Here is a 112,885-nt window from a genome sequence, read left to right as displayed (position 1 = left end):
CCCTCGCCGAACGGGCCGTCGAGTCCGAAGGCCCCGGCACCCGGCACGCGGTGATCGGCCTGGTGCTCGCCGCCGTCGCGGCCGTCGCCGTCGCCCTGCGCAGCTCGCGCCGCCGACGCGGCCCGGCCGGTCACTGACATGAGCGCCCCGGACCGCCCGGCAGGCACCGGGCGACTGCTCACGGGAGTCACCTGGGCCGTGCTGCTGCTCGGCCTGTGGCTCTGGGGCCGGGAGGCCGGCGTCGGGCTCGGCGGCCTGTCCGGGCCCACCACCGGTGACGTGGCCGCGGTCGGCCGCCCCCTCGGAACCCCGCTGCCCCCGGCCCACGACCCGCTCGACGGTGTCGCCCCCGAGCGCGTCGACGTCCCCTCCGCGGGGATCTCGGCCCCGGTGATCGCGCGCGGCCTCGACGAGGACGGGGCCATCGACCCGCCCCCGTACGGCATGCCGAAGACCGCGGGCTGGTACGGCGACGGCACCGCACCCGGTGCGAAGGGTGCGTCCCTGTTCGTCGGGCACGTCGACACCGAGACGAAACCGGCCGTCTTCTACGGGCTCAGCGCGGTGAAGCCCGGCGCGAAGATCAAGGTCACCCGGACCGACGGCAGCGTCGCGGAGTTCACCGTGGACGACGTCCAGGTCGTCACCCGCGAACGCTTCGACGCGAGGGCGGCGTACGGGCCCCGCGAGGACGGCCGGGCCGAGCTGCGGCTGATCACGTGCGGCGGCACGTACGACCACCGGACCCGCTCCTACTCGGCGAACGTGGTGGTCTCGGCCTACCTCACGGGCGCGAAGGGCGCACCCGGTGGCGGGGAGCGCGTCCAGGCGGCGCACGGGGGCCGGATCTGACCTGCCGCGCCACGGAACACGCGCAACGGAATGCGTTCCACCCCGGCCCGGTCGGCCGCCTCTCGGGGCGCGCCGACCGGGCCGGTCCTCGACCGTTCGCGCCCGGCCGCGGGAGTCGCCCGGCGCGGAACGGGAGGTCGCGTGGCCTGTCGCCACTGTAGGGGGAGCGGCCGCGAGCATCACCGGTTTTCGAACAGGATGTCCGGAACCGGTGCCTCTGTGTGACCGTTGTAGGGATGGGAGATGAGCCCGTCGTCACGGGGCCGGGCGCCCAGCCGACCGGCCGCGTGGGCTCGCCGCCGCTGTGCCAGGATGGTCCGGACCGGCAGCCCATCGGTGAATCCAGTGAGCGACAGTGCAGGCAGTGCAGGCAGTGCACCCAAGGGGGAGTGGATGTACGGCAGTTACACCGGCCGGTCCCGGACGCGCAAGCGCGTGGCGGGCCTGAGGACGACCGGTACGGCAGCGGCGGTCGGGGCGGCCCTGCTGCTGGCGGGCTGCTCAGGTGACGGGGACGGTGGTGACAAGGACGCCGCGCCGACCGTCTCCCAGCAGCCCAAGGCCAAGGACCCGTACTGGGTCAACCCCGAGGGGAACGCGGCCCGCCAGGTCGCCGCGTATGAGAAGGACGGCGACGGCGAGAAGGCCGCGCTGATCCGGAAGATCGCCGAACAGCCGGTCGGCGAGTGGATAAGTCCGGACAACGCGGAGAACCAGGTGAAGGGCGTCACCGAGGCGGCCGCCGCCGCGGACCGGGACGCCCTGCTGGTCCTCTACAACATCCCGCACCGAGACTGCGGCCAGTTCTCCAAGGGTGGCGCCGCCGACGGCCAGGCGTACCGCTCCTGGCTGGACAGCGTCGCCAAGGGCATCGGGGACCGCAGCGCCACCGTGATCCTGGAGCCGGACGCCCTGCTCCACCTGGTCGACGGCTGCACGCCCCAGGAGTTCCACGAGGAGCGCTACGACCTCCTCAAGGGTGCGATCCAGCGGCTGAAGCAGCAGCCCGCCACCAAGGTCTACCTGGACGCGGGCAACGCGGGCTGGCAGTCGCCCGACGCGCTCTACCAGCCGCTCCAGCGGGCCGGGATCGCCGAGGCGGACGGCTTCTCGCTCAACGTCTCCAACTTCCAGACGACGGCCGTCTCCACGGAGTTCGGCAAGAAGCTGTCGGAGAAGATCGGCAACAAGCCCTTCGTCATCGACACGAGCCGCAACGGCAACGGCCCCTACACCGGCGGCGACCCCGCCGAGAGCTGGTGCAACCCCCCGGGCCGCGCGCTCGGCGAGGCCCCGACCACCCAGACCGGCGATGACCTCGTCGACGCCTATCTGTGGATCAAGCGCCCCGGTGAGTCCGACGGCGACTGCAAGGGCGGCCCGAAGGCGGGCGACTGGTGGCCGGAGTACGCGCTGGGCCTGGTCCGCGCCACGAAGTAACAACGCGAAGCAGCGTAGGGCCGCGCCCGCCAGACGTCACCCGAAGCAGCGGCGGGCCGCGCCTGGGAGGCGTCACCCCGACCAGCGGCAGGCCGCGCCCGGGAGGCTCCCCCGGGCGCGGCCCGCACCGCCACCGCCTACGTATGTGCGGCTACTCGGGCACCTCGACCCACATGCCCTCGGACGGCGTGCCCTTGGCGTCGGTGACGAACAGCATGTACCAGCCCGCGGGCACCAGCGCCCGGTTCTCCGGCACGGTGACGGTGATCCCGTCCGCCGACTTCTTCATCTCCAGCGCGATGGTGCGCTGGTCGGTGTCGGTGACATGGGTGACCGCCGAGGGCCGCATCAGCTTCGCCGAGGTGATCGAGGAGGCGTGCTGCGTGGTGAACAGGCCCGTACCGCCACGCTCGATCTTCTTGGGCCCGGCCGTCAGCTCGGGCCGGGAGTCCCGGTAGAGGTAGGGCGGGGTGTAGATCTCGATGCGCTGCTCGAAGACGCCGGGCCGGGTGTTGGCCTTGTCCGAGAAGAGCGAGTCCGAACCGAAGATCATGACCCGTCCGTCCGGCAGCAGCACCGAGCCCGAGTGGTAGTTCCGGCCCACCCGCGGATCGGCGACCCGCTTGTACGTGTCGCTCTTCGCGTCGTACAGCCGGGCCTGGAGCACATCCGAGCCGCTGCGCCCCCGGTAGTCGTTGGAGCCGCCGGTCACCAGCAGCGAGTCGTCGGGGAGCAGGGAGGCGCTGGGGTAGCGGGTGCCCTCGGAGAGGGACGCGCCGTCGGTGAACCTGGGGTTCTTCTGCTGGAGGTCGACCAGCCGGGACTTCTCGCTGGACTTCTCCGACTCGCCGACTCCGCCGCCGCCGATCACCATGAACTTCTCGTCCTGGGCAGGGGGCAGCCGAACCGTCGCGGAGGTCTCCATCTGGTCCGGGTCGCTGAGCCCGGGGATCTTCTTGAACTTGTTGGTGGACAGGTCCCAGACGCCCGGGTCACGCCCGACGTCGGCCGGGCCGTACCCGGCGTTGGAGCCGGAGTAGAAGAGCTTGCCGTCGTTGAGCAGGAAGACCGCCGGGTAGGTGGGGAACCTCCGTTCGATGCCGGTGTACTCCCACTCCTTCGTCTTCGGGTCGTAGATCTCGTCCTTGCCCGGGACGATCTGCCCGATCTCGTCCAGACCCGACAGCGCGAGGACCTTGCCGTCCTCCAGCGTCGTCAGGGTCGGATACCAGCGGGCCTCCTTCATCGGGTCGACGGTGATGTACTTCTCCGCCACCGGGTCGAACTCGAAGGCCTCGCGGATTCCCTGGAAGTCCTTCTTGTCCAGGGCCAGTTTCTGTGCGATCCCGTAGACGTTGCGGGTGTCCGAGCCGGACAGGCCCGCCACTCGGTAGTTGTCCTCGGTGCCGGTCTCGTACTTCTTGCCGGCCTTCTGCGCCTCGACGTAGATCCGGCCGAGCCCGGGGTCGTTGCGCAGGAAAGCGCCGGTCTCCTTGTCGAAGACCTTGGTGGCCTTCTCGACCAGCACCGGGTCCTTGGAGACGAACGTCTTGCCGTTCTCCTTGCCGGTGAAGCGGGTGCCCGCGGGCAGGGTGATCGGCTTGTCCGGGTCCTCGTTGTGGACGATCATCAGGCCGCCGGCCTTGGTGACATCGCCCTCCAGCTTCTCGTAGCGCTTGGTGCCGCCGGCTATGAGGAGCTTGCCGTCGGGCAGCTGGGTGTGCCCGGCGCAGAACATGTCCTTGGGCGTGGGGATGTTCTTGAAGGTGTCCGTCTTCGGGTCCCACAGCACCGAGCGGAAGCTCTTCGCGTCGAAGTTCTTCTGGTTGTTGCCGGAGCCCGCGACGAGCAGCACCTTGCCGGTGTGCAGCAGCGCCGCGTGGATCGTGTTGATCTTGTACTCGGACGGGATGTCCAGGAAGGACCAGTGGCCGTTGGCCGCCTTGTACTCCTGCTGGTTGATCTTGTACTCGTGGTAGCGCTCGGTGCTGAAGCGGTACAGCCACGGCCCGTTCGCCCCCGCGAGCGCGAGAACCACCGCCGTACTGATCGCCAGGCGGCGTGTACGGCGGCTCGGACGGTACTTCATTTCTTACGTCCCCCAAGGGCGATCTGCATGGTCTGGTCGTTCCCGGGCGCCCCGGGCTGGGGCCGCGGCTCCGGGGCCGGTCCGCCGCTGCGGTGCGATCCTCCGCCTGCCCGGCGTTTCTTCTTCTCGGCGCGGATCGTGTACTTCCAGCCGATGATCGGCGCGGCGGTGATCAGCAGCGCGAGCGAGGCCCAGGTGACCATCGCGGGGTGGCTGTGACCCAGGAAGAAGGAGGAGATCATCGAGGCGCCGAAGACGACGATGAAGAACAGGTGGATGCGGAACGTGCCGAAGAGGGTGTCCGGGCTGGACGAGTCGCCCTTGGGGGTCACCACGAAGGAGCTCTTGCGGCGCAGCACCGCGTCCATCAGCGAACGGGCGTAGATCGGGGCGGAGAGCGCGGACATCACCATGCCCGCGAGACCGCCGGAGCCCTCGGGCTCGTGCGGCGAGACGTTGTGGCGGCGGTTCCAGATGTACAGGCCGATCTGGAGGGCGGAGGCGTTGCCGTACAGCATCATCCAGATCGTCGGGTCGATCTGGACACCGGAGGCGCCCATGCCGAGGAACAGCGCGCAGCTGAGAGCCGCGAGGATCCAGTTCAGGGCCGACATCGGATAGAAGATGATCATCATCGTGTAGTTGAAGAGCTTGCCGGGCGGCATGGTCCCGAAGCCCTTCCAGAACTGCCCGATGATCGTCTCGTACGTGCCCCGCGACCAGCGCAGCTGCTGGGTGAAGAAGTCCGTCCAGGCGGTCGGGCCCTCGCCGACGGCCAGCACGTCCGGGGTGTAGACCGAGCGCCACTTCTTGCCGGTGACCGGGTTGCGGTGGCGGTGGATCTCGAAGCCGGTGGCCATGTCCTCGGTGATCGAGTCGTACAGGCCGCCGATCTGCTTGAGCGCCGAGATCCGGACCGCGTTGCTGGTGCCGACGAACATGGGCGCGCCGTAGCGGTTGCCCGCGCGCTGGATCAGCGCGTGGAAGAGGAACTGCTGCGACTCGGCGGCCTTGGTGACGAAGGTGTCGTAGTTGCCGTAGACCTGCGGGCCGATGACGAAGCCGACGTCCGGGTCGCGGAAGTAGCCGAGCATCCGCTCCAGGTAGTTCGGCAGCGGGATGTGGTCGGTGTCGACGGAGGCGAAGAAGTCGTAGTCGCCGCCGTGCGCGTCCAGCCAGGCGTTGTAGTTGCCGTGCTTGGTCTTCGCGCGGTGCGGGCCCTTGGCCTGGTTCCAGTGGGCCACGCCCTTGCGGGAGAAGTGGTGCACACCGAGCCGGGCGCAGACCTCCTTGACCGCGGGGTCGTTGCCCTCGTCCAGCAGCCAGACGTGCATCAGACCGCGGTGGCGGATCTTCACGGCCGCCTCCAGGGTCTTCGTCACCATCTCCAGGGGTTCCTTGCCGGGAACGAAGGAGGTGAGGAAGGCGACCTTGGTGCCGGTCTCCGGGACCACCGGCACCGGGTCCCGGGCGACGAGGGTGGCGTGCGCGTTCGACAGGACGTTCATCGTGCGGAACAGCTCGATCAGGCCGATCGAGACCAGCATGATGATGTCGAGGACCAGCAGGAGGTCGTTGTCCAGGTTGGGGTCGCGGTCCGTCCAGTGGCTGGGCTGCATCAGCCAGGCGAAGAGGCCGAGCGAGACGAGCGGCGCCGCGCCGAGCAGGAGCGCCGCGCGCACCCGGTGCGGCTCCTGGGATATGAGCGAGCGGTACTGCACCTTGTACGGCTTGCCCGCGGGCGGCTGCGTCAGCGGTCCGGCGAGCCGGCTGTAGTGCTCGTAGTCGTAGCGCGGCAGCTCTTTCTCTTTCCGCGCACGCCGCCGCGGCGCCCCGGTCCGCAGCTGCTGCGGTATCCGGAGCTGTGTCGTCCGGGAAGCGTCGTTCTCCTGCCGGTCGCCTGGCGGCGTCGACGTCATGGGTCATCCCCCCGCACGCATGCTGGTGCGTGACTGCTCGGTCTCTTCGTGCGTGGTGGGTCCCCGTTCTTCACCGGGCACGCATACGGTGGCAAGCCACCGTTCCCACAGACATGGATCGGCAGCCTTCCGGTTGCATGATGCCCCCTCGGCATCCGCCCTTGAGCGGGACCCCCACCCGCAGCGCAGATAACCGGAACGTCACGCTCTGCTGTGTCAACTGTATGGATCAGCAGTCCCCTTGGAGCCGTCGGCCCCCAGACAGATTGTCCGACACCGAACGGGATCGCAAGGGTGAAACAGACTGTTTACCGGCCATACGCACGATTTGGGCGCCAGTTATGGAGGGGGCGTGATGAGGTGACGATCAGCGCCCCCTTTCGCTCCGTCACTGCTTCGTGACGGTCCGATGCTCCCGTCGTCGCTGTGCGTGTACGACTTCGGGTGTCACCGGGTGTCGGACGGGGAATGATCAAGGCCCCCTCACTTTTGGTGAGGGGGCCTTGACTGTGCGTGCGCCGTCAGGGACTCGAACCCCGGACCCGCTGATTAAGAGTCAGCTGCTCTAACCAACTGAGCTAACGGCGCCTGCTGACCTGAAGAACTCTACCCGACTCCGAGGGGTGCTCCGGACCATTTACCGGACGCCACGCCCCGTCAGATGGTCGTTTTTTCTCATAAGTCCGTCAAAATGCGATACGTCGGGAGAGTTGAGAACGCTGACGCCCGTCGCGGCTGCACCCAGAGATCTTGACGAGTGACGAGTGCGGAGGGGACATCGCATGCCTGTGCCGGTCTTCGAGGAGTACGAGCCCGCCATCGACTGCACGTGTGCGGGGTGCGCCATGCGCCGCCGCGCCGCCGCGAGGGCCCTGCCGGTGCGGTACGGCGGCCACCCGGCCGCGCACGGTGCCCGCCGCGCCCTGGTGCTGGCCACCGCCGCCGGGGTGGTCCTCTCCTGCGGGGCCGCCGGTGCGGCGGCCGCGGCCGACCCCGCCCCCGGGGCCCCGCACGCCGACGGGGGCGGTGACCACCCCGAACCGGCCACCCCGCAGGGTGAGACGGGCCCGCTGAAGGGGTCCGGCGCCTCGGGCCCGCCGTCCGCCGCTCCGGACCCGCGCCGGACGACTCGGGCCGACATCATCAACCGGGCCAAGAGGTGGGTGGCCGCGAAGGTCCCGTACAGCATGGAGAAGTACTGGTCGGACGGGTACCGCCAGGACTGCTCCGGCTACGTGTCGATGGCCTGGAACCTCGGAAGCAACGAGTGGACCGGCAGCCTCGCCCGGTACGGGACCCGTATCGCCCGCGCCGACCTCCAGCCCGGCGACATCCTTCTCTTCCACAACCCGGCCGATCCCACCAAGGGCTCCCACGTCACGATCTTCGGCGGCTGGACGGACTACAGGCGCAGCCACTACGTCGCCTACGAGCAGGCGCGTCCGCGGACGCGGAAGCAGCCGACGCCCATGGCGTACTGGAACAACTCCGACCGCTATGTCGCCTACCGCTACAAGGGCGTCACCGGCGGCTCGCCCGGCTCGGGCTCCGACACGGCCTTCCCCGGCGCCGCGCGGTTCGGCCCCGGCAGCAACAACAAGTACGTCACCCAGCTCGGCCGGATGCTGGTCCAGCGGGGCGGCAAACGCTTCTACGCGGTCGGCCCCGGCCCCGTATGGAGCTCGGCGGACCGGCGGGCGACCCAGGCCTTCCAGCGGGCCCAGGGCTGGCGGGGCGCGGAGGCCGACGGCATCCCCGGCCCGGACACCTGGAAACTGCTGACCACCGGCAAGGGCCGCGACATCCCGGCCGCGGGGGCGGGCGGCAGCCCGAATACGGCCGTCGCGTTCCCCGGGCGCGGCTATTTCAAGCCGGGTCAGTCCAACAGCCATGTCGACCGGCTCGGCAAACAGTTGGTGAAGAAGGGATACGGCAAGCACTACGTGTCGGGCCCCGGCCCGCTCTGGACCGAGGCCGACCGCCGCAACGTCGAGGCGTTCCAGCGGGCCCAGGGCTGGCGCGGCGGGGCGGCCGACGGATATCCGGGGCCGGAGACCTGGCGCCGGCTCTTCGCGTGACGGATGTGACGACGGACGTACGGACGTGACGGAAAGGAATCGGGAACCGGTGACCCCCAACAACAACCAGCCCACCCGCCCCACCCCCACCTCGACCTCAACTCCCACCTCGACTTCTGGCCCTGCCCCTGCCCCCGCTCCCACCTCCACCTCGAATCCCACCTCCCACCCGCTGGACGACCACCTCCCGCCGTTCCTCTTCGCCCCGCCGGGCAAGGGGAGCCCCCCGCCGCTGTTCGGCGGGGGCGCGGGCCGGGGTGCCGGCGGCGGCGGGGGAGCCGAGGCCGCGACATCGCCCACCCGCCGAGCCGACAGGAAGGTCCCGCCGCCGCTGTTCGGGCCGATCGGCGGCGAGACGGATGGCGACAGTGGCGGCAGCGATGCGGTGCCGTCGGCGTCGTCGGCGTCGGCGTCGTCGTCGGCGTCAGCGGCGCCGGGGGATGTGGGCGGGGAGGGGCTTTCACCTGAGCGTTCCGGTCTGGCCGAGTCGGCGTCTGTGCGTTCCGGTGCGGCTGAGTCGACGGCTGAGCGCTCTGGTCTGGCCGAGTCGGCGTCTGTGCGTTCCGGTGCGGCCGGGTCGACGGCTGAGCGTTCCGGTCTGGCCGAGTCGCCGTCTGGCCGTGCCGGTGCGGCCGAGCCCGCGCCGCTGCGGACCGATCACCCGGAGTCGTCGGGGGAGAGCCTGTACCTGGGCCCGGTCGGCCCGGCCCCGGGCCACGGCCCGGTCACCCCGGACCACCGGGGCCGGGACCTGACCCGCCCTGCCCCGGACGGCGAAGCCGCGCGCGCCGCTACGGACCGGGGCACCGGCCGCCCGGGCCCGGCCCCCGCCCGCCCGGGCCCGGCCGCAGGGTCCGACCGCCCCGCCCCCGACCGCCCGGGCCCGGCTCCCGCCCGCCCGGCCCCCGCCCCCGCCCCCGACCGCTCCGCCCCCTCCCGCCCCGTCCCCCTGGACGGGAACCTCCACCTCAAGCCCGTCCGGCGATTGAGGACGGAACCCTCGGCGGAGTGGACCCCGCACCCCTCCTACGGGGCCGAGCCGGGCGCCGGGAGCGGCCCCGGCAGGGGGGCCGTGGGCGACTCCGGGCCCGACACCGAGCTGGATCTCGTGCTGGACCTCGGCCCGGAGGGCCGGCCCGCATCCGCCACGTTCTCCGTTCCCGCATCCGCAGCCAGCTCCGCATCCGCATCCACCTCCGTACCCCTCCCCGCGCCCCCCGCATCCGCCACGTCCCCCGGGCGCCGCCATTCCGTCATCGCCAACGAGTCCACCGCCTCCATCCCCGTACACCTCCTCTTCCGGGACGACCTGGAGCCCGACGGCGCCGCGGCTTTGCCCGCAGCCGTCGCCGGGCGCGCGGCCGGCGGGGAGCGCGCGCCCGCGACCCGGCGGCCCCCCGTGCCGCGTACGCCGCAGCCGCGGGTGCAGCCCTCGACCCGGCCCGCCCCTGTCGCCGACCCCCGGCTCGCCGAGCGGCCCGGGCCCGCGCTGTCGGGGTACGCCGCCCTGCTCACCGGCGCGGCCGGAATCGCCGGTGGGCTGGCTGTCCTGTGGTGGCGGGGAGCGCTGCCCGCCGCCTGGCAGACCGCCGTCGGGATCGGCCCCCGTACCGACGTCGGCGTCGGGGCGGGCGGCTGGGCGCTGCTCGCCCTCCTGGCCACCGTGGTGCTCCTCGCGCTCGGCGGCCTGGGCCGCGGGCGGGTCGGGTACGCGTGGGTGCTGACGCTCTTCGGCGACTACCGGGGAAGTGTCCGCCGCACCGGCCTCGTCTGGGTCTCGCCCCTGCTTCTGCGCCGCCGTGTCGACGTACGGCTGCGGCACTGGCGCAGCGAACCGCTGCCCGCCGTAGACGCCAACGGCACCGCACTGCGCGTGGTCGTCCTCGTTGTCTGGCGGGTCGAGGACACCGTGCGGGCCGCCCTCGGTATCGAGGACCACGAGGCATATCTCAGCGCCCAGGTCGAGGCCGCCATGGCCCGGGTCCTGTCCCAGCTGCCCGCCGACGCGTTCCACGAGGACGCCCCGACCCTGCGCGACGCGGAGGCGGTCGGCGACGCGTTGACCCGGATGCTGAAGGCGGACTGCGAACCGGTGGGCGTGGAGGTGTACTCGGCGCAGCCGACCGGCATCGAGTACGCCCCCGAGGTCGCGGCGGCGATGCAGCGACGGCGGATCGCCGCGATCGACGCCAAGCACCGTGACAGCGTGCTCACCTCCGTGGTGGACGCCGTCGATGACACGGTCAACCGGCTCACCAGCCGCGGCATCGTCGAGCTCGACGACTACGAACGCAAGGCCCTCGTCAAGGACTTGACCGTCGCGTTCTACACGGGCCGCAGTGGGGGAGGGGACGGGGCCTGAGGCGCGGGGGAGCCGGTGCGGGCCGATGGAATACGACGCCCGTTGGCCTGGACATGTTCATGCCGTGTCAATAATCTGAGACTTGGTCTAGACCGCAGGATGCATCATGCGTCACCTGGCACGTGCAACCGCCGAACCCATCAACCGGCACGTGTCCATCACTCGCACCAAGCGCGCGCAGCATGTCGAGCAATGCTCATGGAACCTCCCCCACGTTCTAGAGGAGCGACAGCAATGCGGAAAAGAGCAAGCGCGGCCGTGATCGGCCTGGCGATAGCGGGCGTCTCGGTGCTCGCGACCAACACCGCCAGCAGTCACGGCTACACGGACTCCCCCATCAGCCGCCAGAAACTCTGTGCCAACGGCACCGTCACCAACTGCGGCGGCATCCGGTGGGAGCCGCAGAGTGTCGAGGGGCCCAAGGGCTTCCCGGCGGCAGGGCCGGCGGACGGCAGGATCTGCTCCGGCGGCAACGGGCGGTTCGCTCAGCTCGACGACCCGCGTGGCGGCAACTGGCCCGCCACCCAGGTCACCGGCGGGCAGGGCTACAGCTTCCGCTGGCAGTTCACCGCCCGCCACTCCACCAGCGACTTCCGCTACTACATCACCAAGAACGGCTGGGACTCCACCAAGCCGCTCACCCGGGCCGCACTCGAATCGCAGCCCTTCATGACCGTGCCCTACGGGAACCGGCAGCCGCCGGCCACCCTGACCCACCAGGGCACGATCCCCACCCAGAAGAGCGGCAAGCACATCATCCTCGCCGTGTGGAACGTGGCGGACACCGCCAACGCCTTCTACGCGTGCTCGGACGTTAAGTTCTGACGCTCCATCAGATATCGTGCGGCGCCATGAGGAGTACCGGCACCGTCGCGGAACTCGTACGACGTCAATGGGGTGACCACCGGCCCGCCCTGAAGCACGGCCCCACCGTGCTCAGTCATCACCAGGTGGTCGAGGGCGCCGCCGCACGGGCGGCGCTCCTGGCGGATCTGCTGCCGAGCCGCAGCGAACCGCACCTCGGCGTACTGCTCGACAACACCCCTGAGTTTCCGATGTGGCTCAGCGCGGCGGCCCTGGCCGGGGCCGCCGTCGCGGGGATCAACCCCACCCGGCGCGGCCCCGAGCTGGCCCGCGACATCCTGCACACCGAGGCCCCGCTCCTGATCACCGCGCGCGCCCACCTGCCGCTTCTCGCGGACCTGGAGCTGCCGGGCGTACGGGTCCTGGTCACCGACACCGAGGCGTACGCCGCCCTGCTCGCCCCCTATGCGGGCGCACGCCCCGGCGACGCCGTCGTCTCCCCGGTCGGCCCCGGCAGCCGCATGCTCCTCTACTTCACCTCCGGCTCCACCGGCGCGCCCAAGGCGGCGATCTGCACCCAGGGCCGTCTGGCCGGGGCCGGGCATTCCCTGGCGGGGCACTTCGGGGTCCGGCCCGCCGACGTCCACTACATCTGCATGCCGATGTTCCACGGCAACGCGGTGCTCGCCGACTGGGCCCCCGCGCTCGCCGCCGGGGCCGCGATAGCCCTGCGCCCCCGCTTCTCCGCCTCCGCCTTCCTCGACGACGTACGCGCCTACGGGGCGACGTACTTCACCTACGTCGGGCGGGCCGTGCAGTATCTGCTGGCCACCCCCGAGCGCCCCGACGACCGGGAGCATCCGTTGCGCCTGGGCTTCGGCACCGAGGCCGGGGCGGTGGACGCGGCCCGGTTCCGGGAGCGGTTCGGGGTGCAGCTGGTCGAGGGATACGGCTCCTCCGAGGGCGGCGCGGCGATCCAGCGGAGCCCCGGCACCCCGACGGGCGCGATCGGCCTGGCCGCCCCGGGCGACGACCTCGCCGTCGTCGACCCGCAGACCGGTGCGGAGCGCCCACCGGCCCGCTTCGACGCGGGCGGCAAGCTGCTCAACGGGGACGAGGCCATCGGCGAGCTGGTCAACCGGGGGCCGACTCCCTTCGAGGGCTACTGGCGCAACCCGGAGGCGGACGCGGAACGGGCCCGGCGCGGCTGGTACTGGACCGGTGACCTCTTCTACCGGGACGCCGACGGCTACCTCTACTTCGCGGGCCGCACCGACGACCGGCTCCGCGTGGACAGCGAGAACCTGGCCGCCGCGATGATCGAGCACATCCTGGCCCGCTGGGAGGAGGCGGCCGCGGCCGCGGTCTACGCCGTCCCGGACCCGGTCACCGGCGACCGGGTGATGGCCGCCCTGGCCCTCCGGCCGGGCGCGGCCTTCGACCCGGCGGCCTTCACCGCATTCCTGCGCGCCCAGCCGGACCTGGGGACGAAGATGGCACCGCGGTTCGTCCGGATCGTCGAGCGGATGCCGGTCACCGCGACGAACAAGGTCCACCGGGTGGCGCTGCGCAGGGCCGGCTTCCGCTGCGCGGATCCGGTGTGGTGGGACCGGCACGGCGACGGCACGTACGCGCCACTGGACGACGGGAGCCTTGCCGTTCTGCTCGCACAGTACGAGGAGCGGGGGAGAGCTCGGTGAGTGGGAAAAGCGCAGTGGGCGGTCTCCATGAAGGAGACCGCCCACTGCGTGTCGTGCGCCGTCAGGGACTCGAACCCCGGACCCGCTGATTAAGAGTCAGCTGCTCTAACCAACTGAGCTAACGGCGCCTGCTGACTCGAAAATAATACCTGGTCCCGAGGGGTGCTGATGACACCCGCCGCCCCGGGCCGCCCCCGGGCTGCTCCGGGGCCCGTCCCCTACGCCGTCCCGCGCGAGCTCACCGCGTCCGGGAGCAGGGGCCCGATCCACGCGGCGAACGGCTCCCACAGCTCCTCCTGGGCGGCCCGGACGATCGCGTTGGGGTCCTCGGCGGCCTCCAGGCCGAAGCGGTCGCGCAGCCAGACGCGGAACGCTTCGTTCGCCGGGCAGGGGTCGTACGGCGCCCCGTCCGCGTCCCCCTCCTCGCGTTCGTCGTAGTAGTCCAGGCTGTCCCAGCTTCCCAGGGGGGACCAGCCGGAGGCGAGGACGCGCAGCAGTTCGGGCAGATCGCGGGTCACGACATGGACACCCCCCTCGTCCCCGAGCAGGAGCACCGGCAGCGTGGCGAGGTCGGCGCGGTCGTCCCGCAGCCAGATCGCGTACGTGGAGCCGGAGCCGTTCGCCTGGGCGAAGGGCCGGATGCGGTCGGAGAGCTGCGGATATCCGCCGTCGTCGTGGCCGAACTCGATCAGCTCGAAGCCAGGGGCGTAGTAGCGGTCGACGCTGTCGTCGAACTCCTTGAGGAGGTCCAGCGTGGGTGTCGGTGCGTGCATGGCGGTGACGCTACCCGGGCATCGGTCCGCCCCGGCCCCGGCGGCTACAGCGCCAGCGACAGCAGCACCGGCGCGGCCTGCCGGCTCAGGATGTCGGCCGCCGCCCGCAGCCGGTGCGCGTCCTCGATCGGCAGGGACAGGGCGAGGCAGCCCGCCGAGGCCCCGGCCGTCAGGGGCACCGCCGCGCAGACGGTGCCCACCGCGTACTCCTGGAGGTCCAGCACCGGGACCGTGGCCGACTGGGCGTCCAGCTGGGAGAAGAGGATCTTCTCGTTGGTGATCGTCCGCGAGGTGAGCCGGGCCGTCTTGTGCCGGGAGAGGTGATCGCGCCGCCCGTCGTGGTCGAGCTGGCCCAGCAGACACTTGCCGACCGCGCTGGCGTGCGCGGAGGAGCGGAAGTCCACCCACTCGTTCACCGCCGGGGTGAGCGGCCCGTCCGCCACCTGCGTCACGCTGATCTCGCCGTCCACGTACCGGCTGAGGTAGACCGCCGCGCCGACGGCGTCGCGCAGCTGGGTCAGGGTGTGCTGGAGCCGGACCTCCAGGGCCTGGCGGCGGGCCGCCCCGGAGCCGAGCAGGAGCAGCGAGGCGCCGATGACGTAGGCGCCGTCACTGACCTGCTCCACATAGCCCTCGCGGCGCAGTGTGAGGAGAAGCGGGGCGAGGTGGCCGGTCGGCAGGCCCGTCTCGCGGGAGATCTGGGCATCGGCCACACCGTTGCCGTGCTTGGAGACCGTTTCGAGCACGCGCAGGGCGTACTGCACCGAGTGGAACGGCGCGGTCGGCTCGGGCTTCAATGCCACGGTGTCCCCCTACCAGGTTGTGACCGCAAGCTTTCGCCCCACGATAGCGGCCGAAACCCACCCGCGGGGCGGCAGTTGGCGAGTCAGCGGGTGCGCCCCGGGGCTGTCAACTGGGGCGCACCCGTCTGGCATATGCCAACGTCATGAGCGGGAGGTTAACGGCGAGGTCACAGCACCGCGTTGAGGAACTCGCGCGTACGTTCGTGCGACGGATCGGAGAAGATTTTTTCCGGCGGTCCGGACTCCACGACCCGGCCCGCGTCGAACATCAGTACCTTCTCCGAGACGTCCCGGGCGAAGTTCATCTCATGGGTCACGCAGACCATCGTGATGTCGGTGTTCCTGGCGATGTCCTCCAGCAGCTCCAGCACCCCGGCCACCAGCTCCGGATCGAGCGCGGACGTCACCTCGTCCAGGAGCAGGATCTCCGGCTCCATGGCCAGGGCGCGGGCGATGGCGACCCGCTGCTGCTGGCCCCCGGAGAGCTGCGAGGGGTGGGCGTCGACCTTCGCCGAGAGCCCCACCAGGTCCAGCAGCTCCCGGGCCCGGGTCTCGGCCTCCTCACGGCTCTTGCCCAGCACGCTGACCGGGGCCTCGGTGATGTTCTGGAGCACCTTCATGTTCGGAAAGAGGTTGAACTGCTGGAAGACCATCCCGATCTTCTTCCGGGACTCGCGCAGCTGCTTCTCACCCGCGGGCTTCAGGGAGCCGTCCGGGGCCCGTACGTGCGACAGCGGGGAGCCGTCCACCCAGATCACCCCGTCACTGACCTTCTCCAGCGTCATCAGCAGCCGCAGGATCGTGGTCTTGCCCGAGCCGCTGGGCCCGATCAGGGTGACGTGCTCGCCGCGGTCGACGGTGAAGTCCAGCTCGTCCAGGACCACATGGTCGCCGTAGCGCTTCACCACCTTGTCGAAGCGCACCAGCGGCTCGCCCGTGCGCCCGGCCGCCGCGGCCGCGTCCCCGGGAGCGCCCTGGGAGGCCGGGGCCGCCGTCTTCTTGAGGAGGGAGGGGTCAGTGGCCAAGGCGCTTCTCCAGCTTTCTCATCAGCAGCGACGTGGGGTAGCTCGCGACCAGGAAGATCAGGCCGGCGAGGGTGAACACCTCGGTGTAGGCGAAGTGGTCGGCCCCGTACTTCCGGGCCTCGAAGACCATCTCCTGCACCGTGATCACGGCCAGGAACGGGGTCTCCTTGAACATCGAGATCGCGTAGTTCCCGAGGGCGGGCAGCACATTGCGCACCGCCTGCGGCAGGATCACGGCCTGCCAGGTGCGCCGGGGCGACAGCGACAGCGCGCGGCACGCCTCCCACTGCCCCTTCGGTACGCCGTCGATCCCGGCCCGGTAGACCTCCGAGGTGTACGCGGCGTAGTGGACGCCCAGCACCGCGATCCCGATGTACAGCGGCTCCACCGAGCTGAACAGCGCTGCCGCCCCCACCAGTTGGACGAGCAGCGGGGTGGAGCGCACGAACTCCGTGACGGCCCGGACCGGGACCGTGACGAACTTGCTGGGGGCGCGCCCGGCCACCGCGACGGCAAGCCCCAGCACGGCTGCCACCAGGGTGCCGAGCACGGTGGCGAGCAGGGTGACCCGGAACCCTTCCAGCAGCAGGGGCAGGGACTCCCCGACGGCGTTCCAGTCGAAGCCGTTCACCGGGTACCTCCCACGGCGGTCGCGGTCGTGCTGCGGCTCTTGAGCAGGCCCTTCGCACCGGTGTCCAGGCCGAGCCGCCGCTTGGCGCCGCGCTCCAGCAGGTTCATCAGCAGGGTCAGCGCGTAGGCCAGGACGAAGTAGGCAGCCAGCAGGATCAGATAGGCGGTCAGGGTCTCACCGGTACGGTCGCGCAGCTGCTGGATCACCGTCATCAGGTCGGCGGCCGAGATCAGCCACAGCAGCGGGGTGCACTTCAGCAGCTGGATCAGCAGATTGGTGAAGCTCGGGATCATCTGCACCCAGGCCTGCGGCAGGATCACCTTCCACAGCCGCCTGGCCGGGCTGAGGTTGAGCGCGATCGCCGCCTCGTACTGCCCGCGTGGTACGGAGTTGATGGCACCGCGCACCACTTCGGCACCGTACGCACCGTAGTTGAGGCCGAACGCGACCACCCCGCAGATCAGCGGGGTCAGTTCGTAGCCGGTCAGCAGCGGCATCGCGTAGTAGAGCCAGAACAGCTGGATGTAGAGGGAGGTCCCCCGGAAGAACTCCACGACCACCCGGGAGGACCCGCGCGCCAGGAGCAGCTTGCTGCCCGCCATCAGCCCGAGCGCGAAGGCCAGCGCCCCGGCCAGCAGCGCGCCCAGGACCGTGGCCTGCAGCGTCACCCACAGGCCCGAACGGACCTGGGGGAACTCCTCGACGAGGAGGGAGAAGAAGTCACTCATGCGTGTGCGTCCGCCCCGTCAGCCCTTGCACAGATCCGCGGTCTTCAGGTCGGCGGGCGGGATCTCCGTCTCCCCGAACCCGTACGGCTCCAGCAGCTGCACATAGCGCGAGCGGTCCGAGACGATCTTCTTGAGCTCGCGGTTGAAGGAGTCCCGCAGGTCCTCGTTGCCCTTGCGGAAGACCGCGCCGCCCGGCGAGAACTGCTCCTTGCCGTCCAGCTTCGGCAGGAACGCCTCGGTGACCTCGGTGTCCGGGTTGGTCTTCGCCAGCCAGCGCAGCGAGATCCCGGTGAGCAGGAACGCGTCGATCCGGCCGCCCTTGACGGCGTCGGCCCCGTCCTGCGGCTTCTGCAACGTCTTGATCCTGTCCTCGGGGATGCCCGCGCCCTCGGCGTAACTGCCCTCCACCGCACCGGACATCACGCCGACGGTGATCCCGGCCTCCTTGGCGGAGGCCAGGTCGGTGATGTTCTTCGGGTTGCCCTTCTTCACCATCAGCGCGGTCGGCGAGATGAACTCCGGCTCGGAGAAGATCGCATTGCCGCAGCGCTCCGGGGTGATGGCCATGCCCGCGCTGACCACGTCGTACTTCCCGGCCTGGAGGCCCGGGATCAGCCCGTCCCACTCGGAGAGCGTCGGCTTCAGCTCATCCACGCCCAGCGCCTTGAAGATCTCCCGGTGCAGGGTCGGGGCCTCGCCCTTCAGTTCCTTGCCCTCCAGGTAGCCGTACGGCGCCTCGTTGGCGTACGCCACGCGCACGAAGCCCTGCTTGCGGAGCTTGTCGAGGGCGCCCTCACCGGTCGCGGCGCCGGAGTCGGTCTTGCTGCACGCGGTGAGCAGGCCGGGAACGACGAGGAGGCCGCCCACGGCCGCCGTTCCGTTGAGAAAACCCCGGCGGGACAGGTTCGGGAATTCAGCCATGGTTCGCAATCTCCTGGAGGTCGAACAGTCCGGACAGGGTGAGCGCCTGCCCCGTCCCGTACGTCTATGCAGGAAGCCGGGGCCTGTAACCGAACAGTGGCCGGAAGGTGACGTTCCCGTGCCCTGGGGCGGGCGGAGGGCGAGGGATCAGCCGGTGCCGGTCTCGGAGTCCGTGTCCGCGTGCGCGCCTGCACCCGCGTCCGTGCCCGTCTCCGCGTCCGTGCCCGTGTCCGGGGACGGGACGTAACCGCGTTCCTTGTCCACCACGTTCGGCAACGGCTCGCCCCGCGCCCACCGTTCGTACATCGCCACGAACTGCTCGCCCAGCCGGTCGCGCCACCCCACCGTGTCCCCGCTCAGGTGCGGCGAGATCAACAGCCCCGGAACGTCCCACAACGGGCTGTCCGGGCCCAGCGGTTCGTCCTCGAACACATCGAGCGCCGCGCCCGCGAGCCAGCGGCGGTTCAGCGCGTCCACGAGGTCGGCCTCCACCACGGCGGCCCCCCGCCCCACGTTGATGAACCGCGCCGACGGCTGGAGCAGACCGAAGAAGCGGGAGTCGAACATCCCGCGCGTCGCGTCGGTCAGCGGGGCCGCGGCGATCACCCAGTCCGCCCGGGCCGCCAGCCGGTCCAGATCCGCCACCCCGTGGATGGTGCGCCGGGCGGTCCGCCCCACCAGGGCCACCGTGACCCCCAGGCCGTGCAGCAGCCGGGTGATCTCCCGGCCGATCGGCCCCGCCCCGACCACCACCGCCCGCGTACCGGCGACCTGCTGCCCCTCGCGGTGGTGCCAGTGCCGCTCCCGCTGGAGCGCCAGGGTGCCGGGAAGGTCCTTGGCCAACGCCAGTACCAGCCCCGCCACGTACTCCGCGATCGGCCGCTCGAAGACTCCCCGCGCGTTGGTGAGAACGGTGTCGGAGGCGACCAGCTCAGGGCAGAGCAGCCGGTCCACGCCCGCGCTCGCCGCGTGCACCCACCGCGGCCGCGCCCCCGGACCCGGCCAGGCCTCCCGTACCGCCTCGGAGGCGAAGTCCCACACCAGCAGGACATCGGCGTACGGGAGCTTCTCGGCGAGCGAGGAGGCGTCCGCGTACCGCACGTCCACCCGGCCGGTCAGCCGGCCCAGGCGCGGGGGCTGGGGCGGATCGGCGTCGAGGACGAGCAGCACGGGGTTCGGCATCGCGGGTCGGCCCTCCGGCAGCGGTACGGACGCGGGAAACGGCGGTCGGAAGCGCCCACGCTCGCAGCAGGGCCCCCCGCCGTCAACGATGCCGGGCCGCGCGCCCGACGCCGCGGGCCCACCGGAGGAATACTGGGAACAAGTCGGGGCAAGAGTGGCCGGTCGCGCGGTCACGGCCCGCCCGGCAGGTCCGGCGGGCCGCCGCACCGCAACGGGGGCGGTGCCGCGCGGCGGGCCGTCGACGCACAGGAAGGGTGGACATGACGACCGTAGGACTTCTCTACCCGGGCCACGCCGCCGAGGACGACTTCCCACGGATCGAGATCCTGCTCGACACCGACATCCGGCTGCCCCTGTTCGCCACCGACCCCGGCGAGGACGACTGCCACCCCGGCGCACTGCGCGAGCGGGGCGCGCCCGGCCGGATCGCCGAGGGCATCGAGGAGCTGCGCCTCGCGGGCGCCGAGGCGCTGGTCTGGGCGTCCACCGGAGGCAGCTTCGGGTACGGCTGGGAGGGCGCCCACGAGCAGGTCGCCACCCTCGCCCGGACGGCGGGGCTGCCCGCCTCCAGCACCTCGATCGGCTTCGCCCACGCGGTACGGGAGCTGGGCGCGCGCCGCGTCGCCGTCGCGGCCCCCTACTCCGAGGACGTCACCGGGCTCCTCGCCCGGTTCCTGGCGTCGGCGGGCGTCGAGGCCGTCGCGGCCGCGTCCGCTGGGGCCGCCTCCTCGGCCGAGGCCGGGTCCTGGGAGCCGGAGCGGGTGAAGCGGCTGGCGCTGGAGGCCGACGCCCCGGACGCCGAGGCGGTGCTGATCCCGGGCACGTCCCTGCACACCGCCGCGTACATCCCCGAACTGGAGGAAGCGCTCGGCAAGCCGGTCCTCACGGCGAACCAGGTCACGGTGTGGGAGGGGCTGCGTCTCACCGACCGCAGGATCTGGGCCCCCACGCTCGGCACGCTGTTCTCCACCCGTGAGCCGGTGCCCGGGTCGCTGGAGCCGAAGGGCATCGAGGTACGGGAGTAGGGGCCCGTCCCGGTGAGAAGGCGGCCCGGCGGAATAAGCGGAGCCATCCTCCTGTTGCACCCCTCCGATACGTACGACGAGTACCACCGGGAGAGGGCCGACACGTGGACGAGATCCGAGGCGACGAGACGGGCGGCGACGGAATCCGAGGTACGGCGGTCGGCACGGCCCCCGTTCCGCTGTCCGTCCTCGACCTGGTCACCGTGGGGCAGGGCCGCACCGCGACCCAGGCCCTGCGCACCGGCGTGGAGATCGCCAGGCTCACCGAGAGCCGCGGCTTCCACCGCTACTGGGTCGCCGAGCACCACTCCATGCCCGGGGTCGCCTCGTCCTCCCCGGCCGTGATCCTCGCGCACATCGCCGCCCGCACCGAGCGCATCCGGCTCGGCTCCGGCGGGGTCATGCTGCCCAACCACGCCCCGCTCGTGATCGCCGAGCAGTTCGGCACCCTGGAGGCGATGGCCCCCGGCCGGATCGACCTCGGCCTCGGCCGGGCCCCCGGCACCGACGGCGCGACGGCGGCCGCCCTGCGCCGCAGCGACCGGCTCACCGAAGGGGCCGATGATTTTCCGCAGCAGCTCAGCGAGCTGATCCGGTTCCTGGACGACGACTTCCCCGACGGGCACCCGTACAGCCGCATCCACGCCGTGCCGGGCCCGGTCCAGGCGACCGCCCCCGGCGGGGTGCAGTCCGCGCACCGGCCGCCCGTCTGGCTGCTGGGCTCTTCCGGCTTCAGCGCGCGGCTGGCCGGGACGCTCGGGCTGCCGTTCGCCTTCGCGCACCACTTCTCGGCGCAGAACACCATCCCGGCGCTCGACCTGTACCGCGAGTCCTTCCGGCCCTCCGCGGTGCTGGACGCCCCGTACGCCCTGATCGGGGTCTCGGCGCTGGCCGCCGACGACGAGCACGAGGCCCGCCGCCAGGTGCTGACCGGCGCTCTGTCGATGGTCCGGCTGCGCACCGGGCGGCCGGGGCTGATCCCGAGCCCGGCGGAGGCGGAGGCGTACGCCTTCTCCCCGATGGAACGGGAGTTCGTCGACGGCTGGCTCGCCAACGTCGTCCACGGCACCGCAGACGAGGTCCGCACCGGCCTGGACGACCTGGCCAAGCGCACGGGCGCGGACGAGCTGATGATCACCGCGAACGCGCACGGCGGGGACGCCCGGCTGCGGAGCTACGACCTGATCGCGGACGCGTACGGACTGCCCGCCGCCCCCTGACCGGCGCTCCCGTGGCCCCGGTCAGCCCTCCAGCGGCCGGGACCCGATCAGCCCGGCGATCCGCTCCGGCGCCACGGCCCGCGAGTACAGCCAGCCCTGCCCCGTGTCGCAGCCGATCCGCCGCAGCCGCTCCGCCTGCCCGGCCGTCTCCACGCACTCCGCGGTGACGGTCAGGCCCAGGCGGTGCGCCAGCTGCACCATGGCCTCCACGATCGTCTCGTCGGCCGGGCTCGGGTGCGTACCGTCCTCGTACCGGAAGCCCTTCACGAACGCGCCGTCCAGTTTCAGTACGGAGACGGGCAGCCTGCTCAGATAGGCGAGGTTCGAATACCCGGTCCCGAAGTCGTCGATGGCGATCCGTACGCCCATGTCGCTCAGCGCCTGGAGCGCCCGCAGCGGGCGGCCGCCCGAGCCCATCACCGCGGACTCGGTCAGCTCCAGCTGGAGCAGCCCGGGAGCGAGCTCCGTCTCGGCCAGGATCTCGGCCACGTCGGCGACCAGGTCGGAGTCCCAGACCTGGCGCACGGCGACGTTGACGCTGATGAACAGCGGCGGCTCGGCCGGGTGGTCCAGCTGCCAGCGCCGGGCCTGCCGGCACGCGGTGCGCAGCACCCACCGGCCGAGCTGCACGATCGAACCGTCCTCCTCGGCGATGCCGACGAACCGATTCGGCGACAGCACCCCGAACTGCGGGTGGTTCCAGCGCACCAGCGCCTCGACCCCGCGCAGCACCCCGTCCGCCATCCCGACCAGCGGCTGGTACTCCAGCGTGAACTCCCCGCGCTCCACGGCGGGCCGGAGCGTGGAGGACAGCGACTGCCGGGTCATGCGATGGGCATTGCGCTCGGGGTCGAACAGGGTCCAGCGGCCTTTGCCGTCGGCCTTCGCCCAGTACAGCGTGGTGTCGGCGGCCTGCATCAGACCGGTGGGCGAGGTGCCCGCCGCGGCCCGCTCCACCACTCCGATCGACGCGGAGACCGAGAACCGCTGCCCGGCGAGGTCGAACGGCTGCTGGAGCGCGGCGAGGACCGAGCGGGCCAGGTCGGTGAGCTCCTGGGTCCCGGCCGAGTCCTCGACCAGGATCGCGAACTCGTCGCCGCCCAGCCGTGCCACCAGCCGGCTGCCGCCGGGGGTGCGGGACGCGTCGTTCTCGGCGCAGTCGGTGAGCCGCCCGGCGACGGCGGCCAGCAGCCGGTCCCCGGTGCGGTGGCCCAGGGTGTCGTTGATCGCCTTGAAGCCGTCCAGGTCCAGGTAGCAGAGCCCGATCCGGGCGTGCTGCCGGGGCGGCATCGAGTCGTCCTGGTACGGCGGGGTTTCCAGGGCCGAGGCGAGGCGCTCGAAGAACAGCGTCCGGTTGGGCAGCCGGGTCACCGGGTCGTGCATCTGGAGATGGCGCAGCCGCTCCTGGAGCTCCCGGCGGTCGCTGATGTCCGCGACCGTCAGCAGGACCCGGGCGGGCTCCGCCGCCGAGGTGCCGGTCATCGGTACGACGGTGACCTCGGCCCACAGGGAGCGCCCGTCGGGGTGCTTGAGGCGGCGGGTGCAGCGGAAGCGGGAGCGGCGGCCCTGGAGCACCTCGCGGTAGGCGAGCCAGGTGCGGTCGTCGGAGGCGAGGTCGAACAGCTCGCACGCCTGCTGCCGGGCGAGGGCGGTCGTCGCCGCGCCGAGGAGCCCGCCGAGCGCCTCGTTGGCCCGCAGGACCCGGCCGCGGCCGTCGACGACGGCCATGGGGAGCGTGGCGGCGTTGAAGGCGGCGCGGTAGTCGCGCAGTTCGGACGCGGAGGGGCCGTCATCGACGACGGCGGTCGGCGGGGCGGGGGCCGTGTCGGGGTGCTGGGCGGCGGGCGGATCGGGGGCCGGGTGCGGGGCCGTCGTGTGACGCTCCGTGACCGGCGCGGGGGGCGTGCCGGGGGCCGTGCCTGCCGGGGCCCTCGGCCCTTCGGAGGTTCCGCTCACCGCTCGCTCCCGCTGTGAAGATTGTCGTGAACAGGTGGGGTCGGACAGGTCACCGGGTGGCGGCCCCGTCAAGGGGCCCGTTCCACGCGGGAAAGCGTGGTGAAGCATAGAGGGTGCCGCGTCGGCCGTTCCAGCTCGCCGTCCGGTGCGAGGCTCCGCCGGGGGTCGTGCGAGGAGCGTCAGCGGGCGGGAGGGCGCATTCCGGTTTGCCCGATCCTGATAATTTCTGTGCGAATCTGTTGCAATGGCCGATTTAACTGACCGATAGTGACGTTCCGTGAAGGCGTGGGCGGTGGTATTGACCGCTTACCCGAGTGGGGCAGCACAACAGGACGTGCCGCCATGAACCGGCACAGGGTGGACGAGATGGACCGCGTTTCCCCACCCGGAGGTCGATGTGCCGTGCCGTCGCGGACCTGGGGGAGCGGAACGGCCGACGCTGCGCAGTGTGGCGGCCGCCGCGACCTCCCTCCTGGCGCTCGCCGCCATGTCGCTCGTCGCGGGCCCCGCCGTGGCCGCCGCGCGGGGCGACGCCGCTCCGTGCGCCCTGACCCGGACATCGGCGCACCACTCGCTCGGCCTGGACACCTGGAACACGGCCTACCCGCGCCCCGGCCGGAGCCTCGACGCGGTCATGATCTTCCTGTCCTTCCCGGACTCCGAGCCCGCTCTCACCCCCGAGGTGCTGACTGCCGATCACTTCCCCTCCACCACCCGCTTCTTCGAGCGCGCCAGCTACGGCGGATTCACCCTGCGCCCCCACCCGCAGCGCGGCTGGACGCAGATGCCGCGCGACTCCACCTGGTACGCCGTGGAGCGCGACTGGAAAGCCGAGCGGCGCACCGCCTATCTGCGGGATGCCATCGCCGCCGCCGACCCTCACGTCGACTTCTCCGCCTACGACATCGTCTACCTGGTCGCCGACCCCGACGCCCCCGGCGTCGACTCCGACGCCACCAAAGTGGTCAACTTCGACCGGCCGCTGCGCGCCGACGGCACCGACATCCGGCGCGTGGTGACGCTCTTCGAGCAGCATCCGCCGGACCGCAACGTCCTCGCCCACGAGACCGGGCACGTCTTCGACCTCGCCGACCTCTACCACCGCCCCGTCGACGGCAAGGGCGACTGGGACACGTACGTCGGCGACTGGGACGTCATGGGCAGCCAGTTCGGCCTCGCTCCGGATCTGTTCGGCTGGCACAAGTGGAAGCTCGGCTGGCTGAGCGGGCGGCAGGTCGTCTGCGTCCAGGGCTCGGCCGACCTCACCCTGGAGCCGGTCGCCGCCGCCCCGGCGCCCGGCGGGTCGATCGGGACCCGGCTCGCCGTCGTCCGCACCGGCCTCGACAGCGCCCTGGCCATCGAGGCCCGCAGCGCCACCGGCAACGACCGGGGCACTTGCACCGAGGGCATCCTGATCTACCGCATCCGCAGCGGGACGGCTTCCGGCGGCGGGCCCGTCGAGGTGGTGGACACCCACCCGGAGACCGGGGCCTGCTGGGACCGCTCGGTCTACCCGCCGCTCGCCGACGCCCCGCTCGGGGTCGGGGAGACCTTCACCGTCCCCGGCGACCGCACCCGTATCGAGGTCGCCGACCGTACCCCGGCCGGCTCCTGGACGGTCCGGATCACCACCGGCGTCTGAAACCGGAATCCGGGAGGAGCGCACACGAAGAAGCCCCCCGCTTCCGCGAGGGGCTTCTTCCGTCGGTGCGCCGTCAGGGACTCGAACCCCGGACCCGCTGATTAAGAGTCAGCTGCTCTAACCAACTGAGCTAACGGCGCCTGCTGACGTCGTAGACATTAGCATCCTGATCCGCCCGAGGAAAAATCGAATACGCGGTGCCCCGGGAGGTCGCCGACCTGCTCACCCGCACGCACGCCCAGAGCAGCACGTCGGGGCCCGGCAGCCACGGGTTGCGGGTGTCCGGCGCCACCAGCCAGCGCGGCCCGCCGTCGGACGACGCGCAGGTCAGCGGCGGTACGGTCACGGCGTCCCCGGTGCCGTGACAGAGCAGCGGCGGCACCGGGCCCCGCTGCTCGCCGGAGCCCGCGCGGCCGCCGGCCCCCCACTCCTCCCAGGCGAGCAGCGACGGCAGTCGCTGGGCGGTGCCGGGGGCCGCGAACAGCAGCATCCGGCCCCGGTGCGAGGCGACAGGGCCGGAGCCGGGGCCCTCGGACCAGAGCTGCTCCAGCATCCGGCGCCCGAACAGCGCGGGCACGTTGACGACGTCGAAAGCGGAACCGCAGGGCAGCACCCCGGGCGCACCGGGGCGCTCCTCCCACTGGGCGAGCGTGCTGCGCGGATGGGCCGAGGCCCCGGCGAGCCAGGCGGCACCGGCGGCGGTGACCTGGGCGGCCTGTGCTCCGGTCTGGTCCCGCAGCAGGGCGAAGATGTCGACGCCGTGGTGCGCGACGGCGGCACCGGCCTGAAGGGTCGTTTCGTCTGTCAGCCATGCGCTCATGCAGCAAGGTCTACCGGGAGTGACGGAACTGTTTCCGAGAGTTGCCGGAAACCGGGACAGGGCGGGAGCGGAAGGAGTATCTTGCCCGCCGGAATATGCCACGGGACCTGACCCCCGGCCTGCTGCCGACGGCAGGCCGCAGGCGTCGGGCGGTAGGCGTCGGGCGGATCAGGTTCGTGGCCCGGTCCGGATTTCGTGGCCCGGTCCGGATCAGGTTCCCGGATCAGATGCGCGGATCAGATTCCCGGATCAGGTCCTGGAGGCGTCCAGCAGGGACCGGCCGAACTCGATCATCTTCTTCGCGTAGTCCTCGGTCCACTCCGCGCGCTCCGCGACATCCGCCGCCGTCAGCCGGTCGAACCGGCTCGGATCGGCGAGCTGCGCCGCCGCTATCGCCTGGAACTCCACCGACCGGTCCGTCGCCGCGCGGAAGGCGTGCGTCAGCTCGGTCGCGCGGGCCAGCAGCTCCCGGGGGTCCTCCATCGACTCCAGGTCGAAGAAGTGTTCCGGGTCCGCCGTGGCCTGAGACGGCTCGAAGAGCAGCGGCGCGGGGCGCAGCCGCTGCCGTTCGTTCCGCTCGGACTGTGTCATGTGGTGATCCTTCCTCGGGCGGCTCGGTGACCGGACGGCCCGGACGTGCCCGTCGGCCACCCTCCATTGTCCAACCCCGCGCAAGGGGGCCGGGGCGTACGCAGGGGGCGCGGGGGCGCGCCCGTGCTCAGGGCCGCCACCGCACCCGCCGCTCCGCGAGGTGCGCCAGCACTGCGTGGTTGGCCTCCCAGCCGTCGGGGAACTTCACCGTGACGCCCAGCTGGACCGGCTCCGTGGACGGGTGCTCGTCCAGCAGCTCGGCCACCCCCTCCCGGCACACCACGATGCACGCGTGCCGGTGGCGGGAGGCCAGCACGCACAGGCGGCCCGTCTCCAGGTGGAACGCGGTCGCGTCGGGGCGGCCCGACAGCGGGTGCAGGACCACCGTGACGTCGAACTCGCGGCCCTGGAGCCGGTTCGCCGTGTCCACCGCCACCCCCGTGACGCCCAGCTCGGCGAGGGCCGCCCGGACCGCCGCCGCCTGGTCGCGGTGGGCCGTGCCGACCGCCACCCGGTCCGCCGTCACCGGCACCGGCTCGTCCGCCCGCTCGCTGATGGCGACGCCGCCCCGGTCCAGCAGCCGCCGGACCACCAGCGCCACCGCCCGCACCGCCTCGGGGTCCGTACGCGGGGTGTGCCGGGCGGGCAGCTCCAGCAGCCCCCACCCGGACTCCGCCGCCTCGTCCAGCACCCGGTCCGGGCCCGACCCGTCCGAGGCCACCCCGAAGGAGAGCTTCCGGTCCCCGTGGTCCGTACCGCTGCGGAAGGGCGTGTACGGGTAGAACGCGTCCGACACCAGCGGGGCCGCCGACGCCGGAAGCCGCCACGACACCGGCAGCCGGTGCTGCGGCAGCTCCGGGTTGTGAGCGAGCAGCGTGGACACCGCGCTCGCCGACGGGTCGTAGCTCAGCCCCGCCCACTGGTCCGCGCCGACGATCGAGAACGGGTCCAGCTGCCCCGGGTCCCCGACGAACAGCGCCCGCTCGAACAGCCCGGCCACGGCCAGCAGCGCGTCCGAGCGCATCTGGTACGCCTCATCCACGATCGCGTGGCCCCACGGCTCCACGTTCTTCACGTGCGCCCACTTGGCGGCCGTCGAGATCACCACGTCGAGTCCGGCCAGATCGGCCGCCTTCGCCGATTTCGTCACGTTGTCGAGGCCGTCCAGCACTTTGTCGTACGGGTCGGAGTCGTTGCTGTGCAGCCGTCCCACCGGCAGCTCCGGCTCCTTCTCCGCGAGGCGCACCACCAGGTCGTCGACCTGGGCATTGGTCTGCGCGACCACCATCAGCGGGCGCCCGGCGGCGGCGAGCTCCAGAGCCGCCCGGACCACCAGGGTCGACTTGCCGGCGCCGGGCGGGGAGTCCACGACGATGCCGCGCGCATTCCCGCGCAGGGTGTCGTCCAGGATCGCGCCGGTCGCCCGCGCCGCCGCCGCGCCCGGATCGAAGACGGTGTTCACAGCGAGCCCTCCCGGATGGCGGCCGTCACAACAGGTCCCGCGACGAGGCTCGGGGTCACAGCAGGTCCTCCGGGGTCACGGGGTCGGGATGCTCCGCGCGCGCGGCTGCGTCCGCGCCCGGCGGGCCGCCGTGGGTCCACGGCGTGTCCTCCGGGTCCGGCAGCTTCGGGCCGGAGCGCTGGTCGTGCTCGAACAGGGTCCAGGCGATCCGCTCCCCGGGCTCCGGCACCGAACCGGGCGCGGGCTCCTTGCCCCGGCCCATCCGGTCCAGGATCCGCAGCACGAGCAGGACCCCGCCGTCGTCGGCCGGGCCCTCGGAACCGTCACCGGGGGTCTCCGGACCGTCACCGGGGGCCTCGGAGACGTACCGTACGAACTCCGCCGTCTGCGGCTTGCCCTCCAGCGAGCGATACACCTTCGTCCGCTCGCCCAGGTGCGGGCGCTCGCCCGTGCGGACGGTGACCAGCGGGCGCGGGGAGGGGCGCTTGGACTCGGTGTACGCCATCTCCACCCCGGCCACCTCGGCGAGGAACGCCTCGCCCGCCAGCCGCCGCCCCGCCAGCACCAGCGGATCGTCCAGCGCCTCCTGGGCCTCCAGCTGGGCCTGGGCGGTCTCCCGGGAGGCCAGCTTCTGCGCGGCCGTCACCGCGTCGTCGCGGCGCGGCTGCGGCGGCTCGCCCGAGCGCACCCGGTCCCGGTGGCTCGTGAACGACCAGCGGTCCCGGGTCCAGCGGTCCTCGGCCCGGGACCCCTCGGGCAGCTCCCGCAGCAGGTCGAGCCCCCGCCACACCGCGTCCCAGGTCGGCAGCATGACCCGCGCCAGCAGGGAGCGGATCTCCCGCTCGGCGCCGCTCAGCTCACCGAGACGGGCATCCGCCGCGAGCCCGTCCTCGGCGGAGGCGAGCGCCGAACGGGCCCGGTCGTAGCGCTCGATGGCGGGGGCGAGGAGACGGTTGTCGAAGTCCGGGTCGGTGGCCGGGCCCGCGGGCGGGCAGAGCAGCTGGCCCGCACCGTCCCGGGCCAGCTCGGCCCGGAGCGCCGCCTCGGCCCCCGAGGAGCCGTCCGGCGGATCGATCCAGGAGAGCAGCGCGCCCAGGTGCTGGTCCTCCAGGCTGCTCTGCCCGGTCGCCCAGTGCCGGTTCAGCAGATCCGTGGTGGCCAGCAGCAGTGAGGAGCCGGGCACCCGGGCCCGCTCCCCGTAATGCGTCAGCCAGCGGCCGAGCAGCGGGACGCGCACCGGGGCTGGATAGGGCGTGTCCGGGTCGTCGTCGGCGGTCCGGCGGAAGCGCATGGACCGGCCCAGCAGCCGCACGAACTCGATGCCCGCCCGGCTCGGCACGATCAGCTGGGCCGCGTCCGTGCACAGCTCGACCTCGACCTTGGTCTTCTTGCCGGTCGCCGGATCGGTCTCGTTGCGCTCGGCGGGTTCGACGGCGTCCGCGTACGCCTCGATGTGCGGAAGGACGGCCTCCGCCAGCTCGGCCAGGAACGCGAACCGCAGATCCCGGTCGCGCGGCTGGGCGACGGCCAGCAGCCTGGGCGCCTCCCGGTCCGTGCCGACCAGCGCCCCGAGCGGAGCCCCGGCCTCGCCCGCGGTGGTCAGCGGCACCAGCACCAGCGGCCGGTCCGTGAGATGGCGGTGGCGGACCGTCGCCAGCGGCTGGGCGCGACCGGAGTCGACGGCCTCCAGCCGGGCGAGCGTGGTGATCAGCGACATCCGGCCGCCCCTTCCAGGGACTGACCCCGCCCACGCAGCGCTGCCGCGTTCTCCAGCGCCTCGGCGCGCAGCGCGGCGGCCCGGCGCAGGGCCGCGACCGTCGGATCGGCGGGGTCGCCCTCCTTGCCCGCGGCGGCCGCCAGCACCCCGGCCACCGTGGTCAGCCCGCCCAGCTCACCGCGCACACTCCGGCCGAGCGCCTCCACCGCCCCCTCGGCCCGGGACTTCGCCCGGCAGTGGAACGCGAGCTCACAGGCGGCCAGGCACTCGGGCGCGTAGGCGGCGGTCACGGAGGAGACGGCGGTCTCCAGTTCCTGCGGCGAGCACGCGGGATCGAACGTCGTCCCCTCGGGCAGGGCGTCCGCGAGGTCCTCGATCCGGGTCAGCCGGGTCAGCTGGCGGAGGGTGACGGCCCGCTGCTTGCGTACGTCGACGACGGAGGCCGTCGGCAGGTTGGAGAAGTCCTTGGGGCAGACCAGCAGCACGCGGTGGCCGACCTCCGCGCCCTCGGTCACCGCCGCGATCCGCTCCAGCGCCAGCACGTACACCGCGGACTGCCGGGCCGCCGCACCGACCTTCGCGGCGTCGGCGGAGGCGTCGATCATGGGGAACGACTTGATTTCGACGACGGTCCACCGGCCGTCGGGGTGCACCACCACCGCGTCCGGCTCCAGATAGGCGGGGGAGCCCGCCACCTCCAGCGCCAGCATCGGGTGGTCCAGCAGCGCCCAGCCGTCCGCGGCCGTCGCCTCCCGCAGTGCGAGGGCGGTGCGCGCGGCGCGGCCCTCGGGACCGGCGGCGCTCAGGTCGGGCGCGAACACATCCGCACCCGGGGCCGCAGCGCCGTCACCGAGGCGCTCGTACAGCAGGCGCAGCAGCTCGGCGCCGCCGTCGGCCTTGACCTTCGCCTCGAACGCGTTGCCCCGCATGAAGGCGAACTGGGACTGCCCGAAGGGAGCGGGGGAGCCGAGCGCGGCGGCGAGCACGCCCTTGTCCACCCCGGCACCGTCGAGCAGGGCACGCCGCTTGCAGCCGGGGTTCGCGGCGAGGGCGGCCAGTGCGCGGGCGTCGAGCGGATGCGGTGCTACGGAGGGGCCGCGCAGCTCAGCGAGCCGCTGCCGGAGCGTCGTCGCTCGCGGCCGCGTCGGCGGCGGCTCGGGCTGCCGCGCCGCCGACTGCCGTGCCGGGGGGATCTGCGGAGGAGGTCCGCTGGCCGGGGATTCGCTCACCCGGCGAAGTCTTGCACCCGGCACTGACATCGGGGGACACGGCCGCCGGAACATCGGCGGCGGAGGCGGCCCGGCCGCCGCGGAAACGGTCCGCGACCGGACGGGCGATCCGGGCCCTGCCCCAGTCCTTGCAGCGGTCGGCGAACCGGATGACGGGCCTGGTCAGGAGGGCCCCGACGCCCATCACCGCGGCGCCCGCGACAGCGTCCAGGAAGTAGTGGTTGGCGGTGCCCATCACGATGATCGTGGTGAGCAGCGGATAGGCGATTCCCGCCGCCCGTACGAGGGGGTGGCGGCCGTGCCGCCACAGCAGGATTCCGCACCAGATCGACCAGCCGACGTGCAGGCTCGGCATCGCCGCGTACTGGTTGGTCATCCCGCTCAGCCCGCGCGGCGCGCTCGCCCCCTCGCCCCACCAGCCGTAACTGCTGTACTGCGCCATCGTGTCGACGAAGCCGTGGCTCGCGTCCAGCAGCCGGGGCGGGCAGGTCGGCATCAGCGTGAAGCCGACCAGCCCCAGCAGCGTCGAGTTCATCAGCCAGACCCGGGCCGCACGGTAGGAGGCCGGCCTGCGCCGGAACAGCCAGACCAGGACGGCCGGGGTGACCACGTAGTGCAGCGAGGCGTACGCGAAGTCGGCGGGTATGCCTATGGACGGGGTGGTGGTGAAGAGCCGGTTCAGCGGATGCTCGGCGTTCAGGAACAGTGACTGTTCGAGCCGCAGGATCGCCAGGCCGTTGCCGACCGCCGTCGACACGTCGCCGTGCACCAGGAGGCGGCCCACCGAATACAGCGCGTACACCACCGCGATCAGTGGCAGCTCCGTCCACCAGCGGGGCCGATGACCAATCGCGGGCGGCGCGGTGGCGTGCGGCATCCGGTAGCTCTCCCCATGTTCATGCGGCCGACGGCGGGCGTTCAACCGTACGGCGGCACAGTGCCGCCGATTCCCCCGGGGGTCCTCTTCCGGACGTCCCGTACGCAGTGGTCCCCGCCGTGGTCCGTGGCTTCGGTGGGACGGCTGCTCAGGATGGGACGTCGGTACGGTCCCGGAGGTTGCCTGCACGTGCGGTACGGGATGATGGAACCCCCAGCACCAGCGTTCCAGGGAGAGCCGTTATGGCACCGCGCATCCTGCTTGCCCGGCATGGCCAGACCCAGTGGTCGGTCCAGGGCAACCACACCGGCAGGACGGACATCCCGCTCCTGGACACCGGCCGCGAGGGCGCCAAGCTGCTCGGCGAGCGGCTGCACCGGGCCCCCTGGGCGGGACTGCCCGGTGCCGAGGTCCGCACCAGCCCGCTCGTCCGGGCCGCCGAGACGTGCGAGCTCGCCGGGTTCGGTGAGCGGGCCGAGACGTGGGATGCGCTGATGGAATGGGACTACGGGGCGTACGAGGGCCTCACCCCGGCCCGGATCAAGGCGGACCGGCCCGACTGGCTGATCTGGCGCGACGGGGTCCCGGACGGGGAGTCCGTCGCCGACGTCACCGCCCGCGCGGACGAGATCGTCGCCTGGGCGCGGTCGGTGGACCGGGACGTGCTGGTCTTCGCCCACGGCCACATTCTGCGGGCCCTGGGGGCGCGGTGGCTGGGCGAGGACCTGTCCTTCGGCGCCCGCATCCGCCTGGAGCCGACGTCACTGTCGGTCCTCGGCTGGGCGTACGGCCTGCCGGCCGTGGAGCGCTGGAACGACACGGGGCACTTGGAGCGGTAGGCGCTGGGGGCGGCGGTGCCCGCTGTCCGGAGCCCTGCTGACGGGCTGACCACGCGTACCACCGGAAGGCGCTCACCGCTCACCGCACCACCGCCGACCCCCCGTGCCGGGTCAGGAACGCCTGGACCGGGGGCGGCCCGCCCCGGGATTCCAGCACGCGTGCCGCCCCCGCGAGCATCCCCCGGATCCGCGAGGACCGGACCCGGGTCAGCAGGTCCAGGACCTGGTGACCGGTCGCCGCCGCCTCGTCCACCCGCCCCGCCCGGGCCAGGTCGCCCGTCAGCTGGGCCCGGTACAGCGCCAGGTTCCGGGTGAAGTGCGCGTCCTGGAGTGCCGTGGCCCGGCGCCCGTGCCGCGCGGCACGGGACCAGTCGCCCAGCGCCGACCAGCACTGCGCCTCCAGCAGCTCAAGCTCCGCCTCCCGGAAGAAGCTCATCCACTCGGGGTCCCCGGCCGCGGGCCCCCGCTCGAACGCCGCCCGGGCCCGCCCGATCGCCAGGTCGCACCCCGTACGGTCGCCGAGACCCGCCCGGCCCCCCGCCTCCCGCAGCGCGAGCAGGGCCAGCAGCCGGGGCGAGCCCAGCGTGCGGGCGGCCCGCTGGCCGGCCTCCGCCGCCCGTACCGCCTCCCGCGGCCGCCCCGCGTCCCGGGCCAGGAACGACGTGTTGCAGAACGCGTGCGCCTCAAGACCCGCGTCCCCGGCCAGCCGGGCGGTGGCCAGTGCCTCCGCGTAGTGCGAGCGCGCGTCGTCGAAGCGGCCCGAGTCATGGGCCAGCCAGCCCACCGAGATGGCCAGCTCGCCCGCTCCCGCGTGCAGCCGGTCCGCGGTGGCGCGCCGTGCGGTGGTCCCGGCGTCCAGCAGCTCGTACGCCGCGCGCAGCGGCTGGGCGGCCCGCCGGTACAGCCCGTCCGCGCCGTGCCGGTCGTCCAGCAGCCGGATCTGCCGTACGGCCTTCTCGACGGCGCTCACCTCCGTCTCGCCGACCCGGCGCTGCGCGGGCAGGGAGACCCGGGTGGCGGCGGAGGCGGGCGCCCCGCCGAGCCCCAGGGAAGCGGCCGCCACCGTGGCGGTGCCGCTCGTCATGAATACGCGACGCAGCACGTCGCTCTCCTCGTCGGTTTCGTGGATGCCGCTGTGAAGCGCGAGTGGGGACACAGGTGCGGACACCGGTACGGACACGGGCGCGGTCGGGGGTTCGGGCGGGGGCTCGGACACGACCCGCGCCCCCCTCCCGCGTACGGTCTCGCGGGCCGAGAACCCCAGGTCGGCCAGGGACGCCCCGGGGAACATGTGCAGGAAGACCCGTTCGTAGGCGTAGTTGGGGCAGCGGATCTCCCCGGACTCCACACGCCCCACGTAGCGGGCGTCGCACGCGACCTGTTCTCCGATCTCCCGCGCCGCTCGGCGCACCGCCGCCGCGAACTCCCCGGCGGAACGCTGACCGCGCAGTCGGCGGAAGGCGAGGTTGGGAACTGCCCCTGTCGACCCCATGGCCGGCCCCTCTCTGGTGCGGCCGGGTTCCTGTTTTCCGGTGTCCCGGCGGAGCAAGAACGTACCTGCTGTGACAGGACGCACACGCAGCGTTTCTTCGCAAAAAGGGGCATCTCTCCCTTGATCCGCCATGAACTGCCACCCTTTGCGGCGGTGTGGGCCCGTAGCCCTTGACGCACCCGTGCCGTTGGTCCATGTGGAGACGGAGTGCGGCTCCGTTCGGCGATGATTCGGCGATGAGAGGAGAGGTTCCCTTGTTGCATCTCGGCCGGGAGACCGGCTCATGGACGACCGCGACAACATGTCCGAGGACCCCGGCGGCCCCGGGGGCGAACCCGGTGCCGGAGCACGAGTCCTGCGACCTCGTCACGGTCCCGGCACGGCAGGGCCTGGAAGCCGTTGACATCCTCCGCCGCGGCGCCGACCACGAGGCCGTCGGACCGGTCCTGCACGACGGAGCCTGCGACACCCTCGGCTTCCTCGTCCCCTCGGGCACCGCCGACGCCTGGGACGTACCGGGCAGCGCCTGTACGAGGACGGACGGCCGCGGGCTGCGCGTCCCCGCCGAGCCCCCCGTCTCCGGAACCGGCTGGCTGCTCCCGCCCGCCAAGGGCACCCCGGTCACCGATCCCGCCGTACTGCGCGCCGCCCTCGACCAGGCGGCCCGGCTGATCGAGGCGGCCGACAACTGCTGCTGAGCTCATAATGGCCGCACGGGCGGAACACTCCGCCGCGGCCGGTGACCCGGGCCCCCACCAGCGAGGATCAGCGAACGTGGCACGTCGAGGAGGACCGGCCGGGGGCAAGGGCGGAGCAGCGGGCAGGAAGAGGGAACAGCGCCGCGCCGAGCGGGAAGAGGTCTCCTGCCCGGTCGACGGCGGACTCGCCGAGCTCATACCCGACCGGGAGCGGCCGCGCGGCAGCACGCTCCTGATCGACGGCGCCCCGCAGTCCCACGTGGACCTCGACGACCCCACGTACCTGTCGTTCGCCTACCAGCGGCGGCTCGGCCACATCATCGACCTCGCCGCGCCCCCGCAGCAGCCGCTGCACGTCCTCCACCTGGGCGGCGGCGCGTTCACCCTCGCCCGGTACGCCGCCGCGACCCGCCCCCGCTCCACCCAGCAGATCGTCGAGGTCGACGCGCCCCTCGTGCGGTTCGTCCGCGACCACCTGCCGCTGGACGCCCAGGCCCGCGTCCGGGTCCGGGCGACGGACGCCCGCGAAGGGCTCGGCAAGTTCCCGGACGGCTGGGCCGACCTCGTCATCGCCGATGTGTTCGGCGGGGCCCGCACGCCCGCCCACCTCACCTCCGCCGAGTTCCTCACCGAGGTGCGCCGGGTCGTGAAGCCCGGCGGGAGTTACGCCGCGAACCTCGCCGACGGGCCCCCGCTCGCCCATCTGCGCGGGCAGGTCGCGACCGCAGCCGCCGTCTTCCCCGAACTGGCGCTCGCCGCCGACCCGGTGGTGTGGCGGGGCCGCCGCTTCGGCAACGCGGTCCTGTACGCCTCGGCCCTGCCGCTCCCGGTCGCCGAGTTCACCCGCCGGGTGGCGAGCGACCCGCACCCCGGCCGCGTCGAACACGGCCGCGCGCTCACCGACTTCACCGGAGGCGCGGCCGTCGTCACCGACGCGGCCGCCAAACCGTCGCCGGCGCCCCCGCCCTCGGTCTTCGAGAACCCCTGACCGCCGTGGACTCCGCTACGGGTCGACGATCTGCACCAGTGGCGGATGGCCGTTCCAGGTGCAGAACACCGAGTACGTCGCGCCGTTCCCGCCCTCGAAGTTGACCCGGATCCACGCGTCGTTCGTCCACACCCGCATCGACCAGCCCGGCTCCGGCGTCGCCGAGACCAGCTTCGCCGAGCTGCGGCCCAGCTCGAAGACCACCCGGCCGCCGTCGGTGCGATAGCTCTTCACCGCGCCCGAACCCGGGGGCGCGGCAGGCTTCGCCGGGGTGCCCGCCGGCGTACGGGAGGGGTCCGGGGCCGACGGCGAAGGGCTCGCGCTGCTGGTGCGCGGCGAGGGGGAGGGCGGCGGGGAAGCGCGGTGCGTCGAGGAGACGAGCGGTTCGCCGGTGCTCTGCCCGATGCGCTGCGGAGACCCCGAACCCACCGCGATCGGCACGGCCCGGGGCGGGTCGTAGGCCGTCCCCGTCATGACCGTGTGCACACCCCACCACGACAGCGTCACCGCCGCGCCGGTGGCGAGCGACCACGCGATCGTATGGACGAGTCCTCGTTGCATCCGGCGCATTCTGCACCACCCGGACCCGGGCTGTCCCCCACCCCCGATCCCTCTCCCTCCGGGCCTCCCGGGCCTTTGGGGAGGTTTCCGGCGGCCACGGGACCGGGCCCGTCCGCATGGCGTACGGTGCCGCCCATGGCAAGTGTGCTCGTGGTCGAGGACGACCAGTTCGTACGTTCCGCCCTCATCCGGCACCTCAGTGAGGCCTCCCACACGGTACGGAGTGTGGGCACCGCGCTCGAAGCGCTGCGCGAGGTCGCGCACTTCCGCTTCGACGTGGTCATCCTCGACCTCGGGCTGCCCGATCTGGACGGCCGCGAGGCGCTGAAGATGCTGCGGTCCATCACGGACGTGCCCGTCATCATCGCCACCGCGCGGGACGACGAGAGCGAGATCGTCCGGCTGCTCAACGACGGCGCGGACGACTACCTGACCAAGCCGTTCTCCGTGGAACACCTCTCCGCCCGGATGGCCGCCGTGCTGCGCCGCTCGCGGACCACGGGCGGGGAGGCGCCGCCGCCCAGGATCATCCGGGTCGGCGGGCTCTCCATCGACCCGCTGCGCCGCAGCGCCGAGCTGGACGGGGCCGAACTCGACCTGACCCGGCGGGAGTTCGACCTGCTGACCTTCCTGGCCGGGCGGCCCGGCGTGGTCGTCGCCCGCAAGGAGCTGCTGGCCGAGGTCTGGCAGCAGTCCTACGGCGACGACCAGACCATCGACGTCCACCTGTCCTGGTTGCGCCGCAAGCTCGGGGAGACCGCCGCCCGCCCGCGCTATCTGCACACCCTGCGCGGCGTCGGCGTGAAACTCCAGCCGCCGGCCGACGCGCCGCACGCCGGTGCGCCGGCCGCGGAGCCGCCCGCATGAGATGGGCCCTGGTCAAGGTCTGCCTGGCGGTCACCGCCATGGTCGTGATCGCCTTCGCCGTACCGCTGGGACTCGTCATCCGGGAGATGGCCAGCGACCGGGCCTTCTCCGACGCCGAACGCCAGGCCGCCACGATCGCCCCGACGCTCACCATCACCACCGACCACGAGCAGCTGACCCGGGCCGTCCTGTCCACCGAACCCGGCGGCCGGGGCCACCTCGCCGTCCACATCCCCGGCGAAGCGGCGGACGGGGGCCGGGCCGAGGCCGGAGCCGGGGCCGGGCCCCTGGACATCGGCACCCGGCGCGCCACCCCCAAGGACATCGAGACCGTACGGGCGGGCGGTCGGGCCTCCATCGCCGAGGTCGCCGACGGCTTCGCGCTCCTCCAGCCGACCGCCCTGAGCACCGGGGACATCGCCGTCGTCGAGGTGTTCGTCCCCGAGGGCGAGGTCTCCAACGGGGTCGCCACCGCCTGGCTCATACTGGCGGGCGTCGGCCTCGCGCTGATCGTCGGCTCGGTCGCGGTCGCCGACCGGCTCGGCGTGCGGATGGTACGGCCCGCCCAGCGCCTCGCGGGCGCCGCCCACGACCTGGGGGAGGGGCGCCTCGGCACCCGGGTCCCCGAGGACGGACCCACCGAACTCCGGTCCGCCGCCGTAGCGTTCAACTCCATGGCCGACCAGGTCGTCCAGCTCCTGGCCAACGAGCGCGAGCTCGCCGCCGACCTCTCGCACCGGCTGCGCACCCCGCTCACCGTCCTCCGGCTGAACGCCGCGTCCCTCGGCGAGGGCCCGGCGGCCGAACAGACCCGGGCGGCGGTCCAGCAGCTGGAGCACGAGGTCGACACGATCATCCGCACCGCCCGCGAGCAACGCCCGCAGACCCAGGGCGTGCAGACCGGCGCGGGCTGCGACGCATCCGAAGTGATCCGCGAACGCATGGGCTTCTGGTCGGCACTGGCGGAGGACGAGGGCCGCGAGGTGCGCCTCGCGGGAGTGGACCGTACGGTACGCATCCCCGTCGCCCGCCCCGAACTGGCCGCCGCCCTCGACGCGTTGCTCGGCAACGTCTTCCGGCACACCCCCGAGGGCACCGCCTTCGCGGTCGACGTCCACCACAGCGGCGACGCGGTCATCGTGCTCGTCTCCGACGCGGGCCCCGGCATCGCCGACCCGGAGGCGGCCCTCGCCCGGGGCGCCAGCGGGCGCGACACGGAAGGCGGGGAGGTCGGCTCCACCGGGCTCGGCCTGGACATCGTGCGCCGGGTCGCCGAGTCCACCGGCGGCGACCTGCGCATCGGCCGTTCCGTGCTCGGCGGCACGGAGGTCCGGATCTGGATCGCTCTGCACGGCAGCCGCCCCGAACGCGGCCGCCGCGGCCACGGCCGCCGGGTCGGCCACCAGCGTCGGCGCGAGCTCCGGACCACGACGGGCGCGGCTCCCCGGCCCTGAGTCTCCCGGCCCCGCCCCGCCCTTGAGGCGCCCGCTTTCCTCCCGTGCGCGAATCGGTCCCTCCCGTGCTCCGGACCGGCCGCTGCATTAACCCGGACCCATCCGTTCCTTAAGCGCGCCCTAAGAACGCCAACTCCCTTCCGTAACGCCCCCTTTGCCCGCCCCCGCTGCCGCTAGCGTGCTCCGCATCCCCGCAACCCCGCTCAGCGATCCACAGCACACCAGAGGCAGGCAGCACGTGATGGGTTCCCGTACACACCGCCGCACGGCGAGCACCCGTACCAAGGCGATCGGCGGTGTCGTCGCCGTGGCGATCGCCGGTGGCACGGTGTTCACGCTCACCGGTACGGCCCAGGCCGCCGCGGTCGGTGCCGCGTACACCCGGACCAGCGACTGGACCGGCGGCTACACCGGGCAGTACGTGGTCACCAACGAGACCGACAGGACCCTTACGGACTGGACCCTGGAGTTCGACCTTCCGGCGGGCACGACGATCAGCTCCCTCTGGAACGGTGAGCACACGGTCAAGGGCGACCACGTGACCGTGAAGCCCGCGAGCTGGGACAAGGAGCTCGCCCCGGGCAAGTCCGTCACCGTCGGCTTCGTCGCCTCCGCCACCGGCACCGCGGGCGACCCGGCCTCCTGCCTCATCAACGACGCCACCTGCTCCGCGGGCGGCGGCCCGGCCCCCACGCCCAGCGGCCGCCCGACCACCGCCCCCACGCCGACGGCCATCCCCACCGCGTCCCCCACCGCGACGGCCCCGGCCACCCCGCCCCCCACGCCGACCCCCACCGCCACCGGCACCCCCGGTGGCGGTGGGGAGACCGGCACCGCCCGCTTCGCCCCGTACATCGACACCTCGCTGTACCCCGCCTACGACCTCCTCGACACCGCCGCGAAGACCGGTGTGCAGGAGTTTCACCTCGCCTTCATCACCTCCGGCGGAGGCTGCGCCCCGCGGTGGGGTGGTCTCACCGGCCTCGGTGACGACCAAGTGGTCAAGCAAATAGGCGCGTTGAGGGGCAAGGGCGGCGACGTCCGGGTCTCCTTCGGTGGTGCGGCCGGTGCCGAACTGGCCCTGAACTGCTCCTCCTCGGCCGATCTCGCCGCCGCGTACGGCAAGGTCGTCGACGCCTACGACCTGACCAAGGTCGACTTCGACATCGAGGGCGCCGCCCTGCCCGACGCGGCCGCCAACACCCGCCGCGCCCAGGCGATCGCCCAGCTCCAGAAGAAGTACCCCGACCTGGACGTCGCCTTCACCCTGCCCGTGATGCCCGAGGGCCTGACCCAGCCGGGCATCGACCTGCTCGCCGACGCGAAGAAGAACGGTGTCCGCGTCGACGCGGTCAACATCATGGCCATGGACTACGGGCCCGCCTACAGCGACGACATGGGCGAGTACGCGATCCAGGCGGCGACCGCCACCCAGGCCCAGATCAGGGACGTTCTCGGGCTCTCGGACGCCGCCGCGTGGAAGGCCGTCGCCGTCACCCCGATGATCGGCGTGAACGACGTCGTCACCGAGGTCTTCACCGTCGAGGACGCGACGCAACTGGTGAAGTTCGCCGAGCAGAAGGGCATCGGCCGCCTCGCGATGTGGTCCGGCACCCGCGACAAGGCCTGCCCCGGCGGCCCCAAGCCGGCCGCCGACGCCACGTGCAGTTCCATCGACCAGGAGCCGCTGGCCTTCACGAAGGCGTTCGCCGCGTACAAGTAGCCCAGCACCCAACCTCGTACGTCCCCAGCGCCCAACCTCGTAGGTCCCCTGCGCCCACCCCGTACGCACCCCGCGCGCACCTCCGCCCCACCTCCCCGACCACCCACGCCCCCCACCCGCGCACCCCGGCCGGACTCCCCCCATCCGGCCGGGGTGCGCTTCGGCGTGCCCGACATCCCCCGGCAACGGAATCGTCTTCAACTCTTGACACCCACCCCTTCGAGGCAGGAACCTTCCGGCATCGGCGCATGGGAGCGCTCCCATAGAGAGCGGGAGAGGATCTCGCGCGCTTCCTCCCCGTAGTGCTTCCCGTAGCACTCCCCGCAGGACTTCCCGCAGAACTCCCCGTAACAAGGAGCAGTGGAATGCGCATCACCCGCAGCGTCGCCGGCCGACGCCGTAGAACCGCGATCGTGGCCACCACTGGCCTGACGGTCACCGCCCTCCTGCTCGCCGGATGCGGCGGCTCGTCCGACTCCGGCAAGGGGGCCGACGCGGACGGGAACATCACCCTGACCGTCGCCGACTTCGGCCAGTTCGGGTACAAGGAGGCCGGACTCTTCGAGAAATACCACGAGTTGAACCCGAAGATCACGGTCAAGGAGGACACCACCGCCGAGGAGAAGAACTACTACCCCAAGCTCCTCCAGCAGTTGAACTCCGGCAGCGGCCTCGCCGACGTCCACGGCATCGAGGTCGGCCGGATCAAGGAGATCGTCGACACCAAAGCGGACTCCTTCGCCGACCTGTCCAAGGTGATCGACACCGGCCAGTGGGTGTCGTGGAAGGCGAAGCAGGCCACCGCCCCCGGCGGCGCGGTGATCGGCGCGGGCACCGACATCGGTCCGATGTCCCTCTGCTACAACCGGGACCTGTTCGAGAAGGCCGGGCTGCCCACCGACCGCACCGAGGTCGCGAAGCTCACCGAGGGCGGCTGGGAGGACTTCCTCGCGCTCGGCGAGCGGTACAAGAAGAAGGCGCCCGAGGGCACGTACTTCATGGACTCCGCGAGTGCCATGTTCAACGCCGTGGTCAGCTCCAGCCCCGAGCAGTACTACGACGCGAGCGGCGAGCCCGTGTACAAGGAGAGCGCCGGCGTCAGGAAGGGCTGGAACCTCGCAGCCGAGGCCGCGTCCAAGAAGCTGACGCAGGGCCTGGCCCAGTTCGAGGACCAGTGGCAGGCGGCCCTGCGCAAGGGCACCGTCGCCACGGTCGTCTGCCCCGCCTGGATGGCCGGGCAGATCTCCACGTACGCCGGTGACGCCAACAAGGGCACGTGGGACATCACCAGCGCCCCCGGTGCCACCTCGGCCAACTGGGGCGGCTCGTTCCTCGCCGTCCCGAAGTCCGGGAAGAACGTGGAGGAGGCGGCCAAGCTCGTCAAGTGGCTGACCGCCCCCGAGCAGCAGGCCGCCGTCTTCAAGGCGATCGGGGTCTTCCCCTCCAACCAGGGCGCCTACGAGCTGCCCGACGTGAAGAACGCGACCCTGCCGTACTTCAACGACGCGCCGATCGGCCAGATCTACGCCGACGGCGCCAAGTCCATCCCCGAGGCGGTCCTCGGCCCGAAGGACGGCGTGATCAAGGACTCCATCTCCACGCAGATCAACAACATGGAGCAGCGCGGCACCAGCCCGGACAAGGCCTGGGACGCGGCCGTGCGGACGGTCGACAAGGCCATCGGCTGACCCGAACCGCCCGGGCCGGGGCGCGCGCCCCGGCCCGCCCGCCCCGGCATCCCGCCGTCACTCCAGGGAAGGACCCCCGCCCGTGGCAACCCCGACCCCCGCCCGGGACGCGTACGTGCCGCCGCCCCGCGCCCCGCAGCAGGAACCGCCCCAACCTCACGTCGAGCGGCGGCAGTTGTGGCGCAGCCGACTGTGGCGGTTCGACGACAAGGCGTCCCCGTACGCGTACATCGCGCCGTTCTTCCTCGTCTTCGGGGCCTTCGGTCTCTACCCGCTCCTCTACACCGGCTGGATCGCCCTGCACCGGGTGGAGATGACCGGCCTCGACACCATGGAGTGGGTCGGCTGGGAGAACTTCGACACGATCCTGCACGACCCCGAGTTCTGGACCACGGTCAGCAACACCTTCCTGATCGGCGTCATCTCCACCGTCCCGCAGCTCCTGGTCGCGCTCGGCCTCGCGCATCTGCTCAACTACCGCCTCCGCGCCAGTACGTTCTGGCGCACGGTCATCCTCACCCCGTACGCGACGTCCGTCGCCTCGGCGGCCCTTGTCTTCGCCCTGGTCTTCCGGGCCGACGGCGGCCTGCTGAACTGGGCGTTCGGCCTCGTCGGCTTCGACCCGGTCAACTGGGCGAACGGGCACTGGACTTCGAAGATCGCCATCGCGGTCATCGTGATCTGGCGCTGGACCGGCTACAACGCGCTGATCTACCTCGCCGCGATGCAGGCCGTTCCCAACGACCTTTACGAGGCGGCCTCGTTGGACGGCGCCTCGCGCTGGCAGCAGTTCCGCAAGGTCACCATTCCCTCGCTGCGGCCGACGATCCTGTTCACCATCGTCATCTCGACCATCGGGTCCATGCAGCTGTTCGGTGAGCCGCTGCTGCTGGAGGGCGGCACGCTGGGCGCCACCGGCGGCAACGAGAACCAGTACGAGACGCTCAGCATCTACCTCTACAACTACGGCTGGAACCTCGGGCATCTCGGCCCGGCGGCCGCCGTGGCCTGGGCGATGCTCGCGCTCCTGCTCCTCGTCGCCGCGGTCAACTGGCTCATCGGCCGCTACGTCCGCACGTCCGATTCCGCGGCCTGACCGGGAGCGTTTCCATGACCATGACCAGCCCCACACGCACCGCCCCCGGGCAGCTCGCGACGGTCCCCAAGAGCGGCGGACCGCCCCGCCCGCGCCGCTTCCGGATGGGGGCGGGCCAGCAGCTGAAGGGCGGCCCCTTCGCCTACCTCGCGCTCGCCGTCGTCGGGTTCGGCTCGCTGCTGCCGCTCTACTGGACCCTGGTCGCGGCCTCCCGCACCCAGGACGAAGTCCTCGCCTCCACCCCGCCGTTCCTGCCCGGCGGCAAGCTGCTGGAGAACCTCCAGACGGCCTGGGAGCAGGCGAACCTCGGCAAGGCGATCGTCAACAGCTTCATCGTCTCCGCCTCCATCACGGCCGCCACGCTCTTCTTCTGCACGCTCGCCGGGTACGCGTTCGCCAAGATGCGCTTCCGGGGCCGGGGCTGGCTGATGACCGCGGTGATCGCCACCCTCACCATCCCGCCGCAGCTCAGCGTGGTCCCGCTCTTCATGATGATGTCGGGCCTCGGCTGGGGCGGTCAGCTCGAATCGGTGATCTTCCCGACGCTGGTGAGCGCGTTCGGCGTGTTCTTCATGCGGCAGTACCTGATCGAGGCCCTGCCGTACGAGCTGATCGAGGCGGCCAAGATCGACGGCGCGAACAACTTCCGCATCGTGCGCAGCGTGGTGCTGCCGGTGGCGCGCCCCGCGATGATGGTGCTCGGGATGCTGACCTTCGTGCAGGCGTGGAACGACTTCTTCTGGCCCTATCTCGCCCTCAACCAGCAGAACCCGACCCTTCAGGTGGCGCTCGGCCAGCTCAGCGCCTCCTACACCCCTGACCAGTCCATCGTCATGGCGGGCGCGCTGATCAGCACGCTGCCGCTGCTGGTGGTGTTCGTGGTGTTCGGCAAGAAGATCGTCGGCGGGATCATGTCGGGCGCGGTCAAGGGCTGAAGCCCCCGTCCTCCCTCTCGCACCTCTCTCTCCACACCTCTCACTCCTCACCCCCTACCCTTCCGGGAGCGCTCCCCCATGACACTCGTACGACCCGACGCGGCCCCGCAGCAGGCCCCCGCCACCACGGCCCCCTTCCCGACCGGTTTCCTGTGGGGCGCGGCCACGGCCGCGTACCAGGTGGAGGGGGCGGTGACCGAGAACGGCCGCACCCCGTCCATCTGGGACACCTTCAGCCACTCGCCCGGCAAGGTGCTCGGCGGCGACACCGGAGACGTGGCCGCCGACCACTTCCACCGCTACCGCGACGACGTCGCCCTGATGAAGCGGCTCGGGCTGAAGGCGTACCGCTTCTCCGTCTCCTGGTCCCGCGTCCAGCCCGCCGGCCGCGGCCCGGCGGTCGAACGCGGCCTGGACTTCTACCGCTCGCTCGTCGACGAGCTGCTGGAGGCGGGCATCACGCCCGTCGCCACCCTCTACCACTGGGACCTGCCCCAGGAGCTGGAGGACGCGGGCGGCTGGCCGGAGCGCGCGACGGCCGAACGGTTCGCGGACTACGCGGCCGTCATGGCCCGGGCCCTCGGCGACCGGGTCGGGATGTGGACGACGCTGAACGAGCCCTGGTGCTCGGCCTTCCTCGGTTACGGCTCCGGGGTCCACGCCCCCGGCCGCACCGAACCGGCCGCCGCGCTGCGGGCCGCCCACCACCTCAACCTCGCCCACGGCCGGGCGACCGAGGCGCTGCGCGCGAACCTCCCCGCTGCCGCGCAGCTCTCGGTCACCCTCAACCTCCACCAGGTGCGCCCGCTGACCGGCGGCGAGGCGGACGCGGACGCGGCCCGCCGGATCGACGCGGTGGGCAACCGGATCTTCACCGGCCCGATGCTGAGGGGCGCGTACCCGGACGACCTGCTGACCGACACCGAACACCTCCTGAACTGGAGCGGACTGGTCCACGAGGGCGACCTCTCCGCGATCGCCCGCCCGCTCGACGTGCTCGGCGTCAACTACTACACCCCCACCATCGTCTCCACCCCCGCCTCCGGGGCCGGGGACACCCGCAACGACGGCCACGGGAGCAGCGAGCACTCGCCGTGGCCCGGCTCGGAGCATGTCGCCTTCCATCTCGCCGAGGGCAAGCCGCGCACCGCCATGAACTGGTCGGTCGACCCGGACGGCCTGTACAGCCTCCTCATGGATGTCTCCCGCGAGCACCCGGACCTCCCGCTGATGGTCACCGAGAACGGCGCGGCCTTCGCGGACGACCCGGACGAGGAGGGCCGGGTCCACGACCCCGAGCGGATCGCCTATCTGCACGGCCACCTGGCGGCGGTGCGGCGGGCGGTGGCCGACGGGGCGGACGTACGCGGCTACTTCCTCTGGTCCCTGCTGGACAACTTCGAATGGGGCTACGGCTACTCCAAGCGCTTCGGCGCGGTGTACGTCGACTACGCGACCCAGCGCCGTACGCCGAAGTCCAGCGCCCGCTGGTACAGCGAGGTGATCGCCCGCCACGCGCTGCCCTTGGAGGCGTGAGGGAAAGCAGCCTGGGAGCGCTCCCAAACCGTGGCCGCCACACCCGCCGGGGTGATCGATCCGGGACTTGGATTGACGTTACGGCTGTGAGAAATTGACCGGGAACGGGGAGGCAGCCATGGCGGCAGCGCGAGTACGGAGCGGCGGGCGGCCCACGCTCGAAGAGGTGGCGGCCCGGGCCGGCGTCGGCCGGGGCACCGCCTCGCGGGTCATCAACGGCTCGCCCCGGGTCAGCGAGGCGACCCGGGAGGCGGTCGAGGCGGCCGTCGCCGAGCTGGGGTACGTCCCCAACCGGGCCGCCCGCGCCCTCGCGGGCAACCGCACCGACGCCATCGCCCTCGTGGTGCCCGAGCCGGAGACCCGGTTCTTCGCGGAGCCGTACTTCTCCGCCATAGTCCGGGGCGTCGGAGCGGCCCTGGCCGACACCGAGATGCAGCTGCTCCTCACCCTCGCCGGCAACGACCGCGAGCGCCGCCGCCTCGCCCAGTATCTGACCGCCCACCGCGTCGACGGCGTCCTGCTGGTCGCCGTGCACGCCGACGACCCCCTGCCCGAGCTGCTGGAACAGCTGGGCATGCCGTGCGTGATCAGCGGCGCCCGGCACGCCGCCGAACCCCTCGCCTCGGTCGACTCGGACAACTTCGAGGGCGCCCGCGCCGCCGTCGAGCACCTGGTCTCCCGGGGCCGCCGCCGGGTCGCCACGATCACCGGCCGCCTGGAGGTCTACGGGGCCCAGCGCCGTCTGGACGGCTACCGCGCCGCGGTCTCCGAGGCCGGCCTGGCACCCGACGAGCACCTGATCGCCCCCGCCGACTTCACGGAGGAGGGCGGTGCGCGGGCGATGCGCGAACTCCTCGCCCGCCGCCCCGCCCTCGACGCGGTCTTCGCCGCCTCCGACGTGATGGCGGCCGGGGCCCGGCAGGTCCTGCGCGAGGCGGGCCGCCGCATCCCCGAGGACGTGGCCCTGATCGGCTTCGACGACTCGGTGGTCGCCCGCCATATGCACCCGGCCCTCACCAGCGTCCGCCAGCCCATCGAGGAGATGGGCCGCCGCATGGCCCAGCTCCTCCTGGACGAGATCGCGGGCCGCGCCCCGGGCGCCGAGCGCCCCACGGTCGTACTGCCCACGGAGCTGGTGGTCCGCGACTCCTCGTGAGAGTGCCGGAGCTCGTGGCGGTAGCGAGGCTTCCGTATGACACGAGTCCTCCACGCCCCCGACGGGGCCTGCCCGCTCAGCCGGGCCGAGCGGCTGATCCGGTGGCTCTCCGAGGCCCCCGCCGACCTGCACATCGAGACGCTGGTCGACGGCGAGGGCGCGGGCCCGCGCGGCACCCTGGAGCGGCTGTGCCCGGAACCGGCCGACCTCGTGCCCGAGGACGGGGCGCGGATGACCGGCTTCAGGCTCTCCCTGTTCAAGGGGTGACTCCGGGCCCGGCTCCACGGCAAGCGAAAGGGCCCCGGTCCGAAGACCGGGGCCCTTTCAGCAGGGTGAGTAACGGGACTTGAACCCGCGACATCCTGGACCACAACCAGGTGCTCTGCCAGCTGAGCTATACCCACCATGTCGTCCGGTCGTTTCCGACCGGCCGAGAAAAAGTGTACAGGGTCCGGGAGGGTGCTCGCGCCCCCGTTTCCCGGAGCCGGTCCACGGGCGCGTTTACGCCCGTGACCAGCACGTTCCTACGGTGTGGCCGGGACCACATGGCGCGCCGCGATCTCCTTGGCGCGCTCGGAGTCCGGGCCGGGCTGCGGGACGAAGACCGCCTCCCGGTAGTAGCGGAGCTCCGCGATGGATTCACGGATGTCCGCCAGTGCCCGGTGGTTGCCGCTCTTGTCGGGGCTGTTGAAATACGCCCGGGGATACCAGCGGCGGGCCAGCTCCTTGACCGAGGACACATCCACGATCCGGTAGTGGAGATAGCCCTCCAGATCCCGCATGTCCCGGGCGAGGAAACCGCGGTCGGTGCCGACCGAGTTCCCGCAGAGCGGGGCCTTGCCCGGCTCCTTCACATGCTCGCGGACATACGCCAGGACCTGTTCCTCGGCGTCGGCCAGGGTGGTGCCCCCGGCCAGCTCGTCGAGGAGGCCCGAGGCGGTGTGCATCTGCCGCACCACCTCGGGCATGGTCTCCAGGGCCGCGTCCGGCGGGCGGATCACGATGTCCACCCCTTCACCGAGCACGTTCAGCTCCGAGTCGGTGACCAGGGCGGCCACCTCGATGAGTGCGTCGTCCGTCAACGAGAGCCCGGTCATCTCGCAGTCGATCCACACCATGCGGTCGTTCATGCGCCCCACCCTACGGGGCACTCCGCTGTCCCGGCAGGGCCGGGCGACCGGGAACGTACGCGTCAGGACCCGGCAGGGAGTGCTCCCCGGAGCCCACCGCCGCCACCACCGCGACGGGCGCTGACGGCCCCGGCGCGCCCCGGCGTCCGGACGGTGGCCCCTGGCTGGGCACCATCGTCTCGACCACCGTCGCGGCGCTCTCCGCCACCCCCTGCGGACGACGGGCCCGGTAGGCGGCCCGGTACGCGGCGGGGGAGGAGCCGAGCTGGCGGCGGAAGTGCCCGCGCAGCGCGACCGGGGAGCGGAAGCCGCAGCGGCCCGCGACCTCGTCGACCGAGTAGTCGGAGGTCTCCAGCAGCCGCTGTGCCTGAAGCACCCGCTGGGTGATCAGCCACTGGAGCGGTGCGCTCCCCGTGAGCGAGCGGAACCTGCGGTCGAAGGTCCGTCTGCTCATGTAGGCGCGCGCCGCGAGCGTCTCCACGTCGAACTGCTCGTGCAGATGCTCCAGGGCCCAGGCCACGACCTCGGCGAGCGGGTCGGAGCCGATCTCCTCCGGTAAAGACCTGTCCAGGTAGCGCTCCTGCCCGCCACTGCGCCGCGGCGGCACGACGAGCCGGCGGGCGAGTGCCCCGGCGGCTTCCGTGCCGTGGTCGGTGCGGACTATATGGAGGCAGAGATCGATACCTGCCGCCGTACCGGCGGAGGTGAGCACATCGCCGTCGTCCACGAAGAGTTCGCGCGGATCGACGTGCACCGACGGATAGCGCTTGGCCAGTGTCGGCGCGTACATCCAGTGTGTGGTGGCCGGCCGTCCGTCCAGCAGGCCGGCGGCCGCGAGCACGAAGGCTCCCGTGCACAGACCGACGATGCGGGCGCCCTCCTCATGGGCGCGCCGCAGCGCGTCCAGTGCCTCGGCGGGCGGCGGCGAGGTGATCGACCGCCAGGCGGGCACCACCACGGTTCCTGCTCTGCTGATCGCCTCCAGGCCGTACGGTGTGGTCAGTTCGAGTCCGCCCGTTGTGCGCAGCGGTCCGTCCTCGCCGCCGCAGACCAGCAGGCGGTAGCGGGGAACTCCCGCGTCCTGCCGGTCGATTCCGAAAACGGAGAGCGGGATGGAGCTCTCGAAGATAGGGCCGCCGCTGAACAGCAGCACGGCAACGACTTCCCGGCGTCGCCGCCCGGTCAGCTTGCGTGCGGCCTCCGTCGCGGCGGCGGAGTCCTGGCTCATGACGCTAAGCCCCCCTCGGTGTTCGCGTCTCCCTGGTCCTTACGGGCCTGTCGCTCCTGCACGTTTCCCCTCGGTGTTGCACGTGTCCCCAGTCTCCGATTTCCAAGATCGAATCTACTGCGTTGCGTGGTCCCGCCGTGACACCTTCCCCCACCAGCTCTATGTCGATAAGGAAACGTGGCGTGAAGCGTTCGATCACGAAGCGTTTCACTCGCGAAGCGCACAGGGAAGTGCCCTTCACGAACGTGGCCCGTCCGCGTCGGGTGAAAGCGTACCGCGCGGTCTCTTCCTGCCTGGTGGGCGGTGGGTTGTCCGGCCATCCGGCGAAGAGTTCGGCACCTGTGTGAAGTTGGCTGAAAACCATCGGTTGTGTGTGCTGGATCCGGTCACGCCCGGCGCACAACCGCCGTCTATCGGCCGCGCCGATGCGCTCCCTCGCCCATGTGGGCCGGGGTGCGCTCGGACCTCCGCAGCAGGATTCGGCAGGCGGTCGTGACACAGGCGAGCCCGAGGGCCCAGAGCGCCGCACTGCCGACCGATGTGCCGTGGGCCACGAGAATCGCCGGTACGAGCAGGCAGCTGAAGACGGCCCAGCGGACCACATCGCCCGCCGGATCGTGCTCCGGCGCCGGGCTCGGCTCGGACGGGGGTCGCACGGGGGTCGGCACGGCATCGCTCCCTGGAGTGGTGACTCGGTGACGGTGTGGCTAACGGAGACCGGGTGCGGGGGTCACTGTCGGGTACGCCGGGCGGTTGCGGAGCCGCCCGGAAAAACAGGGCGGCCGACGGTGTTCGGGCTCCCCGGGGCCCGTGTACGACACAACCGGCATTGCCATCCCGGACAGCCTCGGGCATGCTCCCTCCAGCGTCACGCGCGCTTTTGCGGGCATCTGGGCAGTGGAGGAGTGACGCCGTACCCTTGGGGGTATGGGATTGGGAAGATGATTCCCGGACAGAGCTCACCCACCAGGCTCACCAGCTGATGCACCGCTCGAAACCGCTCCCTCCTCATGAGGACTCTCTTCGCCGAGACACCGATGGCCGGTCACGAAATCCCTGAACCCAAAGACCGCAAGCAGGTAGCCGACCCCGGGTCGGAGACGCGACCGGTCGAAGAAGCGCGCCATGCGTGCGATCCCGCCTTCCGCCACGGAGTCGTGGTCGGCTTCGACGGCTCCACGTCCAGTGAGCGGGCCCTGGCGTACGCCATCGGCATGGCCGGACGGTCGGGCTCGGGCCTGATCATCGTCCATGTCGCCAACCGGCTCCCGACGACGGTCTGGGCGGGCTGCGAGCCCCCCGTCTTCGTCGACGTCCCCGACCACCGCACCGAGGTCCTCGGCCTGGAGCTGGCCTGCGCGGACTACCTCTCCGAGGTCCCCTGGGTGCTGGTCGAGCGCGGCGGTGACATCTGCCACGAACTGGAGGAGGTCGGCCGGGAGTACGCCGCCGACGCCATCGTCGTGGGCTCCACGCACGGCATCGTCGGCCGGATCTTCGGCTCGGTCGCGGGCCGCCTCGCCCGCCGCGCACAGCGCCCCGTCATCGTCATTCCCTGAGCACCAGCCAGAAGCCCTGGCCGGCACACGCGTTGGGCCCCGCACCGTCATCACGACCGTGCGGGGCCCACTCACGTACGTACCGGCGACTACTCCACCGTCACGGACTTCGCCAGGTTGCGCGGCTTGTCGATGTCACGGCCCATCGCGAGCGCCGTGTGGTACGCGAAGAGCTGGAGCGGGATGCCCATGAGGATCGGGTCCAGCTCGTTCTCGTTCTTCGGCACGACGATGGTGTGGTCGGCCTTCTCCTGCACCTGGTGGGCGACGGCGAGGATGCGGCCGCTGCGGGCCTTGATCTCCTCCATCGCGGCGCGGTTCTTCTCCAGCAGGTCGTCGTCCGGCACGATCGCCACGGTCGGCATCGCGGGCTCGATCAGCGCGAGCGGGCCGTGCTTCAGCTCGGAGGCCGGGTAGGCCTCGGCGTGGATGTACGAGACCTCCTTCAGCTTCAGCGATGCCTCACGGGCCACCGGGTAACCGCGCACCCGGCCGATGAACATCATCGACTTCGCGTCCGCGTACTCCGCCGCCAGCCGCTTGATCTCGTCCTCGTTCGCGAGGATCTCGCTGATCTGCTCGGGCAGCTTCCGCAGCCCGTCGATGATCCGCTTGCCGTCGGCCACCGACAGGTCCCGGATGCGGCCCAGGTGCAGCGCGAGCAGCGCGAAGGCGACAACGGTGTTGGTGAAGCACTTGGTGGAGACCACACAGACCTCCGGGCCCGCGTGGACGTACGTACCGCCGTCGGCCTCCCGGGCGATCGCGGAGCCGACCACGTTGACCACACCGAGGACCCGGGCGCCCTTGCGCTTCAGCTCCTGGACGGCGGCCAGCACGTCGTACGTCTCACCCGACTGGGAGACCGCGATGTACAGGGTGTCGGGGTCCACGACCGGGTTGCGGTAGCGGAACTCGGAGGCCGGCTCGGCGTCGGCGGGGATGCGGGCCAGCTCCTCGATCAGCTGGGCGCCGATCTGGCCGGCGTGGTACGAGGTGCCGCAGCCGAGGATCTTGATCCGGCGCACCCCGCGCGCCTCGCGGGCGTCCAGGTTGAGGCCGCCCAGGTGCACGGTGGAGAACCGGTCGTCGATCCGGCCGCGCAGGACGCGGTCCACGGCGTCGGCCTGCTCGGAGATCTCCTTGTGCATGTACGTGTCGTGGCCGCCCATGTCGTACGACTCGGCCTCCCACTCCACGGTGGTCGGCGTGGCCGTCGTGGTCGAGCCCTCCGTGGTGTACGTACGGAAGTCGTCGGCCTTCAGGGTGGCCATCTCGCCGTCGTCCAGGGTGACGACCTGGCGGGTGTGGGCGACCAGGGCGGCGACGTCGGAGGCGACGAACATCTCCTTCTCGCCGATGCCGAGGACGACCGGGGAGCCGTTGCGGGCCACCACGATGCGGTCGTTGAAGTCGGCGTGCATCACGGCGATGCCGTAGGTGCCCTCGACCGAGCGCAGCGCCTCGCGGACCTTCTCCTCCAGCGTGTCCGCCTGGGCCCGGGCGATGAGGTGGGTCAGGACCTCGGTGTCGGTCTCGGAGAGGAAGGCGAACCCGTCGGCGACGAGCTTGGCGCGCAGCTCGGAGGCGTTGTCGATGATCCCGTTGTGGACGACGGCGACCTTGTTCTCCGCGTCCAGGTGCGGGTGGGCGTTCTCGTCGCTCGGGGCGCCGTGGGTGGCCCAGCGGGTGTGCGCGATGCCGGCGGTGCCCGCGAACCGCTTGGGGACCTTGGCCTCCAGCTCACGGACCCGGCCCTTGGCCTTGACCATCTTCAGCGCGCCCGGTTTGCCCGCCGCGGCCTTGCCCGTGATGACGATGCCCGCGGAGTCGTACCCCCGGTACTCCAGCCGCTGAAGACCCTCCAGCAGCAGCGGTGCCACATCACGCTTTCCGATATATCCGACGATCCCGCACATGGATTCTCTGCCCCTCCATCGACGTACACGTTCCCGTACCTGCATGCGTTCGGCGCCCCGCGCACGGGCGCCCGGCTCGCTCAGCCGTAGACGATGCGGCGCAGCTGGCGGAGCGAGAGCTCCGGCGGCGCCACCGCGCGGTGCGGCAGCTCGGCCGCGATCCGCTCGAAGATCTCCGTGTTGACCAGGCCGCCGGACTGCAGTTCACGGTGGCGGCGGCGGACGAAGTCGTCGGTGCTCTCGTCGAAGTACGCCAGCACGTCGAGGATCACCCGGGCCGCCTCACCGCGCTGGAGCGCGGTGGAGCGGACGAGGTGATCGATGAGGTCGTCGTGCGACGAGCGGCGTTCAAGCACCCGTCGATATTGCGTGCCGGGGCGCGCTTATGCAAGAAATCTGCCCGAAATCGGGCAGGGGGGCGGCCTAAGGCCTCCGGATCGGGTCACATGCTGCGCAGAACGGCTTGTTTCGCGGTGCCGAACTCCTCGTCGGTGAGGACCCCCGCCCGGTGCAGCTCGCCCAGCTCCCGCAGCCGCCGCAGCAGGGCGTCGTGGTCGGCGGCGGGCGGGGCGGCGGGAGCCTTCGTGAGGGCCGGGGCCGCCCCGGGCGCGTCCACCGCCGCGCCGGCCCCGGGCAGCCGGGCCAGCACCGCCGCCGCGACCGCCACCGCGGTGTACTCCTTCTTCGACATCCCCCACAGCTCCAGGGAGTACGGGTCGTGCTTCGGCGGCGCGGCGGAGGGGCCGTCCGTCGGCTCGAAGCGGAGGTGGCCGTTCTCCAGGCCGATCGCGGGCAGCCAGCGCACCCCCGCGATCCGCGTCAGCGGGAAGGACGAGGGCCCGGCCGAGGTCTTGGACTCCTCGGCCTTCCAGTTCCAGGTCAGCCGGATGGTCTCGCCGTCGAAGGACGCCGTGCCGTCGCCGCCCCCGCCGGAGACCGGCAGCGCCGGGCCGGGCAGCAGGAAGCGGTCCACCGGGGTGCCCGGGACCTGCTCGATCAGCAGCGCGTTGCGGACCTCGTCGACGAAGTACTCCGCGACGCCCGTGCGGTCCTTCTCCACGGTCAGCAGATAGGGGTCCGCGCCGTCCTTGAGACGGCCGTCGGCGGCCCGCAGCACCGGGCAGGCGCCGCCGCGCAGGCGCAGCCGCAGCCGCCCGCCCTTGCGGTCCTGCTCGAACGAGATGCCCGCCACGGCCTGGATCGGTACGGACAGCTCACCCAGTGCCTGCCGGAGCGGATGCGCCTTTCCCCCCGGCACGATGCGTACCGTCTCCCCGTCGAACGTCCACGTTCCGTCGCGCTGGATGATTTCTGCCATGGCCGCGATTCTGCCAGCCGCCGACCGGTCGATACGGGCCGTTCCTCGTACCCGGCGGTCCGGTCGGTTTCCGCTCACGGTGTGTGTCCGGTCGGCTCCGGAGGAGGGAAGAGGTGAGCGCCCGAGGGACCGTCCTCGGGCGCTCACCGGTCGGTGGGGCCGTTCGCTCAGTACCCGGCGATCGGGTTCTTCAGGCGGCCGACCAACTGGAGCGCACCGGCGGGGTCGTTGAGGTCGACCATCTGCTGGTTGTTGCGCAGCTGGAGGCGGTTGAGGCAGGACAGTGCGAAATCCGCCTCGAACAGGTCGTATTCCTTGAACTTGTCCGAGAGGTACGGCACCGAGTCCTGGTAGTCGCGCGCACAGGCCGCGACCGTCCGCCAGAAGGTCTCCTCGTCGAGGACGCCCTCGGTGGCCAGGCCGGACGCGAGGAAGCGGAAGAAGCAGTCGAAGACGTCGGTGAAGACCGACAGCAGCTTCATGTCCTCGGGGACCTCGGCCCGGATGCGCTCGACCTGCGGCGGCAGCACCGCGTCCGAGTCCATCACCGCGATCTCCTCGGCGATGTCCTTGAAGATCGTGCGGGTGACGACCCCGTCCTCCACGACCAGGATCACGTTCTCGCCGTGCGGCATGTAGACCAGGTCGTAGGCGTAGAAGCTGTGCAGCACCGGCACCAGATAGGCGTCCAGGTAGTGCCGCAGCCACGTCTGCGCGTCCAGCCCGGATTCGGAGATCAGCGCCCCGGCCACCGAGCGGCCCTCGTGGTCGGTGTGGAGCAGGGAGGCCATCGTCGCGACCCGCTCGCCCGGCTGGAGGCCCGGCACCGGGCTCTCGCGCCACAGGGCGGCGAGCATCTTCCGGTACGGGGAGCCCTTGGCGGTCGCCGCCTCGTAGGACCGGTGGTGGTAGCCGATCGCGGCCCGCTCCCGGATGATCGAGAACCGGGCCCCGCGCAGCAGGTCGTCGCGCTCGATGAGACCGGACAGCCAGTCGTTGATCGCCGGGGTGGCCTCCATGTACGCGGCCGAAAGCCCGCGCATGAAGCCCATGTTGAGGACGGACAGCGCCGTTTTGACGTAGTGCTTCTCGGGATGGTCGGTGTTGAAGAACGTGCGGATCGACTGCTGGGCGAGATAGCCGTCCTCGCCCTCCCCGAGCACCACCAGATGCCGTTCGGCCAGCTCACCGGCGAAGGTGACCGCCAGTTTGTTCCACCACTGCCAGGGGTGGACGGGCAGCAGGAAGTAGTCGTCCGGGTCCAGGCCGAGCCCGCGCAGCGCCCCGGCGAACCGCTCCCGGGTCGCCTCGCTCAACTCGCCCTCGACCAGCGTCTCGTAGTCGATCCCGGCACCCGACGTGAAGGTGGCGCGCGAGCGGCGGGCGGCCAGCCAGACGAGGCGGATCTCCGCCGCGGCCTCGGGGGCGTACGCACGGTACTCGTCCACGCCGAAGCCGAGCCGTCCGTTGTTGGCGACGAAGCAGGGGTGGCCCTCGGTCATCCCGGTCTCGATGGCCTGGAAGCCGGCGGCGACGAGCCGGCCGGAGGTGGCCGGTTCCTTGGTGAGTTTGTAGGCGGTTCCGGCCAGGGTGGAGGAGACCTCCTCCAGGTAGACCGGCAGGACCTCCTCGGAGATCCCGAGAGTGTGCCGCAGCTCGATGAAGAACTCGACGGCGTCCAGGGGGAGTTCGACGCCGTGCCGGTGCCGGGTGATGGTCTCCGCAGCGACCTGCCAGTGGTCCAGGGCGAAGAGGCGTGCGGCGAAACGGTACTCGGTGGAGGCGTCGTCGCTACGGATGGTGAAGCGGTCCTCGCCCAGAGGTGTGGGAGCCAGCAGCCGTTCGTGGCTGAATTCCGCCAGTGCTTTACGGACCAGCAGTCGGTTTGCGGTGGCCCAGCGTTCCGGGGAGAGGTGGGCGACGCTGTCGGCGAGGGCGGTCGTCATCGGTCGTTACCTCCGGTTGCTGCTTCGAACTGCTCCCGTGTGCAGGCACTGAGCAGGGCGTCCTTCTCCGGCTTGGCGATCTCCCGCAGCACCTCGAAACCGACGGCCTTGTTGAGGGCCTGTACGGCGCTGTTGGTGACGTCGGGCTCGACGACGACCCGGCGCACCGACGGGTCGGCGAACAGGAAGTCCATCACCGCGGTGATCACGGCCCGGGTGAAGCCGTGGAGGGGGGTGTCGGTCGGGGCGACCAGGAAGTGCATCCCGACATCGCCGGGCTCCGCCTCGTACAGCCCCTTCAGCTCGACCTCGGTGGGGTCGTAGCGCTCGATCAGGAAGGCGGGTTCGCCGTCGTGCAGCCCGATGAACGCGTCGTGGTGCGGGTGGGCGGCTATCGCCATGTACTCCCGCTCCACGTCCTGCAGTTTCGCGCCGCCCATCAGCCAGAAGGCGGCCTTGGGGTGCGTCACCCAGCCGTGCACCAGCTCGGCGTCGGCGAGGGGGTCGAGCGGGCGGACGGTGAACGTGCCGATTCCTTCGGCACGGCCGGTGCCGGGGCGGCCGGTGTCGGCGCGGTCGGTCTCGGCGCGGTCGGTGTCGGGGCGGCTCATACGGCGAACTCCTGGAAGGCGATGGACTTCTCGACCGGGTAGACCTCGCGGCCGAGCAGCTCGCCGATGATGTACGCGTTGCGGTAGGCACCCATGCCCAGGTCGGGCGAGGTGATCGAGTGGGTGTGCACCGAGGCGTTCTGGAGGAAGACCCCGCGCCCGGTGGTGTCGATGCTGTAGTTGCGGGCCACGTCGAAACGGCCCCGGCTGTCGTGGCGCAGCCGCCCGGTGACGGGCGCGAGGAAGGCGGGGGCCTCGTAGCGGTAGCCGGTGGCGAGGATCAGGCCCTCGGTGGTCAGGGAGTAGTCCTTGCCCTGTTCCTCCTGGCGCAGCCCCAGGCTGTAGGCCCCGCCCTCCTCGTCGTAACGGGCACTGGTCAGAGCGGAGTTGGTGATCAGCCGGGTCGGCACGGGGCCGGGCAGGTGCTTCTGGTAGAGCAGGTCGAAGATCGCGTCGATCAGCTCCCCGTCGATGCCCTTGAACAGCCCCTTCTGCCCGGTCTCCAGCCGGTAGCGGGTCTCCTCGGGCAGCGCGTGGAAGTAGTCGATGTACTCCGGGGAGGTCATCTCCAGCGTCAGCTTGGTGTACTCCAGCGGGAAGAACCGCGGCGAGCGCGTCACCCAGTTGAGCCGGTAGCCGTGCACGTCGATCTCGGAGAGCAGGTCGTAGTAGATCTCCGCCGCGCTCTGCCCGCTGCCGACCAGGGTGATGGACTTCTTCTTCTGGAGCTCGGCCTTCCCCTCCAGGTAACGGGAGTTGTGGATGAAGTCCCCACCGAGCCCCTGGCAGGCCTCGGGTATGTACGGCGGGGTGCCCGTCCCGAGCACGAGATGCCGGGCGCGGAACTCCGCGCCGGAGGCGGTCCGTACGGTGTAGAGGGCTGTGCCCTCGTCGTACGTGACGAGCTCGACGGTCTCGTTGAACCGGATGCTGCTCAGTTTCGCGGCGGCCCAGCGGCAGTAGTCGTTGTACTCGGTCCGCAGCGGGTAGAAGTTCTCCCGGATGTAGAACGAGTAGAGCCTGCCCCGCTCTTTGAGGTAGTTCAGGAACGAGTACGGCGAGGTCGGGTCGGCCATGGTGACCAGGTCCGACATGAACGGCGTCTGGAGATGGGCGCCTTCGAGGAACATCCCGGCGTGCCACTCGAAGTCCGGCTTGGACTCCAGGAAGACACCGTTGAGTTCGTCGATCGGCTCGGTCAGACAGGCCAGTCCGAGATTGAACGGGCCGAGCCCGATCCCGATGAAGTCGTGGGGGTCAGGAAGCGCGGTCAAGGGAGTCTCCCAGGTACTTCTCGGCGTGGCCGGAGATGAGATCGAGAACCGCGGCGATGTCCTCCGCGGTCGTTTCGGGGTTGAGCAGGGTGAACTTCAGGTACTGGCGGTCACCGACCTTGGTGCCCGCGACGATGGCCTCGCCCGAGGCGAACAGCGCCTTGCGGGCGTAGAGGTTGGCCCGGTCGATCTCGTCCGGGGAGGTGACGCCGGACGGGATGTAGCGGAAGACGAGCGTGGAGAGCTGCGGCTGGACCACCACGTCGAAGCGCGGGTCGGCGGCGAGCAGCTTCCAGCCCTCGGCGGCCAGATCGCAGACCTCGTCGAACAGTTCGCCGATGCCGTCGGCGCCCATGACGCGCAGCGTCATCCACAGCTTGAGCGCGTCGAACCGGCGGGTCGTCTGGAGGGACTTGTCGACCTGGTTGGGTATCCGCTCCTCGGCCATCCGGCGCGGGTTCAGATACTCCGCGTGGTACGTGGCGTGCCGCAGGGTCGCCCGGTCGCGGACCAGCAGGGCCGACGAACTCACGGGCTGGAAGAACGACTTGTGGTAGTCCACGGTGACCGAATCGGCGTGGGCGATGCCTTCGAGCAGCCCGCGCCGCTCACGGGAGGCGAGCAGTCCGCAGCCGTACGCGGCGTCCACGTGCATCCAGACGGCGAACTTCTCGCAGAGCGCGGCGATCTCGGGCAGCGGGTCGATGGACCCGAAGTCCGTGGTGCCGGCGGTCGCGACGACGGCCATCGGGATGGCGCCCTCGGCGACGCACTGCTCCAGGGCGTGGGCGAGGGCCACGGTCTGCATGCGCTTGGTGCGGTCGACGGGGACGGAGACGACGGCGTCCGGGCCGAGGCCGAGGAGTTTGGCGGACTTCTGGACGCTGAAGTGGCTGCACTCCGAGGTGAAGATCCGCAGCCGGGTGAGCTGCTCCGGCCGGACCTTCGCCTCCTCTCGCGCCAGCAGCAGGGCCTGGAGGTTGGACTGTGTGCCGCCGCTGGTGAAGACCCCGTCGGCGGCCGGGCCGAGCCCGATCCGCTCGGTGGTCCAGTCGATCAGCCGGCGCTCGATGAGGGTGCCGCCCGCGCTCTGGTCCCAGGTGTCCAGGGAGGAGTTGATCGCGGAGAGTACGGCCTCGCCGAGCACGGCGGGGATGACGACCGGGCAGTTGAGGTGCCCGAGGTAGCGGGGGTGGTGGAAGTAGACGGCGTCGCGGAGGTAGACCTCGCCGAGCTCGTCCAGGGCGGCGGAGGCGTCGCCCAGTGGCCGGTCGAGGTCGATCGCGTCGACGACGGGGGCGAGTTCGTCGACACCGACCCCGCTGAAGGGCCGCTCGGTGGCGGCGAGGGCGGCCGCGACCCGGTCCACTCCTGCGGAGACGGTGCTCCGATAGTGCTCCGCAGTCGTGTTGTTGAGCAGGTGCGAACGCATGAAGGGGTCCTCCCGGGTGAGGGGAATTTCATCGCGGCCCTCCGGGCAGGGGACGGGGGGCGAGAGACGCGACGTCGAAGTGAGGGTAGCCTAACCTAAGCCTGAACCGGTCGTCCCTCGCCCCCTGGGGGCTGTGGCGCTTGTCTGGTTTGCTCCCGCTTCGGGGGGCTCGGTGGACTCGGTGGGCCGCTGGAGCGGGGAGGTGGGGGGAGGGGGCGGATGGCCGCGGCGTCTACTCCGAGATGTCGGCCCCGGTGGCCGACTCCGTGTCGCGCACCTGTTCCTCGCTGAGCCCGCGCCGCCAGTAGCCGACGAACGTCACGCGCTTGCGGTCGAGGCCCCGCTCCTGGACCAGGTGGCGGCGCAGCGACCGTACCCCGGAGGCCTCGCCCGCGATCCAGGCGTACGGCGTGCCCTCGGGCAGCTCGGCGGCGCGCACGGCCTCCACGCCGGAGGCGGCCCCCTCGCTCCGTACGAGCCAGGTGATCCGGGCCTTCGCCGCGGTGTTCAGGGCCTGCCGGTCCTCGGTGCACGGGACCTCCAGCCAGACCCGGGCGGGCAGGTCGGCGGGCAGCCACTCCAGGATGGCGGCGGCGGCGGGCAGGGCGGTCTCGTCGGCGTGGATCAGGACCCAGTCGGTGTCCGTCGGCGGCCGGAAGCGTACGGAGGTGTTGTCCGCGACGGCGGGCCCCAGTACCTTCAGCCGGTCCCCGGTCGCGGCGGTCAGCGCCCAGCGGGAGGCGGGCCCGCCCTCACCGTGCAGCGCGAAGTCGATGTCCACCTCGGTGGAACCGTCGGGCAGCGCCCGCTGGGCCCGCACGGTGTACGAGCGCATCACCCCGCGTACGTCCTCGGGCAGGGCCCGCCACTTCGGGTACCAGGCCCCGTTCTCCCCCTCCGGGACCAGGGCCTCGCGCCGGCCGGGTTGCGGCAGGAAGAGCGACAGGCTCTGGTCGCGCCCCCCGGCCCGGAAGCCCTCGGCTCCCGGGCCGCCGAGGGTGATCCGGAGGATGGAGGGCCCCAGTCGCCTGGTCCGCAGAACGGTCAGGTCGAAGAACCGGAACGGGGCGACATCGGGGGTGATGGCAGTCGTCGTCAGCGTCAACGGGAGCTCCTCCGGGACGGGCCGGAGCCGCGGGCGGACGGGCCCGGCTTCCGGCGAGGGCAGTCCGAAGGAAGGTTAGCCTAACCTTGCTAGGTGGTGAGGGCGTCCGGGCGAGGATGTGGCCCGGCGGCGCACCTCGCGGCCCTTTCCGGCCCTTTCCGGCCCTTTCCGGATCATTTCGGACCCTTCTGACCTTTCTGGTCCCTTCCAGCTGCTTCTTCCAGGCCCTTCCGGCCCTTCCGGCCCTACCGGACCCTTCAGGCGCTTCAGGCCTCTCGGGCTTCTCAGGTCTCGCTGTGCCCCCGCCTCGTGCCGCCGGATGGCGACGGGTGACCCCATGCCGACTCAGCCGCCCAGGCCGCCGTGGGCGCATCCACGGCGGCCTGGGCGGCCGCGATCAGGCCATCGGGCGGCAGGTCAGGACGGCAGGCCCAACTCCCTTGCGATCAGCATCCGCTGCACCTCGCTCGTCCCCTCGCCGATCTCCAGGATCTTCGAGTCGCGCCACATCCGCGCCACCGGGTACTCGTTCATGAAGCCGTAGCCGCCGTGGATCTGCGTCGCCTCGCGGGCGTTGTCCACCGCGACCGTCGAGGAGTACAGCTTCGCGATCGCCGCCTCCTTCTTGAACGGCTCGCCCGCCACCAGGCGCGAGGCCGCGTCGCGCCAGCCGATGCGGGCCATGTGGGCCCGCATCTCCATGTCGGCGATCTTGAACTGGATGGCCTGGTTGGAGCCGATCGGCCTGCCGAAGGCGTGGCGCTCGGCCGCGTACTTCACGGACTCGTCCACACAGCCCTGCGCCAGGCCCGTCGCCAGGGCGGAGATCGCGATACGGCCCTCGTCCAGGATGCGCAGGAACTGGGCGTATCCCCGGCCCTGTTCGCCCAGGAGGTTCGCCGCCGGGACGCGGACGTCGGAGAAGGACAGTTCGCGGGTGTCCGAGGCGTTCCAGCCGACCTTGGAGTAGGGGGCGGCGACCGTGAAACCGGGGGTGCCCGAGGGGACGATGATCGCGGAGATCAGGGGGCGGCCGTCCTCCCTGCGGCCCGTCACCGCGGTGACCGTGACCAACTCGGTGATGTCCGTACCGGAGTTGGTGATGAAGCACTTCGAGCCGTTGATCACCCACTCGTTCGTTGCCTCGTCCAGCACCGCGGTCGTGCGGGTGCCGCCCGCGTCCGAGCCGCCGTCCGGTTCCGTCAGGCCGAACGCGCCCAGCGCCTCGCCCGCGCAGAGTTTCGGCAGCCAGCGACGCTTCTGCTCCTCCGTGCCGAAGAGGTGGAGCGGCATCGCGCCCAGCGAGACCCCGGCCTCCAGGGTGATCGCCACCGAGGAGTCGACCCGGGCCAGCTCCTCCAGGGCGATACCGAGAGCCAGATAGTCGCCGCCCATGCCGCCGTACTCCTCCGGGAACGGCAGCCCGAACAGGCCCATCCGGCCCATCTCGCGCACGATCTCGTAAGGGAATTCATGGCGTTCGTAGAAGTCGCCGATCTTCGGCGCGACGACGTCGTGCGCGAACTCCTCGACCGTGCGGCGCAGTTCCTCGTGCTCGGCGGTCAGCCGGTGGTCCAGGGACATGGGTAACTCACTCCTTGTGGGAGGCGGGAGAAGAGGGAGGGGCTGGGGAGCTTGCGGCCAGGGCGCGGACCGTGCGGGACGGGCTCGGCCGGCCCAGGTGTCCGGCCAGCCAGACGCTGGTGGCGGTCAAGGCGTCCAGGTCGACGCCCGTCTCGATGCCCAGGCCGTCGAGCATCCAGACCAGGTCCTCGGTGGCGAGGTTTCCCGTGGCGCTCTTCGCGTACGGGCAGCCGCCCAGGCCGCCCGCCGACGCGTCGACCGTGCTCACCCCGTGCTGGAGCGCCGCCAGCGTGTTGGACAGCGCCTGGCCGTACGTGTCGTGGAAGTGCACGCCGATGGAGGGCGTGGCCACGCCCGACTCGTTCAGCGCTGTCAGCAGCGCCGTCACGTGGCCCGGCGTCGCGACCCCGATCGTGTCGCCCAGCGACAGCTCGTCGCAGCCCAGGTCCATCAGCGCCTTCGCGACTCCGACCACCTGCGCCACCGGCACCGCGCCCTCCCACGGGTCGCCGAAGCACATGGAGAGGTATCCGCGGACATGCGCCTTCTCCGCCTTCGCCCGGGCCACCACCGGCTCGAACATCGCCAGCGACTCGTCGACCGTGCGGTTCAGGTTGCGGGCCGCGAACGTCTCCGTCGCCGAGCCGAACACCGCGATCGACCGGGCCCCGAGCGCCAGCGCCCGGTCCAGTCCGCGTTCGTTCGGCACGAGGACCGGGAGGGAGACGTCACCCACGTCCGCGATCTCCCCGAGGAGGGGGAACAGGGCTTCCGCGTCCGCCAGTTGGGGCACCCACTTCGGGTGCACGAAGCTCGTCGCCTCGATGGTGGTCAGGCCCGCCACGGCCAGGCGGCGGATGAACGCCGCCTTCACCTCCGTGGGGACCGTCTCCTTCTCGTTCTGGAGGCCGTCCCGCGCGCCTACCTCGTGGATCCGGACCCGGGCGGGCAGGCCGGGGGCCGGGACCTTCATGGGCAGTGCTCGCTGTGTCGTCATGCCTCCTCCTGACCGGCGGCGGGGGCCACGACCGCCAGGACCTGGTCCATCGCCACCGTCGCGCCCGCCGTCACGTCCAGCTCGGTGACGGTGCCCGCGTGCGGGGCCGAGATCACGTGCTCCATCTTCATCGCCTCCACCACGAGGAGGCTCTGTCCCGCCTCGACCTGGTCCCCGACGGCCACCTTCACGACCGTGACCGTGCCCGGCATCGGCGCCGCCAGCGTGTCCGCCCCGCTCCGGCCCGCCCCGCTCAGGGACGCCTCCACCGGGTCGTGGTCCTGGACGTGCCAGGTGTCGCCGTCCCGGCCCAGCCAGTCGCCGGAGCGGTGGAAGTGGACGACCGCGCCGTCCCGTTCGACCGTCACACGGTCCGGTGCCACCACAGCTCCCGACGGGGCCTCGTACGTCACCGGGTCCGCGCCCGAGACGCGCAGCGGGAACCTCAGCGGGGCCCGCACACCTCCCGTCCGCCATCCGCTCGGCACCGAGAACGGGTCCGTCCAGCCCCCCGCGTCCGGCCGGGGCTCCAGTGCGTCCCGGCGGACCGCGGCCGCCGCCGCGTACACCTCGTGCGGCACCCCGTCCGGCACCAGGCCCTCCGCCTCGCGCTCCACCAGCCCCGTGTCCAGGTCGCCCGCGATGACGTCCGGGTGGGCCAGCAGGCGGCGCAGGAAGCCCGCGTTGGTCGGGACGCCCAGGATGACCGTGTCCGCCAGGGCCGCCCGCAGCCTGCGGATGGCCGTGGCGCGGTCGGGGCCGTACGCGATGACCTTCGACAGCATCGGGTCGTACAGGCTGCCCACCGGGACGCCCTCGCTGAGCCCCGAGTCCGTCCGGACCCCGCCGCCCTGCGGCTCGCGCAGCGCCAGCACCGTACCGCCGGAAGGCAGGAAGCCGCGGGCGGGGTCCTCGGCGCAGACGCGGGCCTCGATCGCCCAGCCGTTCAGGCGGATGTCCTCCTGCGCGTACGGCAGTGCCTCACCCGCCGCCACTCGCAGCTGCCACTCCACCAGGTCCAGGCCCGTGATCAGCTCGGTGACCGGGTGCTCGACCTGGAGGCGGGTGTTCATCTCCATGAAGTAGTACGAGGACGGGTCGTCGCCCGGCACGATGAACTCCACCGTGCCCGCGCCCGCGTAGCCGCACGAGCGTGCCGCCTGCACGGCGGCCTCGCCCATCGCGGCCCGGGTCTCCCCGTCCAGCAGGACCGAGGGGGCCTCCTCGATGATCTTCTGGTGGCGGCGCTGGAGGGAGCACTCGCGCTCGCCCAGGTGGATCACGTTGCCCCGGCCGTCGGCCAGGACCTGGATCTCGATGTGGCGGGGGCGGTCGATCCACCGCTCGACGAGGAGTGTGTCGTCGCCGAACGAGGCGCGTGCCTCGCGCCTGGCCGCCGCGATCTCCTCCGCCAGCACCGCCGCGTCGCGGACCAGGCGCATGCCCTTGCCGCCGCCGCCCGCCGAGGGCTTCAGGAGGACCGGTGTGCCGATCTCCCTTGCGGCCTTCTCCAGTTGGGCGTCCGTCAGGCCGCTCCCGGAGGAGCCGGGGACCACCGGGACTCCGGCCGCCGCGACCGTCTCCTTGGCCCGGATCTTGTCGCCCATGAGCGAGATCGCGGAGGCGGGCGGGCCGATGAAGACCAGCCCCGCGTCCGCGCAGGCCTGCGCGAACTCCGCGTTCTCCGCGAGGAAGCCGTATCCGGGGTGGACGGCCTGCGCGCCCGTGCGGCGGGCGGCCTCCAGCAGCGCGGCCACGTTCAGATAGCTCTCCGACGCGGGCGGCGGGCCGATCCGTACGGCCGTGTCCGCCTCCCGTACATGCCGGGCGTCCGCGTCCGCGTCGCTGAAGACCGCGACCGAGCGCACCCCCAGCTCCCGCAGGGTCCGGATCACCCGGACGGCGATCTCGCCGCGGTTGGCGACGAGCACGGTGTCGAACATCGTCATCTGTTCCTCACATCCGGAAGACGCCGAAGCCGGGCCCGGCCGGGTCCTTCTGGGGCAGCGGGGCATTGGCGCAGGCGGTCAGGGCGAGGCCGAGGACCTGCCGGGTGTCCACGGGGTCGATCACGCCGTCGTCCCAGAGCCGGGCGGTCGCGTAGTAGGCGTTGCCCTGGGTCTCGTACTGGGCGCGGATCGGGGCCTTGAACGTTTCTTCGTCCTCGGCGCTCCAGTCGTCGCCCAACTGGTCGCGCTTGACGGTGGCCAGGACCGACGCGGCCTGCTCGCCGCCCATCACCGAGATCTTGGCGTTCGGCCACATCCACAGGAAGCGGGGGCTGTAGGCCCGGCCGCACATGGAGTAGTTGCCCGCGCCGTACGAACCGCCGACCACGACCGTCAGCTTCGGCACGCGGGTGCAGGCGACGGCCGTGACCATCTTCGCGCCGTGCTTGGCGATGCCGCCCGCCTCGTAGTCGCGGCCGACCATGAAGCCGGAGATGTTCTGGAGGAAGACGAGCGGGATGCCGCGCTGGTCGCACAGCTCGATGAAGTGCGCGCCCTTCTGGGCCGACTCGGCGAACAGGATGCCGTTGTTCGCGACGATGCCCACGGGGTGGCCGTGGATACGGGCGAAGCCGGTGATCAGCGTCGTGCCGTACTCCGCCTTGAACTCCTGGAAGCGCGAGCCGTCCACCACGCGGGCGATGACCTCGCGCACGTCGTACGGCGTCCGGGAGTCCACCGGGACCGCGCCGTACAGACCCGCCGGGTCCACCTTCGGCTCCTCGGCCGGCTCGACCGACCAGGGGAGCGGGGCGCGGTCCGGGAGCGTGGCCACGATGTTGCGGACGATGCGCAGGGCGTGCGCGTCGTCCTCCGCGAGGTGGTCGGTCACACCGGAGATCCGGGAGTGGACCTCGCCGCCGCCCAGTTCCTCCGCCGTGACGACCTCGCCGGTCGCCGCCTTCACCAGCGGCGGTCCGCCGAGGAAGATCGTGCCCTGGTTCCGTACGATCACGGCCTCGTCGCTCATCGCCGGGACGTACGCCCCACCCGCCGTGCAGGAGCCCAGCACCGCCGCGATCTGCGGGATGCCCGCCCCCGACATCCGGGCCTGGTTGTAGAAGATCCGCCCGAAGTGGTCCCGGTCGGGGAAGACCTCGTCCTGCATCGGGAGGAACGCGCCGCCCGAGTCGACCAGGTAGAGGCAGGGCAGGCGGTTCTCCAGGGCCACTTCCTGGGCGCGCAGGTGCTTCTTCACGGTCATCGGGTAGTACGTGCCGCCCTTGACGGTCGCGTCATTGGCGACGATCACGCACTCGCGGCCGGAGACCCTCCCGATGCCCGCGATGACACCCGCGGCCGGGGCCTGGTCCCCGTACATCCCGTTCGCCGCCAGCGGGGCCAGCTCCAGGAACGGGGAGCCCGGGTCGAGGAGGGCGTCCACCCGGTCCCGGGGGAGCAGCTTGCCGCGCGCCTCGTGGCGGGCCCGCGCCTTCTCACCCCCGCCCAGCCGTGCCGTGGCGAGGCGTCCCGCCAGCTCGTCGGAGAGCGCGTGATGCGCCGCCTCGTTGGCCTGCCAGGCCTCCGAGGCGGGATCGGCCGCGCTCGCCAGGACCGGTGCCTGCTGCATCGTGTCGAGCCCCCTTGCCCGTACCGCGATAGTTAGCCGTTGACGATGGTCGGCTGTTAATGAGCGTTAACGCGTTTCCCTCAGGTTAACGACCGCTAACGACCCTGTCTAGAATGAATCCTCATGAGCACCCATGCCGCCGCCCGCGTCGCGGCCCCCACCCGCCGCGAGCAGATCCTCCGGGAGGCCGCCCGCCTCTTCGCCGAGCGCGGCTTCCACGGCGTCGGCGTCGACGAGATAGGCGCCGCCGTCGGGATCAGCGGCCCCGGCCTCTACCGGCACTTCCCCGGCAAGGACGCGATGCTCGCCGAGCTGCTGGTCGGCATCAGCGAACGCCTGCTGGAGGGCGGACTGCTGCGGGTCACGGAGGACGCCGCGCGCGGCGGCGGCTCCCCGGAGGCCCTGCTGGACGCGCTCATCGAGGGCCACATCGACTTCGCCCTCGACGACCGCCCCCTCATCACCCTCCACGACCGCGAGCTGGACCGGCTGCGCGACACGGACCGCAAGCGGGTGCGCCGGCTCCAGCGCGAGTACGTGGAGGTGTGGGTCGGCGTCGTCCGCGCCCTCTACCCGTCGCTGGCCGAGAACCAGGCCCGGGTCACCGTGCACGCCGTGTTCGGCCTGCTGAACTCCACCCCGCACCTGGCCCGGCCCGAGGCCCGCCCGGGCCGCGAGGCCACCGCCGCGCTGCTGCACCGGCTGGCGCGAGGCGCCTTCGCGGCGGCCGCGGAACCCTCCTGAGCAGGAGCTCCATCACCTGGGCGGCCCTGGGCAACCCGGGAAGGGATCTTCGCGTCTGTCCGATCAGGACGAAGAGGAACGGGGGCCCTGACCATGGCCGTCTCGCTGGGCGAAGAGATCATGCTGCTGTCGCTGGACGACACGACCGGCGCGGCGAAGGGAGAGACCGCGGCGCGCTGGGGTGTGGCCGCGGGCATGCTCCTGGAGCTGGTCATGGCGGGCCGCGTCACGGTCAGGGGCGGCCGCGTCGAGGTCTTCGACCCGTCCCCGACCGGGGACCCGCTCCTGGACGGGCGGCTCGACCGGCTGGCGCGCTGGGTCCACGGGACCTCCAGCAGCCGCAAGGTGGTCGCCTGGCTCACCAGGGACCACGCCAAGGGCTCCCAGGACGTCGTGGACAGCCTCGTCGCCCGCGGTCTGGTGGCCGAGGAGAAGCACCGGGTGCTCGGCGTCTTCCCGGTCCGCCGCTACCCGGAGACCGACGGCTCCGTCGAACGCGAGCTGCGCGCCCGGCTGGCCGCCGTCGTGCTGCACGGGGCCGAGCCGGACGCCCGCACCAGCGCGCTGATCGCCCTGCTGCACGCCACGGGGATGCACCCGCAGACGTTCCCCGGTCTGCCGAAGAACCAGGTGGCCCCGCGCATGGCGGAGATCGCCGACGGACACTGGGCGGGCGTGAGCGTACGGGAGGCGATCCGCGACCTCCAGGCGGCGATCACCACGGTCACCGTGGTGACCGTGCTCTCCGCGGTGCCCTGAGCCACCGCCGAAGCCGCTGCCCGAACCGCCGCCACTGCCGTCGCCACCACTGCCGTCGCCTCCGCCGCGACCTGCAACAGAACCGCCCGGCCGCCCCGGTCCTGACCACTGTTCCTCGTCGGCATGCTCACCGCGCCCGCGCTCAGCGCCGCGTACGCGAGCGGGCTGCTCCTGTGGTTCACCACCCCGCGCGGCGCGCGCCTCGCGGCCCGCCTCGCCCCGGCGGGCCGCATGGCGCTCACCAACTACCTCGCGCAGTCCCTGGTGATGGCGCTCGTCTTCACCGGCTACGGGGCCGCGCTGCACGGCCGGGTCGGCGCGGCCGCCGCCATGGCCGGGGCCCTCCTCTTCTACGGATGCCAGCTCGCCGCGTCCGCCCGGCTGATGAGCCGCCACCGGCTCGGCCCGGTCGAAACGCTGCTGCGCGCGGTGACGTTGTGGAGAAGACCGTCCGGCACCGCGAGCTGATCAGCCGCTGCGTCCGGCCGGCGGCAGTGCGCCGGAGTCCGTCAGCAGCCGCTCCAGGCGCGGGGTCAGCACGACGGCCGCCACGTTCGTCAGGTGCGCGTCGTCCCGGTAGAGCAGGATTCGCTCCCGTACCGCCGGGCAGGAGGGACCGTCTCCCGGACACAGCACCGGGTTCACGCCGATGGACCGCACGCCCGGTACCTCGCCCGCCGCGATCCGGCGCGCCAGCGGGTCCGGCGGGACGGCGTCCGCGCGGCTGAACGCGCAGGCCGCGGGGTCGGTCACGCTGCCCGAGACGCAGGCCGGGACGTCCGTGCCGGGGACGGGGGTTCCCTCGATGTGGACGATCGGCGCCCCGGTCGCCCGCAGCCGCTTCAGGGTCTTCTCCCAGGCGGAGGCGAGGAGTTCGTCGTCGTCCGTGTAGTGGTTGAGCGAGGCGATCACGATGAGCCGCGGCTTTGGGCCGTTCCGCAGCCGGTCCAGGGCGTCGGCCCGCCAGGTGTCGCACTCCCGGTAGGCGCGCCCCAACTGTGGGCTCTGCACCGTCAGTTCCGGCAGGGGGCAGCCTTGTTTCACCAGCTCCTGGAGCGCCCAGCCGCGCTGCGAGGCGATCGCGAGCATCGGGGAGAACCACTGCCCGGCGTGCGAGTCGCCGAGCAGCACGATCCGGTCCGGGCTGTCCGCCGCGCCGAACAGGCACTCCGGACTGCGCGTCACCGCCGGGGCGACCTGGCAGGACCCGTCCGGCGGGAAGTCCTCGCGCGCCTGGGCGGGGCCCGGGACCAGCGGGCCGTCCGCGAGCGGGGCGCCGTCGGGCCGGGCCAGCAGGGAGGGGCCGGACGCCGCGCCCGGCGGGAGGCCCTTCGGGTCGACCGGCGTGGTCGGGCCCATCAGATGCAGCGTCGTCGTGCCCACCACCAGCGCGAGCACCACCGGCAGGACGATCGCGGAGATCCCCACCGACAGTCCCCGGCGCGGGAGTTCGGAGACCGTACGGCTGCGGCGCAGCGGCTGCTCGACCCAGCGCAGGGTGGCGAGGGCGGGCAGCGCGGCCGCCAGCGTCAGCGCCGTCCTCGCGGGCCAGTCGAGCGGGCCGAGGCGCGCCTCGGCCAGAACGAGCACCGGCCAGTGCCACAGGTAGAGGGTGTAGGAGAGCCGCCCGATCGCGCGGGGAGCCCGCATGGCGAGCAACCTGCCCACCCCGTATGCGCCTTGGACCTCACGCTCGCCCCGCCCCGGTATCGCGGCGAGGACGACGGCGGCCGTGCCCAGGGTCGGGACGAGCGCCGCCCAACCGGGGTACGGGGTCGAGGCGTCGTACGACACGACGCACCAGACGATCGCGGCGGCCCCCGCCCACCCGCACACCAGCCGCAGCGGGCGCGGCCCGCGCAGCAGGTGCCACGGCAGCAGCGCCAGCAGCGCGCCGACGGCGAACTGCCAGACCCGAGAAGGTGTTCCGAGGTATGCGAGCGAGACCGATTCCCGCGTCCAGTGCAGGGACAGGGCGAACGAGGCGACGGCCAACGCCGCCGTCACGAGCGCCACGACCGCGCGCACGGCCCGGCCCCGGCGCACGGCGCGGGCGGCGACCAGGACGATGGCCGCCAGCAGTGGGGCCCAGAACAGATAGAACTGCTCCTCGACCGCGAGCGACCAGAAGTGCAGCAGCGGACTCTGGTCGTGCCCGGCGGCCAGGTAGTCCGTCTGCTGGGCCACGAAACGCCAGTTGGCGACGGAGAGCGCCGCCGCGAGTACGTCGCGCTCCAGGTCGGTGCGGAGCAGCGGTACGGTCAGCCAGGCCCCGGCCACCGCCACCGCCGCGAGCACCACGGCGGCGGAGGGCAGCAGCCGCCGGGCCCGGCGGGAGAAGAAGTCCCCGAGCCGGATGCGCCCGGTGGTGATCGCCTCCCGGACCAGGAGCCCGGTGATCAGATAGCCGGAGATGACGAAGAAGACGTCCACGCCGACGAAGCCGCCCGCCGTACCGGGGATCTGGGCGTGGAAGGCGAGCACCGAGAGGACGGCGACCGCGCGCAGCCCCTCGATGTCCGGCCGGAACGCGGACCGGTGCGGGCTGGGGCCGGACTCGGCGCCGCCACGGGAGGGCGGTACCGCGGGTGGGTGAGTGGACCGCTTCCGGTGCGGGCCGGGAGCGAGGGGAAGGGAGGGCATGGTGGCAGGGCCTTTCAACTTGACCACGGAAGCATCGGGTTGACCCACCCCGAGGCGATCAGACCGGTGAGCAGGAGGACCGCGGACGCGGCGAGGGACTCGGGCCAGCGGCGGGGCAGCATGCCCGTCCGGGTCCGCGGCGGCGCGGCGAGTGGCTCGGCCGCCTTCGCGGGCGGGCGCAGCTCGGTCGACAGGTCCCGGATCAGCGGGACGTTGATCTGCAACTGGACCAGGACGTAGAGGCCGAGTCCCCAGGTGGGCTCCCAGCCGTTACGGGCCACGGCCAGCGCGAGGCCCGCCGACGCGGCCCCGTTGGACAGCACCAGCCAGACCAGCGAGACGCCCGCCACCCGCCGGGCCATCGAGCCCGAACTCCGCGTCGTACGGGCCCCCGTGGGCACCCAGGCGGCGCTGCGGCCGCGCAGGGTGTGCCAGAACGCGGTCGCGGCGGCCACGCTGGTGAGGACGCCGGCCCGGATCACCTCCACCCGCCACCGGGTGCGGCTGATCCGGGGCAGCAGCACGTGCCACAGCCACAGCGGGGCGAGCAGCGGCAGCACGTGCCAGGGCCGGATGTGGTCCGGGTACCAGAACATCATCACCAGCGGCGGCAGCGGGGCGGCGAAGGTGTTCACGGCCGTGGTCAGATAGCCGAGGACACCCTCGTAGAAGCAGAGCCGCATCCGCCAGGGTGCGCGCATCCGCTTGAGGACCGGGGCGCCGAGCAGGTGTAGATTGCCCATCGCCCACCGGTACTGCTGGTTGACGAACGAGGTGACCGTGTCGGGCGAGGTGCCCTTGGCGACGAGGACGGGCACGTACTGGGTGCGGAACCCCCGCTCGTGCAGGGCCAGTCCGGTGTACAGGTCCTCGCTGTGGTCGAGCCGGGCGAAGCCGCCCGCGAGGTCGATCGCGCTCCGCCGGTAGACGGCGTTGCTGCCGCAGCAGATCGCGGCGTCGCTGGCGTCCCGGGAGGGCTGGATCCAGCGGAAGAACCACTCCTGCGCGGAACCGGCGGCGCGCTGGATCCAGTCCATGCCCGCGTCGGTGTCGAAGCACTGCGGGCTCTGCACGATGCCGACGGCGGGGTCCGCGAGATACGGGACCAGATGCCGCAGGAAGTCCGGCCGGGGCGCGAAGTCCGCGTCCAGGATCGCGATGAACTCGGCGTCCGACAGGGTGAGCGCGTGGTTGAGGTTCCCCGCCTTCTTCAGATGCCCCCGGTCGGGGCGTACGACGTAGCGGTAGCCGTGCTCGGCCGCCAGGGCCGCCACCTCGCCCCGGTCCGCGTCGTCCAGCACCCAGACGGTCAGCGCGCCGGGCCAGTCGAGGGCGGCGACCGCGCGGTAGGCGTTGGCGAGGACCGGGAGCGGTTCGCCGCAGGTCGGCAGGTAGAGGTCGACGGTCGGCAGCCGGGCGGGTCGCCAGGCGCGGACCAGCACCTCGTGGGAGGCCCGGGTCAGCCGCCGCTGACGCAGGCTGTTCACGGAGGAGAGCAGCAGGGCCACGACGTTGAGCCCGAGGACCGCGAGGAACGCCCACAGGGCCGGGGTCCGCAGCGCGAAGGTGAACATCGTCGCCGCCGTGAACACGAAGGCCAGGGAACTGCTCACCAGGACCCAGCGGCGCTGCGGCCCGAAGTACCAGTACAGCTCATCGTCGGACGGTGGTTGCGGAAGGTGATGCACGGTCATGAAGCCCCCCACGGCTACGAATGTGCCCGTTTCGGCGCGCTTGGCCCCGGCATGGCTGATCGGCGTGCCTGGTCCCGGCCCGCCTGGTCCCGGCGTGCCTGATTCCGCTGGCACCCTAGCGCCATAGGTATAGACCACTTGTCCAAAAGTGCCACGATGAGCGGAATGAGACAGGGGATCGGCGAGGATTGGCGCAACTCGATTGGTCCAGACCTCTTGGTGATCCCATTCGAGCCCGGTGTCCGCCCGCCGGAGGGAGAAGCAGGTCACGCCACGGTGAACAGTCCCGAAAGACTTCGCGGGGCGGGCCACGGACTTCGCGCGGGGCGGTCCACCGGGCAAGACACCCGGCACAGCCCGCACACCGGACGGCACAATGGGTCCATGCCGATACCCAGCCGCGCCGCCCTCGTCGACCACCTCGTCCGTTCGCGTATCGCGGGAGACGTCGCCACACCCCGCGACAACAACCTCTCCCACTACCGCAAGCTCGCCAACGGCGACCGTCACTACTGGCTGGGCCTGGAGCTGGGGGACCGGTGGAGCGACGAGCAGGACGTGCTGGCCGTGATGGCCGAGCGCTGCGGGGTGAACGACGACCCCGCGCACCGGCAGGGCCAGGACACCATCGATCCCGAGCTGACGGTCGACGCCCTGGAGCGGATGGCCGCCCGGCTGCGCAAGGCCGCCGCCGGCCGCGAGCGGGTCCTGTTCGCCACCGGCCACCCGGGCGGCCTGCTGGACGTGCACCGGCAGACGGCGGACGCCCTGCGCAGGGCCGGCTGCGAGATCGTCCGGATTCCCTCGGGGCTGATCGCGGACGAGGGCATGGTCTTCCAGTTCGCCGACGTCGCGATGCTGGAGCGCGGGGCGACGCTCTGGCACACCCACTCCCCGGCCCCGATGGCGGCCATCCTGGACGCCATGGCCCAGCTGGGCCGCCCGCTGCCCGACCTGGTCGTCGCGGACCACGGCTGGGCGGGATGCGCGGGACAGCGGGGGCTGGACGCGATCGGTTACGCGGACTGCAACGACCCGGCCCTGTTCCTCGGGGAGGCGGAGGGCACCCTCCAGGTCACGGTTCCGCTGGACGACCACGTGACCGACCCGCGCTTCTACGACCCGATGACGGACTACCTGCTGCACGCGGCGGGGCTGCTGGAGGCGGAGCCCGAGGGGACTGAGCCCGAGGAGACCGAGCTTGAGGGGGCGGTCGCGGAGGGGTCCGCCGTGTAGAGGCCGTGGAGGCGGAGGGGGCGCAGGCCATCGACACCGGGCCCCGCACGGTGGAGCCGCCCGAGGACTTCGCGGCGGCGCTCGCGGCGGTGCCGGGGGCCGCGGAGGCGTTCCGCGCCCTGTCGCCCAGCCGCCAGAAGGCGCACGTGACGTCGATCGAGGGAGCGAAGGCGGTCGCGACGCGCGAGCGGCGCATCGCGAAGGCGGTCGCGGAGCTGACGCCGTAGGACGGGTCGGGGGGCCGGGGCGTATCAGGGCGCATCAGGCACGTCAGGGGCCGGGGCGCCGCTGCGAGCGTCCCGGCGTCGGGTCCAGATAGACCCGCCGGACCGACGGGAACCGCTCCCGCAACTGGTCCTCCGCCTCGTCGCACGCCCACTCGACCTCCTCAGCGGTGGCCATGTCCCGGAAGTCGATCTTCGCGGCGATGAGGATCTCGCTCGGCCCCTGGATCAGCGTGGTCAGCTCCAGCACGTCCACGATGTGCGGCACCGAAAGCAGCTCCTCGCGCACCGCGGACCGCATCGCGGCGGGCAGCGGCCGCCCGATGAGCAGCTGCGCGTTGGACCGGCCGAGCACCCAGGCCACGTACACGAGGAGCAGGCCGATCAGACAGGACGCGGTCGCGTCCCAGACCCCCGAACCCGTCAGCTGCCCGCCGAGCAGCCCGCCCGCCGCCAGCAGCAGCCCGACCAGGGCCGCCGAGTCCTCCATGACGACGGCCTTCACGGCGGTGTCGGGGGTGTGGCGCAGGTAGTACGCGTCCGGCACCCGCAGCCGTGACGCCTCGCGCCGCACCTGCTTGACGCCGGTCCGCAGCGAGTAGCCCTCCAGCAGGAACGCGACGCCGAGGACGATGTAGGAGACGAGCGGATCGCCCGGCTCCTCGCCCGCGATCAGCGTGTGCACCCCGTGGTAGACGGAGAAGACGGCCCCGCCGACGAAGGTGGCGATGGAGGCGAGCAGCGCCCAGATGTAGCGCTCGGGGCCGTAACCGAGGGGGTGGGCCTCGTCGGCCGGCTTCCCGCTCCGCTTCAGCGCGGTGAGGAGCATGACCTCGGTGACGGTGTCCGCGACCGAGTGGGCGGCCTCGGAGAGCATCGCGCTGGAGCCGCTGATCAGCCCGGCGACGGCTTTCGCCACGGCGATGCCGAGGTTGGCGAGGGCCGCCACGACCACCGTGAACGTGGACTCCCCGCCATCAGCGGTGTTCTCCGCCGCAGTGCCGCTCGTTGTGCCGCTCGTTGTGCCGCTCGTTGAGTCGCTCGTGGAGTCGCTCATGGAGGGGAGTATGTCCGAAATGGACCCTCAGGTGGTGCTCATCCCCGGGGCACGCGGAACCCGGACGACACCCTCCTGGATGACGGTGATCGCGAGGCGTCCGTCGGCTGTGTAGATACGGGCCTGGCCCAGTCCCCGCCCACCGGAGGCCGACGGCGACTCCTGGTCGTAGAGCAGCCACTCGTCGGCCCGGAACGGCCGGTGGAACCACATGGCGTGGTCCAGGCTCGCCCCGACCACGTCCCCGACCGCCCAGCCGCCCCGCCCGTGGGCGAGCAGCACCGAGTCGAGCAGGGTCATGTCGGAGACGTAGGTGGCCATGCAGACGTGCAGCAGGGGGTCGTCGGCCAGCTTGCCGTTCGTCCGGAACCACACCTGCGAACGCGGCTCTCGCGCCTCGCCCACCGTGCCGAACGGCGGCGCGTCCACGTACCGCAGGTCCACCGCGTCCCGCGCCTCGATCAGCCGGTCCACCATCCCCGGATCGCTGAAGCGGTCCGCGTACCGGGGGAGCATCTCGGCGGCCGTGGGCAGGGTCTCCGGGTCGGGAGAGGCAGGCATGTCCGCCTGGTGCTCCATGCCGTCCTCGTACGTCTGGAAGGACGCGGAGAGGTGGAAGATGGGCTGCCCGTGCTGGACGGCGACGACCCGGCGGGTGGTGAAGGACCTCCCGTCGCGGATGCGGTCGACGCTGTAGACGATCGGCGCGCCCGGGTCGCCCGCCCGCAGGAAGTACGCGTGCAGGGAGTGGGCCGCCCGCTCGGCCGGGACGGTACGGCCCGCGGCGACCAGCGCCTGGGCCGCGACCTGCCCGCCGAACACCCGGGGCACGACCGCGCTGCGGCTCATGCCCCGGAAGATGTCCCGCTCGATCTGCTCCAGGTCGAGCAGATCGAGCAGGGAATCGAGTGCTGCGCTCATGAAGGGAACGTGGTCCTTACGGAAACGTGGTCCTCACCGAACCGGCTGCTGGAGTGTCACAGCCCCATCGACAGTGTTCACAGCGCCATTGGCAGTGTTCAGAGCCCCATCGACTTGGCGATGATCGACTTCATGACCTCGCTGGTGCCGCCGTAGATGCGGTTGACGCGGTTGTCCGCGTACAGGCGGGCGATCGGGTACTCGTTCATGAAGCCGTAGCCGCCGTGCAGCTGGAGGCAGCGGTCGATGACGCGGTGGGCGACCTCGGTGCAGAACAGCTTGGCGGACGCGGCCTCCGCCGCCGTCAGCTCACCGGCGTCCAGGGCCTCCAGCGCGCGGTCGGCGACGGCCTGGGCGGCGTCCACCTCGGCCTGGCAGGCGGCCAGCTCGAACTTGGTGTTCTGGAACGAGGCCACGGTCTTGCCGAAGACCGTGCGCTCCTGCACGTACTCCTTGGCGAACCGGACGGCGGCCGCGGCCTGGGCGTACGCGCCGAAGGCGATGCCCCAGCGCTCGGAGGCCAGGTTGGTGCCGAGGTAGCCGAAGCCCTTGTTCTCCTCACCGAGGAGGTCCTCGGCCGGGACCTTGACGTCGACGAAGGCCAGCTCGGCGGTGTCGGAGGTCTTCAGGCCGAGCTTGTCGAGCTTGCGGCCGACCGAGTAGCCCGCGGACTTGGTGTCGACGGCGAAGAGGGAGATGCCGAAGCGGCGGTCGTCCTCGCGCGGGGCGGCGGTACGGGCGCAGACGATCACGCGGTCGGCGTGCACACCGCCGGTGATGAAGGTCTTGGCGCCGTTGAGGACGTAGTGCGTGCCGTCCTCGGAGAGCTTGGCGGTGGTCTTCATGCCCGCGACGTCGGAGCCGGTGCCCGGCTCGGTCATCGCGAGGGCCCACATCTCCTCGCCGGTCGCGAACTTCGGCAGCCAGCGCTTCTTCTGCTCGTCGGTGGCGAGCATCTTCACGTACGGCAGGCCGAGCAGCGTGTGGACGCCGGAGCCGCCGAAGGTGACACCCGCGCGTGCGGTCTCCTCGTAGATGACGGCCTCGTACTTGTGCGAGTCGATGCCCGCGCCGCCGTACTCCTCGTCGACCTCGATGCCGAAGATGCCCAGCTCACCGAGCTTGAGGTAGAAGTCGCGCGGCACCTGACCGGCGGCGAACCACTCGTCGTAGACCGGCACGACCTCGGCCGCGATGAAGGCGCGGATGGTCTCCCGGAACGCCTCGTGGTCCTCGTTGAATACCGTACGGCGCACGGGATGCCTCCTAGGTCGGCAGTCGGTTGATACAGGTCGTACATGGCTAAGCGCTTGCTCAGACTCCCTTCGAAGTTACCCGCCAGTCGGGTGCGCTGTCCAGGGTGATGCTCGGCACGCGGAGACGGGTGGGTCCGGCGTCCGGGCCCGATTGTCAGTCCTGTGGGGGAGTATCGGAACAACGCCGTCGGACGTATCGGGGGACCACCATGACGATCACGAACGAGCAGCTGGCGGGGCACGCGTTCCTGGCCCTGCTGTACGAGGACGACTATTTCCCGGACCACCTCCTGGACAAGGGCACGGCGGTGTTGCGCGCCCTGTGCGAGCGGATCGAGGCCGAGAAGCCCACGGACCTCACCGCCCTGTACGCGCTGACCGCGGTGGCGACCGAGGCCTTCAACGACCTGGAGGCCGAGTTCGAGGCGGCGGGCGGCGAGATCGAGACCGTCGCACGCGAGGAGATAGGCGAGGCCTTCTGGACCATCGCGACGGCGTACGGCTTCACGGACGCGGACCCGGAGGAACTGATCGCCGAGCGCGAGTGGTGACCCCTTTCCGGATGACGGGCCGGGCGTCGGCGACCGTGGGAGGGTGAGGGAGTGAGGCTGGAGGATCTGGCCCGGCTGCGTCGGGCCCGTGACCGCATGGACCGCGAGTACGCCCAACCGCTCGACGTCCCCTCGCTGGCCCGCGCCGCCCTGATGTCGCCCGGCCATTTCTCCCGCAGCTTCCGTGCCGCCTTCGGCGAGACCCCGTACAGCTATCTCATGACCCGCCGCATCGAGCGGGCCAAAGCGCTGCTGCGCCGGGGCGACCTGTCGGTCACGGAGGTCTGCTTCGCCGTCGGCTGTACGTCACTGGGCTCGTTCAGCTCCCGCTTCACCGAGCTGGTGGGGGAGACCCCGAGCGCCTACCGGACCCGCCCCCACGACGCCGGGGAGACCATCCCGGCGTGCGTCGCCAAGATGCTCACGCGACCGGTCAGGAATGGAGAAGCAAATCCCCCACCCCGCACCTAGCGTGAAACGCATGGACATCAACCTCTCGCAGTGTTTCATCGCCGTCGACGACCACGACAAGGCGCTCGCCTTCTACCGCGACGCCCTGGGAATGGAAGTGCGCAACGATGTCGGATTCGAAGGCATGCGCTGGGTGACCGTCGGGTCCCCCGCCCAGCCGGACGTGGAGATCGTCCTCGAACCCCCGCTCGCGGACCCGAACGCCCCGGCGGCCGACCGGCAGACCATGGCCGAGCTGCTCGCCAAGGGCATGCTGCGCGGTGTGATCCTCTCCGCCGAGGACGTGGACGCCGCCTTCGAGCAGGTCCGGGCCGCGGGCGGCGAGGTGCTCCAGGAGCCGATCGACCAGCCGTACGGCGTCCGGGACTGCGCCTTCCGCGACCCTTCCGGCAACATGCTGCGCATCACCCAGTCCAGCAGGAAGTAGCACCCTCCCGATGAGGGCCGGGGCCCCGCCGGGCCCCGGCCCCCGCGCACCAGCAGGCTCCACGCCCCAGTTACGGAGAAACGACGAGCATGGCTCCGAGAACGAAGACCACGCAGCCGCCCGCGCCGCACGCCGCCGACAGCCACGACCTGATCCGCGTGCACGGCGCGCGGGAGAACAACCTCAAGGACGTCAGCATCGAGCTGCCGAAGCGCCGGCTGACGGTGTTCACCGGCGTCTCCGGGTCGGGCAAGAGCTCCCTGGTGTTCAGCACCATCGCCGCGGAGTCCCAGCGGCTGATCAACGAGACGTACAGCGCCTTCGTGCAGGGCTTCATGCCCACGCAGGCGCGGCCCGACGTCGATGTGCTCGACGGGCTGACGACCGCGATCATCGTCGACCAGCAGCGGATGGGCAGCGACCCCCGCTCCACGGTCGGCACCACCACCGACGCCAACGCCATGCTCCGCATCCTCTTCAGCCGGCTCGGCAAGCCGCACATCGGCCCGCCCGGCGCATTCGCCTTCAACGTGCCCTCGGTCACGGCGAGCGGCGCGATCACCGTCGAGCGCGGCAACAAGAAGGCGGTGAAGGCCACCTTCAGCCGCACCGGCGGGATGTGCCCCCGCTGCGAGGGCCGGGGCACGGTCTCCGACATCGACCTCACCCAGCTCTACGACGACTCCAAGTCGATCGCCGAGGGCGCGTTCACCATCCCCGGCTGGAAGTCGGACAGCTGGTGGACCGTGCGGACGTACGCGGAGTCCGGCTTCCTCGACCCGGACAAGCCGATCGCCGAGTTCACGAAGAGGGAAATGCAGGACTTCCTCTACCGGGAGCCGACCAAGGTGAAGGTGGAGGGCGCGAACCTCACCTTCGAAGGGCTGATCCCCAAGATCCAGAAGTCGTTCCTGTCCAAGGACCGCGAGTCGATGCAGCCCCACATCCGGGACTTCGTGGACCGGGCGGTCACCTTCACCACCTGCCCCGAGTGCGAGGGGACCCGGCTGACCGAGGGCGCCCGCTCCTCGAAGATCAAGAAGATCAGCATCGCGGACGCCTGCGCGATGGAGATCCGGGACCTCGCGGAATGGGTCCGCGCCCTGGAGGAGCCCTCCGTCGCCCCGCTCCTGACCGCTCTCCAGCAGACCCTGGACTCGTTCGTGGAGATCGGCCTCGGCTACCTCGCGCTCGACCGCCCCTCGGGCACGCTCTCCGGCGGCGAGGCACAGCGCGTCAAGATGATCCGCCACCTCGGCTCCTCGCTCACCGACGTCACCTATGTCTTCGACGAGCCCACCATCGGCCTGCACCCGCACGACATCCAGCGGATGAACGACCTGCTGCTCCGCCTCCGCGACAAGGGCAACACGGTGCTTGTCGTGGAGCACAAGCCGGAGGCCATCGCCATCGCCGACCATGTGGTCGACCTCGGCCCCGGGGCCGGTACGGCAGGCGGCACCGTCTGCTTCGAAGGCACGCTGGAAGGCCTCCGGTCCTCCGGCACCGTCACCGGCCGCCACCTCGACGACCGGGCCGTCCTCAAGGACGAGGTCCGCAAGCCCACCGGCGCGCTGGAGGTCCGCGGCGCGACGGCGCACAACCTCCGCAACGTCGACGTCGACATCCCGCTCGGCGTGCTCACCGTCGTCACCGGGGTCGCAGGTTCCGGAAAGAGCTCGCTCGTGCACGGGTCGATCCCGGCGGGCGAGGGCGTGATCTCGGTCGACCAGAGCCCCATCCGGGGTTCGCGCCGCAGCAACCCGGCGACGTACACGGGCCTGCTCGACCCGATCCGCAAGGCCTTCGCCAAGGTCAACGGCGTGAAGCCCGCCCTGTTCAGCGCCAACTCCGAGGGCGCCTGCCCCACGTGCAACGGCGCGGGCGTCATCTTCACGGATCTGGGCATGATGGCCAGCGTCTCCAGCCCCTGCGAGGACTGTGAGGGCAAGCGCTTCCAGGCCTCGGTCCTGGACTACCACCTCGGCGGCCGCGACATCAGCGAGGTGCTGGCGATGTCGGTCTCCGAGGCCGAGGAGTTCTTCGGCTCCGGCGAGGCGAGCACTCCGGCCGCGCACAAGATCCTCCAACGCCTCGCGGACGTAGGCCTCGGCTACCTCAGCCTCGGCCAGCCGCTCACCACGCTGTCCGGCGGCGAGCGCCAACGCCTGAAGCTGGCAACGCACATGGGCGACAAGGGCGGTGTCTACGTCCTGGACGAGCCGACCACGGGCCTGCACCTCGCGGACGTCGAACAGCTCCTCGGCCTGCTGGACCGCCTGGTCGACTCCGGAAAGTCGGTGATCGTCATCGAGCACCACCAGGCGGTCATGGCCCACGCGGACTGGATCATCGACCTCGGCCCCGGCGCGGGCCATGACGGCGGCCGGATCGTCTTCGAGGGCACGCCGGCCGAACTGGTGGAAGCCCGCACGACGCTGACGGGGGAGCACCTGGCGGAGTACGTGGGGGAGTGAGGTCGGCCTTCCCGGCTGCTGTGTCCTTTCCGCCTGTCTTGCGGGTCAGGCGGAGAGGGCCCCGCGCTTGACCGCGTCCACGAAGGAGGTCCACCCGGCGGCGGGGATGAGCAGGGCCGGCCCGCCGGGCACCTTGGAGTCCCGGACGGGGACGGCGGTGGGGTGGTGGTCCTGGACTTCGAGGCAGCTGCCCGACTCGCTACCGCTGTAGGAGGACTTGCGCCAGCGGGTGGGCGAGAAGTTGGTCTGGGTGCTCCGCCTGGCCATGTTCTCTGTAGCCCTTCGCTGTTGCCTTCACCACTGCCAAAGAGTCGTCTCGTGACAGGGAGTCGCTCAGTGCAAGAGCGTAACGGCTCTGGAGTGCCTCGACTACGGCTGGCGAATCGTGCAACTTCCCTACCCGCACTCCTTCGCTGTAGGCGACTGGCGGCTGGTCATCGAACCACATCAACGTCAGCATGCTTTCCAGCAACGAGTGGAAACCGAGCGACATGGGGAGCACGTGCGTGCGGATGATCTTCGCTTCGGTGAGCTCCACGATGTGGTCCAGCTGCTCCGCCATGACCTCCGGGCCACCGATCGGACGTCGGAGCGATGCTTCGTCCAAGATCGCCCAGACCACAGGTGGCTTGGTGCCCTGGAAGATCTTTGCGCGGTTCAGCCGTGCGACGACGGCTTTGTCACACTCCGTCGGGCCCAACGGGGGGAACGCCATGCCGAGGACGGCACGTGCGTACGCCTCGGTCTGGAGGATGCCCGGGAGAAATGACAGGGCGAACTCGCGGATCATCGTCGCCTGCTGTTCGAGATGCCGCGCCGCGCCGAAGTAGTCCGCGAGGACTCCGTCGTCCTCCGCTCCCGGCCGGAAACTCGTGAGGACGTTGCCCGTGCCCAGCGCCAAATCCAGCCCGCCGGGCATCCTCCTCGCTCGGCATGCGACGGCCCGCCTCGATGTGAGAGATGTGCGACCGCGTCATCAACGCCAGAACCGCGAGCTGCTGTTGCGTCAGGCAGGCCACTTCCCGCTGAGCCTTCAACCATGTGCCATAGGTATTACTCACAGCCGACTCCAGTGCGACGAGCGTGATGTCACTCCGTACCCCCTGGTGAGCCTAGCCGCGCCGACTTCACTCTGTGAGTGGATCGCTACTCAGCGAAGAACCCACCCCCTATTGCGACGGAGTTGACGCACCCATGAGCGAACAGGCACCGAATTCCGCACGGTTGCTGCCCTGGGCCGGAACGGACGGCAAACCCTGTTACGTCGTCGGTAACGGCGAGGGGCAGGTCTCGCGTGCGGCCGACCGGGTCGAGGCCATGCAACTGGGCATGGCGTACGAACTCCTCGACCACGCCGACGACATGGTGGACGACGACCGGTCCACGTCCGTCCAGCTACGCCACCTCGCGGCGGCCCTGGCGTACTCGCTGCGGGACGTCCACCGGGTCGCCCGGAGCCGAGGCCTGAGGCTGGGGATTCCCGACGCCTTCGAGCCCGACCACCCGACGGGACCGGGGCTGGTCTGTCTGGGGCCGTGAGACGGGGACCTCAGACCCCGGCCGTGCAGAACACGCACGCCTCCCAGAACGGCAGCGCGCCCAGCACCCGGTGACGTACGCACGTGGCCATCGCGGCCTCCTGCGGCCCGGGCAGGACATCCGCGTCGGCCTTCGCGGTCGCGGGGTCGAACGCCTCCACCATCGCCCGGTACGTGCGCAGGTAACCCTCGGCCCGAGGGGCCTCGTAGGTCAGTTCCTCCCACCGGTGGCGGGTCAGCGCCAGATCGAGGACGCGCAGCAGGAAGTCCTTGGCCGCCGCCCGCTCCTGCGGCGTGTCCCCCCAGTCGAGCTCCGCCAGGTCGAAACCGACTGCCCCGCGCCCCATCACGTTCTGGTCCTGGAGGGTCAGCAGGGCGGCGAAGCGGAAGTCCCACGGCTCGCGGGCCATCGTGGACACGGCGAGCGTGAGCACGTCCACGAACACGGCCGTCCCGCCGTTGGTCATCTCCAGGTGGCGACCGTCACCGCCGCCGAACAGGTTCATGCCCCGAGAGTAGGAGAGGAAGGAGGCCGACCTCCGATCAGCCGCGTGAAGAGCGGGACGGCGACCTCGCGGAGTTGCCGTAGAGACCAGTTACCGTCTCGAAGGCACCAAGTGCGGCGCCGCCGTGCACGACGACGGTCGGCACGACATGCACCTGCTCGCTCGTATCAGGGCTGATTGAGCCGGTCGTGCAGCCAGGAGCTGATGCCGCTGAGCGCCGTTGCGGCCATGGCGGTGGGGTGGCCCGTGAAGCCGTGAGGCGACTCGGGGTAGACGCGCACCTCGACGTCGTTCCCCGCCGCCGACAACCGGCCTGCCAGCGCAAGGTTGTCCTCCAGCAGCACGTCGTTGCTGCCCACGACCAGCAGCGCCGGGGGCAGCCCGCGCAGGTCGCCGTGGAGCGGGGAGATATCGGGATCGGTGCGGTCCGCGACATGGCCGGCGTACGCCTGGATGAAGTATTCGTCCGCGTAGAGACGGCCGCCCGGGGTCTGCGCGCTCAAGTCGTAGGCGCCGTAGCGGAGTGCGGCAGCGGCGAACCGGTCGACGACGCCTCTGTCCCTCAGCCGGAGCAGGGTCACCAGGGCGAGGTTGGCTCCCGCGGAGCTGCCGCCGATCGCGAGCCGGGAGGTCCCGAAGCGGGCTTCGGCCTCCTCCACGAGCCAGAGCGCCGCCGCTTCGCAGTCGTCGGGCGCGGCCGGCCAGGGGTGCTCGGGCGCCAGCCGGTAGTCGACGCTGACGACGGCGATGCCCAGGGCGTTGGCGAGCTCGCGGTGGCGTTCGTCGCCCCGTGCCGCGGAGCCGGAGTAGAAGCCGCCGCCGTGGATGCCCAGGTAGACACCGCGCGGCGGACCGCCGACGGGCAGGAGGATCCGCACCGGAACGCGTACTCCCGCGGCTTCGACCGTCTCCTCGATGGCAGGCGGATCGGCGGGACGGAAGACGCACTTCTGCTCCCGCACCTCCTTGAGCTCCTCGAACGTCCTGGGCCCACGGCCCGCAGCCCTCGACGCGTAGAAGTCACGGGCTTCGTCGACCTGCTCGGCGGGCACGTCGGCCAGCAGAGCGTCCAGCGCGAATCGCACGCGCCCTCCTCATCCATGTTGGTTTCAACGGCCGTTCGGGGTCGCATCGGCATGCTATCGCCGCGCGTGCGGGGGCGTTCGGTCCTCCTGCCGGGGCTGGTCGTGACATCTGTCATGAACAGTAATGACAGCTGCGCACCGCTCTGGCCCAGCGAAAGCACCGACGGACCGCCACGATAGATCGAGGCTAAGGGCTGTCCCGTAAGTGAGGGTGTCTCGTCTCGGCGGGTTCCCTTAGGAGCGAGCAGGTGCTGGGCAAACAACCAGGTCGACGGGGATCAGTGCGATACCCGATCATGTGCTCATGTCCCTGAGAGAGACCCTTGCCCGTGTCGATGCAGACCTGGCCGTCGGCCGGGTTCCTGTTGCGCGCCAGCGTTTGCGCGGTCTCGTCTCGTCCTTCCCGTACGACCTGACGCTCCGTCGGCGTCTGGCCGAGGTGTACCGGCTCTATGGCGATGCCGCCGAGGCCGGGCGGTGGATGTACCTCGAAGAGGACCGCAACGGCGACGAGACCGTCGCCTTCGAGGCGCGGTATGGATCTCCCGCGTGGCGGATGAAGGCACTCGCCTGGCGCGGCCCCGAGGCGATGGCTGCCACCTCCTTCGCGGAGAAGCAGCTGGTCGCCGTGCGGACCGCCTGCGCCGAGGAGCTGGGGCACCCTGTCGACTGGGACGACCCCGCCTCCTACCAGGACGGCCTGGAGGACAAGGACGAGGAGGCGCCATCCGAGCCGTGGACGGTCGGCGGTGTGCTGGCGGGCGGCGGCTGCCTGGTGGGGGCCCTCGCATTCCTCGCGATCTGGGTAAATGGAGTCGTTGCCCTCTTCGACTGACCCAGGTCACCAAGGGGGCGCTGGGGAGCGCCGCTCAGGTTCGGTAGGGCATCGAGAACTGTCGTGAGCGGGACACTTGGCTACGAGTGTAATGATCTCGCGATGTCTGCTGTGATTACGGCGTCGCAGCCGTCCTGGATAGCTCCGTTCACCGGGTTGAGCCCTCGCTGGTTCGACACGCTGGTGGCTCAGCTGCGGCACGAGGGAGCTGATGCGGTCCGCAGAGGCCAGCCGTGGAGCCTGCCACTGGAGGATCGGGTGCTGCTGGTCACGACGTACTGGCGCACCAACTTGACGCTGCGGCAGCTCGCCCCGCTGTTCGGCGTCTCAAAGTCCGCGGCTGACCGCATCATCAGTCACCTTGGTCCCCTGCTCGCGCTCAAGCCCCGCAGGCGGTTCCGCAAGAGCACCGTGCTCATCGTGGACGGAGCCCTGGTTCCCACCCGCGACCACACGGTGGCCGAGCGGTCGAAGAACTACCGCTACTCCACCAACCACCAGGTCGTCATCGATGCCGACACCCGGCGCGTCGTTGTGGTCGGCCGACCGTTGCCCGGCAACCGGAACGACTGCAAGGCGTGGGCACTGTCCGGAGCCAAGGACGCCGTCGGCCGCACCACCGTGATCGCCGACGGCGGCTACCGGGGCACCTGCCTGGTCATCCCGCACCGCCGCGAGCGCGGGCAGAGCGAATTGCCAGCCTGGAAGGAAGACGACAACACTTCTCACCGCCAGGTCCGTGCCCGTGTCGAGCACGCCTTCGCCCGCATGAAGACCTGGAAAATCCTCCGCGACTGCCGTTTGAAGGGCGACGGCGTGCACCACGCGATGAGCGGCATCGCTCGCCTGCACAACCTCACCCTCGCCGGATAAACAAGCGGACCGAACATCTGCTGGCTACACCCGCACCCGCCCGAAGATCCTTTATGGGACAGCCCTTAGTGTTGCGGGGATGCGAGTGAGGAACTTTGTGATGACTGTTGGTGCGGCCTGTCTCCTGGCCAGCGGATGTGGAGAAGGGGGCGAGGCCTCACACAAGGCGGCGGCACCGACCCGCTCGCTCCTTCCGCAGAAGGTGACCCAGCCGGAGTCGAGGACGGCGGTGGAGTACCCGGAGGCACCCGACGGCGCTCCGTTCGCCGAGATCGTCGCCCACGAGCTGGAAGGCAAGACCCTCGATCTCGCCAATGCCACCGGGAAGCCGAGCGGGAAATGCCCCGACAACGTCAGCTCGAAGGCCGGGACGAAGGTGACCTGCACCGTCACCTTCAAGGGCGTCGACGTCGAATGGATCGTCACGATCGGGGACAAGGCATGGTCCGACAACGTCGTGGAGTACCAGGCCGTACCGCAGACGGGCCTTCTCACCCGCGAGGGGGTGGCGCGCATTCTGTTCGGCAACAACCGGCAGCTCGACTACGCCCTCTGCAACAACCTTCCCGAGGTGATGGCCGTCCCCCTCGGGGAGACGACCTACGAGTGCGAGGAGGTCAACAAGGGTGAGAAGCCGTCCGGCTTCAGCCAGAAGGTCCACCTGACCGATACCGGGCCCCGAGTGTTCTGATCCCGCCCAGCTTGTTTAAGTGCGCCACGAGCGCAGAGAGTGAGGTTGATGTAGATAAGCCCACTTGACGTGGTGCTGTGCAGATGAAGAAGGTTTTTTTGGCCCTTCGGCGTCGCCCTCGGGGGGAGGCGCTTCCCGTGGAGACTTTGCTGCAGCACCAACCGAATCGGCGAACACCGTGAGGAGCGGAGTACCGTCGCGGGGCATGTCGGCGGACCGGCCCGTAGTAGTGCTGAAGCCCCTGTAATGAGGGGGGAGCGAAGAGGCCGGGTCACTCGTGACTGTTGGAGTTCGACCAACCGGACGCTCTCCGGCAGGAGTCGATGAAGCAGTTGAAGTCACCGGAGAAGTCGTTTGAGATCTCGAAGTGGGAAGTCTGGGAGAAGTTCCAGGAGGTAAAGAGGAATCAGGGAGCGCCAGGGGTGGACGGGCAGTCCATCGCTGACTTCGAATCAGATCTGCGGGGTAACCTCTACAAGATCTGGAATCGGATGTCATCGGGGACGTACTTTCCCCTCCGGTAAGCGCGGTGGAGATCCCGAAGCAGCATGGTGGCGGCACGAGAATGCTCGGCATTCGCACTGTCGCCGACCGCGTTGCGCAAACGGTGGTGGCCAGGCATCTCGGAGCTCGGGTGGAGCCTGCGTTTCACGAGGATTCCTATGGCTACCGGCCAAGACGGTCGGCTCTGGATGCGGTGGAGCGCTGCCGGACACGGTGCTGGAGGAACGACTGGGTGATCGATCTCGACATTCAGAAGTTCTTCGACAGCGTCCGGTGGGACCTCATCGTCAACGCCGTGGAGGCTCACACCGATGCCGTCTGGGTGATTTTGTATGTCAAGCGGTGGCTCCAAGCACCGCTTCAACTGCCCGACGGCTCCCTGCGGAAGCGGGACCGGGGGACCCCGCAGGGCTCCGCGGCCTCGCCTGTGCTGGCGAGCCTGTTCATGCACTATGCGTTCGACCTGTGGCTGTCCCGCAACTTCCGGGATGTCCAGTTCGAGCGGTATGCCGATGACGCGGTCGTGCACTGCGTCAGCGAGCGCCAGGCTCAACAGGTCCTGACAGCGCTCGGGAACAGGATGGAAGAGGTCGGGCTGCGGTTGCATCCCGTCATGACCAAGATCGTGTACTGCAAGGACGGGAACCGGCGCGGCGCTTACGAGCACACGTCGTTCACGTTCCTCGGGTTCACGTTCCAAAGCCCGCAGAGCGCGGAACAGGAAGGGGAAGAACCTCACCAACTTCCTGCCCGCGATCAACAAGGAGGCAACTGAAGAAGATCAGCGGGGAGGTCCGCTCCTGGCGGCTTCACCTGCGGATCGGCCTCACCTTCGCCGAACTGGCCCGCAGGATCAACCCGATCGTGCGCGGCTGGATGCAGTACTACGGAGCGTTCTACCACTCCGAACTGCTGCCCCTCCTGCGGCGTATCAGTGCCTACCTGATGCGCTGGATCCGCAAGAAGTACAAGCGATTTCGGTCATTCAAGGCAGCCCACAGGTGCTGGCAGCGCATCACCAGCCGGCACCCCAGGCTCTTCGCCCACTGGGCATGGACACCGTGTTTCTGGTGATCAGAGTGACAAGAGCGGAGTGACGGGAGACTGTCACGCTCCGTTCTGTGGGAGCCCGGGGTGAGACTCCCTCGGGCCATCCGACCAGTGTCAGTAGTTCTTCATTCGGGATTCTTCCGCCATTCCCTTACCAGGTGACCGTTTTCATCCCATGACTTTTCTGAAATCAAGGTCAAGCCGTCTTCGGTGAATTCTCTTTCCTTGGCGATCGAGCCGTTGGGGTGCCACTCCTTTGTTGTTCCTACCGGGCGGCCCGCCTTTGCCTGCCCTTCGGATCGTGGAGTTCCATCCGAATACCACTCGCGGCTCTTGCCATGCAAAACGCCGCTGACGTATTCGTCCAGACTGACGAGCGCTTCACCCGAGTATTCTGCTACTTCCCCAGTGAAGGGCTCTCCCTGGAAAAATAGGTTCCCGCTTCCGTCTTCGTCGACTGAGGGATCGTCGATATCGATTCTCTTGGGTGAAGTCATCAAGGGGTCCAATTTTCATCAGTCGGGGGATTCCCGGTGAACTTACCATGCGAGCTGTCAACGCCGTCCAACATATGCTCGCAGTTGGCGCAGAAGGCCGCAGGTCGCACAGGAAGGCCTGTTCGCCTGTGCGGCAGGAAGGGGAACTCCACCGATGCGCGAAGTTCCCGCAGGGCAGCGGCATCGTCAGGAAGGCCCTGTCTTCTGCGTTCCCAGAGAAGCTCGTTCACTGCCTTGACTTCGGCGTGACCGAGAGGGTGGTCGGGCGCGGGCGGGTTATCGAAACCGTCGTATCGGGCGGCAATGGTGGGATGAACCCGATCGGCGGGAATGATATTGTCAAATTTCCCATTGATGGCTTCGACGATCATTCCGGTGCGTAGATCCATCACGGCGCCGACACAAGCGCCAGTTTGTTTCCTCGGGAAAGTCCCCGCCTCCTTGGCCGCTCTGTATACCTCAGCGCGCTGGAAGGAAAGGTCCTTGAGGAAGTGCTCGGCGTTACGTCCGTCGATCAGAGTTACAAGGCCGTTGCTATTGCGCTCTATTCGCCCTTCCTCGACTACTCCGAGGACTTTGTTCCCCGGTCCTGCCGGAGGCAGCGGGGCATCTCCGACCCGGATCGGTTCGGAGGAGCGGCGGGCGGCGTCGTCGGTGAGATTGCCTCCTGCCTCGCGAACGTCCCTCTCCTGAGCAGGAATATGGTCAGGGTCTCTGTGCGCCGGAGACATCCCCTCGTCACCGGCCCTGGCCGTATGGTCGAGCCCGCCAGGCGGTGTGCTTTCGCTCGCCGGACCGCGATTCGGTGCCCCGGAGGGCGGTTCGCTTGCTGTCCCCGGGCCGGGTTCCGCAGCATCGGGCCGACTGGTCGAGGCGTGACCGCTGTCGCCGACAGGGTGGTTGCCGTGGCCTCCACTGGAATTGCTTTGGGATGGCGTTCCGTTGTCCAGGCTGTTGGTCGGCAGGTTGTTCGCGGTTCCGCCCGGTGCCCTGTCGAGGCCCGCGCCGTCGTTGCCTGTGCGGCCGAGATCGTCGCCGAGTCGGCCCGCGTCCCCCAGGTCCGCGCTCAGTCGGATGGGGTCGCTGCCGGTGCGGAAGCCTGCGCCGACGAGGGCCGACTGTTCGGCGGGGGTGCGGGGCAGGGGGCTGTCGGCGTCGGTTCTGATGGGGGCGCCGTCGGTGGGGGTGTCCTTGGGGGCGGCGGTGTGGTGCTGTTTGAGGGTGCCGTCCTCCTTGAGGATATTGCCCTCGCGGTCGAGGTGGATGACGTTGCCGTCGGCGTCGACGTCCTTGATGGTGCCCTCGGGCAGGGCCGTGGTGCCCCCGGGGAGTTTGAGGGAACCCTCCGCGATGGGCAGGGAACCGGCCGGTGGGGCCATGCCTTCGGGGAGGCGGACCACGCCGTCGCCGAGGTCGAGTGCTCCGGCGGGGATGTCCATGCCGTCCGGGAGCTTGACCGTGTTCTTCGGGAGGGCGAACGCGCTGTCGGGGATCGCCGCACCCTCGGGTAGGTGCAGGGTGCCGTCGGCGAGCTTGAATCCGCCGTCCGGGAGAGTGACCGCGCCTTCGGGGAGCGTGGGGATCTCGACGTTGCCCATGCCCTTGAGGCCGGACATCACATCGCTGATCTTCGTGAAGCCCGCCCCCGCGCCCTTGAAGAGGTACGTCATCGGGTCGATGGCCCGGCCCGCCTTGCCCGCGAACGACAGGGCCTTCGCCGCGGCCGCCGCCTTGCCCGCGCCGGCGGCGGCTCCGCCCGTGCCGCCGGTGAAGACGGTGGTCAGGACGTTGAAAGTGACCGCGCCGGCGGCGCGCGAGGGGTTCTCGCTCCACTGGTCCCAGGCCAGGAGGGCCTTGCCGGTCTCCTTCATCGCGGTGCGTGAGTCCCGGAGCCAGGAGGGGAGTTGGTCCTCCGGCGTCATCCAGAACGCGCCCGCCAGCGGGGTGCTGGAGATCGCGATACCGGTGACCAGCTTGCCCAGGCCTGTCCAGGCCTGCTTCGCGGCGTCCCAGCCCTCGGTGCCGAACAGGGTGCCCAGGCCCTTGATCGTGCCCCAGACGCCGTCGACGAAGACGCCCTTGGCGAAGTCCCAGGCGTGTTCGTGCAGGTGATACCAGGGCTTCGATTCCTGGACCGGGTCGCCCCAGGGCAGGCCCTTGGCGTTCTTCATGGCCTCGGCGTCGTAGCCGTACATGCCCTCGCCGTTGGAACCGTCGTTGGTTCTCAGCTTCTGCCCGCCCGGCACCAGGGCGATGATCTTGTTGTGGCAGGCCCGCTCCACCGCCTGGAACGCCGCCCAGGTCTCGGCGATCTCGTTGCGGCGGTTGTTGTTCTCCTCGACCAGGTCGCCGTCCTCGCGCCACTTGTCGTCCGCGTTGGCCTTGGCGAGGAAGGTCCCCGCATCCCGCTTGAGCTGCTTCAGCTTCTCGACCAGCGGGTAGGCGTCGTCCGAGTAGGCGCTCAGCGCACTCGTGATGGTCGCCACGTCCGACTTCAGCGACGCACCCCGGTCCGCGACCGGCTTCGTCACCGCGAACAGCTGCTCCGCCTCCGGAGCCTTGTAGAAGGCCTGGAGTCCGCCGAAGCTGCTGTGGATGTCCCCCGCCGCCGTGGCGATCTTCGCCCCGCCCTTGCTCAGCGCGGTGACCGTGGTGTCCAGCAGCGCGAGGTCACCCGTGAAGACCGGTATGCCCTCCAGATTCACCGGCTGGTTCTCGCTCACTTGCCGGCCCCCAAGTCCTTCAGCACGTCCAGGCGGACCGACTTCGCCGCGTTCTGCGCCTGCTTCGCGGTGTCGAGGTCGCCCTCGACGTACTCGTTCGTCGCCGTCGCCGCACCCAGAACCGCCGCCTGGATACGCTCGGCCATCGACTTCAGCTGCGACTGCCGGGCCTGCACGTACTCGCCCAGCGCCGCTGCCACCGGACCTGTCGCCGCCCGCGACAACGGGGCCTGTCCCGGAGCCACCGGGCCGTGCAACGGAGTGCTCGCCGCCGTGCCCGGCACCGCCGTCCCCGCCGCCTGCGCTGCCTGCGACAGGTTCTTCATCAACGCGGTCAGCGCCTTCTCCAGGTCACCGGCATGCCCCCCGACCACCTTCAGCTGACCTTGAACACCCTGCGGTTTGATATCCCACGCCGACACCGACAAGCCCCCGAAACGCCCAACCAGTCCTGAATCGCTGTCCTTACGCGCTCTTGCGTCAGCCGATGTTGTCCACTGCCGCCTTCGCCCGCGCCAGCGTCTGCGTGGCCGTGCCGTCGTTCTTTTCCAGCGTCGTACGCAGCAGCTGAATGATGTTCCGCACCTCCTGCGAGGTCGCGTTCCACCGCAGCTCCTTGCCGTGGTACTCGTCCGCCACACCGTCAGCGGCGAAGTCGTTCATCGCCGCCTTGACCTGCGTGTCCCGCGCCGTGATCACCTGCTCCAGCCGGGCGATCACCGCCTGGATGTTCCCCTGCACCTCGGTCGAGGCACTCGTGTCGTACGACCGCCGGTCCGTGCTGCCCGCCATCACCCATCAACTCCCCGTCAGTGAAAACCTGTACGTGCCTGTCGCTGCGCCGCTGTCAGCGGCCGCCGAACCTCGCCGCGTCGAAATTCGCCGACGCCATCTGCGACTTCGCGTTCTCTCCCTGCTCCTGATCACCCGATCCGAACGCCGCGTCCATCCCGGACTGACCGCCCAGGATTCCGGAGAGCGACGCGTTCAGCGCGCCCGTGATCTCGTCCGCACGGTTCTTGAAATCGTCGAAGGCGACCTTTCCCGCCCCGTTGAACTTCCCCTCCAACGGTTCCGCCGCCGCGATCAACTGCCGGATCAGCGTGCCCAGGTCCGTACTCGCACCCTGCGAATGCGACACCAACGTCGACAGGACCGACGACCCCATGTCGAACTTCATCGGGTTCCCCCACCGTTTCGAATGATCATATGAATGTTCGGATTCATGTCTATCAACTCAAGCGTCACTACTGCAATCAGCAATCGAGCTGATCGTCGTTGGTGACGAAGTCATGACATCGGGCAGAGGCCGCCCGTGCTCTAAGCGCCCTTCAGATGCCGTACGAGCCTCTCGAAGTCCTGCCATCCCGACAGGTCAGAGGGGTCCCCCGGCAGTGGGTAGTACAGCGCAGGTCTGGTCCTCGGGCCGAGCTGCACCGGCGGTTCGGACAGCGGAGTGCGGCGGGCCCGGTCGTCCGGCATCGCGCGGACCTCCTCCGGGCCCAGGACGAACGCCAGCGGGACGCCCGGCCCCTCGAAGCGCGGCGGTACGGCCAGGTCGCGTCGTGCTTTGCGGAGTTGTACGAGCATCGACTGGAGGCGGTGGCGGGTGGCGAGCGCCTCGGCGGCCGCGGGGAGGGCGTCCAGCGGGGGCCTCTCGTCGCTGCCGTAGCCGAACGCGAGCGTGACCTCCTCCTCCACACCCGCCTTCGTCCGGGTGACGCGTACGGTGGCGATCCCCGGGCGGTCGCGGTGGCCGACCACGACGAACCAGGTCGGCTCGGGCGCCCGCTCGTGCGCGAGGTCGGTCAGCCGGGCCGGGGACCACGGGAGGGTCGCCGGTTCCGAGGTGCCCCAGCCCGCGGGCGGCCGGCCCGTCAGCTCCCGCCACACCGTCTCCAGGCCGCCGCCGAGCACCAGCCGCTCGTCCGCCGGGTGCACCATGCGGAAGGTCAGGGCGAGCTGGCGTTCACCGGTGTCGCGGACCCGCTGGTAGGCGGCCGCCACCGGGGTGCTCGGGTCGTCCTCCGTCGCCCCGGGGGAGACGACCGGGGCGAACATGCCGTCCTGCCAGCGCAGTACGGCGCCGGTCAGCCCGTCGTAGTAGCCGTCCTCCTCGTCCTGGACGATCCAGCGGGACGGCCAGCCGCCCAGCGTGTCCCGTACGGCCGGGGAGAGCGAGGTTCCCGCCGGGCTGACGATCTGGAGGCCGATCCCGGCCTCCGCCGCCGCGCGGAACGCGTCCGAGAGCCACGCCGTCATCGCCACCACCGGGCGGTCCTGGATGACGACCGCGACCTTCTCGGTCAGGACGTCGATCGCGGGCTGGGCCGCCGCCGGCTCCGGGGCCACGCTCACCCCGTCCGCCTTCACCACGGCGAGCGAGCCGGTGGCGTCCGGCGGCCAGGCCGAACCGCCGATCAGCGAGACCAGCCGGGTCGCGAACGTACCCGCGAGCTGTTCCGCCTCCGTGACGCCCGTGGTGGCGCGGGCCTCCGTCCACCAGTACGGCACCGGGGGCGCCGTGGTCCCGAGCAGCCGTTCCGCCTCGCCCTCGACGGAGACCAGCAGCGGGGCCTCCACGGAGACGAGAGGGCGGCCCTCGGTGTCGCAGAGCTGCACCACGGCCCCCTCGCCCCGCGTGCCCACCAGCTTGTCCGGGCCGCCGGAGAGCAGGCCGGCCAACACGGCCCAGGGGTCGGGCATCCGGGGGGTGAGAGCGATGACGTCCTTGGTCATGGGAGGGGCGTCCTGGCCTTCCTGCGTCGGCGGGGGATGAACGAGGGTGCGCGGGTCACAGCGGTCTGTGCGCCGTCCGGTCGGACGGATACGGGTCACATCGGGCTGTACGCCGTCTGGATCAGACGGTTCGGCTGGCCCCGGCGGATGAACACGCCGCGTCCCGGTGCCTGCTGGGACGCGTACACGCCGGGGAACAGCTGGCCCTCGCTGCGGTCGCCCGTCATCAGCAGAGCCGAGGCCCCGGACTCCCGCAGGCCCTGCACCAAAGGCTCGTACATGCCCCGCGACGCACCGGCGACCCGGCGCGTCAGGACGAAGTGGAGGCCGATGTCGACCGCCGAGGGGATGTACGGGAGGAACGCCGACAGCGGAGACTGTCCGGCGGTCGTGAGTACGTCGTAGTCGTCGACCAGGACCACGATGCGCGGGCCCTTTCCCCAGTTGCCCGGCTCCAGGTCCTCCAGGCGGGCGTTCTCGTCGGGCAGCCGCTTCTCCAGTTCGGTGGCGATGCCTGCCGAAAGGCCCGCGCACAGCTTGGAGTTGTACGCGTAGCCGCCGTTGAACTCCTCCGGCACCGCACCGCGCAGCGAGCGCCGGGGGTCCATCACGGCGAACACCAGCTCGTCCTCGTGGTACCGGTCGATCAGGCCGTGCGCGATCGTCCGCAGCAGGTTCGTCTTGCCGCACTCGCTGTCCCCCAGCACCAGCAGATGCTGGTCGTGCTCGAACAGGTCGAGCAGTACGGGTGCGAGGGCGGACTGGTCGAGCCCGATCGGTACGCGGGTGGGCTCGGCTGCCGGGCCCGGCAGCGTGTGCGGCTCCAGGACGTGCGGCAACACCCGTACCGGCTGGGCGACTTCGCCGCTCCAGGTGGCGCGGACCGAGCGGGCCGTGCGTTCCAGGACCGCCCCCAGGTCCACCGCGTCGGCGACCCCGTCCGTACGCGGCAGGGCCACCTGGGCGAAGAGCTTCCCGTCGGTGAGGATCCGGCCGGGCTCGTCCGGCGACAGGGTCTCGGCGAGCTTGCGGTCGATGCTGGACTCGCTGGGGTCGTTCAGCCGGAGCTCGACGCGGGTACCGAAGTTCGACTGGATGGCGATGCGCACGTCGTTCCAGCGCAGCATTCCCGCGACCACGTGGATACCGTAGCCGCCGCCCCGCTTGAGGATGTCGGCGATCGCGTCGTCCAGCTCCTCGAAGTCGTCGCGGAGCGCGCCGAACCCGTCGATGACGAGCAGGATCTCGGCCGACGCCAGTTCGGGCAGCCTGCCCGCCGCGTGCAGGGTGCGCAGTTGCTCGACCGAATCGATGCCGTGCTCGCGGAAGAGGTCCTCGCGCAGCGCGAGCATGGTGCGGACCTCCTCGACGGTGCGGGCCGCCCGCTCCCGGTCCGCGCGGCCCGCGATGCCGCCCACGTGCGGCAGGCCCGACAGCGCCTGGAGGCCGCCGCCGACCAGGTCGAGACCGTAGACGCCGACCTCGCGCGGGGTGTGGGTGAGTGCGAGGGAGAGGACGAGGGTGCGCAGCAGCGTCGTCTTGCCCGACTGCGGTCCGCCGATCACCGCCGCGTGGCCGCCCGCCACGGTGAGGTCCAGGAACCACTTGCCCTGCCACTGCCGGGCCGGGTCGTCGAGCAGGCCGACCGGGACGCGCAGCGGTCTGCGGTCGCCCGCCGTGCCCGCTCCGGCCAGCCGCATCCCGTGCGGGCCGATGTCCAGCGGACCGGCGACGGTGTCGAGGGCGGTGGCGGTGGGCAGCGGGGGCAGCCAGATGCTCCGTACGGGCGGCGCGGCACCGGCCAACTGGGTGACCATGACGCCGAGTTCGGTGGGTCCCGTCTCGCGGCGGCGGGACGCCGGTTCCGGGGAGTGCCTGGTTTCGTCCGGTCCGGCCAGGGTGTTGAACGCCTCGTACGGCAGGGCGAGCGGACCGGTCTCCTCCTCGTCGGCGGTGCGGACCGGGCCGCGGTAACCCCCGGACACGTAACCGGCCTTGAAGCGGGAGTAGTGGCTCGTGTCGACCTTCAGATAGCCGAATCCGGGCAGCGGAGGCAGGTGGAAGGCGTCCGTGGTGTCCAGGACCGTGCGGGACTCGTCGGCGGAGAAGGTCCGCAGACCGAGGCGGTAGGAGAGATAGGTGTCCAGGCCCTTGAGCTTGCCGCCCTCGATGCGCTGACTGGAGAGCAGCAGGTGGACGCCGATGGAGCGGCCGATGCGGCCTATGGAGAGGAACAGGTCGATGAAGTCCGGCTTGGCGGTGAGCAGTTCACCGAACTCGTCGATCACCACGAACAGATGCGGCAGCGGGTCCAGATCCGGCCGCTTCTCGGCGCGCAGGGCCGCGTAGTCCCCGATGTCGGCGACGTTCCCCGCGTCCTTGAGGGCCTGTTGGCGGCGCTTGACCTCACCGGCGAGGGAGGAGTGGACGCGTTCGACGAGCCCCGCCTGGTTCTCCAGGTTGGTGATGACCCCGGCCACGTGCGGCAGGTCCGCGAACGGGGCGAACGTCGCCCCGCCCTTGTAGTCGACCAGGACGAGTGCCAGGTCCTCCGGCGGGTGCGTGGCCACCAGGGCGAGGACGAGCGTCCGCAGCAGTTCCGATTTCCCCGAACCGGTCGCGCCCACGCACAGCCCGTGCGGGCCCATGCCCAGCTCCGAGGACTCCTTGAGGTCCAGGAGCACCGGCTCGTGCGAGTCGCTGATGCCGATCGGGACACGGAGGAAGGCGCGTTCGCCGCGCGGCGCCCACAGCCGGTCCAGGTCGAGCCGGGCCACGTCGTCGATGCCGAGCATCGTGGCGAACTCGACCGGCCCCGACAGCGGGGCGTCGGCGAGCGACTCGGCGGACAGCCGCAGCGGCGCGAGCATCCGGGCCAGGCCCTCGGCGTACGGGATGCCCGCCTCGTCCACCATGCCGTGGGCCTCCAGGGGCTCCGGGGACCGGAGGTCCTCGATGGTCACGTCCGTGCCGTCGACGGTGATGCGTACGGAGACGTGCCCCGGCTCCTGCACCCGCCGCTCCAGCAGGTGCAGGACGGTGACGCCCATCTCGCGCAGGCTCACGGCGTCGTCCGGGCGCGGCAGGTCGACCGCGTCCTCGCCGTGCCCGTCGGTGACGACGAGCAGCCGGGAGTTCATCGACAGCGCGTCCCGCCCGGCCAGCCCGCGCCGGACCTCGGCGGCGTACGAAGCCCGGCGGCGCAGCTCCGGTCCGAGCTGCCGGGCGAGCTGAGGGGCGGAGGGGGCGATGCGGCGGGCGGCGACCGGGCCGTCGAACCGCTCGGTGTCGAGCAGATGCGGCAGCCACTTCGCCCACTCCCAGTCGTCCATGCGGTCGCCGGGCGCGGCGAGGGCGATCGCCACGTCGTCGGGGGCGTGCAGGGCGGCGGCCTGGACGAGCAGCGCGCGGGCCACCCGCAGGCAGTCCTCGCGGGCGCCGATCACGCTGACGTTGCCGATCCGGTCCAGCGGGACGGTGAGCGGCAGTTCGGTGCCGTTGCGGAACCGGTTCACCAGCGCCGACGCCTCGTTGAGCATGAAGAGGTCGGGCGGCGTGAGCACCGTCGACCCCGGCTCGGCGATCTGGAGATCCCGTACGGGCATCTCGCCGGTGCCGACCCGTACCCGCAGGAAGTCGTCGTCGACCCTGCGCCGCTCCCACAGGCGCGCCGGGTCGCGCACGATGTCGTACAGGGCGTACGGCGGGGGGTTCAGCACATCGGCGTGTTCACGCCGCTCGCGCTCCTCCGCCGAGAGCTCCTCGCGCAGGTCCTCCACGTAGGCGAGGTAGGCCTCGCGCTGGGTGCGACGGGTGCGCTGGGCCTTGCCGCGCTGGGAGAAGAGCAGGGCGACGGAACCGATGACGGTGACCACGAGGACGAGCGCGCCGAGTGCGGCGAACTGGCTGTTGCGGACGACCGTCATCATCACGACCGACGACATGACCCCGGCCACGGGCAGGAGCGACATCGCGATGTTACCCGCCTTGCCCTCGGGGAGGTTGGGCGGGGCCTCGATGGTGCGGGGCCCGGGGGCGGCCGGCGGGCGGGTGGTCCGGGCGGGGCGGTGGATCAGACGCGTGCTCATGGGCGTTACCGGCGCTTCTGGGAGAGCTGGAAGACCTCGGCGGCCAGCCGGGTGGCGGCGAGCCGCGTCGGCCGGGCGAGCAGTTCGGTGCGCAGGGCGCCGCCTTGCGCCAGATGCCGGTCGTGGGGCAGCACGTGCACGGCCGCGCCGGTGGACCGGAGCTTCTCGGCGGCGGCCGCCACGTCGATCCCCGGGCGGGCCGTCGTAGCGGTGAGGGCGACCACGGTGCCCTCGATCATGTGGCGGGGCAGCCCCTGCATCCACTGGAGGACCGCGTACGTGCTGGTGATGCCGTCCAGCGTGGCGGGGGCGACCAGGACCCGGGCCTGGGCGGCGGAGAGCGCGACCCGGGCGACCTCGGCGGGCAGCGTCTCGCAGTCGACCACGGTCACGCCGAAGTAGCGGCGCAGCGCCACCATGACCCGCTCGTAGGCGGAGGCGTCCAGCATGGCCCCGATGCGGCCCTGACTGCCGGGCAGCAGCCAGGCGTTGTCGGGGAGCTGGACGAGGTAGCCGGTGACGTCGAGCAGCGACATCTGTGGTTCCACGAGGTCGGCCAGATCGGCCGTGGTCCAGCGCAGAGTCTCCGCGCCGACGCGCAGGGGCAGCGAGCCGAGCGCGGGATCGGCCTCGACGAGGAGGACCGGGTCCTGGCGGTAGTGCGCGTACGCCGTGCCGAGCAGGGCCGCCACGGTCGTCTTGCCCGCACCGCCCCGGATGGAGGTGACGGCGATCTGCCGCCCGGTCGTGACCGGCTGCTGAAGCGTCCCGGCGGTCCGGGTGAGCTCGGCGACCTCGCGGGCCGCCGACGAGGAAACGATACGGCGCACGGCGCGCGAAGCCCGGACGACGAGCGGTTCACCCCGCAGCGGCTTGCGTGCCGTGCCGGTCAGTGCGCCGTCCACCACGGGCCGCGAGTCGGGCGACCGGTAGGGGCGCCGGGGGCCGGCCGGCCGGGGGGCGGGGGAGCGCGGGGCCGGGGTGGGCGGGGTGGCCGGGGAGCTGTGTCCGGCGGGGGCGGCGGCGAGATGCTCGGTGGGTACGGGGGCGGCGGCGAGGTGCTCGGCTGGTACGGGGGCGGCCGGGGGGCCGCCGTCGGGGCCCGCCGCGTGCCGGTCACCAGGGAGGCCGCCAGGGAGGCCGCCAGGGCGGTCACCAGGGGGGCCGCCGGGACGGTCGCCGGGGTGGTCACCGTGCCGGTCGCCGGAGCCCGCCGCCTGCCGCGGAGGCGTACCCCTCAGATCGCGCAGCACATCGCCCTGCCAGTTGTCCGCGTTCGGCATGTCTGCCCTTCTTCTCCGCTCCGCCGCCCCGACCGGAGCCGCCCGCACATGGATGTCAGAACTTGTTGAGCAGCTGGCCGTACATACCGAACACCCCGATGGCGAGCGGGAACATCCCCACCATGCCGATCGACTCGACCAGGTCGGCGGTGCGCCGCAGCCGCACCCGTACGTGCTCGGGAGGCTCCACCGCCAGGGCGAGCAGCGGCAGCAGCGCCGCCGCGCCGAGCACGGCCACGGGGCCCGCGGCCCCGGACGCCTGTTCCATCCACAGCATCACGAGACGTACGAACAGGACCCCCGCGGCGGCGAACAGGGCCACCACCTCGGCCACCAGCGGAAACGCGCGGGCCCTCGACAGCAGCACCACCGCGACCAGCGAGGACAGGAGCACCGTCCACACGGTCGGCCGCGCGGCCAGGGTGAGCAGCCAGCCCGCGGCTGCCGCCGACACCGCGGTGACGACGGTGGCGAGGGCCAGCCCGCGGTGCGTGGCGGCCAGCGCGTTGGACACGTCGTGGCGGCTCACCGACATTCCGCCCGAGCGCCGGTCGTCGAGCGCCGTGAGCCCGGAGGCCATCAGGGCGAGGCGGGGCAGCATGCCGAGCAGGACCATGGAGAACACGGCCATCACCGCGCCGATCCGGGCCGGATCGGACTCCACCGCGGCCACGGCCTCCCACACCGCCGTCACGGCCGCCGTGGCCCCGGCCCCGATGAGGCCCCCGCGGCCCAGCGGGGAGAAGACGCCGAGCAGCGTCAGTGCCAGGGCCACCGCCGCCGCCACCGCGGCGAGCCGGGCGGGGCCCGGCCAGCCGTACGCGTCGGCGGCGGTCCAGGCCGTGAGAACGCCGAGGCCGCCGGAGACGAACAGCAGCGCGGTCGCCAGACCGCGGTTGCCGGACCCGAGCCGGGAGATCAGCGCGCCGCCCACCAGGAGTACGGCGGTGACGACCGCGAGGGCGGTGGCCAGCGCGTCGAGCGGGAACTCGCGGCGGGCCAGCAGGGCGGCGAGCACCGCGAACACCACGGTCGCCGCGCCCGCGCCGACCCGTCGCACGGCCGGACGCCAGCGCCAGGCCTGTAGGTCCAGGCTGTCGGCCACCTGGTCCGTGACGTCGTGGACCACCGGGGCGGGCGGCGCGGCGTGGGTCCTGACCAGGCGGAGCACGGCGCCGTCGCTGACCCCGGCCGAGGCCAGGGTGCTGTCGTGCGGCAGCGCCGAGCCGTCGGAGGTGATCAGCTGCCGCGTCAGCGGCCGCGAGGCGGCCCGGTCGTCCAACAACTGGAGAATGTCCGGAAGCAGTTGGCCGATAGGCGTATCGGAGGGCAGCACGATGTCGGCCCGCCGCCGCTCGCCGACGAGGGTCACCCGGCTCAGTTCCGTCCGGGATGTTATTGCTGTACTCGCCATTTACGGAAACCTATCATCGCGACTTTCCGGAATTTCGGGCCAATTGGGCAAAGTGCACCGTTATTCCGGCCTCTCGGGAGAAATTCACCGGGGCTCGTACCGCTGCGCCTGCCGTTGCTGCTGTTGCTTTTCCTGCTCGGCCTTCTGTTTGTCCAGGGTGTGCTGGAGGAACGACCAGCCGACGCACCCGGCGCAGAGCACGGCGGTGATGGCGATGCCCGCGAATACCTTCCCGAGCCGCTCGTCGGCCGTGCGCCGCGCGCGTCCGGCGCCGAAGAGCAGGGCGTCCCGCATCCGGCGTCGGCGTACCCCCACCGATTCCAGCAGCTGACTGTCGTAATCCCGTGCCATGCGATCCCCCTTTGCCGCTGCAACATACCGAGGGGCGGGGGTGGAGTGCACACCAGGGTCGCCGGGACCGGGCACCGCTGTCCGATACGCGTCACCCCTGCCGCAGCGCGAACCACAACTCCGTCCGTACGTCCATGTCGTCCAGGTCTCTGCCGAGCAACGCCGCGCACCGCCCGATGCGTTGGCGGACGGTGTTGCGGTGGACGCCGAGGGCCACCGCCGTGCGGTCCCAGCTGCCGTGCAGGGAGAGCCAGCAGCGCAGGGTGTCGGCCAGGGGTGCGGTGAGCGGGGCGAGCAGGGTGCTGGCGTGGGCGGCCGCCTGGTCGGGCGGGATCAGGGCGGCGAGGCCGCTCGCGGGGGAGTCCACCGCCAGCGGGGCGCGGGTCGCCTCCGCGCGGGCCAGGGCGCGGGCGGCCAGGGTGTCGGCGGCGTCGAGAGCGGTGAGGGGGGTGGGGGCCGATGCACCGAGCGTCCAGCCGGGTTGGGGGGCGACCCGGGTGGGCTCACCGCCTCCCGGCACCAGCACCCGTACCGCGTCCCCGCCGCCCTGCCCCGCGTCCACCAGGGCCGAGCCCAGCGAGGCGCCCAGGGCGCCCGCTGTCAGGGCGTCCGCGGGGGTGCCGCCCGTGCGGCGGGCGTGGACCACCGTCCACGGGCCCTCGGGGCCGACCAGCGGGGCCACTTCGGCGGGGGAGGCGCCCAGGAGCATACGGACCAGGGCTGCCGAGCGGCCCGCCGCGTCCGCGCCCTGGTGAGGGGCGGCGAGGAGGGAGAGCAGGACGACCGCGACGCCCGCCACCGTGTGGTCGCCGGGCTCCCGTTGCCGGGTCGCGAGGGCCAGGACCAGGCCCTCGCCGCCGCCCAGGGCGTACGCCGAGAGATGGGTGCCGCCGTGGGTGTCGGTGGCCGAGGCGGGGGAGCCGGGGCGTACGCGGGCGACCACCCGCGCCAGCCGGGCCAGCGCCTCCGCTGTCGGTCCTTGGGGTGCGCGACGCCTCGCCGCATGGGTTTCCTCGGCCGGGCTGCGGGCTCCCGTGTGCGTCTCCTCGACCGGGCTGCGGCCCCTTGCGTGCGTCTCCTCGGCCGGGAGGCGCCCCGCCGCGTGCACCTCCTCGCCCTCCGCCGTCAGCAGCACCGCCCGGCCGCCGAGCTGCGTCGCCAGCTGGTGGAGCACCGCCGGTACGGGGGCGGGGCGGGCCGCGGCCGAGGCCAGGGCCTGCTGGGCGCGGGTCACCCGGCGCAGCTCGCGGTGGCGGGCTTCGGCCATCAGGCGCCACACCGCCCGCGCGATCGCCGTGAACGGGGTCTCCGGCGGCACCTCCAGCAGCGGCAGCCCGTGCCGGTCGCACGCCTCGATCAGCGCCTCGGGGACCGTCTCGTGCACCGGGCGCACCCCGAAGCCCAGCGCCGCCGCGCCCGCCTCCACCAGCCGGGCGACGTAGTGGTCCGGGTCCGTGAGCAGCACCCCGGCGCTCAGCAGCAGCTCACCGCCGAGCAGGTACGGGTACGGGTCGGCCATCTCCGAGGTGTGCACCCACAGGAGGTCGGCCTCGGCCGGGCCCGCGATCCGGCGCAGACCCAGGCCCTTGCTCGCCAGGAGTTCCCCGAGCGGGATGGGCGGGGTGGGAGGCCCGCTGACCGGCGTGGCTCCCGCGGAAGCCCCGGCAGAAGACGAGGAAGCCCCCGCGGACGGAGTCGGCATGGACGTTTCCTCCATTCAGCACGTTGAGAATGGAGGAAACGTACACTTCAGCGCCGCCCGTCGGCCACCTACCGTCTTTCTCGCACCTGCATCTGCATCTGCCACCTGCCCTTTGCCGTCTGCGCGAGACCGAAAGGAAGCCGTGGCTGTCGACCACGCCGTGATCGTCGTCTGCCTGGCCGGCCCGGACGCCGAAGCCGCGGCGGATATCCCCGCCGAACCGAGCCCGCCCGGCGTCTGAGGGCCCCCGGGCCGGATTCGGGGCACGCCGGAACACCCCGCACACTGGACACCGTACGAAATCCGAAACCCGTACGAAAACGAAGGAAAGGCACACCCCCATGAGCAGCACCGAAGCGCCGCGCGGCCCCATCGACTCCTCCCGCGTCCCGCGGTACGCCGGGCCCGCGACGTTCGCCCGGCTGCCCCGGCTCGACGAGGTCGGCCGCACCGACGTCGCCGTGGTCGGCGTGCCCTTCGACACCGGGGTCTCCTACCGGCCCGGCGCCCGCTTCGGCGGCAACGCGATCCGTGAGGCCTCCCGGCTGCTGCGCCCGTACAACCCGGCCCAGGACGCATCCCCGTTCGCCCTCGCACAGGTCGCCGACGCCGGGGACATCGCGGCGAACCCGTTCAACATCAACGAGGCCGTCGAGACCATCGAGGGCGCGGCCGACGACCTGCTGGGCACCGGCGCCCGCCTGATGACCCTCGGCGGCGACCACACCATCGCCCTGCCCCTCCTGCGCTCCGTCGCCAAGAAGCACGGGCCCGTCGCGCTGCTCCACTTCGACGCGCACCTGGACACCTGGGACACCTACTTCGGCGCCGAGTACACCCACGGCACCCCGTTCCGCAGGGCCGTCGAGGAGGGCATCCTCGACACCTCCGCGCTCTCCCACGTCGGTACCCGCGGCCCGCTGTACGGCAAGCAGGACCTGACCGACGACGAGAAGATGGGCTTCGGCATCGTCACCTCCGCCGACGTCATGCGGCGCGGCGTCGACGAGATCGCCGACCAGCTGCGCCAGCGCATCGGCGACCGGCCGCTCTACATCTCCATCGACATCGACGTCCTGGACCCGGCGCACGCCCCCGGCACCGGCACCCCCGAGGCGGGCGGTCTCACCTCCCGCGAGCTCCTGGAGATCCTGCGCGGGCTGTCCTCCTGCCACCTGGTCTCCGCCGACCTGGTCGAGGTCGCCCCGGCGTACGACCACGCCGAGATCACCTCCGTGGCCGCCTCGCACGCCGCGTACGAGCTGACGACGATCATGTCCCGCCAGATCGCGGCGGCGAAGGAAGCCAAGGACGCCAAGTGAGCCACGATCACGACGACCGGCCGCGGCTCACCCCCGCGCAGGCCGCCGCCGTACTGACCCCGCCGCCCGGCCGCAACGGCGGTGACCTCGTCGTCGAGTCCCTCCAGGGCCTCGGCGCGACCACCGTCTTCGGCCTGCCCGGGCAGCATGCGCTCGGCATGTTCGACGCGCTGCGCCGCTCCGCCCTCTCGTACGTCGGGCTCCGGGTCGAGAACAACGCGGGCTTCGCCGCCGACGCGTACGGCCGGATCACCGGTGAGGTCGCGCCGCTGCTGCTCTCCACCGGGCCCGGTGCGCTCACCTCGCTCGCCGCGCTCCAGGAGGCGGCCGCCGCCTCCGCGCCCGTCCTCGCGATCTCCAGCCAGATTCCGGCGGCGGGGCTCGGCGGCGGGCGGCACGGCTATCTCCACGAGCTGCGCGACCAGCAGGCCTCCGTCCGCGACATCGTGAAGTCCGTGCACACCGTGCGGACCGCCTCGCAGATCCCGTCCGCGATCGCCGCCGCCTGGGAGTCCGCGCTCAGTGCCCCGCACGGGCCGGTCTGGGTCGAGATCCCGCAGGACGTGCTGCTCGCCGAGACGACCCTGCCGGTCGTCAGCGCCATGGACGCCACCCCGCGCGAGCTCCACCCGCGCCCCGAGCTGACGATCGCCGCCGCCCACCTGCTGTCGAACGCCGAGCGGCCCGTGATCCTCGCGGGCGGCGGAGTCGTCCGCTCCGACGCCTCCGGCAAGCTCCTCGCGCTGGCCGAGAAGATCGACGCCCCGGTCGTGACGACCTTCGGCGGCAAGGGCGCCTTCCCCTGGGAGCACCCGCTCTCGCTGCGCTCCTGGCTGGAGGACCGGCACACCACCGACTTCCTGGAGGACACGGACGTCCTGCTCGTCGTCGGCTCGGGCCTCGGCGAACTCTCCTCGAACTACCACACCTTCCGCCCGCGCGGCCGGGTCATCCAGATCGAGGCCGACGCCGGGAAGCTGGAGTCCAACCACCCCGCGCTGGGCATCCACTCCGACGCCCGCGAGGCGCTGGCCGACCTCCTGGAGGCCGTCGAGCCGCGGCAGGACGCGGGCGCCGCGGAGCGCGTACGTACGGTGCTGGAGAAGGTGCGGTCCCGGATCGCCGCCCAGGACCTCACCCTGGAGCAGCAGGTCCTCGCCGCCGTCCGCGAGGCGCTGCCCGACACCGCGCCCAGCTTCTGGGACATGACGATCCTGGCGTACTGGGCCTGGTCCGCGTTCGACGCCCGGCACCCCAACACCATGCACTCCGCCCAGGGCGCGGGCGGTCTCGGCTACGGCTTCCCGGCGGCCATCGGGGCAGCCGCCGCCGACCCGACGAAGCCGGTGCTCGCGGTCTCCGGCGACGGGGGCGCGATGTACTCCATCGCGGAGCTGGCCACCGCCCGTCAGTACGACCTGCCGCTGACCTGGCTGATCGTCGACGACGGGGGCTACGGCATCCTGCGCGAGTACATGACGGGCGCCTTCGGCGAGGCCACGGCCACCGAACTGTCCCGCCCGGACTTCGTCGCCCTCGCCGAGTCCTTCGGCGTACCGGCCGTCCGTACGACACCGGAGTCCCTCGCCGCCGACCTGTCGAAGGCTCTGGCCGCCCCGGGGCCGTCCGTCGTCGTGCTCCCGGTCCTGCTGCGGATGTTCGAGCCGACGCATCTGTAGGTCCGCATTCCTCAGCCGGTGGCCGCCGCCCTCTCCGTGCTCGTGTCCGCCTCCGCTTCGGTGGCGGACGCGGGTTCCGTGGAGGGCGGCTCCGCGCCTGCCTCGTTCGGTGTGTCGTCGTCGAGGTCGGCGAACGTCACGTGGATGCTGCTGCCGAACAGCTCCATCCGGAGAACCGCTTCCATGGCGCGGGCCAGCCGTGCCAGCAGGGGCACGGTGGGGACGGTGCCGCCGAGCTCCAGCTTCGAGACCTGCGGCTGCGTCATACCTGCGCGCCGGGCCAGCTCGGTCTGTGAGAGACCGAGTGCGACCCGCCGGTCGTACACGGCCTGCCCGAGGTCGAACGCGAGAGAGATCTCCTCGCGGCGCCGCTCCACCTCGGGGCTCTCGGCGATCCCCTGCGCGACCTTCTCGTCGCGGGCGAACTTCCAGCGTGCGTGGCTGACCATTACCGCTTCTCCTTCTTCTCCTCGTCGGCTGTGCGCGTGTACACATCGTGAGCCGCTTGATGCTCGGTCTCGCAGAGCACTTTGGCGCGCTTGGCGCGAGCGACCTCGGCCGTCTCCCGCTGCCGGGTCTTGCGGAAGACGGTAAGCAGAACGATCCGGCGATCCGGCGCGAGCCAATAGGGAATCCGGGTCGCGAGCCCCGCCCGGCCGAGGCTGAACCGCAGCTCGCGGACACCATCGCCGAGATGCCGGGAGTACGGCTCCCCAAGCGTCGTGGGCCGCTCCCGCAACAGGTCGGCGACGTGCTCGACCACGAGAAAGTCGTTGTACGGCAGGTTCATCAGCCACAGCCGAACCTCGGGTTCGATCTCGATCACATAGGGCGTTTCCATCTATCGGAACATATAGATGCTCAAGTGTATGTCGCTTGGCTTCCTTGCACAGTCACCCGGAAGAGTGGCCTGGCCCGGTGTGTTGTCACGGAGGGCTTTGTCGCGGAGGGATGAAATCAGCCCCCCACCGTGTTGGTCCCTTCCGGAAGATCGAACCGGACGGGAGGCAACGCGTGACGGGCGCAGAGCAACAGGGGTGGGGCCGGCGGCTGACCGGGTACGCGTGGCGGTACCGGCGCAATGTCGTGCTCGCCCTCGGCTCGTCGCTCGCCGGGATGGCCGTGATGGCCCTCGTCCCGCTCATCACCAAGGTGATCATCGACGACGTCGTCACCGAGCACACCCGCTCCCTCGCGGTCTGGACCGGGCTGCTCGTCGCCGCCGCCGTCCTCGTCTACATCGCCACCTACATCCGCCGCTACTACGGCGGCCGGCTCGCCCTGGACGTCCAGCACGACCTGCGTACGGACATGTACGCGTCCATCGTCCGGCTCGACGGGAAGCGCCAGGACGAGCTGTCCACCGGGCAGGTCGTCGGCCGGGCCACCAGCGACCTCCAGCTGATCCAGGGGCTGCTGTTCATGCTCCCGATGACCATCGGGAACATCCTGCTCTTCCTCATCTCCCTGGTGATCATGGCGTGGCTCTCGCTGCCGCTGACCCTCGTCGCCCTCGCCGTCGCCCCCGCGCTCTGGTTCATCGCCCGCCGCTCCCGCACCCGCCTCTTCCCGGCCACCTGGTACGCCCAGAGCCAGGCCGCCGCCGTCGCCGGAGTCGTCGACGGGGCCGTCTCCGGGGTCCGGGTCGTCAAGGGGTTCGGCCAGGAGGACCAGGAGACCGGCAAACTCCGCGAGGTCGGGCGCAGGCTGTTCGCCGGGCGGCTGCGCACCATCCGGCTGAACTCCCGCTACACCCCGGCCCTCCAGGCGGTGCCCGCGCTCGGCCAGGTCGCCATGCTGGCCCTCGGCGGCTGGCTGGCCACCCGGGGCGAGATCACCCTCGGCACGTTCGTCGCCTTCTCCACCTACCTCGCCCAGCTCGTCGGCCCGGTCCGGATGCTCGCCATGGTCCTCACCGTCGGCCAGCAGGCCCGCGCCGGTGTGGAACGCGTCCTGGAGCTCATCGACGCCGAGCCCTCCATGAAGGACGGCACGAAGGAACTGCCCGCCGACGCCCCGGCCGGGATCGAGTTCGACGACGTCCGCTTCGGATACGCTCCGCCGCGCTCCGCCTCCGCCGCTGACGGCGACGCCGGAGGCGGAGCCCCCGAGCGGCCGGTCCTCGACGGGTTCTCGCTCACCGTCGAGCCCGGCGAGACCGTCGCGATCGTCGGCGCCTCCGGCAGCGGCAAGTCCACCCTCTCCCTCCTGCTGCCCCGCTTCTACGACGTGTCACGCGGGGCCGTCCTGATCGGCGGCCACGACGTCCGCGAGCTCACCCAGGCCTCCCTGCGCTCCGCGATCGGGCTCGTCCCCGAGGACAGCTTCCTGTTCTCCGACACCGTCCGCGCCAACATCGCCTACGGCTTCCCCGACGCCACCCAGGAGCAGATCGAACAGGCCGCCCGCGCCGCCCAGGCCGACCGGTTCATCGCCGAGCTGCCGAACGGCTACGACACCACCGTCGGCGAGCACGGACTCACCCTCTCCGGCGGCCAGCGCCAGCGCGTCGCCCTCGCCCGCGCCATCCTCACCGACCCCCGGCTGCTCCTCCTCGACGACGCGACCTCCGCCGTCGACGCCCGCGTCGAGCACGAGATCCACGAGGCGTTGAAACAGGTGATGGAGGGGCGGACCACCCTCCTCATCGCCCACCGCCGTTCCACCCTCCAACTCGCCGACCGCATCGCCGTCCTCGACGGCGGGAGGCTCGCCGCCCTCGGCACCCACGAGGAGCTGGAGCGCACCTCGGCCCTCTACCGCCGCCTCCTCACCGACCCCGACGAGCTCGGCGGCACCTCGCCCGGCCACCGGCCACCGCACCCCGAGGCGGACCCCGGGGGCGACCGCGCCCTTCAGGAGGAGCTGGACGCCGAGTTCGACGCGGAGCGCGGCATCACGCCCGAGCTGTGGATCCGCAGGGAGGAGGAGCGGGACACCACCGTCGACGGCACGCCCGCCACGCCCGAACTGCTCGCCCAGGTCGAGGCCCTGCCGCCCGCCACGGACATCCCCGACGTCGACGAGGCGCGCGCCGTGCTCCCCGAGGAGTCCTACGGGCTGCGCCGGCTGCTGCGCGGCTTCGGCGGGGCCCTGCTCCTCAGCCTCGGGCTCGTCGCCGTCGACGCGGGCATGGGCCTGCTGCTGCCGGTCCTGATCCGGCACGGCATCGACGAGGGCGTCACCCAGGTCTCGATCGGCGCGGTGTGGGCGGCCTCCGCGGTCGCCCTGGCCGTCGTGCTCGTCCAGTGGGCCGCCCAGATCGGCGAGACCCGGATGACGGGCCGGACCGGCGAGCGGGTCCTCTACTCGCTCCGCCTGAAGATCTTCGCCCAGCTCCAGCGGCTCGGCCTCGACTACTACGAGCGCGAGCTGACCGGCCGGATCATGACCCGGATGACGACGGACGTGGACGCGCTCTCCACGTTCCTCCAGACCGGGCTCGTCACCGCGTTCGTCTCCGTGGTCACCTTCTTCGGCATCATGGTCGCCCTGCTCGTCCTGGACATCCAGCTCGCCCTGATCGTCTTCGCGACCCTGCCCGTGCTGATCGTCGGCACGGTCTTCTTCCGGCGCAGCAGCGTCAAGGCGTACGAACTGGCCCGTGAGCGCATCAGCGGCGTCAACGCCGACCTCCAGGAGTCCGTCGCCGGTCTCCGTATCGTCCAGGCCTTCGGCCGCGAGCACGACGGGGCCGCCCGCTACGCCGAGCGCAGCGACCACTACCGCCAGGCCCGGGTACGCGGCCAGTGGCTGATCTCCGTCTACTTCCCGTTCGTCCAGCTGCTGGCCTCCGTCGCCGCGGCCGCCGTGCTGATCGTCGGCGCGGGCCGGGTCGACAACGGCACGCTCACCACCGGTGCGCTGGTCGCCTACCTCCTCTACATCGACCTGTTCTTCGCCCCCGTCCAGCAGCTCTCCCAGGTCTTCGACGGCTACCAGCAGGCCGCCGTCTCCCTCGGCCGCATCCAGGAACTGCTGCGCGAGCGCACCTCGACCGCCGCCCCGGACGAACCGCTCGACGTGCCCTCCCTGCGCGGTGAGATCGCGTTCGAGGACGTCTCCTTCGCGTACGGGAAGGAGGAAGAGGCCCTCTCCGGCATCGACCTGCGCATCCCGGCCGGACAGACCGTCGCCTTCGTCGGCGAGACGGGGGCCGGGAAGTCGACCCTGGTGAAGCTGGTCGCCCGGTTCTACGACCCCACGGGCGGCCGGGTCACCGCCGACGGCACCGATCTGCGCAGGCTCGACATGACCGCCTACCGGCACCGCCTCGGCGTCGTCCCCCAGGAGGCGTACCTCTTCGCCGGTACGGTCCGCGACGCCATCGCCTACGGGCTGCCCGACGCCACCGACGCCCGGGTGGAGGCCGCGGCCCGTGCGGTCGGCGCGCACGAGATGATCGCCACGCTGGAGGACGGCTACCTCCACGAGGTCGCCGAGCGCGGCCGCAACCTCTCCGCCGGCCAGCGCCAGCTCATCGCGCTGGCCCGCGCCGAGCTCGTCGACCCGGACATCCTGCTCCTGGACGAGGCCACCGCCGCACTGGACCTCGCCACCGAGGCCCTGGTCAACCAGGCCACCGACCGGCTCACCGGCCGCCGCACCACGCTGGTGGTCGCCCACCGGCTGACCACCGCGGCCCGCGCCGACCGGGTCGTGGTGATGGACCACGGGCGCGTCGTCGAGGACGGCACACATGCCGAGCTGCTGGCCCGGGACGGGCAGTACGCCCGTCTGTGGCGCGCCTTCATAGGTGAGGGCATAGGGGAGGACGAGCCCGCAGGGGTGTGAGCGGCGCGACGCAACCACCCGAAGGCCTGCTGCGTCGTAGCCAGGAGCACAGTGGTGCGTACGGATGTCAGGTGGGGGCAAGCGTGTTCGGAAGAATGATGAGGGCGACGGGACCGGCGACACCCGGGGGAGCGGTGCGGCGGCCGATGCTGGTCCAGCTCCTCGTGCTGCCGCTGCTGGCCGGGTCGGCGCTGCTGGTCGGCGCACCCGGCACCGCGCAGGCCGCCTCCGCCTGCTCCGGCCGCCCGGCGAAGACCGTCGGGTTCTCCACGGGCGAGCTGCGCGTCTACAAGAACCGCGCCCACGTCTGTGCCGTCACCGTCGCCAAGAAGCCCGGGAAGCGGCGGGCCATGAGCGTCGCCCTCCAGCCGCGCGGCGGCCGCGTCGTCTCGGACAAGGGCTCGTTCACGAAGATGGCGGGCCCGGTCAAGGTCAGCGCGCTGAACCGGTGTGTCCGGGCCACCGGCTCGATCGCCGGTAGGTCGGTGTCCACCGGCTGGATTCTGTGCTGACGGTGGGCTGACGCGCTGTCACGGACAACTGGGTCTGGCGTGGCGTGTGTTGCCCCGATAAGTTCACGGCGACTGTTGTGAATCAAGGGGAGGGTGCATGCGCAAGGCGCTCACAGGGGTTCTCTCGCTCGCGGTGCTCATAGGCACGGCCGGTGCGACGGGGGCCTCGGCCGGTGCGGCCACCGCCGCTGAACCGACCGCGAAGCAGAGCAGCGGCGCTGCCGGAAGCGGCGAAGCGAGCAGCGAGGACATCAAGGACCGCATCCTGGCCATCCCGGGGATGAGTCTGATCGAGGAGAAGCCGTACGAGGGGTACCGCTACTTCGTCCTCAACTACACCCAGCCGGTCGACCACCGGCATCCGTACAGGGGTACGTTCCAGCAGCGCCTCACCCTGCTGCACAAGGACGTGAACCGCCCGACGGTGTTCTTCACCAGCGGCTACAAGGTCTCGACCAACCCGAGCCGCAGCGAGCCGACGCAGATCATCGACGGCAACCAGGTCTCCCTGGAGTACCGCTTCTTCACCCCGTCCCGTCCGGCCCCCGCCGACTGGTCCAAGCTGGACATCCGGCAGGGCGCCGACGACCAGCACCGGGTGTTCACGGCGCTGAAGAAGATCTACGGCAAGAAGTGGCTGGCCACCGGCGGGTCCAAGGGCGGCATGACCGCCACGTACTTCGAGCGCTTCCACCCGAAGGACATGGACGGCGTCGTCGCCTACGTCGCGCCCAACGACGTCGTGAACAACGCGGACTCGGCGTACGACCGGTTCTTCCGCAACGTCGGCACCAAGGAGTGCCGCGACAAGCTGGCAGGCGTGCAGCGCGAGGCGCTGATCCGCCGGGCCCCGCTCCAGAAGAAGTACAAGGAGCAGGCCGCCGCCAACGGCTGGACCTTCAACACCACCGGCTCCCTCGACCGCGCCTACGAGGCCACGGTCCTGGACTACGGGTGGGCGTTCTGGCAGTACAGCCTGCTGGCCGACTGCGCGGACATTCCGGCCGACGCCAAGAAGGCCACCGACGACGACATCTGGAACTCCGTCGACGCCATCTCCGGCTTCTCCTTCTACACGGACCAGGGCCTGGAGCCGTACACCCCGTACTACTACCAGGCGGGCACCGAGCTCGGTTCGCCGGACATCAAGCAGCCCTGGCTCCGCAAGCTGAGCCGCTACGGCTACCAGCCCCCGCGCAACTTCGTGCCCCGCTCCATCCCGATGACGTTCGACCGGGGCGCGATGCGGGACATCGACCGCTGGGTCAAGCGCAACGCCCGGCAGATGATGTACGTCAACGGCGAGAACGACCCGTGGAGCGCGGAGCCCTTCCGGCTCGGGCGCGGGTCGAAGGACAGCTACGTCTTCACCGTCCCCGGCGGCAACCACGGTGCCCGGGTCTCCGGTCTCCCCGAGGCCCAGAGGGCGAAGGCCACCGCCGCGATCCTGCGCTGGGCGGGCGTCGCCCCGGCAGCCGTCGAGGCGGACCCGGCGAAGGCCGAGCCGCTGGCGAAGTTCAACAGGAAGCTGGACCGGCGCAACGGCGAGATCGAGCGCGACGAGGCCGTGCTGCGCCGGTAGGAACCCGGCTCCGTGGGGGGGGGGGGGGGGGGGGGGGGGGTGGGGGAGGGGGGGGGGGGGGGGGGGGAGGAAGGGGGGGGGGGGGGGGAGGGAGGG

Annotated in this window: 96 protein-coding genes, 4 tRNA genes and 2 pseudogenes (1 of these 102 cut by a window edge); 43 read left to right on the top strand and 59 right to left on the bottom strand. The window is 71.4% G+C overall.

Annotated elements, in window-relative coordinates; all coding sequences use genetic code 11:
• From ACZ5WC_RS28250 to ACZ5WC_RS28240, 3 genes are all read left to right on the top strand, one after another.
• On the top strand, window positions 1–137 hold the end of the coding sequence (locus ACZ5WC_RS28250; protein WP_468543444.1) for a hypothetical protein. Its footprint begins 424 nt before the window's first position; only the last 137 of its 561 coding nucleotides appear in the window; the start codon falls outside the window, past its left edge; the stop codon is at window positions 135–137.
• Between the two features lies 1 nt (window position 138).
• Complete coding sequence (locus ACZ5WC_RS28245; RefSeq protein ID WP_468543443.1) at window positions 139–852, top strand: class F sortase; 714 nt, start codon at window positions 139–141, stop codon at window positions 850–852.
• A 393-nt stretch (window positions 853–1,245) separates the two neighbouring features.
• Complete coding sequence (locus ACZ5WC_RS28240; protein WP_468543442.1) at window positions 1,246–2,292, top strand: glycoside hydrolase family 6 protein; 1,047 nt, start codon at window positions 1,246–1,248, stop codon at window positions 2,290–2,292.
• Window positions 2,293–2,443: 151 nt separating this feature from the next.
• On the opposite strand, the gene glxA is transcribed toward ACZ5WC_RS28240, so the two are convergent.
• The 3 genes from glxA to ACZ5WC_RS28225 form a co-directional block, all read right to left on the bottom strand.
• Entirely contained in the window at window positions 2,444–4,381 is a 1,938-nt protein-coding gene (gene glxA, locus ACZ5WC_RS28235) for a radical copper oxidase GlxA (protein WP_468543441.1), read from the bottom strand.
• Window positions 4,378–6,300, bottom strand: coding sequence for a glycosyltransferase family 2 protein (locus tag ACZ5WC_RS28230; RefSeq protein ID WP_468543440.1), 1,923 nt, complete (start codon window positions 6,298–6,300; stop codon window positions 4,378–4,380). Before ACZ5WC_RS28230 ends, glxA begins: the two co-directional genes overlap by 4 nt.
• A gap of 514 nt (window positions 6,301–6,814) precedes the next feature.
• Window positions 6,815–6,888: transfer RNA gene (locus ACZ5WC_RS28225), tRNA-Lys, on the bottom strand.
• Between the two features lie 194 nt (window positions 6,889–7,082).
• Between ACZ5WC_RS28225 and ACZ5WC_RS28220 the strand changes: the two genes are divergently transcribed.
• From ACZ5WC_RS28220 to ACZ5WC_RS28205, 4 genes are all read left to right on the top strand, one after another.
• Window positions 7,083–8,378 (top strand): peptidoglycan-binding protein, encoded by a 1,296-nt coding sequence (locus ACZ5WC_RS28220; protein ID WP_468543439.1) that lies wholly within the window; start codon window positions 7,083–7,085, stop codon window positions 8,376–8,378.
• Between the two features lie 49 nt (window positions 8,379–8,427).
• Window positions 8,428–10,740, top strand: coding sequence for an SPFH domain-containing protein (locus ACZ5WC_RS28215; protein WP_468543438.1), 2,313 nt, complete (start codon window positions 8,428–8,430; stop codon window positions 10,738–10,740).
• Between the two features lie 234 nt (window positions 10,741–10,974).
• Window positions 10,975–11,565, top strand: a complete 591-nt coding sequence (locus ACZ5WC_RS28210) for a lytic polysaccharide monooxygenase auxiliary activity family 9 protein (protein WP_468543437.1) — start codon at window positions 10,975–10,977, stop codon at window positions 11,563–11,565.
• 26 nt (window positions 11,566–11,591) lie between these two features.
• The gene (locus tag ACZ5WC_RS28205) at window positions 11,592–13,244 is read left to right on the top strand and encodes an AMP-binding protein (protein ID WP_468543436.1); all 1,653 of its coding nucleotides are present in this window, start codon (window positions 11,592–11,594) and stop codon (window positions 13,242–13,244) included.
• A gap of 54 nt (window positions 13,245–13,298) precedes the next feature.
• On the opposite strand, the gene ACZ5WC_RS28200 is transcribed toward ACZ5WC_RS28205, so the two are convergent.
• The 8 genes from ACZ5WC_RS28200 to ACZ5WC_RS28165 form a co-directional block, all read right to left on the bottom strand.
• Window positions 13,299–13,372 (bottom strand) — tRNA-Lys (locus ACZ5WC_RS28200).
• Between the two features lie 90 nt (window positions 13,373–13,462).
• Window positions 13,463–14,017, bottom strand: a complete 555-nt coding sequence (locus ACZ5WC_RS28195; protein WP_468543435.1) for a hypothetical protein — start codon at window positions 14,015–14,017, stop codon at window positions 13,463–13,465.
• Between the two features lie 44 nt (window positions 14,018–14,061).
• Window positions 14,062–14,820, bottom strand: a complete 759-nt coding sequence (locus tag ACZ5WC_RS28190; protein ID WP_468543434.1) for an IclR family transcriptional regulator — start codon at window positions 14,818–14,820, stop codon at window positions 14,062–14,064.
• Between the two features lie 167 nt (window positions 14,821–14,987).
• Window positions 14,988–15,845, bottom strand: a complete 858-nt coding sequence (gene ehuA, locus ACZ5WC_RS28185; protein WP_468543433.1) for an ectoine/hydroxyectoine ABC transporter ATP-binding protein EhuA — start codon at window positions 15,843–15,845, stop codon at window positions 14,988–14,990.
• Window positions 15,835–16,476, bottom strand: a complete 642-nt coding sequence (ehuD, locus tag ACZ5WC_RS28180) for an ectoine/hydroxyectoine ABC transporter permease subunit EhuD (protein ID WP_096625551.1) — start codon at window positions 16,474–16,476, stop codon at window positions 15,835–15,837. The genes ehuA and ehuD overlap by 11 nt, the downstream gene beginning before the upstream one ends.
• On the bottom strand, window positions 16,473–17,204 hold the full coding sequence (gene ehuC / locus ACZ5WC_RS28175; RefSeq protein ID WP_468543432.1) for an ectoine/hydroxyectoine ABC transporter permease subunit EhuC: 732 nt from the start codon (window positions 17,202–17,204) through the stop codon (window positions 16,473–16,475). Before ehuC ends, ehuD begins: the two co-directional genes overlap by 4 nt.
• Window positions 17,205–17,222: 18 nt before the next feature.
• Window positions 17,223–18,125 (bottom strand): ectoine/hydroxyectoine ABC transporter substrate-binding protein EhuB, encoded by a 903-nt coding sequence (ehuB, locus tag ACZ5WC_RS28170; RefSeq protein WP_096625554.1) that lies wholly within the window; start codon window positions 18,123–18,125, stop codon window positions 17,223–17,225.
• A gap of 147 nt (window positions 18,126–18,272) precedes the next feature.
• Window positions 18,273–19,307 carry a D-2-hydroxyacid dehydrogenase gene (locus ACZ5WC_RS28165; RefSeq protein ID WP_468543431.1) on the bottom strand — a complete coding sequence of 345 codons (1,035 nt, stop codon included), beginning with the start codon at window positions 19,305–19,307 and terminating at the stop codon, window positions 18,273–18,275.
• A 260-nt stretch (window positions 19,308–19,567) separates the two neighbouring features.
• Here ACZ5WC_RS28165 and ACZ5WC_RS28160 point away from each other — a divergent pair, with 260 nt between their 5' ends.
• Both ACZ5WC_RS28160 and ACZ5WC_RS28155 read left to right on the top strand, forming a co-directional pair.
• Window positions 19,568–20,332: a maleate cis-trans isomerase family protein gene (locus ACZ5WC_RS28160; RefSeq protein WP_468543430.1), complete on the top strand. Its 765-nt coding sequence runs from the start codon at window positions 19,568–19,570 to the stop codon at window positions 20,330–20,332.
• A gap of 104 nt (window positions 20,333–20,436) precedes the next feature.
• Window positions 20,437–21,552, top strand: coding sequence for an LLM class flavin-dependent oxidoreductase (locus tag ACZ5WC_RS28155; protein WP_468543429.1), 1,116 nt, complete (start codon window positions 20,437–20,439; stop codon window positions 21,550–21,552).
• A gap of 21 nt (window positions 21,553–21,573) precedes the next feature.
• Here the strand turns inward: ACZ5WC_RS28155 and ACZ5WC_RS28150 are convergent, their stop codons facing one another.
• Window positions 21,574–23,508 carry a putative bifunctional diguanylate cyclase/phosphodiesterase gene (locus ACZ5WC_RS28150; protein WP_468543428.1) on the bottom strand — a complete coding sequence of 645 codons (1,935 nt, stop codon included), beginning with the start codon at window positions 23,506–23,508 and terminating at the stop codon, window positions 21,574–21,576.
• Between the two features lie 397 nt (window positions 23,509–23,905).
• Here ACZ5WC_RS28150 and ACZ5WC_RS28145 point away from each other — a divergent pair, with 397 nt between their 5' ends.
• Window positions 23,906–25,150, top strand: coding sequence for a M6 family metalloprotease domain-containing protein (locus ACZ5WC_RS28145; RefSeq protein WP_468543427.1), 1,245 nt, complete (start codon window positions 23,906–23,908; stop codon window positions 25,148–25,150).
• Between the two features lie 66 nt (window positions 25,151–25,216).
• On the opposite strand, the gene ACZ5WC_RS28140 is transcribed toward ACZ5WC_RS28145, so the two are convergent.
• The 7 genes from ACZ5WC_RS28140 to ACZ5WC_RS28110 all read right to left on the bottom strand — a co-directional run bounded on the left by ACZ5WC_RS28140 (window position 25,217) and on the right by ACZ5WC_RS28110 (window position 31,846).
• Window positions 25,217–25,290 (bottom strand) — tRNA-Lys (locus ACZ5WC_RS28140).
• Complete coding sequence (locus tag ACZ5WC_RS28135) at window positions 25,281–25,970, bottom strand: bifunctional DNA primase/polymerase (protein WP_468543426.1); 690 nt, start codon at window positions 25,968–25,970, stop codon at window positions 25,281–25,283. The genes ACZ5WC_RS28140 and ACZ5WC_RS28135 overlap by 10 nt, the downstream gene beginning before the upstream one ends.
• Before the next feature lie 249 nt (window positions 25,971–26,219).
• Window positions 26,220–26,561: a hypothetical protein gene (locus ACZ5WC_RS28130; RefSeq protein ID WP_096625566.1), complete on the bottom strand. Its 342-nt coding sequence runs from the start codon at window positions 26,559–26,561 to the stop codon at window positions 26,220–26,222.
• 127 nt (window positions 26,562–26,688) lie between these two features.
• Window positions 26,689–28,023 (bottom strand): AAA domain-containing protein, encoded by a 1,335-nt coding sequence (locus ACZ5WC_RS28125; RefSeq protein ID WP_468543425.1) that lies wholly within the window; start codon window positions 28,021–28,023, stop codon window positions 26,689–26,691.
• A 55-nt stretch (window positions 28,024–28,078) separates the two neighbouring features.
• Window positions 28,079–29,740: a hypothetical protein gene (locus ACZ5WC_RS28120; RefSeq protein ID WP_468543424.1), complete on the bottom strand. Its 1,662-nt coding sequence runs from the start codon at window positions 29,738–29,740 to the stop codon at window positions 28,079–28,081.
• Window positions 29,731–30,738, bottom strand: coding sequence for a hypothetical protein (locus ACZ5WC_RS28115; protein WP_468543502.1), 1,008 nt, complete (start codon window positions 30,736–30,738; stop codon window positions 29,731–29,733). Before ACZ5WC_RS28115 ends, ACZ5WC_RS28120 begins: the two co-directional genes overlap by 10 nt.
• Before the next feature lie 106 nt (window positions 30,739–30,844).
• Window positions 30,845–31,846: a phosphatase PAP2 family protein gene (locus ACZ5WC_RS28110; protein ID WP_468543423.1), complete on the bottom strand. Its 1,002-nt coding sequence runs from the start codon at window positions 31,844–31,846 to the stop codon at window positions 30,845–30,847.
• 242 nt (window positions 31,847–32,088) lie between these two features.
• Between ACZ5WC_RS28110 and ACZ5WC_RS28105 the strand changes: the two genes are divergently transcribed.
• Window positions 32,089–32,685 carry a histidine phosphatase family protein gene (locus ACZ5WC_RS28105; RefSeq protein ID WP_468543422.1) on the top strand — a complete coding sequence of 199 codons (597 nt, stop codon included), beginning with the start codon at window positions 32,089–32,091 and terminating at the stop codon, window positions 32,683–32,685.
• 79 nt (window positions 32,686–32,764) lie between these two features.
• On the opposite strand, the gene ACZ5WC_RS28100 is transcribed toward ACZ5WC_RS28105, so the two are convergent.
• Window positions 32,765–34,177: a tetratricopeptide repeat protein gene (locus ACZ5WC_RS28100; RefSeq protein WP_468543421.1), complete on the bottom strand. Its 1,413-nt coding sequence runs from the start codon at window positions 34,175–34,177 to the stop codon at window positions 32,765–32,767.
• Window positions 34,178–34,413: 236 nt separating this feature from the next.
• Between ACZ5WC_RS28100 and ACZ5WC_RS28095 the strand changes: the two genes are divergently transcribed.
• Entirely contained in the window at window positions 34,414–34,875 is a 462-nt protein-coding gene (locus ACZ5WC_RS28095; protein ID WP_468543420.1) for a hypothetical protein, read from the top strand.
• A gap of 76 nt (window positions 34,876–34,951) precedes the next feature.
• Window positions 34,952–35,863: a spermidine synthase gene (locus ACZ5WC_RS28090; RefSeq protein WP_468543419.1), complete on the top strand. Its 912-nt coding sequence runs from the start codon at window positions 34,952–34,954 to the stop codon at window positions 35,861–35,863.
• Between the two features lie 15 nt (window positions 35,864–35,878).
• Here ACZ5WC_RS28090 and ACZ5WC_RS28085 read toward each other — a convergent pair whose 3' ends face one another.
• Window positions 35,879–36,424, bottom strand: a complete 546-nt coding sequence (locus tag ACZ5WC_RS28085) for a hypothetical protein (RefSeq protein WP_468543418.1) — start codon at window positions 36,422–36,424, stop codon at window positions 35,879–35,881.
• Window positions 36,425–36,559: 135 nt separating this feature from the next.
• Between ACZ5WC_RS28085 and ACZ5WC_RS28080 the strand changes: the two genes are divergently transcribed.
• The 9 genes and pseudogenes from ACZ5WC_RS28080 to ACZ5WC_RS28040 form a co-directional block, all read left to right on the top strand.
• The gene (locus tag ACZ5WC_RS28080; RefSeq protein ID WP_468543417.1) at window positions 36,560–37,291 is read left to right on the top strand and encodes a response regulator transcription factor; all 732 of its coding nucleotides are present in this window, start codon (window positions 36,560–36,562) and stop codon (window positions 37,289–37,291) included.
• Window positions 37,288–38,745: a sensor histidine kinase gene (locus ACZ5WC_RS28075; protein WP_468543416.1), complete on the top strand. Its 1,458-nt coding sequence runs from the start codon at window positions 37,288–37,290 to the stop codon at window positions 38,743–38,745. Before ACZ5WC_RS28080 ends, ACZ5WC_RS28075 begins: the two co-directional genes overlap by 4 nt.
• A 241-nt stretch (window positions 38,746–38,986) precedes the next feature.
• Window positions 38,987–40,468, top strand: a complete 1,482-nt coding sequence (locus ACZ5WC_RS28070; RefSeq protein WP_468543415.1) for a glycoside hydrolase family 18 protein — start codon at window positions 38,987–38,989, stop codon at window positions 40,466–40,468.
• 365 nt (window positions 40,469–40,833) lie between these two features.
• Window positions 40,834–42,156 carry an ABC transporter substrate-binding protein gene (locus tag ACZ5WC_RS28065; protein WP_468543414.1) on the top strand — a complete coding sequence of 441 codons (1,323 nt, stop codon included), beginning with the start codon at window positions 40,834–40,836 and terminating at the stop codon, window positions 42,154–42,156.
• Between the two features lie 82 nt (window positions 42,157–42,238).
• Window positions 42,239–43,252 (top strand): carbohydrate ABC transporter permease, encoded by a 1,014-nt coding sequence (locus ACZ5WC_RS28060; RefSeq protein ID WP_468543413.1) that lies wholly within the window; start codon window positions 42,239–42,241, stop codon window positions 43,250–43,252.
• A gap of 14 nt (window positions 43,253–43,266) precedes the next feature.
• Window positions 43,267–44,187, top strand: a complete 921-nt coding sequence (locus ACZ5WC_RS28055) for a carbohydrate ABC transporter permease (protein WP_468543412.1) — start codon at window positions 43,267–43,269, stop codon at window positions 44,185–44,187.
• A 78-nt stretch (window positions 44,188–44,265) separates the two neighbouring features.
• The gene (locus tag ACZ5WC_RS28050; protein ID WP_468543411.1) at window positions 44,266–45,723 is read left to right on the top strand and encodes a GH1 family beta-glucosidase; all 1,458 of its coding nucleotides are present in this window, start codon (window positions 44,266–44,268) and stop codon (window positions 45,721–45,723) included.
• Between the two features lie 118 nt (window positions 45,724–45,841).
• Window positions 45,842–46,879, top strand: a complete 1,038-nt coding sequence (locus ACZ5WC_RS28045; RefSeq protein WP_468543410.1) for a LacI family DNA-binding transcriptional regulator — start codon at window positions 45,842–45,844, stop codon at window positions 46,877–46,879.
• A 72-nt stretch (window positions 46,880–46,951) separates the two neighbouring features.
• Window positions 46,952–47,143 (top strand): annotated as a pseudogene (locus ACZ5WC_RS28040) (hypothetical protein); the annotation flags it as partial.
• Window positions 47,144–47,210: 67 nt separating this feature from the next.
• Here ACZ5WC_RS28040 and ACZ5WC_RS28035 read toward each other — a convergent pair.
• The 4 genes from ACZ5WC_RS28035 to ACZ5WC_RS28020 all read right to left on the bottom strand — a co-directional run bounded on the left by ACZ5WC_RS28035 (window position 47,211) and on the right by ACZ5WC_RS28020 (window position 49,905).
• A tRNA-His gene (locus tag ACZ5WC_RS28035) sits at window positions 47,211–47,283 on the bottom strand.
• A 120-nt stretch (window positions 47,284–47,403) separates the two neighbouring features.
• Window positions 47,404–48,009, bottom strand: a complete 606-nt coding sequence (orn, locus tag ACZ5WC_RS28030; RefSeq protein ID WP_468543409.1) for an oligoribonuclease — start codon at window positions 48,007–48,009, stop codon at window positions 47,404–47,406.
• Window positions 48,010–48,019: 10 nt separating this feature from the next.
• A complete protein-coding gene (locus ACZ5WC_RS28025) occupies window positions 48,020–49,237 on the bottom strand; it encodes a helix-turn-helix domain-containing protein (RefSeq protein WP_096625598.1) in 1,218 nt (405 codons plus the stop codon).
• A gap of 410 nt (window positions 49,238–49,647) precedes the next feature.
• A complete protein-coding gene (locus ACZ5WC_RS28020; protein ID WP_468543408.1) occupies window positions 49,648–49,905 on the bottom strand; it encodes a hypothetical protein in 258 nt (85 codons plus the stop codon).
• Window positions 49,906–50,274: 369 nt separating this feature from the next.
• Between ACZ5WC_RS28020 and ACZ5WC_RS28015 the strand changes: the two genes are divergently transcribed.
• Window positions 50,275–50,796 carry a universal stress protein gene (locus ACZ5WC_RS28015; RefSeq protein WP_096625600.1) on the top strand — a complete coding sequence of 174 codons (522 nt, stop codon included), beginning with the start codon at window positions 50,275–50,277 and terminating at the stop codon, window positions 50,794–50,796.
• 89 nt (window positions 50,797–50,885) lie between these two features.
• Here ACZ5WC_RS28015 and glmS read toward each other — a convergent pair whose 3' ends face one another.
• From glmS to ACZ5WC_RS27955, 12 genes are all read right to left on the bottom strand, one after another.
• On the bottom strand, window positions 50,886–52,715 hold the full coding sequence (glmS, locus tag ACZ5WC_RS28010) for a glutamine--fructose-6-phosphate transaminase (isomerizing) (protein ID WP_468543407.1): 1,830 nt from the start codon (window positions 52,713–52,715) through the stop codon (window positions 50,886–50,888).
• Between the two features lie 80 nt (window positions 52,716–52,795).
• On the bottom strand, window positions 52,796–53,071 hold the full coding sequence (locus ACZ5WC_RS28005; protein ID WP_003968990.1) for a hypothetical protein: 276 nt from the start codon (window positions 53,069–53,071) through the stop codon (window positions 52,796–52,798).
• Between the two features lie 86 nt (window positions 53,072–53,157).
• Window positions 53,158–54,033, bottom strand: a complete 876-nt coding sequence (locus ACZ5WC_RS28000) for a DUF4429 domain-containing protein (RefSeq protein WP_468543406.1) — start codon at window positions 54,031–54,033, stop codon at window positions 53,158–53,160.
• A 167-nt stretch (window positions 54,034–54,200) separates the two neighbouring features.
• The gene (locus ACZ5WC_RS27995) at window positions 54,201–55,979 is read right to left on the bottom strand and encodes an IucA/IucC family protein (protein WP_468543405.1); all 1,779 of its coding nucleotides are present in this window, start codon (window positions 55,977–55,979) and stop codon (window positions 54,201–54,203) included.
• Window positions 55,976–56,590 (bottom strand): GNAT family N-acetyltransferase, encoded by a 615-nt coding sequence (locus ACZ5WC_RS27990; RefSeq protein WP_468543404.1) that lies wholly within the window; start codon window positions 56,588–56,590, stop codon window positions 55,976–55,978. The genes ACZ5WC_RS27995 and ACZ5WC_RS27990 overlap by 4 nt, the downstream gene beginning before the upstream one ends.
• A complete protein-coding gene (locus tag ACZ5WC_RS27985) occupies window positions 56,587–57,864 on the bottom strand; it encodes a lysine N(6)-hydroxylase/L-ornithine N(5)-oxygenase family protein (protein ID WP_468543403.1) in 1,278 nt (425 codons plus the stop codon). Before ACZ5WC_RS27985 ends, ACZ5WC_RS27990 begins: the two co-directional genes overlap by 4 nt.
• Window positions 57,848–59,296 (bottom strand): pyridoxal phosphate-dependent decarboxylase family protein, encoded by a 1,449-nt coding sequence (locus ACZ5WC_RS27980; protein ID WP_468543402.1) that lies wholly within the window; start codon window positions 59,294–59,296, stop codon window positions 57,848–57,850. The genes ACZ5WC_RS27985 and ACZ5WC_RS27980 overlap by 17 nt, the downstream gene beginning before the upstream one ends.
• Before the next feature lie 232 nt (window positions 59,297–59,528).
• Window positions 59,529–60,395, bottom strand: coding sequence for a siderophore-interacting protein (locus ACZ5WC_RS27975; protein ID WP_468543501.1), 867 nt, complete (start codon window positions 60,393–60,395; stop codon window positions 59,529–59,531).
• A 423-nt stretch (window positions 60,396–60,818) separates the two neighbouring features.
• A complete protein-coding gene (locus ACZ5WC_RS27970) occupies window positions 60,819–61,985 on the bottom strand; it encodes an acyl-CoA dehydrogenase family protein (RefSeq protein ID WP_468543401.1) in 1,167 nt (388 codons plus the stop codon).
• A 7-nt stretch (window positions 61,986–61,992) separates the two neighbouring features.
• Complete coding sequence (locus tag ACZ5WC_RS27965) at window positions 61,993–62,958, bottom strand: hydroxymethylglutaryl-CoA lyase (protein ID WP_468543500.1); 966 nt, start codon at window positions 62,956–62,958, stop codon at window positions 61,993–61,995.
• Window positions 62,959–62,978: 20 nt separating this feature from the next.
• Window positions 62,979–64,931, bottom strand: coding sequence for an acetyl/propionyl/methylcrotonyl-CoA carboxylase subunit alpha (locus tag ACZ5WC_RS27960; RefSeq protein ID WP_468543400.1), 1,953 nt, complete (start codon window positions 64,929–64,931; stop codon window positions 62,979–62,981).
• Window positions 64,932–64,938: 7 nt separating this feature from the next.
• Window positions 64,939–66,561 (bottom strand): carboxyl transferase domain-containing protein, encoded by a 1,623-nt coding sequence (locus tag ACZ5WC_RS27955; protein ID WP_468543399.1) that lies wholly within the window; start codon window positions 66,559–66,561, stop codon window positions 64,939–64,941.
• Window positions 66,562–66,684: 123 nt separating this feature from the next.
• On the opposite strand from ACZ5WC_RS27955, the gene ACZ5WC_RS27950 reads away from it, so the two are divergent.
• The 3 genes from ACZ5WC_RS27950 (at window position 66,685) to ACZ5WC_RS27940 (ending at window position 68,532) form a co-directional block, all read left to right on the top strand.
• Window positions 66,685–67,305, top strand: coding sequence for an SACE_7040 family transcriptional regulator (locus tag ACZ5WC_RS27950; protein ID WP_468543398.1), 621 nt, complete (start codon window positions 66,685–66,687; stop codon window positions 67,303–67,305).
• 93 nt (window positions 67,306–67,398) lie between these two features.
• The gene (locus ACZ5WC_RS27945) at window positions 67,399–68,064 is read left to right on the top strand and encodes a GOLPH3/VPS74 family protein (protein WP_468543397.1); all 666 of its coding nucleotides are present in this window, start codon (window positions 67,399–67,401) and stop codon (window positions 68,062–68,064) included.
• A 123-nt stretch (window positions 68,065–68,187) separates the two neighbouring features.
• Complete coding sequence (locus tag ACZ5WC_RS27940) at window positions 68,188–68,532, top strand: DUF418 domain-containing protein (RefSeq protein WP_468543396.1); 345 nt, start codon at window positions 68,188–68,190, stop codon at window positions 68,530–68,532.
• Here ACZ5WC_RS27940 and ACZ5WC_RS27935 read toward each other — a convergent pair whose 3' ends face one another.
• Both ACZ5WC_RS27935 and ACZ5WC_RS27930 read right to left on the bottom strand, forming a co-directional pair.
• Window positions 68,533–70,707, bottom strand: a complete 2,175-nt coding sequence (locus tag ACZ5WC_RS27935) for an acyltransferase family protein (RefSeq protein WP_468543395.1) — start codon at window positions 70,705–70,707, stop codon at window positions 68,533–68,535.
• A 14-nt stretch (window positions 70,708–70,721) separates the two neighbouring features.
• Window positions 70,722–72,401, bottom strand: a complete 1,680-nt coding sequence (locus ACZ5WC_RS27930) for a glycosyltransferase family 2 protein (protein WP_468543394.1) — start codon at window positions 72,399–72,401, stop codon at window positions 70,722–70,724.
• Window positions 72,402–72,785: 384 nt separating this feature from the next.
• Between ACZ5WC_RS27930 and ACZ5WC_RS27925 the strand changes: the two genes are divergently transcribed.
• Window positions 72,786–73,637, top strand: a complete 852-nt coding sequence (locus ACZ5WC_RS27925) for a phosphatase (RefSeq protein WP_468543393.1) — start codon at window positions 72,786–72,788, stop codon at window positions 73,635–73,637.
• Window positions 73,638–73,642: 5 nt separating this feature from the next.
• The gene (locus tag ACZ5WC_RS27920; RefSeq protein WP_468543392.1) at window positions 73,643–73,864 is read left to right on the top strand and encodes a YdeI/OmpD-associated family protein; all 222 of its coding nucleotides are present in this window, start codon (window positions 73,643–73,645) and stop codon (window positions 73,862–73,864) included.
• Between the two features lie 43 nt (window positions 73,865–73,907).
• Here the strand turns inward: ACZ5WC_RS27920 and ACZ5WC_RS27915 are convergent, their stop codons facing one another.
• From ACZ5WC_RS27915 to ACZ5WC_RS27905, 3 genes are all read right to left on the bottom strand, one after another.
• Window positions 73,908–74,918, bottom strand: coding sequence for a cation diffusion facilitator family transporter (locus tag ACZ5WC_RS27915; protein ID WP_468543391.1), 1,011 nt, complete (start codon window positions 74,916–74,918; stop codon window positions 73,908–73,910).
• Between the two features lie 27 nt (window positions 74,919–74,945).
• Window positions 74,946–75,839 carry an acyl-CoA thioesterase gene (locus ACZ5WC_RS27910; protein ID WP_468543390.1) on the bottom strand — a complete coding sequence of 298 codons (894 nt, stop codon included), beginning with the start codon at window positions 75,837–75,839 and terminating at the stop codon, window positions 74,946–74,948.
• A gap of 98 nt (window positions 75,840–75,937) precedes the next feature.
• Window positions 75,938–77,095 carry an acyl-CoA dehydrogenase family protein gene (locus tag ACZ5WC_RS27905; protein ID WP_468543389.1) on the bottom strand — a complete coding sequence of 386 codons (1,158 nt, stop codon included), beginning with the start codon at window positions 77,093–77,095 and terminating at the stop codon, window positions 75,938–75,940.
• Between the two features lie 209 nt (window positions 77,096–77,304).
• On the opposite strand from ACZ5WC_RS27905, the gene ACZ5WC_RS27900 reads away from it, so the two are divergent.
• The 4 genes from ACZ5WC_RS27900 to ACZ5WC_RS27885 all read left to right on the top strand — a co-directional run bounded on the left by ACZ5WC_RS27900 (window position 77,305) and on the right by ACZ5WC_RS27885 (window position 81,021).
• The gene (locus tag ACZ5WC_RS27900; protein WP_468543388.1) at window positions 77,305–77,646 is read left to right on the top strand and encodes a DUF5713 family protein; all 342 of its coding nucleotides are present in this window, start codon (window positions 77,305–77,307) and stop codon (window positions 77,644–77,646) included.
• 51 nt (window positions 77,647–77,697) lie between these two features.
• Window positions 77,698–78,117, top strand: a complete 420-nt coding sequence (locus ACZ5WC_RS27895; protein ID WP_468543387.1) for a helix-turn-helix transcriptional regulator — start codon at window positions 77,698–77,700, stop codon at window positions 78,115–78,117.
• A gap of 10 nt (window positions 78,118–78,127) precedes the next feature.
• Entirely contained in the window at window positions 78,128–78,544 is a 417-nt protein-coding gene (locus ACZ5WC_RS27890) for a VOC family protein (RefSeq protein ID WP_468543386.1), read from the top strand.
• 89 nt (window positions 78,545–78,633) lie between these two features.
• Complete coding sequence (locus ACZ5WC_RS27885; protein ID WP_468543385.1) at window positions 78,634–81,021, top strand: ATP-binding cassette domain-containing protein; 2,388 nt, start codon at window positions 78,634–78,636, stop codon at window positions 81,019–81,021.
• Between the two features lie 45 nt (window positions 81,022–81,066).
• On the opposite strand, the gene ACZ5WC_RS27880 is transcribed toward ACZ5WC_RS27885, so the two are convergent.
• On the bottom strand, window positions 81,067–81,288 hold the full coding sequence (locus tag ACZ5WC_RS27880) for a DUF397 domain-containing protein (protein WP_468543384.1): 222 nt from the start codon (window positions 81,286–81,288) through the stop codon (window positions 81,067–81,069).
• Window positions 81,221–82,082 (bottom strand): annotated as a pseudogene (locus tag ACZ5WC_RS27875) (helix-turn-helix domain-containing protein). The gene ACZ5WC_RS27880 and the pseudogene ACZ5WC_RS27875 overlap by 68 nt, the downstream one beginning before the upstream one ends.
• 133 nt (window positions 82,083–82,215) lie before the next feature.
• Here ACZ5WC_RS27875 and ACZ5WC_RS27870 point away from each other — a divergent pair.
• Window positions 82,216–82,560, top strand: coding sequence for a hypothetical protein (locus ACZ5WC_RS27870; protein ID WP_468543383.1), 345 nt, complete (start codon window positions 82,216–82,218; stop codon window positions 82,558–82,560).
• A gap of 10 nt (window positions 82,561–82,570) precedes the next feature.
• Here ACZ5WC_RS27870 and ACZ5WC_RS27865 read toward each other — a convergent pair whose 3' ends face one another.
• Window positions 82,571–83,065 carry a hypothetical protein gene (locus ACZ5WC_RS27865; protein ID WP_468543382.1) on the bottom strand — a complete coding sequence of 165 codons (495 nt, stop codon included), beginning with the start codon at window positions 83,063–83,065 and terminating at the stop codon, window positions 82,571–82,573.
• Between the two features lie 167 nt (window positions 83,066–83,232).
• On the bottom strand, window positions 83,233–84,150 hold the full coding sequence (locus tag ACZ5WC_RS27860; protein WP_468543381.1) for an alpha/beta hydrolase: 918 nt from the start codon (window positions 84,148–84,150) through the stop codon (window positions 83,233–83,235).
• Between the two features lie 304 nt (window positions 84,151–84,454).
• Between ACZ5WC_RS27860 and ACZ5WC_RS27855 the strand changes: the two genes are divergently transcribed.
• The 5 genes from ACZ5WC_RS27855 (at window position 84,455) to ACZ5WC_RS27835 (ending at window position 88,127) form a co-directional block, all read left to right on the top strand.
• Complete coding sequence (locus ACZ5WC_RS27855) at window positions 84,455–84,985, top strand: DUF6584 family protein (protein ID WP_468543380.1); 531 nt, start codon at window positions 84,455–84,457, stop codon at window positions 84,983–84,985.
• A gap of 102 nt (window positions 84,986–85,087) precedes the next feature.
• Window positions 85,088–85,858, top strand: a complete 771-nt coding sequence (locus ACZ5WC_RS27850; RefSeq protein WP_468543379.1) for a transposase — start codon at window positions 85,088–85,090, stop codon at window positions 85,856–85,858.
• Window positions 85,859–85,958: 100 nt separating this feature from the next.
• Window positions 85,959–86,549, top strand: a complete 591-nt coding sequence (locus tag ACZ5WC_RS27845) for a hypothetical protein (RefSeq protein WP_468543378.1) — start codon at window positions 85,959–85,961, stop codon at window positions 86,547–86,549.
• A 529-nt stretch (window positions 86,550–87,078) separates the two neighbouring features.
• A complete protein-coding gene (locus ACZ5WC_RS27840; protein WP_468543377.1) occupies window positions 87,079–87,828 on the top strand; it encodes a reverse transcriptase domain-containing protein in 750 nt (249 codons plus the stop codon).
• On the top strand, window positions 87,825–88,127 hold the full coding sequence (locus ACZ5WC_RS27835; RefSeq protein WP_468543499.1) for a group II intron maturase-specific domain-containing protein: 303 nt from the start codon (window positions 87,825–87,827) through the stop codon (window positions 88,125–88,127). Before ACZ5WC_RS27840 ends, ACZ5WC_RS27835 begins: the two co-directional genes overlap by 4 nt.
• Window positions 88,128–88,228: 101 nt before the next feature.
• Here the strand turns inward: ACZ5WC_RS27835 and ACZ5WC_RS27830 are convergent, their stop codons facing one another.
• From ACZ5WC_RS27830 to ACZ5WC_RS27780, 11 genes are all read right to left on the bottom strand, one after another.
• Window positions 88,229–88,600: a toxin-antitoxin system YwqK family antitoxin gene (locus ACZ5WC_RS27830; RefSeq protein WP_468543376.1), complete on the bottom strand. Its 372-nt coding sequence runs from the start codon at window positions 88,598–88,600 to the stop codon at window positions 88,229–88,231.
• Entirely contained in the window at window positions 88,600–91,323 is a 2,724-nt protein-coding gene (locus tag ACZ5WC_RS27825; RefSeq protein WP_468543375.1) for a hypothetical protein, read from the bottom strand. The genes ACZ5WC_RS27830 and ACZ5WC_RS27825 overlap by 1 nt, the downstream gene beginning before the upstream one ends.
• Window positions 91,320–91,745, bottom strand: a complete 426-nt coding sequence (locus ACZ5WC_RS27820) for a DUF6507 family protein (protein WP_468543498.1) — start codon at window positions 91,743–91,745, stop codon at window positions 91,320–91,322. The genes ACZ5WC_RS27825 and ACZ5WC_RS27820 overlap by 4 nt, the downstream gene beginning before the upstream one ends.
• 58 nt (window positions 91,746–91,803) lie before the next feature.
• Complete coding sequence (locus tag ACZ5WC_RS27815) at window positions 91,804–92,115, bottom strand: pore-forming ESAT-6 family protein (protein ID WP_096625658.1); 312 nt, start codon at window positions 92,113–92,115, stop codon at window positions 91,804–91,806.
• A 55-nt stretch (window positions 92,116–92,170) separates the two neighbouring features.
• The gene (locus ACZ5WC_RS27810; RefSeq protein ID WP_096625660.1) at window positions 92,171–92,503 is read right to left on the bottom strand and encodes a hypothetical protein; all 333 of its coding nucleotides are present in this window, start codon (window positions 92,501–92,503) and stop codon (window positions 92,171–92,173) included.
• Between the two features lie 140 nt (window positions 92,504–92,643).
• Window positions 92,644–94,062, bottom strand: a complete 1,419-nt coding sequence (locus ACZ5WC_RS27805) for a DUF6177 family protein (protein ID WP_468543374.1) — start codon at window positions 94,060–94,062, stop codon at window positions 92,644–92,646.
• A gap of 95 nt (window positions 94,063–94,157) precedes the next feature.
• A complete protein-coding gene (eccCa, locus tag ACZ5WC_RS27800; RefSeq protein ID WP_468543373.1) occupies window positions 94,158–98,150 on the bottom strand; it encodes a type VII secretion protein EccCa in 3,993 nt (1,330 codons plus the stop codon).
• 5 nt (window positions 98,151–98,155) lie between these two features.
• The gene (locus ACZ5WC_RS27795) at window positions 98,156–99,433 is read right to left on the bottom strand and encodes a MinD/ParA family ATP-binding protein (protein ID WP_468543372.1); all 1,278 of its coding nucleotides are present in this window, start codon (window positions 99,431–99,433) and stop codon (window positions 98,156–98,158) included.
• Between the two features lie 55 nt (window positions 99,434–99,488).
• Window positions 99,489–100,832 carry a type VII secretion integral membrane protein EccD gene (gene eccD, locus ACZ5WC_RS27790; protein WP_468543497.1) on the bottom strand — a complete coding sequence of 448 codons (1,344 nt, stop codon included), beginning with the start codon at window positions 100,830–100,832 and terminating at the stop codon, window positions 99,489–99,491.
• A gap of 99 nt (window positions 100,833–100,931) precedes the next feature.
• Window positions 100,932–101,198: a hypothetical protein gene (locus ACZ5WC_RS27785; protein WP_096625666.1), complete on the bottom strand. Its 267-nt coding sequence runs from the start codon at window positions 101,196–101,198 to the stop codon at window positions 100,932–100,934.
• 91 nt (window positions 101,199–101,289) lie between these two features.
• A complete protein-coding gene (locus tag ACZ5WC_RS27780) occupies window positions 101,290–102,900 on the bottom strand; it encodes a PucR family transcriptional regulator (RefSeq protein WP_468543371.1) in 1,611 nt (536 codons plus the stop codon).
• A gap of 341 nt (window positions 102,901–103,241) precedes the next feature.
• On the opposite strand from ACZ5WC_RS27780, the gene speB reads away from it, so the two are divergent.
• Entirely contained in the window at window positions 103,242–104,222 is a 981-nt protein-coding gene (speB, locus tag ACZ5WC_RS27775; protein ID WP_468543370.1) for an agmatinase, read from the top strand.
• A complete protein-coding gene (locus ACZ5WC_RS27770) occupies window positions 104,219–105,901 on the top strand; it encodes a thiamine pyrophosphate-binding protein (protein ID WP_468543369.1) in 1,683 nt (560 codons plus the stop codon). Before speB ends, ACZ5WC_RS27770 begins: the two co-directional genes overlap by 4 nt.
• Window positions 105,902–105,912: 11 nt before the next feature.
• On the opposite strand, the gene ACZ5WC_RS27765 is transcribed toward ACZ5WC_RS27770, so the two are convergent.
• Together ACZ5WC_RS27765 and ACZ5WC_RS27760 are read right to left on the bottom strand one after the other, a co-directional pair.
• Complete coding sequence (locus ACZ5WC_RS27765) at window positions 105,913–106,350, bottom strand: helix-turn-helix domain-containing protein (RefSeq protein WP_468543368.1); 438 nt, start codon at window positions 106,348–106,350, stop codon at window positions 105,913–105,915.
• Complete coding sequence (locus ACZ5WC_RS27760) at window positions 106,350–106,742, bottom strand: type II toxin-antitoxin system RelE/ParE family toxin (RefSeq protein WP_468543367.1); 393 nt, start codon at window positions 106,740–106,742, stop codon at window positions 106,350–106,352. The genes ACZ5WC_RS27765 and ACZ5WC_RS27760 overlap by 1 nt, the downstream gene beginning before the upstream one ends.
• Before the next feature lie 173 nt (window positions 106,743–106,915).
• Here ACZ5WC_RS27760 and ACZ5WC_RS27755 point away from each other — a divergent pair, with 173 nt between their 5' ends.
• The 3 genes from ACZ5WC_RS27755 to ACZ5WC_RS27745 all read left to right on the top strand — a co-directional run bounded on the left by ACZ5WC_RS27755 (window position 106,916) and on the right by ACZ5WC_RS27745 (window position 112,789).
• Window positions 106,916–110,695, top strand: coding sequence for an ABC transporter ATP-binding protein (locus tag ACZ5WC_RS27755; protein WP_468543366.1), 3,780 nt, complete (start codon window positions 106,916–106,918; stop codon window positions 110,693–110,695).
• 146 nt (window positions 110,696–110,841) lie between these two features.
• Complete coding sequence (locus ACZ5WC_RS27750; protein WP_468543365.1) at window positions 110,842–111,207, top strand: hypothetical protein; 366 nt, start codon at window positions 110,842–110,844, stop codon at window positions 111,205–111,207.
• 97 nt (window positions 111,208–111,304) lie between these two features.
• Window positions 111,305–112,789 (top strand): S28 family serine protease, encoded by a 1,485-nt coding sequence (locus tag ACZ5WC_RS27745; RefSeq protein ID WP_468543364.1) that lies wholly within the window; start codon window positions 111,305–111,307, stop codon window positions 112,787–112,789.
• Window positions 112,790–112,885: the final 96 nt, after the last annotated feature.

This window comes from Streptomyces sp. NPDC033165, assembly GCF_055577965.1.
Note: the sequence above shows the minus strand (reverse complement) of the source record. Positions and strands in the feature narration are given on the sequence as shown.

What these genes read in the sequence shown, in the direction of transcription:
- ACZ5WC_RS27890 (WP_468543386.1), top strand. Translation starts at nt 78,128, where the DNA reads ATGGACATCAACCTCTCGCAGTGTTTCATCGCCGTCGACGACCACGAC.
- ACZ5WC_RS28165 (WP_468543431.1), bottom strand. Translation starts at nt 19,307, where the DNA reads ATGCCGAACCCCGTGCTGCTCGTCCTCGACGCCGATCCGCCCCAGCCC.
- ACZ5WC_RS27830 (WP_468543376.1), bottom strand. Translation starts at nt 88,600, where the DNA reads ATGACTTCACCCAAGAGAATCGATATCGACGATCCCTCAGTCGACGAA.
- ACZ5WC_RS27995 (WP_468543405.1), bottom strand. Translation starts at nt 55,979, where the DNA reads ATGACGACCGCCCTCGCCGACAGCGTCGCCCACCTCTCCCCGGAACGC.
- ACZ5WC_RS27815 (WP_096625658.1), bottom strand. Translation starts at nt 92,115, where the DNA reads ATGGCGGGCAGCACGGACCGGCGGTCGTACGACACGAGTGCCTCGACC.
- orn (WP_468543409.1), bottom strand. Translation starts at nt 48,009, where the DNA reads ATGAACGACCGCATGGTGTGGATCGACTGCGAGATGACCGGGCTCTCG.
- glmS (WP_468543407.1), bottom strand. Translation starts at nt 52,715, where the DNA reads ATGTGCGGGATCGTCGGATATATCGGAAAGCGTGATGTGGCACCGCTG.
- ACZ5WC_RS27745 (WP_468543364.1), top strand. Translation starts at nt 111,305, where the DNA reads ATGCGCAAGGCGCTCACAGGGGTTCTCTCGCTCGCGGTGCTCATAGGC.
- ACZ5WC_RS28205 (WP_468543436.1), top strand. Translation starts at nt 11,592, where the DNA reads ATGAGGAGTACCGGCACCGTCGCGGAACTCGTACGACGTCAATGGGGT.
- ACZ5WC_RS28050 (WP_468543411.1), top strand. Translation starts at nt 44,266, where the DNA reads ATGACACTCGTACGACCCGACGCGGCCCCGCAGCAGGCCCCCGCCACC.
- ACZ5WC_RS28135 (WP_468543426.1), bottom strand. Translation starts at nt 25,970, where the DNA reads ATGAGCGCATGGCTGACAGACGAAACGACCCTTCAGGCCGGTGCCGCC.
- ACZ5WC_RS27970 (WP_468543401.1), bottom strand. Translation starts at nt 61,985, where the DNA reads ATGTCCCTGGACCACCGGCTGACCGCCGAGCACGAGGAACTGCGCCGC.
- speB (WP_468543370.1), top strand. Translation starts at nt 103,242, where the DNA reads ATGAGCAGCACCGAAGCGCCGCGCGGCCCCATCGACTCCTCCCGCGTC.
- ACZ5WC_RS27765 (WP_468543368.1), bottom strand. Translation starts at nt 106,350, where the DNA reads ATGGTCAGCCACGCACGCTGGAAGTTCGCCCGCGACGAGAAGGTCGCG.
- ACZ5WC_RS28105 (WP_468543422.1), top strand. Translation starts at nt 32,089, where the DNA reads ATGGCACCGCGCATCCTGCTTGCCCGGCATGGCCAGACCCAGTGGTCG.
- ACZ5WC_RS28160 (WP_468543430.1), top strand. Translation starts at nt 19,568, where the DNA reads ATGACGACCGTAGGACTTCTCTACCCGGGCCACGCCGCCGAGGACGAC.
- ACZ5WC_RS27865 (WP_468543382.1), bottom strand. Translation starts at nt 83,065, where the DNA reads ATGAACCTGTTCGGCGGCGGTGACGGTCGCCACCTGGAGATGACCAAC.
- ACZ5WC_RS27940 (WP_468543396.1), top strand. Translation starts at nt 68,188, where the DNA reads ATGCTCACCGCGCCCGCGCTCAGCGCCGCGTACGCGAGCGGGCTGCTC.
- ACZ5WC_RS27900 (WP_468543388.1), top strand. Translation starts at nt 77,305, where the DNA reads ATGACGATCACGAACGAGCAGCTGGCGGGGCACGCGTTCCTGGCCCTG.
- ACZ5WC_RS27760 (WP_468543367.1), bottom strand. Translation starts at nt 106,742, where the DNA reads ATGGAAACGCCCTATGTGATCGAGATCGAACCCGAGGTTCGGCTGTGG.
- ACZ5WC_RS27950 (WP_468543398.1), top strand. Translation starts at nt 66,685, where the DNA reads ATGAGCACCCATGCCGCCGCCCGCGTCGCGGCCCCCACCCGCCGCGAG.
- ehuB (WP_096625554.1), bottom strand. Translation starts at nt 18,125, where the DNA reads ATGGCTGAATTCCCGAACCTGTCCCGCCGGGGTTTTCTCAACGGAACG.
- ACZ5WC_RS28245 (WP_468543443.1), top strand. Translation starts at nt 139, where the DNA reads ATGAGCGCCCCGGACCGCCCGGCAGGCACCGGGCGACTGCTCACGGGA.
- ACZ5WC_RS28075 (WP_468543416.1), top strand. Translation starts at nt 37,288, where the DNA reads ATGAGATGGGCCCTGGTCAAGGTCTGCCTGGCGGTCACCGCCATGGTC.
- ACZ5WC_RS27990 (WP_468543404.1), bottom strand. Translation starts at nt 56,590, where the DNA reads ATGAGCCGCCCCGACACCGACCGCGCCGAGACCGACCGCGCCGACACC.
- ACZ5WC_RS27965 (WP_468543500.1), bottom strand. Translation starts at nt 62,958, where the DNA reads ATGAAGGTCCCGGCCCCCGGCCTGCCCGCCCGGGTCCGGATCCACGAG.
- ACZ5WC_RS28095 (WP_468543420.1), top strand. Translation starts at nt 34,414, where the DNA reads ATGAGAGGAGAGGTTCCCTTGTTGCATCTCGGCCGGGAGACCGGCTCA.
- ACZ5WC_RS28120 (WP_468543424.1), bottom strand. Translation starts at nt 29,740, where the DNA reads ATGTCGCTGATCACCACGCTCGCCCGGCTGGAGGCCGTCGACTCCGGT.
- ACZ5WC_RS27885 (WP_468543385.1), top strand. Translation starts at nt 78,634, where the DNA reads ATGGCTCCGAGAACGAAGACCACGCAGCCGCCCGCGCCGCACGCCGCC.
- ACZ5WC_RS27750 (WP_468543365.1), top strand. Translation starts at nt 110,842, where the DNA reads ATGCTGGTCCAGCTCCTCGTGCTGCCGCTGCTGGCCGGGTCGGCGCTG.
- glxA (WP_468543441.1), bottom strand. Translation starts at nt 4,381, where the DNA reads ATGAAGTACCGTCCGAGCCGCCGTACACGCCGCCTGGCGATCAGTACG.
- ACZ5WC_RS27805 (WP_468543374.1), bottom strand. Translation starts at nt 94,062, where the DNA reads ATGACCAAGGACGTCATCGCTCTCACCCCCCGGATGCCCGACCCCTGG.
- ACZ5WC_RS28085 (WP_468543418.1), bottom strand. Translation starts at nt 36,424, where the DNA reads ATGCAACGAGGACTCGTCCATACGATCGCGTGGTCGCTCGCCACCGGC.
- ACZ5WC_RS28130 (WP_096625566.1), bottom strand. Translation starts at nt 26,561, where the DNA reads ATGACACAGTCCGAGCGGAACGAACGGCAGCGGCTGCGCCCCGCGCCG.
- ACZ5WC_RS28000 (WP_468543406.1), bottom strand. Translation starts at nt 54,033, where the DNA reads ATGGCAGAAATCATCCAGCGCGACGGAACGTGGACGTTCGACGGGGAG.
- ACZ5WC_RS27960 (WP_468543400.1), bottom strand. Translation starts at nt 64,931, where the DNA reads ATGACGATGTTCGACACCGTGCTCGTCGCCAACCGCGGCGAGATCGCC.
- ACZ5WC_RS28195 (WP_468543435.1), bottom strand. Translation starts at nt 14,017, where the DNA reads ATGCACGCACCGACACCCACGCTGGACCTCCTCAAGGAGTTCGACGAC.
- ehuC (WP_468543432.1), bottom strand. Translation starts at nt 17,204, where the DNA reads ATGAGTGACTTCTTCTCCCTCCTCGTCGAGGAGTTCCCCCAGGTCCGT.
- ACZ5WC_RS28045 (WP_468543410.1), top strand. Translation starts at nt 45,842, where the DNA reads ATGGCGGCAGCGCGAGTACGGAGCGGCGGGCGGCCCACGCTCGAAGAG.
- ACZ5WC_RS27925 (WP_468543393.1), top strand. Translation starts at nt 72,786, where the DNA reads ATGCCGATACCCAGCCGCGCCGCCCTCGTCGACCACCTCGTCCGTTCG.
- ACZ5WC_RS27910 (WP_468543390.1), bottom strand. Translation starts at nt 75,839, where the DNA reads ATGAGCGCAGCACTCGATTCCCTGCTCGATCTGCTCGACCTGGAGCAG.
- ACZ5WC_RS27955 (WP_468543399.1), bottom strand. Translation starts at nt 66,561, where the DNA reads ATGCAGCAGGCACCGGTCCTGGCGAGCGCGGCCGATCCCGCCTCGGAG.
- ACZ5WC_RS27780 (WP_468543371.1), bottom strand. Translation starts at nt 102,900, where the DNA reads ATGCCGACTCCGTCCGCGGGGGCTTCCTCGTCTTCTGCCGGGGCTTCC.
- ACZ5WC_RS27810 (WP_096625660.1), bottom strand. Translation starts at nt 92,503, where the DNA reads ATGAAGTTCGACATGGGGTCGTCGGTCCTGTCGACGTTGGTGTCGCAT.
- ACZ5WC_RS27870 (WP_468543383.1), top strand. Translation starts at nt 82,216, where the DNA reads ATGAGCGAACAGGCACCGAATTCCGCACGGTTGCTGCCCTGGGCCGGA.
- ACZ5WC_RS28110 (WP_468543423.1), bottom strand. Translation starts at nt 31,846, where the DNA reads ATGCCGCACGCCACCGCGCCGCCCGCGATTGGTCATCGGCCCCGCTGG.
- ACZ5WC_RS27845 (WP_468543378.1), top strand. Translation starts at nt 85,959, where the DNA reads ATGACTGTTGGTGCGGCCTGTCTCCTGGCCAGCGGATGTGGAGAAGGG.
- ACZ5WC_RS28025 (WP_096625598.1), bottom strand. Translation starts at nt 49,237, where the DNA reads ATGAGCCAGGACTCCGCCGCCGCGACGGAGGCCGCACGCAAGCTGACC.
- ACZ5WC_RS28240 (WP_468543442.1), top strand. Translation starts at nt 1,246, where the DNA reads ATGTACGGCAGTTACACCGGCCGGTCCCGGACGCGCAAGCGCGTGGCG.
- ACZ5WC_RS27880 (WP_468543384.1), bottom strand. Translation starts at nt 81,288, where the DNA reads ATGGCCAGGCGGAGCACCCAGACCAACTTCTCGCCCACCCGCTGGCGC.
- ACZ5WC_RS27945 (WP_468543397.1), top strand. Translation starts at nt 67,399, where the DNA reads ATGGCCGTCTCGCTGGGCGAAGAGATCATGCTGCTGTCGCTGGACGAC.
- ACZ5WC_RS28015 (WP_096625600.1), top strand. Translation starts at nt 50,275, where the DNA reads ATGGCCGGTCACGAAATCCCTGAACCCAAAGACCGCAAGCAGGTAGCC.
- ACZ5WC_RS27855 (WP_468543380.1), top strand. Translation starts at nt 84,455, where the DNA reads ATGTCCCTGAGAGAGACCCTTGCCCGTGTCGATGCAGACCTGGCCGTC.
- ACZ5WC_RS28100 (WP_468543421.1), bottom strand. Translation starts at nt 34,177, where the DNA reads ATGGGGTCGACAGGGGCAGTTCCCAACCTCGCCTTCCGCCGACTGCGC.
- ACZ5WC_RS28070 (WP_468543415.1), top strand. Translation starts at nt 38,987, where the DNA reads ATGGGTTCCCGTACACACCGCCGCACGGCGAGCACCCGTACCAAGGCG.
- ACZ5WC_RS27915 (WP_468543391.1), bottom strand. Translation starts at nt 74,918, where the DNA reads ATGAGCGACTCCACGAGCGACTCAACGAGCGGCACAACGAGCGGCACA.
- ACZ5WC_RS28210 (WP_468543437.1), top strand. Translation starts at nt 10,975, where the DNA reads ATGCGGAAAAGAGCAAGCGCGGCCGTGATCGGCCTGGCGATAGCGGGC.
- ACZ5WC_RS28080 (WP_468543417.1), top strand. Translation starts at nt 36,560, where the DNA reads ATGGCAAGTGTGCTCGTGGTCGAGGACGACCAGTTCGTACGTTCCGCC.
- ACZ5WC_RS27850 (WP_468543379.1), top strand. Translation starts at nt 85,088, where the DNA reads ATGTCTGCTGTGATTACGGCGTCGCAGCCGTCCTGGATAGCTCCGTTC.
- ACZ5WC_RS27935 (WP_468543395.1), bottom strand. Translation starts at nt 70,707, where the DNA reads ATGCCCTCCCTTCCCCTCGCTCCCGGCCCGCACCGGAAGCGGTCCACT.
- ACZ5WC_RS28220 (WP_468543439.1), top strand. Translation starts at nt 7,083, where the DNA reads ATGCCTGTGCCGGTCTTCGAGGAGTACGAGCCCGCCATCGACTGCACG.
- ACZ5WC_RS28055 (WP_468543412.1), top strand. Translation starts at nt 43,267, where the DNA reads ATGACCATGACCAGCCCCACACGCACCGCCCCCGGGCAGCTCGCGACG.
- ACZ5WC_RS27930 (WP_468543394.1), bottom strand. Translation starts at nt 72,401, where the DNA reads ATGACCGTGCATCACCTTCCGCAACCACCGTCCGACGATGAGCTGTAC.
- ACZ5WC_RS28065 (WP_468543414.1), top strand. Translation starts at nt 40,834, where the DNA reads ATGCGCATCACCCGCAGCGTCGCCGGCCGACGCCGTAGAACCGCGATC.
- ACZ5WC_RS28230 (WP_468543440.1), bottom strand. Translation starts at nt 6,300, where the DNA reads ATGACGTCGACGCCGCCAGGCGACCGGCAGGAGAACGACGCTTCCCGG.
- ACZ5WC_RS27795 (WP_468543372.1), bottom strand. Translation starts at nt 99,433, where the DNA reads ATGCCGAACGCGGACAACTGGCAGGGCGATGTGCTGCGCGATCTGAGG.
- eccCa (WP_468543373.1), bottom strand. Translation starts at nt 98,150, where the DNA reads ATGAGCACGCGTCTGATCCACCGCCCCGCCCGGACCACCCGCCCGCCG.
- ACZ5WC_RS27785 (WP_096625666.1), bottom strand. Translation starts at nt 101,198, where the DNA reads ATGGCACGGGATTACGACAGTCAGCTGCTGGAATCGGTGGGGGTACGC.
- ACZ5WC_RS27980 (WP_468543402.1), bottom strand. Translation starts at nt 59,296, where the DNA reads ATGCGTTCGCACCTGCTCAACAACACGACTGCGGAGCACTATCGGAGC.